The organism is Ruegeria sp. CJ6, from assembly GCF_056536665.1.
Window position 1 is genome coordinate 1 of record NZ_JBQFQB010000001.1, and the last position, 109,763, is coordinate 109,763.

Below are 109,763 nucleotides of genomic sequence, written 5' to 3' on the forward strand. Positions count from 1 at the left end.
CGTCACCAAAGCCGCCATCCCCGAACTGGTCCAGGGCGCAATCATCGACCCCTCATGCGGAGGGAATCCGATCGAATTGACCGAAGAAAACCTGACAACGCTCTTCAACGCAGCACACTAACAGGCTTGCCGAACCCATCCCTCACCTCTCATACTGGTCGGAGGTGAGGGAGATTTTCATGACGAAAGAGATTGTTCTGATCCACGGTGCTTTTGCCGGACCGTGGTGTATGGAGGATTATGCGGGCTTCTTTCGTGCACGTGGCTGGACGGTGCATACGCCCGCGCTACGCTACCATGGTGGCGACCCCAAGGCAGATCCCGATCCCGGCCTCACCGACACGAGCGTCATGGATTATGCCGATGACATCGCAGACTTCGTGCAAGGGTTGGAGAGCAAACCTGTTCTACTGGGCCATGCCATTGCGGGGGTAGTGGCGCAGAAGGTGGCGTCTCGGGGTCTGGCCAGCGCAATTGTCCTGATCAACCCAAACGCGGCCTGGGGCACATTGCCCGAAACCGACGACGAACGTGCCGTGCCGCGCGCGTTGATGGAGGGTGGGGCGTTCTGGAAACAGCCCATGCGCGTTGATTTCGACCTGATGGCCCCTTTTGCGCTCAACAAGATGCCCGAGGCGCAGCAGCATGAGGTGTATGACCAACTCGGCCCCGAAAGCGGGCGGGTGATGTTCGAGATGTTCTTTTGGATGTTCGACGATCACCATGCGATGAAGGTGGAGATCGACAAGGTCGATTGCCCGGTGCTGATTGTTTCAGGCACCGAGGACCGGGCCGTGAACCCCAACACCTGCCGTGCTCTGGCGAAGCTTTACGGAGACCGTGCGACTTTCCTGCCCGTCGACAACCACGCGCATTTTCTGTTCATGGAGCCGGGCTGGGAAGGCCCAGCCGAACAGATTGCCGACTGGTTGGATCGGAATGTTGGGTAAGATGGGGTTTTACCCCATCGTCCCCGCTCCGCTTTGATGGGTTGGAAACCCATCCTACGTCAGTTGTTGGTTTGAAACGTGCTCTGCGGTTTCCAGACCAGAGAGCCATCGTCATTGCGATGACACCGCAGCAAGCGTTCCTCGCGCGTGCTGATGGTTGAGGTTACGGTGTTGTCACCGGTCAGCAGGATGAAGGCGTCTGGCGAATAGGCCATGCCGTCATAGTAGCAAAACCGCGTCTCGGCCCCGTCCGGAATGGGCGATGCAGTGCTGAGCATCTGCTGCGCGGGGGCTGCCGAGGCCAGCAGGGTCAAGGCCAGCCCGAGGGTTAGTGTTTTCATGTCGTCCTCCCGTTCGGAAAATTGTTGGTTGTTTATTTGGGTCTTGGACGCTCGCAACCTCAAATATCGTTCTTGAATGACGGGTTGAGGGTAAGTGTGAACGAGATCAACGGGTTAGGCAAGGGGGTTGCGGTGTGCCGGGCTAAAGCCCGGCTTACGGGGTGGGGAGTTGTCCCGCGCTGCCCGTCCTGTGCTTGATGCTTTGAACCAAGCACGCGCCCAGCCAGCCCGCGATCAAAAGGCACGGTGCTTGTAGGATGGGTGTTTACACCCATCATTGAACGGTAGATTTGCCAAGTGATGGGTGCAAGCACCCATCCTACACTTGCTCAATGAATGCCTGGCTTGAAGTGTAACACTATTCTGCCCAAGTTGTTGAGCTCCCTATTTTCCACGCATCCAAGTGCTCATTGCTGTATTCAGTTTTTGCGTGATGGGGTTTTCATACACCTTTTTAACTTTGATAGTCGCAACTGGCAGCTCTTTCCGAGGAAACCAGAAAGACTGGCGAAGTAGGAATCCATAAAGTGCCATAAAGATAAATGCTTGAAAGTAAGCTAGGACTAGCAACAAATAGTAAGCCCCACATGTGCCGGTTGGTTCATTAAGGGAGCAAACCTTCATAAAAAAGTTCGGTTTTTCAGGCGACGAGATAAAAAGTATGATGGACAGAAGCACAACTATTAGCAGAGGAAGCATCGAGGTCGGTCGGCTCACAATCTGTTCTTTTTTGTTGAGCTTACTTAGAAGATCTTCATTGTTTGTCTCTTCGGCATAGTGTCTTACAGCCTCGGAACTTACGTACATAGCCCGGCGACTAAACTGAATCGCAACACGCAGAAATCGTACCTTACGCAAGGGCCATGATAAAACACGCCACGCTACATTGTTTGCCAACATAGATACCGCAATCAGTAGTAGCATGAACAAAAACGCTGTTAGTGAGAAGATGATCGCAAAGTATCCGATGCTCAAAGACGCTTGGTTGAGAAGATCAGTTACCGTTAAGTACGCTGGTGATTTTCCAATGGAAAAAAGCGAAAAAACCTCAAGTGCAAGTGCTGCGACGGCCACTTGAATAGTTGGAAGAGAAATTCTTTTTGTTAATTCCGTAGGTTCCATAAGTTCAAACGAAGTCCAGTTTCAAACATCCAACTCCTCCACAAACCGCGCGTTCTCCTGAATGTACTGGAACCGCAGTTCGGGTTTCTTGCCCATCAGGCGCTCGACAAGGTCGCCTGTCTCGCCGGGTTCGTCCTCGTCGATAGTGACCCGGATCAATTTCCGGGATTTCGGGTCCATCGTGGTCTCTTTCAGGTCCTTGGCGTCCATTTCGCCGAGACCTTTGAAGCGCGAGACGTCGATTTTGCCTTTGCCGCCCAGACCTTTTTCGAGCCATTCGTCGCGCTCGGCCTCGTCCAAACAATAGACGCGCTTGGCGCCCTGGGTCAGGCGGTAGAGGGGCGGGCAGGCCAGATAGAGGTGGCCCGCGTCGATCATGGGACGCATCTGGGTGAAGAAGAACGTCATTAGTAGCGAGGCGATATGCGCCCCGTCCACATCCGCGTCGGTCATGATGATGATCTTGTCATAGCGCAGGTCGTCGACGTTGAACTTGGTGCCAAGGCCCACACCCAGCGCTTGGGTCAGGTCGTTGATCTCGGCATTGGTGCCCAGTTTGGAACTGGCCGCACCCAGCACGTTCAGGATCTTGCCGCGCAGGGGCAGCAGGGCCTGTGTTTTGCGGTCGCGGCCCATTTTGGCGGACCCGCCCGCCGAGTCGCCCTCGACAATGAATAATTCCGTGCCGTCGCGTGTTGAACTAGAACAGTCCACCAACTTGCCGGGGAGACGAAGTTTCTTAGTGGCGGACTTGCGTTGTGTTTCCTTCTCGGCCCGTCGGCGCAGGCGTTCTTCGGCCCTCAGGATGAGGAAGTCGAGGATCGCCCCGGCGGATTTCGTATCAGCCGCCAACCAGTTATCGAAATGGTCGCGGACCGAGTTTTCGACCAGCCGCTGCGCCTCGACTGTGGCGAGGCGGTCTTTTGTCTGGCCGACGAACTCCGGTTCACTGATGAAGCACGACACCAGCGCACAGCCTCCGGTGATTAGGTCGTCGCGGGTGATCTGACCGGCCTTTTTGTTGTTGATCAGCTCGCCATAGGCCTTGATCCCCTTGAGGACCGCAGCCCAGAAACCGGCGACATGTGTGCCGCCTTCGGGGGTGGGGACAGTGTTACAGTAGGACTGGATGAACCCGTCGCGTGAAGGCGTCCAGTTGATCGCCCATTCGACTTTGCCGGGGGTGCCGAACTTCTCCTGAAAATCCACGGTGCCAGCAAAGGGCTGTTCGGCATAGGTCGACGAGCCGTTCATCGTCTCCTTCAGGTAATCCGACAAGCCGCCGGGAAAGTGGAAACTCGCCTCGGTCGGGGTTTCCCCGTCGTCGATGGCAGATTTCCAGCGGATTTCGACGCCCGAGAACAGATAGGCCTTGGAGCGGATGGATTTGAATAGGCGCGCGGGTTTGAACTTGTGGTGGCCGAAGATGTCCGCGTCGGCGTGGAACGTGACGGTTGTACCGCGCCGGTTGGGCGCTGCGCCTACTTTTTCCACCGGACCTAGAGGGATACCGCGCGAGAAGCGTTGTTCGAATAGCTGTTTGTCGCGTGCCACCTGCACGACCATCGAATCCGACAGGGCATTCACCACCGATGCACCCACACCGTGCAGACCGCCCGAAGTCTGATACGCCTTGCCCGAGAACTTGCCGCCTGCGTGCAGAGTACACAGGATCACCTCCAATGCGGACTTGTCCGGGAATTTCGGGTGGGGGTCGATCGGAATGCCGCGCCCGTTGTCACGAACGGTCAGGGCGTAATCGGCATGCAGTTCCACCTCGATCCGGTTGGCATGGCCCGCGACGGCCTCGTCCATCGAGTTGTCGAGGATTTCGGCCACCATATGATGCAGCGCGCGCTCATCGGTGCCGCCGATATACATGCCGGGGCGTTTGCGCACCGGTTCCAGCCCTTCGAGCACCTCGATGGACGAGGCGTCATAGGTGGAGGTCGCTTCTGGCGTCAACAGATCGTCGGGCATGGGTGCTGCTCTTGTTTTTGAGTTTCTCCCATTATGGCAGGTGATGTGGTCCGGGGGAAGAGGGACGCGAGGTGTTGTGGATGGTTTGGGGCACTGAACTGCCGTTCGCTGCCGTTGCGGCACTTAGCATCGCTGATGGCAGCAGTGCGCAGGAACTGGGCTTTTTCAACTTCTTGGTTTAGCGCTGCGTCATACTAAAATCATGCAATCTAAGTTGTAGATGGTTGTTGTCGTCTCGATGTTTTCGGTCGACCGCTGCCGTTTAAGCCATCTTCATAAATCCAAGCCTGATCCCAATGCTGCAGAATAAGACAATGAATGCGCTCATCCAGAAGGGACTTCACATCCAATGCAGTATTGTGATCTGCATCACGCATTCTTACACTTAGGCGATATGTAATTCTTGGCGGCAGGTTGCCACCTATCCTAAACGCTAAATACCCATCATCATCGATGTTGTAGCTGTCAAATGACGCAGGACTTCTTGAATCAGAATCTATTTTGTCCACATGTGCGCGCACCCTTTGCGCCAACGCACATAAGTCAGAATATTCACTTTCAGACCAAATTCTCGAAGTCTGCTGATTCACTGCCTCAACATATGAATCGCCTTCGGGGATGAAAATGGGGTATCGAGCATCCACAAGTACCATATCCGTAAGTCTTTTAAAGCGCTTCCGGTCGTTTGGTTCACAAGGAAATGCCAGTTCATTTGCGATATCATAAAGTTTGTGGCCAAAGCGGGTTTTCAAATCACGATCAAACATCTGGATAGAGCATCCCCGATACGCCTTTGCGATCCCAGCTTTGAGGAACATCTCGACCGCATAGCCGAGCAGCAGCATTGATGTCCGTGGAAGACCCGTCAGAAGCGACCAATCTTTGCTTGTCGGGCGTTGGTCACTGGTTCTCTGCCTGACAGATTTGGAAAGCGCCCTTCGATGATCTTTCCATACATTTCGTATCTTTTGAGACGATGCCGAGAGGCCGTCGCCTTCGTCCATCCATTTCTTAGCGTCAAATTGACCAGTTCTTTTTTTAGATAGTCGGCTCTGGGCAGATATTTTTCCCTGTTTCGGCCTCTTAGTGGCGCCGATCGATAACTTTACCGATCCACAAAAAGCGCAACACCTTTTAAGTCTAACAAAACCTGTGCGTTCGGCCAATCGTCTGGTTTTTTGGTTTGCATGTTGCCGAACCGTGAGACCCAGCTTCTCAGTGATACAGTCATCACAAATGCATTGTGGTGAAATCAAGGTCACCAGTTCTTTCACATCATCCAAAACAGCCATGATCTCTCCTCGAGCCTCAATAGCGCGCTCTACAAAGGCCGCTCTACGCTACAATCTCACAAATTGCTCTTGCAGCGTTATGTATAAATAGAAATGTCTGGTAAGGGCTCTTAATGAATACTCGTCGGTTTTGTCTCGCCACCTGCTCAAAGCGCTCTTAGTCTGCGGTCATGATGCAATCGAGACAACAGGACCCCAAATGAGCTGGATCAAAACCATCCCCTATGCCGAGGCAACCGGCAAGCTGCGCAAACTCTATGACCGGGTCACCGGACCGGACAACAATGTGGACAATATCATGATGGCGCACAGCCTGCGGCCGCATTCGATGGAAGGCCATATGGCGATGTATAAGGCCGTACTGCATCACTCGGGCAACAAGATACCGAAGTGGTTTCTTGAGGTGCTGGGCGTGTGGGTCAGCTCTCTGAACAAGTGTGGGTATTGCGTAGAACATCACTTTTCCGGATTGCAGCGGTTGCTGCAGGATGAGGTGCGCGGCAATGCGATCCGTGCGGCGATTGAGGCGCGTGATCCGGCCTCGGCCCCGCTGGACGCGGCACAGGTCGAAGCGATGAGATATGCGCGCAAGCTGACCGAGGCACCCGGTGATCTGACCGAGGCGGACGTGATCGCTCTGCGAGAGGCGGGGTGGGAAGATGGCGAGATTCTGGAGATCAATCAGGTGTGTTCGTATTTCTCCTATGCGAACAGAACCGTTTTGGGTTTGGGGTGTTCGACTGACGGAGACGTTTTGGGCTTGTCGCCGAACAACTCGGACAATCCTGATGATTGGGGACATCGGTAAGTGCGGGGCTGGCCGCTTCCCTATGTATTTTGGGGTCATGTAAAGAACGGGCATAGGCCTGTTCTTTGACGCCCCGATAAAACCTATGTCAATTTGACACCAATCAAAGCGCGCCGTGTGACAATCGGCTAAGCATCTCCTCGACAGTGAAACCGAGGAGAACATGTATGGATGCGGCACCCCAGATCAAACAAAAATCATCTCAGATCAAAGCTGTAACTGACCTGAAGGCGGATGCCTCGGCACCAACATCCGAGAAAATCCGGCAAGCTTTTGAGAGCGGCAAGTACCCCTATGGCCGCAAGATGGCACGCAAGGATTACGAGGCGCAAAAGGCCGAGCTGCAGGCAGAGTTGCTGAAGGTTCAACTGTGGGCGCAGGAGACCGGGCAGCGGTTTGTGCTGTTGTTCGAGGGCCGCGACGCCGCCGGCAAGGGTGGGACCATCAAGCGGTTCATGGAGCATCTGAACCCGCGTCAGGCGCGTGTGGTCGCATTGAACAAGCCGACGGATGAGGAGAAGGGGCAGTGGTATTACCAGCGTTATGTGCAGCAGCTGCCCACCGTGGGCGAGATGGTGTTTTATGATCGGTCCTGGTACAACCGTGCGGGCGTCGAGCGGGTGATGGGCTTCTGCTCACCCAATGAGTATCTGGAATTCATGCGGCAGACGCCCGAGTTGGAGCGGATGCTGGTGCGCTCGGGCATTCAGCTTTACAAGTACTGGTTCTCGGTCACGCAGGAAGAACAGCAGCGGCGCTTTGGGAGTCGTGAAACTGATCCGTTGAAGCAATGGAAACTGTCACCGATTGACAAGGCTAGCCTGAGCAAATGGGATGATTATACCGAGGCGAAAGAGGCGATGTTCTTCTACACCGACACCGCTGATGCGCCCTGGACGATTGTCAAATCCAACGACAAGAAACGCGCGCGTCTGAACTGCATGCGGCATTTCCTGTCGACGCTGGACTACCCGGACAAAGACCTCAGGATCGTTGGTGAGCCTGATCCGTTGATAGTTGGGCAGGCGCATCACGTAATTCATAACTCGGACCATATTCTGGGGACAGCGCTGCATCCTGACGCGAAGATCGGCTGAAAATCGATAAACTGTAAAGCCGTTGCACCAAAGGTGATGGATTGCGTCGCTTTGTTCTCGTTAGTCTCATTATGAAATAAGTTTGTTCCGCTCTTGTCTCGGGCAGCGCGCAAGCCTAAGGCTGGCGGAATGAACAAGGTGATGACATATCCCGGCCATTTGCGCGCAATCGCGGTGCTGGGCCTGCCATTGATTGGCGGGCATCTGGCACAGTATGCGATTGGTTTGACCGATACCGTCATGCTAGGCTGGTACGGGGTCGAGGCTTTGGCTGCCGTGACGCTGGCCAACAGCTATTACTTCGTCCTGTTCCTGTTTGGTGCCGGGTTTGGGTGGGCCGTAATGCCAATGGTGGCGACCGCTGCCGCCGAGGAGAATGAGACCAGCATTCGCCGCTCCACTCGTATGGGTCTGTGGCTATCACTGATCTATGCGACGGTGATGATGCCCCTTTTGTGGTGGTCCCATCCGATCCTGATTGCTTTGAAGCAAGAGCCGCAAGTCGCTGAAACTGCGTCAGTATACCTGCGGGTCGCGGGGTGGGGCTTGTTCCCGGCGCTGTTGGTGATGGTCCTGAAGTCCTATTTGGCCGCGCTTGAGCGGACGCAGATTGTGCTGTGGATCACGATTGTTGCAGCTGTGGTCAATGGCGTGACCAACTATGCGCTGATCTTCGGAAACTGGGGCGCGCCCGAACTTGGGGTGATTGGTGCGGCTATCGCGTCAGTGGTGACGCAGATCGTATCATTGGTGGCGGTCGTGATCTATGCGGTGCGTGCGTTGCCGGAACACAGCTTGTTTCAGCGGTTTTGGCGCCCGGATTGGGAGATGTTCATGAGCGTGCTGCGTTTGGGCGTTCCCATCGGTCTGACGACACTGGCGGAGGTGTCGTTGTTCGCGATCTCTGCTGTCATGATGGGCTGGTTGGGTCCAGTGCCGCTGGCAGCTCACGGGATTGCGTTAAACCTCGCCTCGGCGACGTTCATGGTTCATTTGGGCCTGTCTAATGTGGCGACTATTCGGGCGGGCAACGCGTTGGGTCGACGGGATCGGGCGCATCTTGAGAAAGGCGCGATTACGGTGACCGGGATGTCGTTGATCGTGTCGGTCTTGACGATTGTTCTATTCCTGACATGCGCTGAGCCCCTGATCTCGCTGTTTATGGAGGCCGATGATCCGCAGCGGCCACAGATCCTGCTAATCGGCACTGGCCTGCTGGCGATGGCTGCGTTGTTCCAGCTGGTCGATGGGGCGCAGGTCATCGCACTAGGCCTGCTGCGAGGTTTGCAGGATGCAAAAATACCTATGGTGATGGCCGCACTCAGCTATTGGGTGATCGGTATCCCCGCTTCGTACTATTTCGGCTTTGTTCAAGGTATGGAGGGGATCGGAGTCTGGCTTGGCCTCGTGATTGGCCTCGCTTGTGCTGCCGTATTGTTGATGGCGCGCTTCTGGCTAAAGTCGGTGCGCGATGTAGGAGAAGTTCCCGCCTAGGGGATCATTCTTTGCTCATCCGGTCGGATTTCTTTCGAACAAGTACCGACCGCAAGTCGTGCATTGCCATCAGCAATGGGTCGGTCACGTCCTCTAATTGCGCATCCGTTGCTTTAGACTGAGCCCATTGCGTGGTCAGATTCAGGTAGTCAACCGCACGGTGAATATCATCCATATCGCGGCGGGATAGCAGGGCTTTGCGCTCTTCCATCCAGCGCGCGATTTCATCGTTGTCGGCGTCGCTTAGTACACGCTGGCCCTGCGGTTTGACCTCGCCATTGCGGATGTTGATGACCGCGATCTGTTCCATCTCGATCCGGCGATGGCGATTTTCCGTGTCGATCCTGAACACCGCTGCCCCATTTTCGCGCACGCGGAAATAGTATTCAGGCAGGGCTGTTGACATAACAAACTCCGGTATCAGGTGAGCGCGGCGCAAAAACGTTGGATGCGTGTGCAGGCTTCAGTCAGGGCTTCATCAGAGGTCGCATAGCTGACGCGGAAATTGGGGGACAGACCAAAAGCTGCGCCAAACACAACCGCCACGTCGGCCTCTTCCAGCAGGGCGATTGCGAAGGTTTCGTCCGAATCTATCACAGTGCCCGCGGGTGTGGTTTTCCCGATCAAGCCTGCAATTGATGGATAGACGTAGAAAGCGCCTTCGGGTGTCGGGCACGAGATACCGTCGATTTGGCTGAGCATGTCGACGACCAGATCGCGACGGCGTTTGAAGATCTCATTATTCGGCGCAAGGAATGCTTGAGTTCCATTCAGAGCCTCGACTGCTGCCCATTGGCTGACCGAACTGGGATTCGAAGTTGATTGAGATTGCACCTTGCGCATCGCGGCGATCAACTCGACCGGGCCTGCCGCATAGCCAATACGCCAACCGGTCATGGCATAGGCTTTGGAGACGCCATTGCAGGTCAGCGTCCGATCATAAAGTCTCGGTTCCACCTGTGCGGGCGTGCAGAACTCGAACCCGTCATAGGCCAGGTGCTCATACATATCATCGGTCATCACCCAAACATGCGGATGCCGCATCAGGACATCTGTCAGTTCTTTCAGTTCAGCCCGGCTATAGCCCGCTCCGGTGGGATTCGAGGGTGAGTTGAAGATGAACCATTTCGTTTTAGGTGTGATTGCGGCTTCCAGTTGATCCGCTGTCAGTTTGAAATTGGTCTGCAGCGAAGTTTCGACGATCACTGGTGTGCCACCGGCCAGCAACACCATGTCCGGGTAGCTGACCCAATAGGGCGCGGGGATGAGGACCTCATCGCCCTCGTTCAGCGTAGCCATCAGCGCGTTGTAAAGCGTCTGCTTACCCCCGGTCCCGACCGAGACCTGAGCGGGCGTATAGTCCAATCCGTGGTCACGCTTCATCTTGGCGCAAACCGCCTGTTTCAGCTCGGGGATGCCGTCCGGAGCAGTGTATTTGGTCTTGCCCGCAGCGATGGCGGCCACGGCGGCGTCCTTGATGTTCTGCGGCGTGTCGAAATCGGGCTCGCCTGCGCTCAGCCCGATCACATCGCGCCCGGCGGCCTTCAGCTCGGCTGCTTTGGACGTCATCGCGATGGTGGGCGAGGGTTTTACGCGTGACAGTGTCGCAGACAGGAAACTCATGGTCGGCCTCGGTTTGTATGTTCAGCCCGACTGTCATAGGGTGCGCCGAAATAACGATCAAGCCAATTGAGTTTTACCCTTTGGAGACCCCGATGAACGACGAAACAGACTGGTTCGGACCGGACACCGCAACCTTCGGGGATCGCGTTGCTGGCGCACGCGAAGCCGCAGGCATGACGCAGACCCAATTGGCCCGCAGGCTTGGTGTCAAAAAAGCCACGATCACTTCGTGGGAAGATGATTTGTCCGAACCCCGCGCGAACAAGCTGTCGATGATGGCGGGGCTACTGAATGTCTCGATCATGTGGCTTCTGACGGGCGAGGGCGACGGCATGGACGAAACAAGCCTGCATGGCGATACGGACTCGGAATTGCGCGATCTTGTTGCAGAGCTCCGCACGATCCGAGGTGAGATGCGAGCCAACTCCGAGCGTCTGGCTCGCGTCGAAAAAGCGCTGCGTCTGAAATTGGAACGCAATCAATGACCGAGCCGCGCGAGACCCGGATCAAGCGCATGAAAATGCGTTCGATGCGGCGGGGCATCAAAGAGATGGATTTGATCCTGACGGCATATGCCGATCGCAATCTGTCTTCGATGGACGAGGCGGGATTGGACACATACGATGCCTTGCTGCATGAAAATGATCAGGACCTTTATCAATGGGTCACTGGTCAGGCCAGCCCGCCGGAACCGCTGGCCGAATTGATCGCGGATATCGCGCAAACCTTTCAAAAATAAGCAATCATCAGGCTTAACCGATTTTTCGGGAATTCGCGTCATGTTTTCAGAAACAGCGCGATGAATCGGAGGATTGAATGAGTATGGAGTTACAGGTCACCGCGCCCGGGACCAAGGGGTTCATGACGAGCTATCTTGAGGCGTTGGCGCTGGTCGAGCGTCTGCATCGCTTGCTTCTGGACGTCATCAAGGATGAATTCGAGCGTGTCGGCGTACTTGAGATCAACGCGGTGCAGGCTCTGCTGTTGTTCAACATAGGCGACCATGAAGTAACCGCCGGAGAGTTGAAGAGCCGAGGTTACTATCAAGGCAGCAATGTCAGCTACAATCTTAAGAAACTGGTCGAGATGGGCTATATGCACCATCAACGATGCGAGATTGACCGCCGCTCGGTACGGGTACGCCTGACGCCGCGCGGGCGTGAGATTCGCGATATCGTGTCAGACCTGTTCGCCCGCCATGCCGAAGGGCTGCAAAACCGCGGCGTGATCGGGACCGATGGGATTGAAGAGATCACCGGTTCACTGCGTCGGGTCGAACGATATTGGACCGATCAGATTCGGTATATCTACTAATAGCTTTGATGGCTGGGTTTGGGAGAGCGACAGACCCTCAAGCTCACGGATCAGTTTACGTGTCATCGCATCTTCATAGGCTTCGAAGCCAAGGGCGACTTCGACGAAAGCATCGGGGCCTCGGATGACCCACGCGTGGTAATAAGCAGATAGCTCCCCAATCTCTACCTGGCGGGTGTCTCCTGGATTGGGGTCGTCGATACCGATTACAAGGGCATTGATTGTAATATCAGTGTTTTGCAGAGTGGCTTTTATGTCCCGCGGGTGATGTCCGAGATTGTGTTTACCATCACCGGACAGATCCAGTGTTCGCCGCCAGCAATCGCTTTGGCTCTCCAACATCTCAGCACCGTACAACATGGCCGACCCGACCGCCGTTCCCTGCGGCGCTGATGAGCGTGTTGTGCTTTCTAAATGTTGCTGAATTCGACGCAGATCAGCAGTCGAGCGAACATCTGTCCAACCAAGCAAGAGGCGTTGGTGGCCAGGTTCGCTCCATTCGTAGATAGCGATCCGAATAAAGGTAGACGGGTTTGAAAGGATCAGTTGAACCACCTCGGGATGGCGCAACGCCGCCGCAAGGCCACTAAGTTGCAACCTGTACTCACGACTGTCGACCGAACCAGAGACATCCATTCCCAACGCCAAAGCCTGTCGACATTGCGCTGAAAGCGGGTTGGCCAGCAGGCAAAGAAGTGTCGCACACAGGCGGATCATTTCGCATTATCCGGTTGCAACGCACTAAGTTCCAATCCTTTCAATTCCCGTTCCAGTTTGCGACGCATGGCACGCTCAAAATCTTCGAACCCGGCGGCGATCTCAAGAAAAGCACCGGGTCCGTGAAGTACATTTTTCTGAAAGAACGGGATCAAGTCGATTTCTCCTTCGAAATCAGCTGCATTGATCACCAGACCATTCACGGTCGTGTTTTCGAATGGAAAGTGCTTGTAGGCGATCTGTGGCCCGTAGCCATCGTTATTCTTGCCATCGCCCGAGATATCAATGGTTTGGAACAGACAATTCGGGGCGCTCGCCAGCAGGGTTGCCCCATACGCCAGCGCGTGACCCATTGCAGTTGGAAACTCGTCTTCCGATCGCTTCGATGTGCCGATCCGATGCGCGGCGGAGATCAAATTGGCCCGAGTATCGATTATCGTCCAATCCAAAAGCAATGTCTGGTTGAAACTGCCGGACCATTCATAGACGGCTAATGCAACCGGTTGAGGTGAAAGGAAGAAAGCCTCCTGCACCTCGGGCGCAATCAATGCGTTGGCCAGCCCCTGTCGTTGCAGCGCATCCTCAGTCGCGTCCACCGAGGTCGAGATGTCCATGGCCAGCGCCAGCGCCAGGCGGCAGGTCTCGGCCCAAAGGGGGCTGCCCGCGACAGCCAGCCCCAATGCTCCCAGCCAGCGGATCACCAGTGGCCGGTGCTTTCCATGCTAGACCAAGGCTCTGCCGGGGCTAACGCTTCACCATTTTGCAGCAACTCGATCGAGACATTGTCGGGCGAGCGAACGAACGCCATACGCCCGTCGCGTGGCGGGCGGTTGATCACGACGCCATTGTCCTGAAGATGCTGGCAGGTCTCGTAAATGTTGTCGACGCCATAGGCGAGGTGCCCGAAATGGCGGCTGTCGCTTGGCAGTGCGTCGTCGCCATCCCAGTTGTATGTAAGTTCAATGGGCGCGTCCTCTTGTCCCGGTGGGGCGAGGAATACCAGTGTGAACCGCGCAGCCTCGCTTTCATAACGACGCGTTTCCTTCAGGCCCAATAGTTCATAAAACGCTATGGATTTCTCAAGATCCTTCACGCGGACCATGGTGTGGAGATATGTCAGCCCCATCGCGACTTTCCTTGCATTGGTTGTGATGCCAAGCACCTTAGCGCGCCTTCATCCCGTGTCGAGGGGCTGGCCGGACACAATTCCGATTTAGCGCAATGCGCCGCACATATCGCGGTTCCGATGGCAAGCTTGCCGATATATAGTGGTCGGCGACTCATTGCTGGAAAGGATAATTTCATGCCTCTGTCTGCCGACCAACTGGCCGAGATCGAAGCTCAGCGCGCACAGTCGAGCCCGACCCGCCGCGTCGTTGCCGAAGGTATGGAAGATCATCTGTACACGGCGCATCAGGTTCTGGATCACGGATTTGTCCGCGTTATCGACTATATGGGCGACGATGCTGCGATCTGTCAGGCCGCGCGTGTTTCCTACGGCAAAGGCACCAAGTCGGTGCAAAATGATGAAGGTCTGATCCGCTATCTGATGCGCCACTGGCATTCGACCCCGTTTGAAATGTGCGAGATCAAGTTGCACGTCAAACTGCCCGTATTCGTAGCCCGCCAGTGGATCCGCCACCGCACGGCGAATGTGAACGAATATTCGGCGCGGTATTCGATCCTGGATCGAGAGTTCTATATCCCGGCACCCGAACATGTCGCCGCGCAATCCGAGGTTAACAATCAGGGCCGTGGAGACACATTGCAAGGCGAAGAGGCCGCGCGCGTGTTGGAGATACTGAAAGCGGACAGTGCGCGCTGCTATGACAACTACGAGGCGATGATCGGTCAGGACGGCCAGCAAGGGCTTGCGCGTGAACTGGCGCGGATGAACCTTCCAGCCAACATTTATACGCAATGGTATTGGAAGGTGGACTTGCACAACTTGTTCCACTTCTTGCGTCTGCGTGCCGACCCGCACGCGCAGTACGAAATCCGCGTTTACGCAGATACCATGTGCAAGATTGTCGCCGACTGGGTACCGTTTGCCTACCGCGCGTTTGAGGACTACCGCCTTGGCGCAGTCAACCTCTCGGCGCAGATGGTGACCTGCTTGCGTCGGATGCTCAGCGGTGAAGATGTCACTCAGGAAAACTCAGGCATGACCGCACGGGAATGGCGTGAGTTTGAGGCTGTTATCCGAGAAGGTTGATTCAACAGAAAACTGAGCACGTCCCAAGGTGGGCGCGTTCACTAGGGTTTGCGGTTAACGGCCTGAAATTGGCCGTCAACCTTCTTTTATCTTTCCCGCCGGGGCGGGCTGTGCCTTACAGCGGCTTCAAATCAGCAGCCATTTGGCGGCCGTCACGTCCGTCCTGCAACTCGTACGAGACTTTCTGATTGTCAGCGAGTCCGGTCAGACCGGATCGTTCTACGGCCGAGATATGAACAAACACATCTTTGCCCCCTTCGTCGGGCGCAATAAAACCATAGCCTTTGGTTGTATTAAACCATTTCACGGTGCCGGTTGGCATTTCCCGTGTCTCCTTCTACTTACAAGTTGTCCCACAAATTGGTGGGGGCCTTGGCTGGCAAAACCGCCACACGTCACTGTTCGCCCTCACGATACAGCCCGGGTCGCGTGTTTCGCCTTTTTCAACATTACACGGTGAAGTAAAAAATCAAGAATAACTGGGGCAGCCTGATGGGTTTGTCTAAATTTGCAGCGATTACAGGATTAGTTAGATAATGCAGCTATATGGGTTAAAAACTTGCGATACGTGCCGTAAGGCATTGAAACTGCTTCCAGATGCGGTTTTCGTTGATGTCCGCGCACAAGGGGTTCCCGAAAATGTGCTGTCCGAGGCGTACGAGACTTTCGGCAAAGCCTTGCTCAATACGCGATCAACAACCTGGCGGGGATTGGATGATGACACACGCAATCGACCGGTGCTCGCGCTGTTGGCTGATCATCCGACCCTGATGAAACGCCCACTGATAGTATCCAATGGTCAGATGTATCTGGGCTGGACGCCTGAAACCCGTCAGGCCCTTGGTGTTGCCTGAAGAACTGCTTATGTGACACGGGCAACAAGCGGAGACCTGTGAATGCGAAACGCTGCCATGATTTTAGGCGTCATTGCCGGGCTGATCGGGATGATCGTCGGTTTTTTTGGCTACGGCTTTGTGGAACTGATCGACCAGTTTGGTGAGATCGAAGGCATTGCCGAGCAGGTAGAGAACCCCGAGTTGATCCAGACGGCTTCGATCGTGGCGCCTTTGTTGGCAATCGTTGGCGGGGCGATGGCCCATTCGCGGGCTCTGATTGCAGGCATTTTGCTGCTGATTTCTGCCGCTGGGATGTACTACGCCTTTGGCTTCGGTGTTTTCACCATGTTCCCGATTGCCTTTGCAGGCGTAGCAGGGTTGCTCGGGCTCGCCGCAGGAAAACCGGACGAGCCCAAGGCACATTTCTAGGTCACTTCAGGCGGAATAACCGATCCAGAGACAGCGGACCCGCGCCGTTGATCACAATCACCAGCAGCAGGAATGTCCACATCACGCGCTGATCCATCAACGTAATTGCGTTGTCGAATAAGCTACCGAGTTTGACGCCATGTCCGGTGACATCGGTCAGTGTTTGAACCCAGACAAATCCGATCATGCCAAGCGCGGCAAGGCGCGTCAGCAGGCCGACCAGCAAAAGCACAGGCAGGACAAATTCGGCCACTGTGCCAAAGAAGATGACGACCCGCTGGAAAAAGGTCATCTGAGTCACATCATACAGCACCGCCTCTGCAGCTTTGGGAAAGATCTGGCCGAAGGCTCCGGCCGATGGCGAAAAGATCGAGCCGTCGATTTTCAGCGTGGCCGAGTTCCAGTAGTAGACGAACAACACGGCGATAAAGACCACCCGAGCCAGGGTTGGTGTCAGCCAACCGGACGCGTGATCCGCTTTTTCCATCGCATTATTGTAAGTTGAGATCAGGGCAGTCATGTGTCCAGCCTTTCGATAGTCACAGAAGTTATTGCACCGCCCTGCAAAAGCAGTGCCAGAGTGGTTCCAAGATCAAATTCGGGTGTTTCGGCCATGGTGGATTCAAATGCCTCACCGATGGATTTGCCATCTTGAATCAGCGCGATCCATGCCGCACCACCGGGTGGCAATGGGTGTGGGGCAGGGTCGTATTCGGGACGCATGATCAAAGTATCCTGAGCGCCCGCCTCAGGTTTCGGCGCGCCTTCTTCGGTGTTATATAGCCAGATCGCATGTACGGGCCAGCTTGAACGCAACACCTGCACCGACGGCGCGAGGGTCAGTTTGGCTTGCATCAAATCTTCCGGTGGCAAGCTGAGCGCTTCGGCATCTATGGGTTGTCGATCAGCGGCGTGGTAAGCCCTACGCAGCGCCAGTTCCAGACGGGCAACATCCGGCAGGTAGCCCAGATGCGACAACTGCTCCATTCCTTCCAGAAATTTAGGGAATTCCTCGCCATAAAACATCATCAGGGGTGAGGAGGGCGGGTGCTGGCGCAAGAATATTCCAGCCAGCCCGTCCATATTCTGGGGTCCCAGCAGTTTTGTGATCACCGGGAAGGCCTGATGCATCGCCTCGGTCAGCGAGACGGCGACGTTGTTGCGATAGACGCTGAAGCGACGACCGGCGGGCTGCGCCTCGGCGTCCAGCAACCCATCGGGAATGGGCTTGTTGGCATCTAGCAGTGCCATATGGAATGTCGTTTGCGACACGCTCATGCGGGCACGCGATCCAGCGCTTTTTGCGCGCGCTCGGCTTCGGCCCGTAACACCGGCCAGTCCGGTACATCGGTGTCCCATTCAATCAACAGGGGTTTGGGGCCGGATTTGTCTAGTACGTAGTCCAGCAGCGCCCAGACCGGGTCCACCACTTCGCGCCCGTGGCTGTCGATCAGCAAGGGATGCCCATGATCGTCCTCGTCCTCATCATGCCCGCCCAGGTGAATCTCACCGACTTGGTCCAGCGGGTAGGCATCAATATAGCCCTGCGGTGAGAAATCCAGATTGGTGGCTGAAACAAAGACGTTGTTCACGTCCAGCAACAGCCCGCAGCCGGTGCGCCGGGTGATTTCGCGCAAGAAATCAGGTTCGGACCATGTGCTTTCCTCGAAAGCCAGATAGCTTGAGGGGTTCTCTAACAGCATTTGCCGCCCGACAATCTCTTGCACCTCATCAATATGGTCGCAAACACGGTCCAGAGTCGCATCAGTATAGGGCAGAGGAAGTAGATCGTTCAGGAAGTGGCTGTCATGGGTTGACCATGCCAAATGCTCCGAAAAGCTGGCCGGGTTCAACCAGCCGACAAGATGCTTCAGGCGGTCCAGGTGATCTGGGTCAAGTGGCGTTTCGCCGCCGATCGACAGCCCGACACCATGCACTGAAATGGGGAATTGTTCGGACAGGTGACGCAGTTGTGCCAGAGGTCTGCCACCATCGCCCATATAGTTTTCGGCATGAATCTCTAGCCACGCCACAGGCTTGGCCTGTTCAAGAATCTGCGAGAAATGCTGTGGTTTGTAACCAACGCCCGGTGCTGCAGGCAGCCGGTTCGATCTGAGCGCATTGTCCAACATTTGCAAATCCCCTGATCACGTGGAAAGGGCGGGCGATCCTGCCCGCCCTTTCTGGTTCATTCGGAAAAGCCTTATGCAGGCAGGTCACGCTCCAGCGGCTCAAGCGAGCCTTTGCGATCTGCACCGTCTGCTGTTTTAGGCAGCTCGATGTCGGCGCAGGTGCCTGCGTCAACCAGGGTCCATGCGTTGCCCTGATAGTCGACGGTCGAAGTGCCCGCGCAAGTTGTGCCGGGGCCGGCTGCACAGTCGTTCTGACCAGCCAGAGAAACGCCATAGCACTTTTCTTTGGCCTGGGCTGTTGCGGTTGTGGCCGCGCCGGAAACGGCTGCAGCAACTGCGCTTGCGATAACCAGTGTTTTTGCAGTGTTCGACATCTTGGTAATCCTTGTTAATGACTGCGTATGTCTGCTTGTGACAACGACAAGGTAATGGTTCAGGGGCAGCAGTTGAATTCACGAGCCCGTGTCTCACAACCCCGTCAAAGGTCGTCATGCACCCTTGAACGTTAACAAATTGTTTTTGAATTGAAAAATGATATTTGTTTCAATCCGGCCCAAAATACCGGGCCGGATTTCTAGCGGTTTGCTGCCGAATGTTACAGCAGATCGGGGGGCGTTGCAGCCACGCTCAACTCATTTGTTACAGCCTCAAGCGATTGGACCCGCGTCTGTTTTTCGCCAAGGCGACGGACACTGACCGTGCGATCTTCGACTTCACGGTGGCCAACGGCCAGAATGATCGGCACTTTGCCAACCGAATGTTCGCGGACTTTATAGTTGATCTTCTCGTTGCGAATATCCGCCTCGGCGCGGATGCCTGCTGCGCGAAGGGTGCTGACCACTTCGGCCACATACTCATCGGCCTCGGAGGTGATCGAGGCCACAACGACCTGGCGCGGGGCCAGCCAGAACGGCAGCTTGCCCGCGTGTTCTTCGATCAGAATGCCGATGAAACGTTCAAACGAGCCCAAGGTCGCGCGGTGCAACATAACTGGGCGGTGTTTGCCACCATCAGCGCCGATATACGTGGCGTCCAGTCGCTCGGGCAGAACAAAGTCCACCTGATGCGTGCCGCATTGCCAATCCCGCCCGATCGCATCGGTCAGAACAAACTCGAGTTTCGGGCCGTAGAATGCCCCTTCACCCGGATTGAGTTCCGGCTCGATCCCAGCCGCGCGGGTTGCGCTGAGCAGGGCGGCTTCAGCCTTGTCCCAAACTTCGTCCGATCCTGAGCGTTTTTCCGGCCGGTCCGAGAATTTGACCGAGAAGTTCTCAAACCCGAGGTCTTTGTAGATACCGGACAGGAACCGAATGAACTCAGCGGTTTCGGATTCGATCTGGTCTTCGGTGCAGAAGATATGGCCATCATCCTGGGTAAAGCCGCGTACGCGCATGATGCCGTGCAGCGCGCCGGAAGGTTCGTACCGGTTACACGATCCGAACTCGGCCATGCGCAGAGGAAGGTCGCGGTAGGATTTGAGACCCTGATTGAAAATCTGCACGTGGCAGGGGCAGTTCATCGGTTTCAGGGCGTTGACCGCCTTTTCCCGTGCATGTTCCTCGTCCACTTCGACGATGAACATGTTCTCTTGGTATTTGTCCCAATGACCCGAGGCTACCCACAGCTTGCGGTCGACGACTTGAGGGGTGTTGACCTCAACATAGCCACCTTTGCGCTGTTGCCGACGCATGTAATCTTGCAGAAGAGTGTAGATGGTCCAGCCATTAGGGTGCCAGAAAATCTGCCCTGGGGCCTCTTCCTGCATGTGGAACAAATCCATCTCGCGACCCAGCTTGCGGTGGTCGCGCTTGGCGGCTTCTTCCAACATGTGCAGATGAGCCTTAAGCTTTTCCTTGCCGGTGAAGGCCACGCCGTAGATGCGCTGTAGCATTGCGCGGTCGCTGTCGCCGCGCCAATAAGCCCCGGCGATTGACATCAGCTTGAACGCGTCGCCTGGCAGTTGACCGGTGTGCTGCAAGTGCGGGCCACGGCAGAGATCCTGCCAGTGACCGTGCCAATACATGCGCAGCGGTTCGTCACCCGGGATGGATTCGATCAGTTCAACTTTATAGGGCTCATTATTGGCCTTGTAGAACTCGATTGCGCGATCGCGATCCCAGACCTCGGTGGTCACCGGGTCACGCTTGTTGATGATCTCTTTCATTTTTTTCTCGATGAGGCCGAGATCTTCGGGCGTAAACGGTTCCTCACGGTCAAAGTCATAGTACCAGCCGTTTTCGATGACGGGGCCGATGGTGACCTTGGTTGCGGGCCAAATCTCTTGCACGGCGCGGGCCATGACATGCGCCAGATCGTGTCGGATCAGCTCATTGGCTTGCGCCTCGTCCTTCATGGTGTGAATAGCGATTTGCGCGTCGGCTTCGATTGGCCATTGCAGGTCCCAATGCTGTCCGTTCACCGTGGCAGAAATGGCTTTCTTCGCCAGCGAGGTCGAGATGTCGGCGGCGACCTGTGCGGGCGTAACGCCTGCTTCATAGGATCGGGAATTGCCATCGGGAAAGGTAAGGGAGACTGACTGTGAGTCCAGGGCCATATCGGCTCTCCTCGTCGGTTTGGCGCCCACTGAACGCCCGGTTGCGGGTTATGTATGCTCGGCTCATGTGGCAGGTGGGGACACAGGTGTCAAGGGCAGGAGCGAGGGGCCAGCCCCTCGCACTCCCCGAGGTATTTTTAGCCAGATGAAGAAGGATCGGGCAATTGCAGAGAGGTGCGTGACATGCATGATGGGCTGACAAGCAATGAGGGTAGCATGGCAGAGGCAGAATTTCTGGAAACCGCGCAGGGACGACGTCTGGCGTATCACAAGAGTGATGGGCGCGGGCCGACCATCGTTTTTCTAGGTGGCTTGAAATCAGATATGGAGGGCACCAAGGCGGTGCATCTGGAAGCGTGGGCGCGCGCGCGCGGGCAGGGGTTCCTTCGGTTTGACTATTCGGGGCACGGTGAAAGCTCGGGCGCCTTTACTGACGGGTGTATCGGGGACTGGCACGAGGATACGCTGGCTGCAGTTTCTCGGTTAACTGATGGTCCGCTGGTTGTTGTGGGATCGTCGATGGGCGGGTGGCAAGCGCTGTTGCTGGCGCGTGTCATGCCCGAACGGATCGCAGGTATGGTGACAATTGCGGCGGCCCCAGATTTTACCGAGGATGGGTATTGGGCGTCGTTTTCGAACGAGCAGAAATCTGAACTAGAGACGGTTGGACATGTGGAACTACCATCGGACTACATGGAGCCCTACGTCATCACCAAGCGGATGATTGAGGATGGGCGGCAGCGGTTGGTTTTGCGCGCTTCGCTTGATCTGCCTTTCCCTGTGCGTCTCCTGCAGGGGACAGCAGATACGGCCGTCTCGACCGATACGGCAGTGCGCCTGCTGGATCATGCCACTGGTCCGGACATGCAACTGCTGCTGGTCAAAGATGCGGATCACAGGTTCTCGGATGAGCGATGCCTCGGGTTGATTGAGCAGGCTCTGCGAGAAGTCCTGGAAGGCACCTGATGCGTCGCCTGGGCTGGGTTTTGGGGCGGGTGCTGGTGGGTTTGACGCTGGTTGGTGTGTTGATCTACGCCTTTGGCCCGCGCGAGCCAGTGGACCTGCATCCGCGTTTCGATCCGCGCAAATTTGGCGAGGGCGTTCAGGTTTACTTTGAAAGCATCGAATCCGCCTATGATGACATCGTGCCAGGTGTTGAAAAGCGCGTGGTCTGGCAAGATGGTTTTGTCGAACAGCGGACAGCTTATGCGGTGCTCTACATTCATGGGTTTTCCGCCACGTCCGAGGAGATCAGGCCAGTACCTGATCGCGTTGCGGACGCGTTGGGTGCCAACCTTGTCTACACAAGGCTTCAGGGGCATGGCCGCGATGGGGACGCAATGGCCGAAGGTACGGCGTCGGGCTGGATGCAGGATACAGCCGAGGCGTTGGCTGCCGCCAGGGCTGTTGGTGAGCAAGTCATTGTGATCGCAACATCAACGGGGGCGACATTGGCCGCCGCGGCTGCGATGGATACGGAACTGAGCACTGATGTGGCTGCGTTGGTTTTGGTGTCGCCGAACTTTGGCGTAAACTCGGCTGGTTCCTGGGTGCCATCCTTGCCGTGGGCCCGGCATTGGCTGCCGCCTTTGATGGGACAGGACCGGGATGTCTCAAGCACTGATCCCGAGAAGAACACCTTTTGGACAACTGTTTATCCGTGGGAGGCGGTCGTGCCGATGTTTGCCCTTGTAGATGCGGTCAATGCGCTGGACTTCTCGGGCGCGCGGGTTCCGGCGCTGTTCTGGTTTTCTGATGATGATCAGGTGGTGCGTCCGGAAAAAATGCATGAGGTGGCCAAGACCTGGGGTGGTCAGGCGATGGTTTCATTGGTGACAATGGGGCCCGGGGATGATCCGGCCTCACACGTGGTCGCGGGGCGTCTGATGTCACCGGGTCAGACCGACGCGGCGGTCGCGGGCATATTGGAGTGGCTGTCAGAGCAGGGGATTCAGAGGCAAAGCGGGGGCTGAATATGCGTAGACCGGGCAGTATGTGGAGCCTTGAGATGTTGGGTCGCGTGCGACTATCCCGGCATTTTTTCATGCGTGATTTTCTATATTCCGAGATCGGGAACTTTCACGCATTGCAAAATATTCCCGACAACCCTGATCTTGCGATCGAGACCGGGCGCGCGTTTTGCGAGACCCTGCTGGATCCGCTGGAAGAAACCTTTGGTCGTATCGCGGTGCGCTCGGGCTATCGCTCGCGATCTCTGAACCGGTTCGGGAACGAGAACAGGTTGAACTGTGCCCGCAATGACAACCCGTTGGAGTGCCACATTTGGGATTGGGGCGAAGGTGACGCACGTGTAGCAGGGGCGTCGGTGGTAATTCCGTGGTTTGCAGACCGTTATGCGCAGGGGCGCGATTGGCGCGATTTGGCGTGGTGGATGCACGACCATCTGGATTATTCCGAGATTTGGTTCTTTCCCAAATTATGCGCGTTCAATCTGGTTTGGCGGCCCAAGCCTGTACGGCGGATCGACAGCTACATCGCCCCGCGCGGCTGCTTGTTGCGGGCCGGGGCGGAGCCAGATGAACCGCTGGGCCAAAGGCAGGAACGCTATGCGGATTTGCCACCGTTTCGGGCGATCAGCTATCCGTGAAGTTTTGCTTGCCCGCCGTTGGCAAACCTCTCATCCTGTAACAAAACAATAACAACGAGCGGAGGGCACCGAGGTGATCGAGCCGTTGGTTTTGCTACCCGGATTGATGTGCGATGCACGGTTGTTTCAGGCGCAGATCACCGCGCTGTCGCGTGAACGTGCAGTTATGGTCGCACCGATCACCGGCGGTGAACGGTTCGAAGAAATCGCGTCGGGCTTGCTGGATCAACTGCCGCACCGGTTTGCTTTGTGCGGGTTTGGTCTGGGTGGTGGCGTCGCGCTTGAGATCGTGCGGCGCGCACCTGAGAGGGTGACACGACTGGCCTTGCTGGCGACGGATGCGCAGGCCGACACACCTCATATCGCGGCGAGTCGCGAAGACCTGATCGTTGGCGCGCAGGCGGGGAGGTTGGACGAAGTGATGCGCAAGCTGATCGGCTCGGACATGTTGTCTCCCGGTCCGCAACGCATCCCGATTTTGAACGAAGTGTTGCAGATGGCCGAGGAATTGGGCTCGGATGTGTTTGTGCGTCAGATAAGAACCATGCAACGCCGTCCGGACCAACAAGGCACGCTGCGCCGGATCAGGATGCCCACGCTGATCATCTGCGGTGCCCATGATGCGGAGAATCCGGTCCGCAAGAATACCTTCATGGCTGATCTCATTCCGGATGCAGAGTTGCGCGTGATTGATGAGGCCGGGCACTATCCGACACTGGAAGCACCCGAATCCGTGATTGCGATGCTGCAGGATTGGCTCCGGAAACCACTGCGGCTGACCTAGTCGTAGAAAACCGCGCGCTGGTTCTTGGTCAGAACAGTTGGTTGCACCACCGGCCGACCGGTTTCAGAGTCAAAGAATGGCGTTTTCTTCCAGCTCCCGGACAGACGCGATTTTAGTACGCGTTCAAGCAGACCCATAGCGGCATAGCGGATTTTCTCATGAGACTGCTTGCCGTCAGCCCTTGGCACAAATCCACGCGTAGTAATGGGACCCAAACTGCTGGGGTGGGGAATACGTTTGACGATAAAACCCGCGAACGGAAATTTTGGAGTTGTCGGCGTCGTGGCCAGCGGCGCGTTGCAGCATCTGGCATACCATCGCAACATGCCCTTGGGGCTAAGTTGCATAGCTGCCAAGTGCTCGACCCCTGCATCGATCTTGATGTCTTCCGGTGACATCTGAAACACCTCGACTGGGTCGGGCGCAGGGTCGGGCTGTTCAAAATACAGCTGAGCCGCGCGGCAGTCATGGCAAAAACACACGACATGAGTGCCGGATACGACGCCGTGTTCAGTAATGCGCCCCGAAAGGGCGCCGCAATTGCAACGGAAAGGAAGGTCTCCTGCCGCTGCGCGGCTCATGCAACTTTGTTGCTATTGGCGGCTCGTTGACGGGGTTTGCGGCTGTTTTCATTCATGAAATCAATCACTAGCGGACGGATGTTGTCGCGCCAGCTGCGGCCCGCAAAAATGCCATAGTGACCCGCGCCGGGTTCAACATGGCTGGCCTTTTTGCTGTCGGGCAGACCCGTGCATAAATCCAGCGCCGCAATGCATTGCCCGGGGGCTGAGATATCGTCATTCGTGCCTTCGACCGATTTCACAGCCACATCAGTGATCTTGCCGATATCTACCTTGTGGCCGGCTACAACGAACTCGTTGCGCGCGATCTCACGGTTTTTGAAGACACGTTCAACGGTCGAAAGATAGAACTCGGCAGTCATGTCCATCACCGCCAGATATTCGTCATAGAACCGGTTATGGGCATCGTGGTCGGATGCCTCGTCACGAATAACGCGCTGGATCTGATCCGAGAACGCCTTGCTGTGACGTTCGGCATTCATTGACATGAACGAAGCCAGTTGTAGCAAGCCCGGATACACCATCCGGCCTACGCCCTTGTATTTAAAGCCAACCCGCTGGATCATCGTTTCTTCCAACTGACCCATCGTAACACGGCGACCAAAATCCGTAACTTCGGTCGGAGTTGCGTCGGGGTCGACGGGACCGCCGATCAGCGTCAGGGTACTTGGCTGCGCCTTCGGCTCGACCTCGGCCAGATAGGCGGTTGCGGCCAGAGTCAGCGGTGCGGGCTGACAAACCGCAATAACATGCGTATCGGGGCCGAGCTCTTTCATAAAATCGACAAGGTAGAGCGTGTAATCCTCGACATCGAACTTGCCTTCGGACACGGGAATGTCGCGCGCGTTATGCCAATCGGTAATGTAGACCTCACAATTGACAAGCAGGCTTTTGACGGTCGAGCGGAGCAGGGTCGCGTAATGCCCCGACATCGGCGCAACCAGCAGCACCTTGCGTGGCTGTTCTTTGCGTCCATTAACGCGGAAATGGATCAGGTCGCCGAAAGGACGCTCAAGCACGGTTGTGATATCGACCAGATGGTCCTTGCCGTCTTCGCAGGTAAAGGTGCGGATGCCCCAATCAGGCTTGACGATCATACGCTGAAATGTGCGCTCGGTTACTTCGCCCCAAGCGGCCATCCAGTTGAAGGCCGGGTTGGGTGTCATCGAGAACAGGGGGTAGGATGCCATCGCGCTTGCGGTTGCACCAAGCCATTGGTTGGTGTTACGCATGGTTTCCATCAGGTCATAGGTCATCATGTAGCGCATCGAATGTGCCTCCTGAGTATCAGCCTGAGAATTCGGACCATTCGCCGCTTTGCCCCCCGACGCCAACGACGTTATTCTGCACAGCAGCGAGACTAGGGGGGAATTGTTAAAATGACAACTACCGAAGACCAGACGCCAAAACTGACCGAAGAACATATTGAACGACTTAAAGAAAATATGGACAAAGTAGAAGAACTGTCCAAACGCCTGGTCGAGGTCATGGCCGGAAAAACGCCGCACACCCCCGCTCTGGATGGCCCGAATCAAGAGCTTTTTGCAAAAGCAGCAACTGCGTATTGGGCTGAAGCGTTTCAAAACCCCACAAAGCTGTTGGAGCAGCAAATTGAGTATTGGGGAAAATCGGTTCTCAACTTTGCGGAAGCGCAGAAAGCGATGACCCAAAGCGACGGGGATGTACCCCCAGCCGCTACCAAAGATAAACGGTTTGCCAATCCAATGTGGGAAACCAACCCCTACTTTCGCCTCATTCGCCAGCAGTACCAAACCAATGCCGAAGCGATCGCGCAGGCCGTCGCATCGGTTGACGATCTGGAAACCAAGGATAAACAGCGTCTGCAGTACTTCTCGCAACAGATCATAGATATGATGGCGCCAACGAATTTTCTGGCCACCAACCCCGATGCGCTGGAAAAGGCCATCGAGACCGAAGGGCAGTCCCTGATACAGGGGCTGGAGAACCTCGTGTCGGACCTTGAGGCCAATGACGGCGAAATGGTTGTCAGGCTGGCTGACGAAAGTGCCTTTGAGATTGGCGGGAATATCGCAACTACACCCGGCGACGTCGTCTATCGCAACCGAATGATGGAACTGATCCAGTATAAACCGGTGACCGAGACGGTGCACGAAACGCCGATCGTTCTGTTCCCGCCATGGATCAACAAGTTCTATATCTTGGACCTAAAGGCTCAGAACAGCCTGATCAAATGGGTGACCGAGCAGGGCTATACCCTGTTTGTGGTCAGCTGGGTGAATGCCGATAGCTCGCACGCCGATATTGGGATGGAGGACTATATTCAGGAAGGGTTCCTGACCGCCATCGAAGAGGCGAAGAAAATCTGCAAGGTCAAGCAGGTCAACGCAGTGGGTTACTGCATCGCCGGTACGACGCTGAGCCTGACGCTTTCGCTGATGAAGCAGCGCGGCGACAAGTCGATCAAATCTGCCACTTTCTTCACCACCCTGACAGACTTTGGTGAGCAGGGGGAGTTCACGCCGTTCCTGCAAAATGACTTTGTAGATGGCATCGAAGAACAGGTCTCGAAGGATGGTATTCTAAAGGCATGGATCATCGGACGAACGATGTCTTTCCTGCGATCCAGAGATCTAATCTATACGCCGGCGATCCGCAGTTACATGATGGGTGAAACACCGCCAGCGTTTGACCTGTTGTACTGGAACGGCGACGGGGCCAACCTGCCAGGTCGGATGGCGATCCAGTATCTGCGCGGTTTGTGTCAGAGCAACGATTTCGTCAACGACGGGTTCGAATTGCTTGGCCATAAGCTGCATATCAAGGATGTCGATGTGCCTTTGATGGCGATCACCTGCGAGACAGACCATATTGCCGCGTGGAAGGATTGTTATCGTGGGGTGCAGCAGATGGGCTCGAAGTCAAAGACCTTTGTAGTGTCTGAATCCGGCCACATCGCGGGCATCGTGAACCCGCCCAGCAAGAAGAAATACGGCCATTATACCAATCCCGATCTCAAATCGGATGCCGATACATGGCTGAAAGAGGCTGACTTCCACGAAGGTTCGTGGTGGCCGATGTGGGAGGCATGGCTAAAAAAACGGTCGGGCAAGCAGGTTCCGGCTCGGGATACCGGCGATTCGGATCATCCGCGCCTTTACCCGGCTCCGGGGACCTATGTTTTGGTCAAGGCAAACCGCTGATATCATTTTGAAACTCAAAATTTTCTGCATTGCAGCAAGAAAAAACTTGCAATGCTGCGATGCAGCAATCATATTGCCTTCAAGCTGATGAGAACCGGGGTGGGCCCGGAACGGCTAGAAGGATTTAGGACAATGGCAAAGACCCAAGACTTTACCGCGACCCTGAAAGACATGATGGGCGCGTTCCCGGTTGACACAACCGCACTGGAAGACGCATTCAAATCGACCGCTTCTCTGAACGAAAAGCTGTCGGGTGTTGCTCTTGACGCAGCTGAGAAATCGGCTGAGATCTCGAACAAATGGACCAAAGAAACTCTGGCCAAACTGACCGAGATGTCGAAAGCAAAGACCGAGCCTGCGGATTACGCAAAAGCTGCAACCGACTTCGCAAGCGCGTCGGCTGAAGTTGCTGCTGAAAACCTGGCTGCTTTCGCTGAGATCGCGAAAAAAGTTCAGACCGAAACCGTTGAGCTGCTGATGGCGGCTGGCAAAGACGCTGCAGAAGATGCAACCGCAGCCGTCAAAAAAGCCACCAACGAGGTGACCGCTGCAGCAAAGAAAGCAGCAACCGCCAAGTAAGTAAGGCTGCGATATAGCACCCATTCCTCCCAAATGGTGTAATCGCTTCGGGCAGGTCGCTTGACCTGCCCTTTCTTTTTGTTCTGCAGTCGCATAACCTGCGCTGCAACGCATCATCCTTTGGGAGGGTACAGGGTGTCGGAACAAGACAAACCGCTGCTGATCAAGCGCTATGCCAGCCGTCGGCTGTATAACACCGAGACCAGCGATTACGTGACGCTTGAAGATATAGCCGGTTTCATACGCGATGGCCGCGAGGTTCAGATCATCGACCTGAAAACCGGTGATGACCTGACCCGTCAGTATCTGCTTCAAATCATTGCCGAACACGAAAGCCGCGGCGAAAATGTTCTGCCGATTAATGTGCTGAACGATCTGGTGCGCAGCTACATGGTGCCGGGCGGGGGCATGATGCCGCAATTCCTGCAAAGCTCATTCGAGATGCTTCGCGAAAGCCAGTCGAAGATGATGGAGAACATGAGCGCCATGAACCCGATGTCCCAGATGCCGGGATTCGAGGCGATGCAAGCGCAGCAAAAGGCGTTTCTAAAAGCCATGACCGGTGGTCTGTCGGGGAACTGGTCAGGGCCGGATGACGAGCAAGAAGCCTCCCCCGAGCCCAAAGAGGATCTGGACGACATCAAAAAGCAACTTGCAGAGCTGCAGCAAAAATTATCGAAGCTGAGCTAGCCTGACCGATGCGCTGGCTGTCTGTTCTGGGCGCGTTGATCTGGGCCCAGACTGCACAGGCCCAAGGCCAGTTTACATCCGTGTGGGAACCTATCTGCACAATGGGTCGGGATACGGCTGCGGGCTGCGACGAGATTCGCGCGCGCGAAATTCTGGATGCAACGACCCCGCCCTGGCGCGCCATTGGCCGGGTCAATTTTGCCAGCCGCAGTCAGCGGTCCCATTGTACCGGCGTGCTGGTGTCTGAGCGGCTGGTTTTGACCGCGGCACATTGCTTGTACAACAGCGCGCGCAACCGCTGGATTCCTCCGGCCAGTATCCGGTTTGCCGCAGGGTATCAGCGCGGCGAGGCTGCCGCCGTGTCCAATGTATTGGCCTATCGGCTGGATTCGGAACAGGGGCGCGACGGTGTATTCAACAATCGCGCCGATCTGGATTGGGCCGTGTTGGAGTTGGCCGAGCCAATTGGAGAGCAGGTTGGTTTTTTCGATATTTCCCGGACTGTCCCGCAGATGGGCTCGTTCGCGGGCTATCCCGGATTGCGGCCCCACGTGCTCAGTCGCACCGATAGCTGTAATGCCGCACAGGCCGGCCAAGGGCTGATGCGCGCGATCTGCCCCGTCATGATGGGGGATTCCGGTGCGCCGTTTCTGATGCAAACAGAAACCGGGCTTGCCGTTGCCGGGATTTTGTCGCGCGTCGCGCCAACCCCTGACGGGATCGACGCATTGTTACTTTCAGTTCATGACCTTGATCTGCAATAGTACTGACGATCAGGTCCCGTAGACTGGCACCGGGCCAACAACCTCGCCAACAGAAGCCAGCAGGATGTCCGAGATTACGTCCAGTTCATCGCGCGTCAAACGCACGGGCAGACGTACATCGCAGGCCTTCATCAGCATCGCACGCGTCTGTGGCAGGTCGAACTGTTCGGGTAGGAACTGCCAGTTCCAGAAGGCACGAGCGTTATCCTGACTCAGGCCAAAGACCTGCACCTTGACACCGCGTGCCTCGGCTGCGGCGGCAAAGGCGCGGATTTCATCGTCGCTGAGGTCAACCAGATTGAATTGGATCGAATCCGGTGCGCGCTGCTCGGGTGTCAGAGGGGCAGGGACATCGATGTAGGGCGATGTGTTCAGACGATCAGCCACATAGTCATGGTTTGCCAGCCCGTCGCGGACACGGCGTGCCAATTCGGGGATTTGCGGACGAATGACTGCAGCGCTGAGGTTGCTCATACGCAGGTTATACAGTGGCAACTGGTTCTGCCATTTGGCAAAGGCCTGTTCCAGCTCGGGTGAGCCAGAGTGCTTTTTCCAGTTGTGCTCGTATGCGCCCGACATGATGACAGCGCGCGCTACAAGATCCGCATCGTCGCTGACCAGAATGCCACCTTCGCCTGCGTTGATCATTTTATAGGACTGGAACGAGAAGCAGCCGACCTTACCGATGGTGCCAATATTGCGCCCATGCCAGGTTGTGCCCAATGAGTGGGCGGCGTCTTCGATCACCGGGATATCGCGCGCTTCACACAGCTCCATAATCGCGTCCATGTCCGAGGTATGGCCGCGCATATGGCTGATGATCACTGCCTGCACGCTGTCCAGCTTGGCCGTGAAATCGGCCATATCGACGCGATAATTGTCCCCGACCTCGCACAGAACCGGAATGCAATCCGCGTGAACAATCGATGACGGCACGGCGGCAAAGGTAAATCCGGGGATCAGAACCCGCGCATCGCGGGGCAGCCCAAGCGCCTTGAGCGACAAAAACAGCGCGGCAGAACAGGAAGAGACCGCCAGCGCGTAATTTGTGCCGAGCAGTTCGGCAAACTCTGTTTCCAGAAGAGCAACGGGCGCATCCTGAGGTGCGGTATAGCGAAACAGATCGCCTGACTTCATCAGGGCGTCGATTGCGTCTCGGGCGGCTGCGGGGATGGGTTCGGCTTCATGAACGTTGGGTACAAGCGTCATATTTGGATTTCCCGAATTTTATCTTTGGGAAATATAAATTCGATGTGCAGGCAAGCCAAGTCCCAATTCGCATCGTCAGCGAGATTTCACCAAATCGTCGTAAAGAATGTGTTCAGATACCCAGCCTGTCACGCAGCGTATACCAAGTCATGGCCAGTATCAGCAACGGCGTCCGCAAAGCAGGACCACCCGGGAAGGGCACTGCAGGAACGCGGGCCATGGTATCGAACCCCTCAGCCTGCCCCTGGATCGCCAACGCCATGAGTTGCCCCGCATGGGTCGCGGTGCCGACGCCGTGGCCAGAATAACCCGAGGCGGACAGGATATTTGGCGCAACCCGGGTCAAATAGGGCATGCGCCGCATGGTGATGCCGAGCGTTCCGCCCCATGCGTAGTCGATTTTGACGTCACGCAGATGCGGAAAAATCTCGGTCATCGGCTTGCGGACTTTTGCGGCGATGTCCTCGGGGAAACGATAACCATAACTTTCGCCACCCCCAAACAGCAGCCTGCCATCGGCGCTTAGCCGGAAATAGTTTATCACGAACTTGGTGTCAGCAACGGCGATATCTTTGGCCAGAACTTTTTGCACTTCAGCGCCCAAAGGTTCGGTTGCCGCGATGAAATTGTTGATTGGCATCACGCGCGATGCAACTTGCCGGTTCAGATCTCCGAGGTATCCGTTGCAGGCCAGAATTACGTGATCGGCAGTGATCTTGCCCTTTTCAGTGCGTACAGTAACACGAGCGCCCTGATCGATGCCAAGAACTTCGGTGTCTTCATGCAGTCTTAACCCGGCTCTGACAGCGGCACGCGCAAGGCCGAGGGCGTAGTTCAACGGGTGTAGGTGCGCGGCACCATTGTCCAGATACCCACCCGCATAGGCTGGTGAGGGGCAAAGCCCGCGCGCGGCATCGGCATCTAAAGTTTCGATTTGGTCGTATTTGTATTTACCCGACAGATGCGCCGCGTGATCATGTAGCTCTGCGCGCTCCGAGTTGTTAAAGCCCAGAACCGCAATGCCGGGCTTCAGGTCGCAATCGATCTGATGTTTTGAGATCAGAGATTTGACCAGATCCTTGGCTTCTTCGGCCAGATCCCAAAGCTTTAACGCATCTTCATCGCCGACAAGCCGTTCAAGATCCTCTTGATCCAAACGCTGCGCGCTGCCCAGTTGGCCTCCGTTGCGACCCGAAGCCCCAAAGCCCGCGCGATGAGCTTCCAGCAGGACAACATCGAACCCAGCCTCAGCCAGGTGCAATGCTGCCGAAAGGCCCGTGTATCCGCCTCCGACAATGCAGACGTCTGCGGTATGGTCGCCTTCAAGCGCTGGGTGGCGGTCAAATGCGTGCGCCGTCGCGGCATACCAGCTTGGCGGATACTCCGCCTTGCGGTCATTAGAATAGAGCAGGTTCATCGCGTCTTTGCCCTAGACGTTCATCAGCAGATGCTCGCGTTCCCACGGGGAAATGACCTGCAGGAACTCTTCGTACTCAGCACGTTTGACGATGCCGTAGACACGGGCGAACTCGGGACCCAGAACTTCGTGCAGGGCAGTGGCTTCATCAAACAGATCCAGAGCTTCACCCATGATCTGAGGGATGTCGCCGTCGCCTTCATAGGCGTCGCCATAGAATTGGCGGCGTGGGCGCTCTTGCTGAGTCAGGCCCAAATAGCCGCAGGCCAACGACAATGCGATGCCCAGATAGGGGTTGCAGTCCATGCCTGCGATGCGGTTTTCGACCCGGCGCGCCTCGGGGCCGGACAGAGGTACGCGAATGCCAGTTGTGCGATTGTCGCGTGCCCACTCCAGATTAATCGGGGCCGCATGGTCTTTGACATAGCGGCGATAAGAATTCACATACGGCGCCATCACCGCCAGCCCTGCAGGCAGGTGGTTCTGCAAGCCGGCGATGAAGTGATAAAACGCATCCGTCTCGCCACCTTGTGGGCCGGAGAAGATGTTCTGTCCCGTTTCTTTTTCGATGATCGAGTGATGGATGTGCATGGCCGACCCCGGCTCATCTTCGATCGGTTTTGCCATGAACGTAGCAAAGCAGTTGTGACGCAACGCGGCTTCGCGGATCAGACGTTTGAAGTAAAATACCTCGTCCGCCAGCTTCACCGGATCGCCATGACGCAGGTTGATCTCTAGTTGTCCGGCACCGCCTTCTTGCGTGATCCCGTCGATCTCAAACCCCTGAAACTCGGCAAAGTCGTAGATGTCGTCGATCACCGGCCCGAATTCATCGACCGCTGTCATCGAGTAAGCCTGCCGCGCCGCCGCAGGTCGGCCTGAGCGACCCATCATCGGCTTGATCCCTTGCGCGGGATCTACATTCGGCGCGACAAGAAAAAATTCCATCTCGGGGGCGACAACCGGCTTCCAACCTTTGTCGTGATACATCTTCACAACGCGTTTGAGCACATTGCGGGGGCTGAAAGGGATCGGCTCGCCATCTCGGTCGAACGCGTCGTGAATCACCTGCAAGGTCCAGTCGCCCGTCCAAGGAGCGGCCGACGCAGTTGAGAAGTCGGGTTTCAGGATCATGTCCCGCTCAATGAAACCGTCCTCACCTGCAGCTTCGCCCCAATCCCCTGTGATGGTCTGGTAGAAAATGCTGTCGGGTAGGTGAAAATAGGATTGCTTGGCAAACTTTGACGCCGGGACCGCCTTGCCGCGGGCGATGCCGGGCAGGTCAGAGATGATGCATTCAACCTCATCCAGCCGTTTGCCTTCAAAGTAGGTGCGCGCCGCCTCAGGCAGCTGATCTGTCCAGTCGGCCATCAGGCCCTCACTTTCTTTAGGAACTCTGCCATGTGGTGTCCGATTTTGGCATTATCATCCGAGGCATCTTTTCGGTTCGCTGCCGCCTGCATCAACGCATCGGGAACCACGCCTTTGCCTCGGGTCTCCATCAAGCCCTGTATGAAGTCATTTCCATATTCAGGATGGGCCTGCACGGTCCAGATCGTATCGCCGTAGGTGACCATGGCGTTTTGGCAAAAGTCATTCGTACCGGTGACCACCGCACCTGCGGGCAGTTTGGTCACTTGATCCTGATGCCAAGCATTCAAGGTGACGGTCTGATCGCCAAAGCTGTATTCCGTGCGTCCTACAGCCCAGCCACCATCAAACTTTTCCACTTTTCCACCAAGCGCCTGTGCGATGATCTGATGGCCAAAGCAAACACCAATCAAGGGGTTCCCTGTCTTCTGAATATCCCGGATCAGCTGTTCAAGCGGGGGAATCCAAGCGTGATCTTCGTATGCGCCATGACGAGATCCGGTGATGATCCACCCGTCGGCCTGATGCGCGTCTTCCGGAAACTCACCATCGACCACTGCGTATGTTTGGAATTCAAAGCCGTTCCCACCCAGTAATGCGCGAAACATGCCATCATATTCCCCAAATTGTTCATGCAATTCATCGGGTGGGTGGCCGGTTACAAGGATGCCGATTTTCATAGTTCACCAAATTTGATCAAATTTATTCTAACGAAGCGAAGCGAGCTGGGCAAGAGGTTCAGACGCTCTCAAGATAGCTGAGCCAGTGCTCGTCAGGGGGGTGGGACGCGAATCGCGCAATTTCCTGCCGTTTGGTCATTACCAGGTTGCGGATCAGATCGTCCGGGAAAATGCGCGCAACTACCGGGTCAGTTTCGAAAGCAGAGATGGCCGACGGCCAGTCTGCTGCCAGCTGCGGCAGATCCGTCAACTCATAGGCATTGCCCGAAATCGGGCTGGGCGGTCGCAGGCCATCCTCGATCCCAACCATTGCCGCGCCCAGAACTGCGGCCAGCATGAGATAGGGGTTGATGTCACCGCCAGCAACGCGATGTTCGATCCGTCGGGCGGCAGGGGCACCACCCGGAATGCGCAGGGCCGCTGTGCGGTTTTCATAGGCCCAGCTTGCTCCGGTGGGTGCGTGGGCACCAGGCACCAGGCGCGTGTAAGAATTGCCATGAGGAGCGAAGATCAGCGTAGAGCCGGGCATCGCGGTCAGACATCCAGCAACCGCCGAGCGCAGTTCATCGGTTCCCTCGGCCCCTCCGTCATCGAAGACATTGCGTCCATCGACATCGACGATCGAGAAATGCACATGCATTCCGTTGCCCGCATCCTCGGCATAGGGCTTGGACATGAAGGTCGCTGTGAAGCCATGCTTGCGTGCCACGCCACGCGCCAAGGTCTTGAAAAGCCACGTATCATCGGCGCAGCGCATGGCGTCCTGATGGTTCAGATTGATCTCGAACTGGCCGATCCCGCTTTCAGATATTGCAGTCTGAGCGGGAATACCCATAGCGGCGCAACCATCATAGAGATCGGTGAAGAACGCATCAAACGCGTCCATTTCGGCCATCGACAGAACGGCTTCGTCCCGCAGCCTGCGGCGCGTGACCGGGTTGATCGGAGGCTGCGGTTGGTCGCCTGAGGCGTCAAGCAGAGTGAACTCGAGTTCGGTGGCGGCGATGACCGACCAGCCCCGTTCGGAAAATCGATCTAGAACCGCAGAAAGCGCGTGTCTCGGATCGCCCGCAAAAGGCGTGCCGTCATCGTGGTACAGGCACATGGGCACCAGCGCGGTGGGTGTATCAAGCCAGGGCATGGGAACCGGACCACGCCCGGTGGGGCGCAACACACCATCTGCATCACCGCTTTCGAAGACAAGCGGGCTGCCTTCGATATCAGCGCCCCAGAGATCGACATTGAGCGCAGAGAACGGCATGCGTACGGCGCCTTTCTCCAACTTGGCACCGTATGAGGGCGGCACGCGTTTGCCACGCATCTGACCGTTGAGGTCACAGGCGGCGACGCGGAATGTATGCAGGGCGCTCAGGTCCATTGGGGGCTCCGTGGTCTAGTCACGAGAGGTTTAAATCAGGATTAGCGTCTTGTCACGAAATTTGATCAAATTACGAATAGGCGTCGCTTGCGTTGGGGCGCGATGTTGAAAATCAACCGACTTGTACAGTGGTCGAGACCGCTGTCTTCCGAGTTGTACAACATTCAGGTGCCCGATTGTGCCGGGCGTAGCGATGCCTATAGTCTCAGATATGTTCATCTTTCTTACCATAGTGTTACTGATCGCAGGCGGGGTCGGCTATTACGTCTGGTCCAAGAGACAGGCCCGCGCAGCGCTGTTGGCGACGCGTCTGACCTCGGATCAACAGGACATCATTGATCAGCAAGTTCCCATCATCCGGCGGCTGCCCGCCGGGCTGCGCAGCCACTTGGATGGCAAGGTGAACCTGTTTCTGGATCAAGTGAGCTTCTACGGCTGCGACGGGTTGGAAGTGACTGAGGAGATGGAGCTGTCGATTGCGGCGCAGGCCTGTTTGCTCGTGATCAATAGCGACATTTGGTATGACAATCTGACGACCATTCTGATCTATCCCAATGCGTTCAAGTCAAAGCAGCAGCGGCGCTCGGGCTATGTCGTGTCCGAGAAAGAGATCGTGCGGACCGGGGAAAGCTGGGATCGCGGACCGGTCATTTTATCATGGGCACACAGCCAGCAGGGCGCTCTGGATGATCGCGACGGGCAGAACGTAGTGCTGCATGAATTTGCGCATCAGATCGATGATCTGTCCGGGGGTACAAATGGCGTACCGATCCTGAGTGAAGGGCAGACATTCGCGGAATGGGAAAAGGTGTTCCTGACCGCCTATGACGCGCATATCGATGCGGTTGAAAGCGGGCGGCGGACAGTCATCGATCCGTATGGCGCGACCGGGCATGAAGAGTTCTTTGCCGTTTCGGTTGAAGTGTTCTTTGAGCGCCCGAATGCGCTGAAGCACGAGGTGCCCGAGGTCTATGAGCAGCTTTCGAAACTGTTCCGGCTGAACCCGGTGGAGTGGGCTTAGCGCGCCAGATTCAGACGGAACCGCATCTTTGCTTTTCGCTCGGCCGGTAGGTGGCGGTTCAGGCGTTTGTTAACCCTTCCGAAAGCCCAAACGATGACCAACGTTAGCAGGATGAAATAGAACGCTAGAATCGGGTATGGAATGAAGGGGTTAAACGTCTTGTCCGCGAAATAGCTGGCGTAATAGAGCGCGTCGCCCCGTTGTTGCCAGGCCGGGAAGGCCGAGAAGAAGACCAGCGTTGTCGACTGGAAGACAAAGATCGCTTCGTTCGTATAGGCGGGCCACGCCAGCCGCAGCATTGTGGGCCAAACGATACGTCGGAAGCGCGACCAACCGGACATGCCATAGGCGTCGGCGGCTTCGATATCGCCCTTGGGGATTGAACGAAGGGCGCCATAGAAGATCTCGCCCGAATAGGCGGAAGTATTCAGGAACAGCACGATCAGCGCCCCCAGCCAGGCCGAGGTGAAGGCGTCGAACATCGGATAGGGCTTCTTCAGCGAAAGGAAGAAGAAATAGGCGAAGAAGAACTGGATGAACAGCGGCGAGCCGCGGAACAAAAAGATGAACCACTCGGACGGTTTACGCAGCCATTTATTCGACGAGGCTTTGCCGACGGCCAACGCGGTGGCGAGGAAGAACCCCGTGACCATCGCCATGATCCCGAAATAGATATTCCAGATCATGCCCGAGCCGATCAGCGTGAAGTGCTCGCACAGGGTGAAATCGGTTTTGGGCAGCAGGCGCTCGCCAAAGCCCAGCGAACGGAGGCCGTAGTCCTGAATGGTCTGGATGCAGCTCATGCGGTGGTCTCCTTGCGCAGAAGCTCTCCGCCCGATGTGGCCTGACCATGGGACAGGCGGCGCATCAGTTTCTCAAGCCCGATTTCCGAGACGCGGGTCATGCCGAGGTAGAAGATCAGCAGGGCGAGGAAGTACCACATGCGCCAGTCGCCATGAGGGTAATCGGTAAAGCGGGATGTTTTTGTGCCGCCCAACTCGCGCGCCCAATAGACGATATCTTCGATGCCCAGCAGAAACAGCAGTGGCGTGGCCTTGATCAGCACCATCCACAGGTTCGATAGGCCGGGTAGGGCGTAGACCCACATTTGCGGCACCAGGATACGCCAAAAGGTCTGGCGGCGTGTCATGCCGTAGGCTGCGGCCGTCTCAAGCTGGGCGTGTGGTACAGCGCGCATGCCGCCGAACAGGACGTTGGCGGCAAACGCGCCGAACACGATAGAGAATGTGACGACGGCAAGGAAGAAGCCGTAGGTTTCATGCACCCATTCGGGTGCAGTGCCCAGCGGCAGCTTGGCGGCCTGACAGACGATGAAGTCGTTGCCCTGCCGCACCGGATCGGTCCATTCGGGGCAGAGCACTTTATGGCGCAGCCATTCAAAGCCCTGATCCAGAGCGATCACGAAGAACAGAAAGAAAGCGATATCAGGCACGCCACGCACGATGGCGATATAGGCCTTACCCAGCCAGCTAAGCGGCGGGAAATGCGATCGCGCTGCCATAGCGCCGGCAAAACCGAAGCTCAGGGCGACCGGGGCGGTGACGGCCAGCAGACCCAGCACCTTGAAGAACGACAAGTAGAACGACCAGTGGACGCCATTGGTCAGATAGCACGAGAACCAGCGGAACGTGCCCAGCGTGTCAGGATCAGCGCAGTAGGAGAACATAAGGCGTCTTTCGAACGTCTGGCCGGTCTCAGGTCCGGCAGGTCCGGCGCGCGCACGCGCCGGACAATTGGACGGAGGGCTTAGTTGGTTACGACCGAGCCGTCTGTGTTGTATGTAGCGATACCTTCGCCAAACCATTTGACCAGCATCTCGTTGAGCGTGCCGTCCGCCTTCATGGACGAAATAGCGTCATCGAACTTGCCGCGCAGTTCTGCGTCGCTCTCGCGCAGGCCCATGCCGATGCCACCGCCCAGCGGGACAAGATCGCCGACAAAGACCAGCTCGCCACCGGATTCCTCAACAATCGGGACCAAGAAGTCATAGTCCGCCAGCACCGCATCCGCTTCGCCGTTGCGCACGGCGGCGATGGTTTCTTCGGGGGTGGCGAATTCGACCAGAGTCGCGCCGGATTCAGCAACGTGACCGGCCTGAATGGTTGCGGTCTGTGCAGCGACGATGCCACCTTTCGTGTCAGCGCCATCTGAAGCAGCTACGTAAGCTGAGGCGGTCGGCGGGTAGTAGTTCTGGGTAAAGTCGATGACCTCATCGCGTTCGTCAGTGATCGACATGCCGGCGATGATGGTATCGTAGTTGCCCGAGACCAGGTTCGGAATGATCGAATCCCAGTCGTTCTTGACCCATTCGCATTCCAGACCAGCGCGCTTGCACAGCTCGTCACCGACTTCACGCTCGAAGCCGTCGATCTCACCAGCATCATTGATGAAGTTGTACGGAGGGTAGGCGCCCTCGGTGCCCATGCGCACAGTTTCGGCCATTGCGATACCGGCGGTCAACGCCAGTGCTGCGGTGGTCAGAATCAGGTTTTTCATGAGTTACTCCCCTTTATTGGTTCTGTCCGTTGGTTAAGCCGCCTGAGTGGCGGAGAGAAAGCCCTGAAGCCGTTCGGATTCAGGGGCAGTGAAAATGTCTTCGGCTGAACCCTCTTCTTCGATCAGGCCCTGATGCAGGAACACAACGTGGCTGGAGATATCCGCAGCCATCTTCATGTCATGGGTCACGATGATCATGGTGCGGCCTTCTGCGGCCAGATCCTTGATCACTTTGATCACTTCCTGTTCCAGTTCGGGATCGAGCGCTGAGGTCGGTTCGTCAAACAGCAGCGCCTGAGGTTCCATGCACAGCCCACGTGCGATTGCGGCGCGTTGTTGCTGTCCGCCCGATAGTTGCGCCGGATAGACGTCGCATTTGTCGCCGATGCCGACCTTTTCCAGATATTTGCGCGCGCTGTCTTCGACCTCGGCCTTGTCGCGGCCCATGACAGTGACCGGAGCCTCCATCACATTCTGCAGGATGGTCATATGGGCCCACAGATTGAACTGCTGGAACACCATCGACAGATTTGTGCGGATGCGCAACACCTGCTTGGGATCGGCGGGACGGCGATGATTGTGGCTGCCAGTCCAACGGACGGGCTCGCCTTTGAACAGAATCTCGCCCTCTTGGCTGTCTTCCAACAGATTGCAGCAGCGCAGCAGGGTAGACTTCCCCGAGCCGGATGATCCGATCAGCGACACGACGTCGCCGCGATGCGCGGTGATGTCCACGCCCTTGAGCACCTCGAGTTGGCCAAAGCTTTTGTGCAGGTTCTTGATCTCAATGACGGGAGCGGCGTCTGTCACGGGCAGTCCAGATATGATTGGTGTTGGTGCGGTAATAGGGCTGAAAAATCGGGCTAATGCAATGCGCAATTGACAAGTTCACGCAGCGAAATTGCCAAATCGGGCGGTCGCGCTGTCTAATCTGTCAGTTTGTTGGGCGCATTCTGTGACTCGATGCACCATTATCGACAGGTCAGCCAGATCAATCTCTTGATTGCGGCCCAGAGATTCAGGTCACAGGATTCCGGATCAACCGAGGTGATCCTCAGCGAAACCAAATTTATTGAACTGGCTTGATCCAATCACCAAAACTGTTTGAATTTGGGAATAATTCGTTTTGAGTTAAAGATTGAAATATACGAATTCAATTCACGTAAGGGGCTTCTTGTGATCGCGCTATTATTTGCATTGTTCGCCGGCACGATGGTGCTGGCATACTTTAAGCTGGTCAGAATTTCATACGCATTGTTCGTGCTGACGCTTTTGGCGAGTGCCTACTGGCTGAAGTTTCACGCCACGACCCCCTTAACGATTCAACTGTGAGGTCGTCCAATGTCACCTGAATTTGCTCGTAACATGAATGCGATTGGTGCACTGGCGGTTTGCCTGGTTCTGGTGCTTGCCTTCTACTTTCAGCTTGTCCTTTACGAACTGCCCTGTCCGTTATGTTTGCTCCAACGCGTGGGATTCGTGGCCGTTGGGTTCGGGCTTGCTCTGAACCTGTTATGGGGTACGCGCGCCAGAAACTATGGCATCGTGCTGGTGGCAGCGATATTTGGGATCAGCGTTTCGATCCGCCAGATCCTGCTGCATATCGTGCCCGGAACAGGGCACTATGGCTCCCCGGTTCTGGGCCTACACTTCTATACCTGGGCGGGAGTCGCGTTTGGTTTGATAATCCTTGGCACCGCAATCATGCTGGTATTCGAGAAGCAGTATGATCTTGCGTCGGACGTTCGGGCAACCGAACGCTTCGGAGGAAGTACATTGGCCAAAACAGCGTTTTTCCTGATTTTGGCATTGGCCGTCGCGAACGCTGGTTCGGCGCTTTTGGAGTGTGGGCCCGGCATCTGTGACGATCCGCCGACAGACTACAAATTTCTGAATGAGCTTGAAGGCAGCGATTCATAGCGCTGACAACGCCCAAAGGCTTGCCGGTTGATCAGACCTTCGCCGCCTTTTGTCTTGCAAGCGCCGAATCCACATCGCTCACGCCGAGCAGGCTGACGACAAGGCGTAGCAGAGAATCCTCTTCACCGCTGCGGTGCCCATCCGCCAGTGCGACCGACCACATGGCCTGCACAACGGCCAGGCGGTCGTCATAGGCGATGGCCTCTTTGATGGCGCGAGTAAAGCGGACGGTGTCGGGCGCCTCGGCTTCAAGGTCTTCGGCGCGGGCGCGCAGGGCTGCGGCCTCAAATGGCGACAGGCCGTAGCGTTCGGCCGAGATGCGGTCGATTCGGGCCATTTCGGTATCGGCATAGTCGTTGTCGGACCGAGCGATACGCACCAACAGGGCGGTGAGGGCCAGACGGGCATCATCTTCGACAAGCGGGTCGGGCTGCGGCTGAGTGAGCCGGGACAGGAAATCACTGAACATAAGCGTTTATATAGAGACAGCCTAGGTCGCTTCCAAGCGGCTTTGTATCCGCTCGCGTGCCGCTTTGCTGTCGTTGAAGCTGAGGCCCATGGCAATGCGGGCTTCTTCGACGATCTTGACCTCGCCCTCGTCCGAGTTGCCATCGGCCAGCACGACCTCCCACAGGGCGTCAAGCGCGGCCAAGCGTTCCTGAAGATCGGTGGTTTCGCGGATCAGTTTGCCGAATGTATCTGTTTCCGGAGCAGCTGCGTGCAATTTTTCGCAGGTGGCGCGGACCTTGGCGGCCTCGATCGCATTGTGCTGGTAAAGTCGCGCAAGAATGCGGTCGATCAGGCTGATCTCTTCCAGCTTGTAGTCGCGGTCGGCCTGCGCGACACGTACCAGCAATGCCCCCAGGGCCAGTTCGGCATCAGGATCGGGCAGTTTGTCATGTTGCGGCGGCCGAAAGGCCTGGAAGAATTTTTTCAACATATCGGCAGGATATTCCGTAATTCGAGGCGCGCCAAGCGGTGCTAGCCCTCATAGCCCTGAATAATCACAAGATCGCCGGTCGAAACCGGATCGCGCAAGGCCTTGGCGGCTTGATAGGCATCGCTTTCATAGCAGGCCAGCGCCTGTTCATAGCTGGGAAATTCGATGACAACTGTGCGGGCGCGAGCCTTGCCTTCGGGCTCGCTCCTCTCGCCGCCGCGTACAAGAAACTTGGCCCCGTAATCGGCGAATGGGGCCGCATTGGCAGCAATGTAAGATTTGTAGGTTTCAATGTCGTCTACATCGACATGGGCAACCCAGTATCCTTTGGCCACAAGGTGTCCTCCGCTGGTATCGGATGCAAGGTGCGGAGGAACAGGTTGAAATGCAATCCCCTAAAAGTGGATCATCCACCGGATTGCAGCGCGGCGCGTGCTGAATCCTGTAACCAAGCGGTCATTTGCCGATAGGGAACCGGGCCATAGCTGATCCGGGCCACGCCGAGTTTCGCTAGCGTCGGCGTGTCAGGCGTGCCGGGCAGGGCGATGATGTTGACCGGCAAGTCGGTGGCCGCGCAAAGCTGGCCGATCATGGATTCGTCTTTCAGGCCCGGCGCGAAGAACCCGCTGGCTCCGGCATCGGCGTAGGCTGCCGCGCGGGCCATGGCGTCATCCAGCATCGCTTGATCATGCGTGTCCGGAGCGGCTTTGAGGAAGATGTCAGTGCGGGCGTTGATGAAGGCGGGAACACCGGCCACGTCACAGCTTTCGCGCATCGCAGCGACACGCGCTGCCTGTGATTCAATGTCATAAAGATCTTTAGTTCCAACGACCTGATCTTCGAAGTTAAAGCCGATTACTCCGGTTTCCAGCGCGCGTTTGACATTGGCCGATATGCCAAAAGTATCCTCGGCATAAGCGCCTTCGAGGTCCATGGTGACCGGTATATCAACCGCCTCGACAATGCGGCGAGCGTTGTCTAACGCCAACTCAAACGGGATGTTCTGGCCGTCCGAAAACCCCTGCGCCATCGCGACCGGAGCACTGCCAGTCGCCAGCGCTTTGGCCCCTGCATCGCGTACAGCGACGGCGCTGCCGGGGTCCCAAATGTTATAGAGGATGACCGGATCACCCTTCTTGTGCAGGGCGGCAAATGTTTCTGCTTGGGTAATCTGATCGGTCATGGCCGGTCTCCTGTCGCTGCTATGGCGGCAGTTAACCGTGCAAACCGCCGGCGCGTAAAGATATTTCGCGCCGACTGGTACAAATCTGTTATCGGCCCGCGATCAGACCAGACGCGAGGTGTCTTTCGCGGCGCGCACGAATTCGCGGAACAGGGGGTGCGGGTCGAAGGGTTTGGATTTCAGTTCCGGGTGATACTGAACACCAATAAACCATGGGTGATCCGACCATTCGACGATTTCCGGCAGGCGACCATCCGGGGACATGCCCGAGAAATTCAGGCCTGCCTTTTCCAGTTTGTCGCGGTACTTGATGTCGACCTCGTAGCGGTGACGGTGGCGTTCCTCAATCTGGGTGCCGCCATAGACTTCCGCGACCTTCGAGCCTTCGGCCAGAACCGCATCATAGGCGCCCAAACGCATGGTGCCGCCCTTGTCGTCTCCGACTTTGCGTTCGACCTTGTGGTTGCCCTGCACCCATTCTTTCAGGTGGTAAACAACGGGTTCAAAACGCTTTTTGCCAGCCTCGTGGTCGAATTCCTCGGACCCGGCTTCGGTGATTCCCGCCGCGTTGCGTGCGGCTTCGATCACGGCCATCTGCATGCCCAGACAGATGCCCAGATAGGGCACTTTGTGTTCACGCGCATATTGAGCGGCCTTGATCTTGCCTTCTGTCCCACGCTCGCCAAAGCCGCCGGGGACCAGGATGGCGTGGAAGCCTTCCAGATGAGGTGCGGCGTCTTCGTTGTCAAACACCTCGGCATCGACCCACTCGATCTTGACGCGGACGCGGTTGGCCATGCCGCCATGGGTCAGGGCCTCGGCAATTGACTTATAGGCATCTTCAAGCTGGGTGTATTTGCCGACGATGGCTACTTTCACTTCGCCTTCGGCGTTGTGAATGCGGTCGCTGACGTCTTCCCATTTGGCCAGATCGGGCTTGGGGGCCGGGCTGATCTGGAATGCGTCCAGAACCGCCTGATCCAGACCTTCACGGTGATAGGCCAGCGGGGCGTCGTAGATGGTGCTGAGGTCTTGTGCGGCAATCACGCTGTCAGGGCGGACATTGCAGAAAAGGGCCAGCTTTTCGCGTTCTTTGGTTGGAATCGGTCCCTCGGACCGGCAGACCAGAATGTCGGGGGCTAGACCGATCGAGCGCAACTCTTTCACCGAATGCTGGGTTGGCTTGGTTTTCAACTCGCCCGAGGCTTTGATATAGGGCAGCAACGTCAGGTGCATGAAGATACACTGACCGCGCGGCTTGTCCTGACTGAACTGGCGGATCGCTTCAAAGAAGGGCAGGCCCTCAATATCACCTACGGTGCCGCCGATTTCACAGAGCATGAAATCAACTTCATCCTCGCCAATCGCGATGAAATCCTTGATCTCATTCGTGACGTGCGGGATCACCTGAATGGTTTTGCCGAGGTAATCTCCACGGCGTTCTTTCTCCAGCACGTTGGAATAAATCCGCCCCGAGCTGACCGAGTCGGTCTTGCGTGCCGCCACACCGGTGAAGCGTTCGTAATGGCCAAGGTCCAGATCGGTTTCAGCGCCGTCATCGGTAACGAATACTTCGCCATGTTCGAAGGGCGACATGGTGCCCGGATCGACGTTTAGATAGGGGTCCAGCTTGCGCAGACGCACCGAATATCCCCGGGCCTGCAACAGCGATCCCAACGCCGCCGAAGCCAGTCCTTTGCCCAAGGACGAAACCACACCACCAGTGATGAAAATAAAACGCGCCATGTTTTTCGGCTGCTCCCGTGAGACGTCATTATTAGCTGCCCGGCGGTTCGAAAAAACCGCTGCATCACGGGACTTCACGTATAAAGGATTCGCGCACATAGCGCAAGAGAACCGCAAGATGCTGTTGCAGTTCCCTTATGATTTTCTAGGTTTTGTGGCTTAGTCGGCCGCCTGCGGGATCAGCGGAGCATTGTCGCCTTGCGCCGGCGGCAACAATTCATCTGCCGATGGGACTGCCGGAGCGCTTTCCTCAGCCGGGGCCGGGGCAGGCACGCCCAAACGGTCAATCACCGAGCTGCCAGAAGATTTCTGGGCCGCCAGAATCGTCAGCGTGATCGAGGTGACGATAAAGCACGCGGCCAGGATCCATGTCAGCTTGCCCAAAGCAGTCGCTGCCGCACGGCCCGTCATGGCCCCGCCGCCACCGCCACCCATACCAAGGCCGCCGCCTTCGGAACGTTGCATCAGCACAACGACAATCAGGCCCAAGGCCAGAAGAAGGTGGATGATGAGAACGACGTTTTCCATGGTGGTCCTGTACAGCGTGGCGTGTATCGCGTGGTACTTATGCAAGTTTGCCAGCGGGGGCAAGTCACGAGTTGGCATCACGTGCGGTGATGTTTCATATCACACCAAAGAGACTGGACAGAGCGCTGTTCTGTCGCGCAGGCTGCGCCTCATGCCACATGATGATCACGACCACCCGCATGCTCTGTTGCCTCCCGAACCCGCGCTGCGCGTCAAAGCGCTTGAGACGATTCTGACCCGCAAGGGTCTGATTGATCCTGCAGCGCTGGATGAAATCATCGATACCTATCAGAACAAGATAGGGCCACAGAACGGCGCGCATGTTGTTGCAAAGGCTTGGAGTGATCCCGATTTCAAAGCCTCACTGCTGGCAGACGCCACATCAGTCGTGGCGGATCTGGGCTATTACGGTCGTCAGGGTGAGCATATGGTGGTCGTCGAGAACACGCCTGAACAGCACAACATGGTCGTCTGCACCTTGTGCAGCTGTTACCCGTGGCCGCTGCTAGGAATTCCACCCGGCTGGTACAAATCTGACGCTTACCGCGCCCGTGCCGTGCGTGAGCCGCGCAAGGTCCTGTCTGAGTTTGGTGTTACCTTGCCCGAAGGTACATCGGTTCGCGTCTGGGATTCGACGGCCGAAATTCGTTACCTCGTCCTGCCGATGCGCCCAGAGGGCACAGAAGGATTGAACGCGGATGAACTGGCCGCGCTGGTCACCCGCGACAGCATGATCGGCACTGGGCTACCCAAGGTGCCGTCATGACGCGCGTACATGATATGGGAGGGCGCTTTGGTGATGGTCCGGTAATCCCGGAACCCGAAGACGCGCCGGTGTTTGCCGAAGACTGGCACGGTCGGGCGCTGGCGGTAACGCTCGCTGCGGGGTTTCTGGGGCAATGGAATATCGATGTCTCACGCCACGCGCGGGAAAGGTTGTCTCCTACGGACTACGCGCGGTTTTCTTACTATGAGAAATGGATGTCTGGTCTGGCTGATCTTCTGGTCGAAAAGGGTGTCCTGACGCTTGATGATTTGCGCGGTGTTGACGAGGATGGTGTTCACCCTCTGACTGAGCGTACCCTGAAGGCTGACGCCGTCGCAGGCGCTTTGGCCAAAGGTGGACCCGCAGATCGCCCGTCGAACGTCGCAGTTCGGTTTCAAACCGGGCAAGCCGTTCGAACCCTGGGCCACAGCGCCAATCGACTGGTTGATGGCGGCCACACCCGGTTGCCGATCTATGCCGCGGGTGCAACGGGTCGCATCCTCAGGCTGCATGGCACTCATGTCCTGCCGGATTCCAACGCCCATGGGTTGGGTGAAGCCCCCGAGCCGCTATATGCGGTCGTGTTTCCCGCCTCAGAACTTTGGGCAAACCCTGAGCACCCGGCGGATGAGGTCGTGCTGGACCTCTGGCAATCTTATCTGGAGCCCGCATGAGCGATTGTATCACTCACTCGGCCCCCGAGCCGGTTTTTGCTGAGCCCTGGCACGCACAGGTTTTTGCGGTCACAGTGGCCTTGAACGAAGCGGGCCGGTTTGATTGGCCGGACTGGGCGGAACGGTTTTCCAATACTTTGAAACGGAACGGCCTCAAAAAAGATCTGGATGGTGGGGACGATTACTTTCACGCTTGGTTGGAGACCTTGGAGGCGCTGCTGGCTGAGCAGGGGGAAGCGCCCACTGATGATGTCCAGGATCTTCGCAATGCATGGGAAGAGGCTTACCTGACAACACCCCACGGTCATCCCGTACAATTGCGCTAAAAGCAGAGGGGGCGCTGCCCCCGCCGCCCGTCCGGGCGACTCCCCCGAGGTACTTTTGGCCAGATGAAGCAGGGGACCCGCTCTTCATCAGGCCAAAAACACCTCCGCCGGAGGCATCGCGCGCAGCACGATTTGTGTCTGCGGCGAAATATCGGTTTCCCTGCCGTCTGTGCCCGGCTATATGAGCCGGGTTTGAATATTCAGCGCAAAAGGACCGGATATGGCCAACGTGGTTGTTGTCGGCGCCCAGTGGGGCGACGAAGGAAAAGGCAAGATCGTCGACTGGCTCAGTGAGCGAGCGGATGTGATCGCGCGTTTTCAGGGTGGACATAATGCCGGGCACACGCTGGTCATTGAGGGTGAGGTTTACAAACTGCATGCGCTACCTTCGGGCGTCGTACGCGGTGGAAAGCTGAGCGTGATCGGCAATGGGGTCGTATTGGATCCTTGGCACCTGATCAAAGAGATCGGTACGATCCGCGCGCAGGGTGTCGATATCACGCCCGAGACGCTGATGATTGCCGAGAACACCCCGCTGATCCTGCCGTTCCATGGCGAGCTGGATCGTGCGCGCGAAAGCCAGAACTCGGTGGCCAAGATCGGCACGACCGGTCGCGGGATCGGTCCATGCTATGAAGACAAGGTTGGTCGGCGTGTGATCCGGGTGGCTGATCTGGCTGATGATGCGACGCTAGCGCTGCGGGTCGATCGGGCTCTGGTCCATCACAATGCGCTGCGCAATGGTTTGGGGCTTGAGCCGATTGACCGGGATGCGTTGATCGCGCAGCTGAAAGAGATCGCACCACAGATTCTGCCGTTTGCCGCGCCCGTATGGAAGGTGCTGAACGAGAAGCGCAAGGCAGGCAAGCGAATCCTGTTCGAAGGCGCACAGGGTGCGCTGCTGGATATCGATTTCGGGACCTATCCATTTGTGACATCGTCGAATGTGATTGCGGGCCAGGCCTCGACAGGCGTTGGGATTGGGCCGGGTTCGATCGACTTCGTTTTGGGCATCGTCAAGGCGTACACGACCCGCGTGGGTGAGGGGCCTTTCCCAACCGAATTAGACGACGAAGATGGCCAACGCCTGGGCGAACGGGGGCATGAGTTCGGCACCACGACGGGGCGCAAACGCCGTTGTGGTTGGTTCGATGCCTGTCTGGTACGTCAAACCTGCGCGACCAGCGGCGTGAACGGCATCTCCCTGACCAAGCTGGATGTGTTGGACGGGTTCGAGACGCTGAAAATTTGTGTCGGGTATGAGCTGGATGGCGATCGTCTGGACTATCTGCCGACCGCCGCCGACCAGCAAGCACGTTGCACGCCGATTTACGAAGAGATGCCGGGCTGGAGCGAATCCACCGAAGGCGCGCGCAGTTGGGCAGACTTGCCTGCGAACGCGATCAAATACGTGCGCCGCGTCGAGGAATTGATCGAATGTCCGGTCGCCCTTTTGTCCACCAGCCCGGAGCGGGAGGACACCATTCTGGTGACCGACCCGTTTGCAGATTGATGAGCAGCAACGACAAACCCGGCCTCAGCTATAAGGCACGTCGGCGGTGGTCATTGGTGCTGCTGCTGATCGGGCTCCCCATCTATATCGTTGCGGTTGTGACAATCGTGAACTGGTTGGATCGCCCGCCGGTCTGGCTGGAACTTCTGGTATATGTCGCGCTTGGCATTGTCTGGGCGTTGCCGTTCAAATTTGTCTTCCGCGGGGTGGGCAAAGAGGACCCGGATCAAGATCAAAGCTAAGCCGCCCGATTGTCTTGGTGTCTTCTGCGTGGCACGATGTTTGCGACTTTCTTTCGCGGCAACCAGAGGCAGATAGGGCATGAAAAACCGGGTATTAGCGGCGGTTACCACAACATGTATCGCGAGCAGCGCTCAGGCCGATGATTGGCGCTATACCATTGCGCCTTATTTCTGGGGGCCGGAATTCAGAACCTCACTGGACGTGGGACCAAACCCGCCGGTGAACGGGGATACCTCGATCTTCGACATTCTGAAGGGCGCGTTCCTGATCGCTGGCCAGGCCCGAAATGGGCGTTGGACCATTGGTGGTGAGTTCAATTATCTCAATTTGGGTGACGATGTCTCGGTCGGTCGGTTTGACGATGCAGCCAGTTGGGATCTTGAGGGCACGATGGTCTCACTGGCGGCCAGCTATGCGGTCTATCAGGATGATCGGTCACGGTTGGAAGCGTTGGCCGGGCTGCGCCATTGGGACCTGGATGTTTCGACCACCGTGCTGGATCGCACCTTCAGCACAGATCAAAGCTGGACCGACCCGTTGATCGGCGCACGCTATAACTACGCGCTGAATGACCGCTGGAGCCTCACAGCGATGGGCAATATCGGCGGCTTCGGTTATGGCTCGGAATTCCAGTGGGAGGCGCTGGTGCAGGCTAGTTGGAAGTGGCGTGAGAATATCAACGTTGCGGGCGGGTATCGCCATCTGGATGTTGAGTTTGAAGACGGGCGCGATGTGATTGATCTGATCCTGACCGGCCCTTACGTGGCGCTGGCGTTCAACTTCTGAACTTGATTGGCTTTTTGGCTGCCAGCCACGGAACGAAAAAGGGCCAGAGTTTCCTCTGGCCCAATTTTGTCTTGAGGGGGTATTGGGGGATCTTGGTGTCAGCCAGCAGCACGCTCGTCGTCGTTCGGGCGGAACCCGATTTGGGTTGAGGCGGCGAAACGGCCACCTCCGGCCTTTTCGATCTTGCCGTCCCGCAGCAACTGACCGAATGAGCGCAGGCTTTCTTCGCGGTTGAACGAGTCCTGCTTGAGCGAGCGAACTTTGTTCATCAACTGTGGACGCGAGAACTGTTCCTGACCTTCGATGAAGGACAAATAAGCCGCGGCAGCTTCCAGCAGGTCGAGTAGTGATTGGGCACCCTGTTCTTGCGCAAAGGCTGCAAAACCACCTTCTTCATCTGCAGATTCCTCGTCCGCCGAGGTGACACGGCGCGGTGTCACCGGGCCGGTGTCAGCCGTTTCGGTATCCACCCGCTGTTCAGCCACCAGTTTCAATGGTGCGGCAGCATCCGGGGTGGGGCGTTCACTGGTGACCTCGATCTCGGGTCGGCGTGGATTGACGACCGAGGCCAGATCACCGCGATAATCATCCTCGGGGGTCTGAGATTTGTCTGCGCCATCTTCGCGGTCTGCTTCGGTTGCAGCAACGGCAGTGCGCAGGTGAGAATATGTTTCGCGCTGACCGCTAGTGGCAGGATCATCCATATGGGCGCCCGCTTCGTCCATCAGGCGCGATACGTCCTGATCCAAACCCGTCATATCGGGCAGCTCAGCCGTCGTGTTTGCCGCCAGCTCGGATTCTACCAGCGCCATTTCGTCAAGCAGCAGCGCCTCATCCTCGGCCGAGATGACGCCATGGGCGAGGCCGGTAAGATCCGGTGTTGTTTCATCTTCGTCGGTGTTGTCCTGGTCATTCAGGATGTTTGAGGGGCCTTCGTCTTCAGTTTCAGATTCGTCGTCGAGGTCCGAGAACAACACGTCCTTGTCCGTGACATCGGCTGCCGGCTGTTCGGGCGCTTCGTCCTCGTCTTCAAGTTCGGTAGTGATCGCCGGTGAGATGATCGGGGCTGCTTCGACTTCGTCCTGCTCGATCGCGGCAGGCGCGAGTGGTTCTTCGTCCTCAACCGGCAGCTCGGCGATCGTTGCCATTTGCTCGGGTTCGGCACGCTGTTCGACCTGCGGGGTCGTTGCCGGAGCGTCGTCCGTAGCGGTGTCTTCCAGATCGGTCGGGCTCAACGCGCCGGACTCAAAAGCGGCAGAGATTGCATCGACCTTTGGCTTCACGGGCTGCAGATAGCTGACGTCTTCGTCTTCAGAGTATCCGGCAGGGGCAGCATCGGAATGCGAAACAACAGCCCGGATTCGCTGCAGCTTGGCTGCGATACTGTCAGCGGCGGGGGCATCTTCGGATTGCGGAGCAGACGGAGCAGGGGGAACAACATCCGCGACAGGCTGAATAGGTTCAGGTGCTGTGGCTGGCGCAATTGCAGCGGGGGTCGGTGCTGCAACCGGGGCGGTTTCCGTTGCGCGCAACAACAGGCCGGTCTCGTTCTGGCTGGCTTCAACCTTCTGTGCGGCGTCCCGCTGTGCGATCCGGGTCAGCATCTCGGCGTCAGGCTGAGGAGGTTCCGATCCGAAGTATCGGTCATCCGCTGCAAGGTCCCGGAAATACTCGGCGATCGCCTTCATTGTTTCAAATGAATCGTCAAAGCCTTCGAGGGTGCACGAGAAGGTGCCGTATGAAACGGTGAGTACCTTGTTGTTCTGTACCATCAGACGCATGTCCTTTACAAACTACCAGGTCGATTACCAGACACAGCAGGGGCAACCGACTCGAAACTCTAGCCATGAAGCTATCATTTTGTGGTTTCATTATGTCCAAAACTGGAAATTATGGTCAATCTTGTGGAAAATGGGGCAATTGTTCGCTCTGGCGGGCCAATCGGGCTGTTTGGTGGGGGCGAAATCTGTTCAGAGGATGTGAATCTGGTGCTAAATCGCGTCAATTCTGCCGTTGCGGCGGATGGCGGTGCGGCTGCGTTGATTGATTCGGGACGGATGCCGGACGCAGTGATCGGCGATTTGGACTCGATTACGGCAGAATATCTGGCCCGGATTCCTAAGGATCGGTTGTTCCAGATATCCGAGCAGAACAGCACCGATTTTGACAAGGCGCTGCGCAATATGGATGCGCCTGTGGTGCTGGCAGCAGGATTTCTGGGCGCGCGCGTGGATCATCAGTTGGTGGCGTTCAATACTCTGGTTCGGTTGCAGGATCGGCCTTGTGTCCTGTTGGGCGCACGAGAAATTGTCTTTCATGCGCCCCCCAGGATCAGTCTGGAGCTCACAGCAGGAGACACGGTTTCATTGTTTCCGCTGCGGCGGGTGACCGGGCGCAGCGAGGGGCTGGAATGGCCGATTGATGATCTGGTGCTGGAACCGGACGGGCAGGTCGGAACCTCAAACCGAGCGCTAGGCGCGCTAACGCTTGAGGTCGATGGACCCGGGTTGCTGACGATCCTGCCGCGCGCGGCGTTGGATCAGGTCATGCAGGCGTTTCAGTCGGGCCGGACCGAGCGTTGGCCCGCTCGTGCAGGATAACGTAGAGCCCGGCGGCGATGGTGATGCCGATGCCTAGCGCGGCCAGCCCGTTTGGCAGATCGTGGAAGATCAGCCAGCCGATCAGGGTGGCGACCGGAATCTCTAGATATTGCATCGGGGCCAGAGTCGCAGACGGCGCATAGCGCAGAGACCATGTCATAAGTAGATGCGCCACGGTGCCCAGCACACCGATTCCCAGCAGCAGCCAGAGTGTCTCAGCCGTGGGCATTGTCAGGGACATTGCGGGCAGGCCGATCTGGGAACCCAGCAGGACAATCGGAAGCAAAAAGGCGGTCGCCATGGCCCCCGATACCGCCTGCAGTGCAACCGGGTCTGTTTCCTTGGCGATCTGCCGCGTAACCAACATGAACAGGGCGAAGACCACCGCAACGATCAGGGGCAGCAAGGCGGGCGCGCCGACCTCAGCAAAGCTGGGCTGGATCACCAGCAAGGTGCCAATGAATCCCACGACACAGGCGATCAAACGACGGGGGCCGACCTGTTCGCCCAAAACATATTTGCCCAACAGCAGCATGATGAAAGGCATTACAAAGGCGATGGCCACGGTATCGGCCAGCGGCATATATTGCAGCGCTGTGAACATCGCAGCGATCCCAATGATGTGCAGAAGGGTGCGGATCATCGTTAGGCGCAAAACGCGCGGTGTCATCTTCCATGGCTTGCCGGTCATCGCGATCAGTGGGATCAAGATCATCGCCTGAACAGCAAACCGCACCAGTACCAGCAGTCCCAAAGCTGTGGTTTCACCCAACAGCTTTGCCATCCCGTCACCCAGTGGTGCGAGCACGCAAAAACCGAGCATCAATATGATGCCGAGAACGGGGCGATCCTGAGTCATGTGCGCGACGCTAGCGGTTTCGCGGCAGAGGGGGAAGCTCTGATCTCAGGTGTCGGGCAGGGGTTGGACTTTGGTGTAATCCGGGCCGATGCAGGTGGGCAGGCCGTCACCAAGCTGCAGCCAGCTAAGCTTTTCCTCGTGCGCGACATGCAAGGTTGGGCTGAGTGCTTCGGGTTTTTCCAGCGTCGCCACATAGAGGTGCATCACATCCGACATCACCGTGGACCGGAAGGATATCGGCGTGCCGCAATGGGGGCAGAAACTGCGCTCGACTCCGGGTGAGGAATTGAAGCGTTTCGGCTGCTCACCGGTCCAGCGCCAATTGCCGTCGCGGACTCCGAAATAGGTGGTCATCGGGGCGGCGCATTGGCGGCGGCAGCTGTCGCAATGGCAGGTGACACAGGACAGAACCGGAGGGTCAACCTCGTATCCAATCTTGCCGCACAGGCAATGTCCGCGCATGTCACCCCACTTGTTCTTGCTGTCAGATCAGCAGTTCGGCACGTTGACGGCCAACCCGCCCAAAGATGTTTCTTTGTATTTCTCGTGCATATCCTCGCCGGTCTGGCGCATCGTTTCAATGGCCGCGTCCAAAGGCATAAAGTGCTTGCCGTCGCCGCGAAGCGCCAGCGATGCGGCAGAGACGGCCTTGATCGCACCCAGGCCGTTGCGCTCGATACACGGCACCTGCACAAGGCCCGCGACTGGGTCGCAGGTCATGCCAAGGTGATGTTCCAACGCGATCTCGGCGGCGTTTTCAACCTGCTCAGGCGTACCGCCCATCACGGCGCACATGCCTGCCGCAGCCATGGCTGACGCGCTGCCAACCTCGGCCTGACAGCCCGCTTCAGCGCCCGAGATCGAAGCGTTGAACTTGACCAGACCACCGATGGCGGCGGCGGTCAGCAGGAAATCCTCGACATGGCTTTCGGACGCGCCGGGCACGTGATCGAGGTAGTAGCGCAGAACTGATGGCAGCACGCCCGCCGCGCCATTCGTGGGGGCGGTGACAACTTGCCCACCGGCTGCGTTTTCCTCGTTCACGGCCATGGCGTAGACGCTCATCCAGTCGTTGATCGTATGCGGGGCATTCAGGTTCATGCCGCGTTCCGCCAGCAGGGCATCGTGAATGCCTTTGGCGCGGCGGCGCACGCTGAGACCACCGGGCAGGATGCCATCCGTTTTTAGCCCACGCTCGATGCAGTCATTCATGACCTGCCAAAGACGCGCGGTGCCTTTGGCAAAGCTATCCGCGCAACCGCGCGCGATCTCATTTTCGCGCTTCATCTGAGCGATGCTTTTACCGTTGTCTTTGGCCATTTGCAGCATTTCGGCGGCGGATTTGAACGGGAAAGGCACAGGCGCACCTTCGTCAGTTGCCTTGCCTTCGGCCAATTCCTCTTCCGTAAGAACAAATCCTCCACCGATGGAGTAGTAGACCTGACGCAGGATGACATCGCCTTGTGCGTCAGTGGCCATCAGGATCATACCATTGGCATGACCGGGCAGATTGTTGTCGTAGTCGAAGATCAGATCGGCTTTGGGATCAAAGCTCAGCGTCGGCAGGCCTTCGGGTGTCACCGTATGGGATTCTGCGATAGCTGCCAGTGTGGCTTCGGCCTTGTCGTTGTCATAGGTGTCAGGCACAAACCCGGCGAGGCCCAGAATGGTAGCGCGGTCGGTGGCGTGGCCGACACCCGTGAAAGCCAGCGAGCCGTGCAGTGAACCCCGCAAGCCCGCGAATTCGAACGGTGAGGCGCGCATCAGGTCAAGGAACCGTGCGGCGGCCACCATCGGACCCATGGTGTGGGAAGAAGATGGGCCGATGCCCACTTTGAACATATCGAAGACAGAGAGAAACATATCAGGTAGCTGAGCCTTCTGGAGGGTTGGCGTAGGTCGGCGAGGTGAAGGGAGTGACCCCCAGCCCCTCGGCGGCAATAGCTGCGCGGGTCGACGGGTTTGATTCTAGCTGCACCAGGATTTTTTGCAGATAAGGCGTGTCGGCGAGTTGATACCAGCTGCGGTCCGCCTTAGCGGGATAAAGCGCCATCCAGCGCATCATGCAGGAGACATATATCGTCAGGACTGAAGGGTGATCAGCACTGAACCAGTCGGGCGCTTTTTGGGCCTGAGCATCCAGCAGTTTCAGGTGCTGCCGCAGCCGCGGGTGAATGCCGGAGCGTAGTGTATCGGCTTGATCTGCCGCGATGTATTTCTCGGCATAGAACAGGATTCGCAGATCGGCATGCAGGGTATTTGAGGCGAAGAACAGCCACTTCAGGAATGCCGCCCGATCAGGGCTGACCTGTGTCGGGGCCAATTGCCCATGCGTATCAGCCAGCCACAGCAAGATTGCGGCGGTCTCGAAGATTGGACCCTGGGGCGTCTCCAGCACTGGGATCAGCCCGTTCGGATTCAACGCCCGATACGCCGCACTATTCTGTGCATCGCGGGCGCGATCGACCAGCATGGTCTCATAGGGTAGGCCCATCTCTTCCAGCGCCAGTCGGATCACCAGCGAGGCGTTGTCGGGGGCGTAGTGCAGGCGGTATGGCGATTCCATGGCGACTATCTAGGGGGTCTGGCGATCACAATAGAGGCTGATTGCGACGTTTCCTATCGGAAACGCGTATTTCAGCGACATGTTAGCACAGGTGCGGAGTGTTTTGCCTCTCGCAGTTGCGCGGGGCATTCCGTATAAGTCTGGCAGTATTCTTGGGGGAAGCTGCCATGACCAGAGACTTGTCGCCCATCGACAAAGCGAAATACGTTGCTGCCTGTCGTGCCGCCGATCTTGTTCAGGACGGGATGCGTGTGGGATTGGGGACAGGCTCGACCGCCGCATGGTTGGTGCGCCGCCTGGGTGAACGGGTGCGCGACGAGGGGTTGAAAATCAAGGGCGTTCCGACGTCGACCGCGACGGCGCAATTGGCGCGGGAAGAAGGGATCGAGGTCGTCTCGCTGGATCAGGCCGGCTGGTTGGACCTGACAATCGACGGCGCGGATGAGTTTGATGGCGAGTTCAACCTGATCAAGGGCGGTGGTGCTGCGCTGTTGCAGGAAAAGATTGTGGCCACAGCCAGCGATCAGATGGTGGTGATCGCGGATGCAGGCAAAGAGGTCGAGACGCTGGGCGCATTCCCTTTGCCGGTCGAGGTGATCCCGTTCGGCTGGCAGACCACCCGCACCCTGATTGAAGAAGCGCTGGACACAATGGATGTGCTGGGCACCTCGGTCACTTTGCGCATGAACGGTGAGGCACCCAAGGTTACGGATGAGGGCAATCACATTCTGGACCTGCATCTCAAGCGGATCGGCAATGCCCGCCAATTGGCACTGGTAATGAATCAGATCCCGGGTGTGGTCGAAAATGGGCTGTTCATTGATATTTGCGACAAGGTTGTCATTGGTTATGGCGATGGCCGGGTCGAATTGCGTGATATCAATGAGGGTACAGTCCTGACCGATATGCTGGGTGACGGTGGGGACAACCTGTTTTCCGATCTGGCGGACTAAAGATCAGGCAAGTAGCGCGATAAACTGCAGAAGAAAAATCACTATTTCCCGCGCCAGGGGTTGGCAGTTCAGGATTTGCGCCCAGATATCCAGTGAATTTTGGCCACGCGGAATAAAAGGAACTCGTACATGAGCTTTGACTATGATCTGTTCGTCATCGGAGGCGGCTCGGGCGGAGTTCGCGCGGCACGGGTGGCGGCGGGTGAAAACGGCGCCAAGGTGGCTCTGGCGGAAGAGGATCGTTACGGCGGAACCTGCGTGATCCGTGGCTGTGTACCCAAGAAGCTGATGGTTTTCGCCAGCGAGTTCGCGGATACGGTCGGGGACGCGCAGGCTTATGGCTGGGACATGCAGCCGGGTGCGTTCAACTGGAACACTTTCAAAGTTAAGCTGCACGCAGAGCTCGATCGGTTGGAAGGTATCTACCGCAATATCCTGAAGAACAATGGTGTCGAGAGTTTCGACCAGCGCGCCCATGTCGTTGATCCGCATACGGTGGAACTGGCTGATGGTACCCGCAAGACAGCCAAGCATATTCTTGTCGCAACGGGCGGTCGTCCGGTTGTACCCGAGTTCCCCGGATCTGATCTTGCGATCACCTCGAATGAGATTTTCCACCTGGAGGAACTGCCCGAATCCATGCTGATCGTTGGCGGTGGCTATATCGCCTGTGAATTTGCCGGGATCATGAATGGGATGGGGGTCAAAACGACTCAGTTCTATCGCGGGGCGCAGATTCTGCGGGGCTTTGATGATGAGGCGCGCGGGCTGATCAGTGAAGAGATGTGCCAGAACGGCATCGACCTGCATCTGGGCACCAACGTGCTTGAGATGAAAAAGCAGGGCGACAAAATCTGGGTGAAGGCCACAAATGGCTCCGAGCAGCTATTCGACGTTGTGATGTATGCCACGGGTCGCGCGCCGAATGCGGATGATCTGGGGCTTGAGGCCTTGGGCGTCGCGCGCGGTCGCAAGGGTGAGATCATCGTGGATGAGTACAGCCAAACAGGCGTGCCCTCGATATTTGCCATTGGTGATGTAACCGATCGGGTGAACCTGACCCCTGTGGCGATCCGCGAAGGCATGGCTTTTGTCGAGACCGTCTTTAAAGGCAATCCAACGCCCGTTGATCACGAACTGATCCCGACCGCCATCTTTACCCAGCCGGAAATGGGTACTGTGGGCCTCAGCGAGGAAGCGGCTGCGGAACAGGAACCGATTGAGGTTTATGCGACCTCATTCAAGCCCATGCAGAAGGCGTTTGCCGGAGGCACACAGCGCGTGCTGATGAAGCTGATCGTGTCGCAAGAGACGCGGAAAATCCTCGGCTGTCACATCGTTGCGCCAGGCGCGGGTGAGATGATTCAACTTGCCGGAATTGCCGTAAAGATGGGTGCCACCAAAGAAGATTTCGACCGTACGGTTGCAGTTCATCCGGTGATGGCCGAAGAACTGGTGACAATGCGGCAACCTGTGCGCACGGCTTGATTTGCAAGCGCGCGCACACACGTTACAAGGGAACCCGTGATCACACGGTCCAACACAAGGGAAAAGATACATATGGCGGGCAACAGCGGCGGCCCCTGGGGGGGCGGAGGCTCATCCGGAGGCGGAGGAAATCGGGGTAACAACGGGGATGGGCGCAAGCCCCCCGAAGGTGACGGCCCGCAGATCCCCGAGATCGATGAGCTGATGAAAAAGGGCCAGGAACAGCTGCGCGTCCTGATGGGCGGTCGTGGCGGCGGTGGCCGTGGTACAAATGGTTCGGGCGGCGGCGGTGGCCCCGCGTTTACCAAAGGGACGGTTGCGATCGGTCTGTTGGTTGCGGCAGGTCTGTGGGGGCTAGCAAGCTTTTATACAGTCAAACCCGAAGAACAATCTGTCGAACTGTTTCTGGGTGAGTTCTCGGCTGTCGGAAATCCGGGTCTGAACTTTGCGCCTTGGCCTTTTGTGACCGCCGAGGTCATTCCGGTCACCCGCGAACAGAACGAAGACATGGGCGGTGCCCGTGGCAGCGACGATGGTCTGATGCTGACCGGCGACGAGAATGTGGTCGATATCGACTATCAGGTTGTCTGGAACATCAATGACCCGGCGAAATTTCTGTTCAACCTGCGTGATCCGCGCCAGACAATCCGCGCCGTGTCTGAATCGGCGATGCGCGAGATTATTGCGCAGAGCGAACTTGCGCCGATCCTGAACCGGGATCGCGGTATCATTGCTGATCGCCTGCAGGAACTGATCCAAGAGACAATGGATAGCTACGATTCGGGTGTAAACATCGTTCGTGTGAACTTTGACAAGGCTGATCCACCGCAGGACGTGATTGCCGCGTTCCGCGACGTTCAGGCCGCCGCGCAGGAGCGTGACAGGTTGCAGAACGTCGCTGACGCCTATGCCAACCGCGTTCTCGCTGAGGCGCGTGGTGAAGCCGCGCAGGTACTGGAAGAGGCTGAAGCTTATCGTGCCCAGCAGATCAACGGTGCACAGGGTGAAGCCAGCCGCTTTAGCGCGGTTTTGGAGGAATATTCCAAAGCACCTGATGTGACCCGCAAACGTCTGTATCTGGAACGCATGGAGCAAGTGCTGGGTGACGTGGACAAGATCATTCTGGATGAAAACTCGACAGGATCGGGGCAGGGCGTCGTGCCTTATTTGCCGCTCAACGAGTTGCGCCGTAACCCTGCAGGGGAGAGCAACTGATGCGTAAGACAACGTTTATTCTGCCGATCATCTTTCTTGCGATAGTCGGTGTTCTGTCCTCGATCTTCATCGTGGACGAGCGTGAGCGCGCTCTGGTTCTGCAATTTGGTCGCGTTGTTGCGGTTAAGGAAGATCCGGGGCTGGCATTCAAAATCCCGCTGATTCAGGAAGTGGTGCGGTATGACGACCGTATCCTGTCGATTGACGTTCAGCCGCTGGAAGTGACGCCTCTGGACGATCGTCGTCTGGTGGTCGATGCCTTCGCACGCTACCGGATTTCTGATCTGGAACAGTTCCGTCAGGCCGTTGGTGTCGGCGGTATCCCGGTTGCCGAGGATCGTCTGGACCGCATTCTGCGCGCCGAAACCCGCGAGGTACTGGGTTCGGTTTCGTCCCGTGACATCCTGAGTTCGGATCGTGCCGCGCTGATGCTGCGTATCCGCAACAGCGCGATTGCACAGGCACGTGCGCTGGGCGTGAACGTAATCGACGTGCGTCTGAAGGCGACCGATCTGCCGCAGGCCAACCTTGAGGCGACGTTTGACCGGATGAAGGCAGAACGTGAACGTGAAGCGACCGACGAACGCGCCCGCGGTAACGAAGCCGCGCAGCGTGTGCGCGCGCAGGCCGACCGGACCGTGGTTGAACTGGTTTCCGACGCCAACCGTGAGGCCGAGATCATTCGCGGTGAGGCCGATGCCGAACGCAACGCGATCTTCGCCGAAGCCTATGGTGCCGATCCGGAGTTCTTTGAATTCTACCGTTCGCTGACCGCCTATGAGAATGCCCTGCAAGGCAGCAACAGCTCGTTGATCCTGAGCCCGGACTCGGAGTTCTTCAACTACCTTGCTTCTCCGACCGGGCGTCGGGCACCGGCAGCTGCGGCCGCTGAGTGATGGGCATGATCCTTCTGGCCTTCGGGCTGGTACTGATTGTCGAGGGGCTGGCCTATGCGCTGGCCCCTTCGCTTATAGAACGCATGCTTGAGGCGCTGCGCGCGTTGCCGGAACAGGCGCGGCGGCTGGTCGGGCTGCTTTGTGTGGTCAGTGGGCTGGTGCTGCTGTGGGGCGCATATCAGGTCGGTTTTTGATGCGATGGTTTCACGCACCGGTGATTTCCCCGCGATCCCGAGTTGCGGGCCGGGACAAACTGACTACATTGGTTGCAAAGAAGGGCATCCGGGTGATGCCAACAGAGAATTAGTCAACAAGGAGACCCCAAGTGCAGGCTAAGGCGCGCAGTGTGTCCGTCCGACGGGACGATTTTGTTATGAAGATGCGGCTGATGTGGCTGACCTTAGTGGGGGTGCTGCTGGTTTTGGCTCAATCTGTGTCCGCGCAGGCGCGGGGTGACAGCCTGGCACCGCTGGCTGAACAGATTAGCCCTGCGGTGGTCAATATCACCACGTCGACGCTGATCGAAGGCCAGACTGGCCCGCAAGGGATCGTGCCTGAGGGCTCACCATTCGAAGACTTTTTCCGAGAGTTTCAGGATCGCAATGGCGGGGACAATGAAAATCGCCCACGTCGCAGCAATGCGCTGGGCTCGGGCTTCGTGATCTCGGAAGACGGCTATATCGTCACCAACAATCACGTGATTGCCGAAGCCGATGAGATATTGGTCGAGTTTTTTCCCGGTGATGGCCAGCCCGCGAAAGACTTGGTTGCCAAGGTAATCGGCCGGGACGAAAAGACCGACATCGCGCTGCTGAAAGTCGAGGCGGAAGGGCCGCTGAAATACGTGCAGTTCGGTGACAGCGACATTGCCCGCGTGGGCGATTGGGTGATCGCGATGGGCAACCCGCTGGGGCAAGGCTTTTCGGTGTCAGCAGGGATTATCTCGGCCCGGAATCGGGCACTGAGCGGGTCATATGATGACTACATCCAGACCGATGCTGCGATCAACCGGGGCAACTCGGGTGGGCCGCTGTTCAACATGAATGGCGAGGTGATCGGCGTAAATACGGCGATCCTGTCGCCCAATGGCGGCTCGATCGGGATTGGTTTCTCGATGGCTTCGAACGTGGTGATCAAGGTCGTTGATCAACTGCGTGAGTTCGGGGAGACCCGTCGTGGTTGGCTGGGCGTGCGCATTCAGGACGTGACCGAGGATATGGCCGAGGCGATGGGGCTGGACAAACCCGGAGGTGCGTTGATCAGCGATGTACCGGAAGGCCCGGCAAAAGAAGCGGGCCTGCTGGCCGGAGACGTGATCATCAGCTTTGATGGTGTCGAGGTCGAGGATACACGCGGTCTTGTGCGGCAGGTGGGAGAGACCACCGTTGGCAAATCTGTGCGTGTGGTCGTGCACCGTGATGGAGGCACCCAGACCGTGCTGGTGACGCTGGGCCGCCGCGAAGACGCCGAACGTGCCGAGAACGGCGAAGAGCCGGAAGCCGAAACGCCGACTGAGGAAGACAAGGATATTCTTGGCCTGACCATCGCTCCGCTGGGGGATAGCCAGCGCGAGGAATTGGGTCTGGATGCCGATGCCGAAGGATTGTTGGTGACCAATGTTGATGAATCCTCGGAAGCCTTTGAAAAGGGTCTGCGCGCCGGTGATCTTATCACTGAGGCGGGGCAGCAGAAGGTGACTTCGATCACTGATCTGGAGACGCGGATGGATGAGGCGCGTGAAGCAGGACGCAAATCTCTGTTGCTGCTGGTGCGGCGGGGCGGGGAACCCCGGTTCGTAGCGCTGAGCCTAGAATAATAAACTCAGCGAACAGATCCGAAATTAGAAGGTCGGGATATTTTCCCGGCCTTTTTCATACTTCGTTAAGAAAAAAGCCATATGCCGGGGAAGGCATATGGCTCTGTACAGGGAGAGGTCGGTGGACAGATATCGGGGATGATAAAACCGACCTCCTACGGTAACGGGATTAACCTTAGGGCAATCTTAAAGCTGCGTATGTGAAGCGGATCACATCTGTGCCGAAAATTTAGATTAAATCGGATTCGGCCAGTTGCCGCAGCGCGTCAAAGTCGTGGATCTGCAGCCCGCCGCGCGAAGCTTCGACGACATTGTCGCGTTTCCATGTCGAAATGGTCTTTGACACTGCCTCACGCGTCGCACCGACAAATTCGGCCAATTCGCTCTGCGAAAGCGTGATACGTGCCGTTGGGCTGTCCTGTTGTCCTGCCAGGTGCAAAAGCTTGCGCGCCAGTCGGATCGGCATCGGCAGGAATACCTGCTCGTTCAATTGAGCGCCCATATAACGCATGCGAAGACCGGCCAAGCGGATCAGATCCACCGCAAGGTCAGGATGTTCCCGGATCTGCGCCATCATGTCTTTCTGGCGAACGCGCAGGACTTTGGAGGGCTCAGCTGCAGTAACGGTTGCGGTGCGGGGACCGCTGTCGAACAACGCGATCTCCCCGAACACCTCACCTGGGCGCATCATGCTGAGAGAAAGCTTGCGCCCGCTCGACGCAAGAAATGACACTTCGAGCGCACCGGAAAGAATGGCATAGAGCGCATCGCCTTCATCGTCCTGCTCGAACAGGACATCGCCCCGATCCAATGTGACTTCGGTGGCCTGGGCTGCCAGCATGGTGCGCAGCTCTTCAGAGGCTTCGGACAGGAATCCACTGTTGGGAAATGCCATCATTCGGGCGCTGATCTCCGGGGTTGAGTGGTGCGGGTGGTGACCCAACTTTTCACAGCTTCAAGCTTAAGCCAAGAAATTTTGTTAGCTTGTTACGCTTGGGCAAGAACAGTTATTGCTTGTCGGGATCATCCATATAGCTTTGCAGCAGGTTGAACTGCATCATCAGAAACGCCATCAAGGCAATGGGAAAGCCGAAGGTTTCGATCTTGACCCATAGGTCCGTTGACATCGTGCGCCAGACCAATTCATTGGCTGCGGCCAGTACTGCGAAACAGGCACACAGACGCCGGGTGAGGATCATCCAGCCCTCGTGCTGCATGGGTAGCATCTCGTCCAGAACATATGCCAGGTAGGATTTCCCCTGCAAAAGCCCGATCCCGAGGATGGCGGAAAAGAAGCCATAGACCAGCGTTGTTTTCATCTTGAAAAACCGCTCATCATTGAACCACGCGGTGAGGCCGCCGAAGAAAATCACCATGAATGCGGTGAAAATCTGCATACGGCTGAGTTTGCCCGTCAGGTACCAGAGGATGCCCATGGCAGCCAGCATCAGCGGCACGAACAGGATGGTGGCGACGATGAACCCAGAATACTCGGTGCCGCCGATCACGAAATTGTCATCACGCAGGCGCAGGTAGATGAAGAAGAAGGCCAGTGGGGGGCCAAGTTCCAGTACCTGTTTGAGGAATGGGTTGATGTCTTTTTTCTCTGCCATGATTCCAACCTGCTGCTTACCCGCCCATTTCAACTATTACTGCGCCGAGTGCAATCAATGCCATCAACGCAATGCGTCTGGGGCCGACAGTTTCTTTCAGCACCAGCCAGCCGATGAGTGCTGCGAAAACGGTGGAGGTTTCGCGCAGGACCGCCGCCTCTCCGACCTTGTCCAGTCGCGTGGCGAGCATGATGGCACCGAAGGACATCGGCGCAATGATGCCGCCCGCGAACCCGCGAAGCATCAGAGGTCCAAGCGCAGGGCGGTGGATCATTGCGCGGTATCTGAGCGCAGCATAGATAGGCATCGCGGCCCCGTCGATCATGAAGAACCACGCAAGGAAGGTGAACGGGTCAGCCGTAGCGCGGATACCGTAGGCATCATAGGTCGTATAGAGCGCCACGAAGAGGCCCGTGACGACCGCCAGCACCAGCGCGATTTGCAGCGTATCTCGATTAGTCTCAAGGTAGCGCAGGTTATAGGCGGCAAGGCCGAAGATACCCGCAAGAAGCGTCGCGACTCCAAGCCATTGGATGGCCGAGAAGGTTTCACCGAACAAAAGATAGGCTCCGATCACGGTGAAGAGCGGGCCAGTACCGCGCACGACCGGATAGACAACGGTATAGGAGCCTTTGGTGTAGGCCATCGCCTGCAGCACTTTATAGCCGATATGGATCAGCCAGACGACGCCAAAGATCGGCCACATGTAAGGTTCGGGCCATGGCACGATGAAGAAGGCGAATGGCATCGCCATAAGGCAGTAGCAGGCATCGATCGCCCCGCGCGACATCCACGGGTCGTGGCGACCTTTTTGCAGTGCACCGAAAACCGCATGCAGGAAGGCCGCCATCAGCGCGAGCGCGAGGGCGAGTTGGTGGCCTGCTTCGGTGCCTTCGAGGGAGATCAGCCAGTCGCTCAAATCGGGGCTTTCGCTTGGGCGGAGAGAGTGGGGGGCTGTCTGCCCCCCACGCCCCCCGAAGGTATTTTCGGCCAGATGAAGGGGCGGATCAGCTTTGCAACCCGGTGAGGGCGGCGGCGAATTCTTCGGGGTCGAACGGAGCGAGGTCGTCGATTTGTTCGCCGACACCGATGGCGTGGATCGGCAGGCCGAACTTGTCGGCGAGGGCGACCAGTACGCCGCCTTTGGCTGTGCCGTCCAGTTTGGTCATTACGAGGCCCGAGACATCTGCCAGATTGCGGAAGGTTTCCACCTGGCTAAGGGCGTTCTGGCCGGTGGTGGCGTCCAGTACCAGCAGGGTGTTGTGCGGGGCGGTGTCGTCGACCTTGCGGATGACGCGGACGATCTTGGCCAGTTCCTCCATCAGGTCGGCGCGGTTCTGAAGGCGGCCCGCTGTGTCGATCATCAGAAGGTCAGCGCCTTCGTTCTGCGCTTTTGTCAGGGCATCGAAGGCCAGCGAAGCGGGGTCTGAGCCTTCGGGCGCGGTCAGCACCGGGACGCCTGCGCGGTCTCCCCAGACCTGCAACTGCTCGACGGCGGCTGCGCGGAAGGTATCTCCGGCGGCGATGACGACCTTTTTGCCCGCGGCTTTGAACTGGCTGGCGAGCTTGCCGATGGTCGTGGTTTTGCCTGAGCCGTTCACGCCCACGACCAGCACCACTTGTGGGCGCTTGGGGTAGATTGGCATGGGTTTGGCCACGGGGTCCATTACGCGGGCGACTTCCTGCGCCAGAAGCTGCTTGATTTCCTGGGTCGAGAGTTTGCGACCAAAGCGCCCCTCGGCCATGTTGGACGTAACGCGCAGGGCGGTGTCGACGCCCATGTCCGAGGCGATCAGAAGCTCTTCGAGCTGTTCCAGCATGTCGTCGTCCAGCGTGCGGCGGACAACGGTCTTGGATTCATTTCGGCCGAACAGGCGACCCATCAAACCCTTGGATTCTGGAACCTCTGGGGGTGGAGGGGCCGGTGTAGGATCAGTTGGGATCGGAGCAGGGGGCTCGACCGGTTGCGGCGCGGGCGTGGGTTCTGGAACTTCGGGAACCGGTTGCGGTTCGGGTTCTGGTTCGGGGATCACCGGATCAGGATTTGGGGTTTCCTCGCCGCCATCCTCGACAATCGCATCCAGCCCCTCTTCGAGGCGCGATGAGGATTTGAACAGCTTGTCCTTGAGCTTTGAGAAAAACGCCATTTTTGGTCTCCGCAGGTGTTCCCCTCACCTAATGCGGATTGGCGGCAGTTGCAAAGGGTCAGGTAAAGGCGATCAGAAACCCGGCTTGGGCAGCCCAGTAAAGCGGCCAGACCAGATAGGGCGTAAGCTTCAGGGTCGGGTGATTGGCAGGTAGCAGGAACTTTTCAGTCGCAAGCGCCAGGTCCGAGGCGATGAAGGCCATTGCGGCGGGAAGGGCCCAGCGTAAGGCTCCAGTTTCGGGAAGGGCAAGAACGGTGATGCCCATGCCCAGGATGATTGGAATATAAGCGAGGACGGGGATCTTGAGGTCTCCGGCGCGGGGGGTGAGCAGCGTGGCCATAACGATGCCCAGGATGATCAGGAACCAGATGATCGCGGGGTGGTCGAAGATCTGTTCAGGGTTGCTGCTGGGGCTCGTCAAAAATAAGGCGATATAGGCCAAATGCCCCGCAGCAAATGCACCGATGCCTGCCATGAATGTGCTGTCGGTTTCGCGTGACAAAAGGGCATCGCCTATCGCGCAGAAGGTAAGGGCGAGGATCAGGAGCCATGGCGCGCTTGCCAGTATGGCGACGCCTGCCAGCAGCACGACCGATGCTGTTTTCAGCATGCTACGCAGGGTGCCGGCCGGGCGCGCGGTAAGTGGCAGGTAGGTCAGCGCGCAGGCCGCCGCAATCCAGAAAAGAAGTGTCGTCATGGTGCGTCCCCGATGTTTTTGAGTCAATCATCGCCATGATCTCGGCGGTGCATCAAGGCGTGACGTGGAGTTATCTTGCCGATCGCCACGATGTGGAAAGGTTGAATGGCACTTGTGGGTTGCTTCTGACACAGTGTGACCATGATCCGAACTTGCATGATTCTGCTGACCCTTTTCGCTCAGCCCGTTGCGGCACAGTCGCCTCTGACAGGGCCTGAATTCGATGCGTATACGCGTGGGAAGACTTTGTATTACGGGTTCGATGGGCAGGCCTACGGAGTCGAACGGTATCTGCCAGACCGCCGAGTCATCTGGTCATTTCTGGATGGCAATTGCATGAACGGAGTTTGGTACGAGCAGGAAGATCAGATCTGTTTCATCTATGAGGATCAACTGGCGCCGCAATGCTGGGTTTTCTGGCAATCCGGGGGCGGTTTGATCGCACAATTCGAGGGCGATCCGACAGCGACCGAGTTGTACGAGGCCGAGGATATTGGCGAAGAGATGTTGTGCTACGGACCGGATGTCGGGGTCTGAAATGGTCGCAGGTCTTCATAGTCCAGCATGACGTGATGTTGAAACGCGGGCCTTTCGGTTAGCCGTTCATAGTATCGACGCAAATGCGGTAACGGTGCGCGGACGATGTCAATATCGTAGTAGCGGTAAAGGACGTGGCCGAGCTGTATATCCGCCAGTGTAAATTGCTCACCCCCAAGGAACGTGTTTTGGTCCAGCTCCTTGTCTGCGATTGCCAGTTTGATTTCCAAATCGCTGACGGCCCGATGGATCGCTGTTTGGTCCTGCTGTTCAACGGGTGTTCGCACAATTTGCCAGAACACCGGAACGGTAAACGCCATCGCCACGTTGAGTTTCGCCCATTCGGCCCATTTGTCGATCGTGGCGCGCCGGGCAGGATCTGAAGGCCAGAATGCCTGTTCGCCATATTGGGTGGCCAGATATCGCAGGATGGCGCCGGTTTCCCAAAGCGGTGGGTTGTCGCCATCTTGCAGGACGGGGATGGTTTTGTTTGGGTTCAGTGCCCGAAACGCTGCAGTGTCCAGCCCGCCGAAGCGATGGCCAAGATCGTGACGCTGGTATTCTAGGCCAAGCTCACCCACGCACCACATTAGGGCCTGAACGTTCGAGGATGTTTTACGGCCCCAGATCGTCAACATCGGTCAGAACAACGATCCCTGATCAGGAGGTGCCTGTTTGGATTTCTTGGGTGGCGCCTTGCCCGCAGCCCCGGTCCTGAGGCGACCGTCAGCGAATTCGATCTCAAGAACAGCGTGACCGGAGGCTTGAGCTTTGGTTGTGATGACCTCTCCTTCGGCGCGCACGACGGCGTAGCCACGCCCGAGCGTCGCCTTGTAGCTCAGCGTTTCACGTAGGCGGTCGGTGGCGTCCATCTGCTGGCGCAGGCGGTCCAATCGCGTGGATTGCCCGGTGTTCAGGCGTTCGGATAGGCGATTCAGAGCGTCGCGCCGTGTTTCCAGCTCGCGCTGGATCGGGCGCAGTGACAGGCGTGAGGACAGGTTGCGCCAGCGATCGCGGCGGGTTTCGACAAAGCTGCGCAGGGTCGAGGGGCGCAGACGCGCCGCACTGTCCAGCAGTTTGACGCGGCGGTTCTGAACACCCCGGATCAGCGCGTTGGGCAGGCGTTCCGAGATTTGGTCGAGCCTTTGGCGCGGGCTTTCCAGCAGTGTATCGGGGCGGGGCAGGGCTCGGGACAGGACGCGCAGACGCTGGCTGCGGCGTTGCACGGCATCCGTGGAGGCGCGCGACAGGCGGGCCCCTTGTTCGTTGGTCCAAGCCAGCAGTTCCATGCGGACCGGTACGGCAAGTTCGGCAGCGGCGGTTGGCGTAGGCGCGCGGCGGTCCGAGACATAGTCGATCAGGGTGGTGTCCGTCTCGTGCCCGACGGCCGAGATCAGCGGGATTTCTGAGGCTGCAGTCGCGCGCGCGACGCTTTCTTCGTTGAAGCCCCAGAGGTCTTCTATGGACCCACCGCCGCGCGCGACGATAATCAGGTCGGGTCGCGGGAGGGCCCCGCCCGGTGTGAGTTGATTGAAGCCTTCGATGGCGCGGGTCACTTCGGGGGCACAGTTTGCCCCCTGAACCGCGACGGGCCAGATCAGTACTTTGCGCGGGAACCGATCACGCAGCCGATGCAAGATGTCTCGGATCACCGCACCGGAGGGCGAAGTGACAACGCCGATGATCTGCGGCAAGTAGGGCAGGGGTTTCTTGCGTTCAGCCGCAAACAAGCCTTCGGATTCGAGCTGCTTTTTGCGCTTTTCCAGCAATGCCATCAGCGCGCCTTGCCCGGCGACGGCGACTTCATCGACATTCAGGTTGTATTTCGACTGGGCTCCAAAAGCTGTCAGGCGCCCGGTGACGACAACCTCGAGGCCTTCTTCGGGAACAACTGAAAGACCAGAAATCTGCCCTTTCCAAGTTGTGCAGGCCAGCACGTTCCGGTCGTCCTTTATGTCGTAATACAGATGACCCGAACGGGCCTTGAACACGCGGCCCACTTCTCCACGCACACGGATTCGGCCAAAGGTGCCCTCGAGCGTGCGCTTCACCTCGCCTGAGATGTCCGAGACAGTGTATTCGGGGGTGTTCTGACCCGGAATCGGGTCATCTAGCAGGTCGGACATTTCAGCGCCTTGTGTCAAATCTCTGCGCAGCTTAGAACGCCGCGCAGGCAAGGCCAAGCAGATCGGAGCGTTTCATGAATATCCTCATTCTCGGCAGCGGTGGACGCGAGCACAGTCTGGCTTGGGCGGTGATGCAAAACCCCAAATGTGATCGCCTGATTGTGGCGCCGGGGAATGCCGGGATCGCCCAGATCGCAGAGTGCGCGGCGGTGGACATTGAGAATGGCGGTGCTGTGGTCAACTTTGCCGAGGAAAACGCGATTGATTTCGTGATCGTTGGCCCCGAAGCGCCTTTGGCCGCAGGGGTCGCTGACCGGCTGCGCGAAGCGGGTGTGCTGGTTTTCGGGCCCTCGGCAGAAGCGGCGCGCTTGGAGGCCTCAAAAAGTTTCACCAAGGAAATCTGTGACGCATCCGGCGCGCCGACGGCGGCTTATGCCCGGTTCGCCGAGGCTGAGCCCGCCAAGGAATACATCCGTGCGCAGGAGGCCCCGATTGTGGTCAAGGCCGATGGGCTGGCTGCCGGGAAGGGCGTGATCGTTGCGATGGACGAGCAAACCGCCCTGGACGCGATTGACGACATGTTCGGCGGAGCCTTTGGTGGCGCGGGGGCCGAAGTGGTGATCGAGGAGTTCATGGAGGGCGAGGAGGCGTCTCTGTTCGTGCTCTGTGACGGAGAGGATATCCTGTCGATCGGCACAGCGCAGGATCACAAGCGCGTCGGCGAGGGCGATACCGGGCTGAACACAGGGGGTATGGGCGCCTATTCTCCGGCCCCGGTGCTGAGCGCCGAGATCGAGGCCCTTGCGATGGATCAGATCGTGCGCCCGACGGTCGCCGAGATGAAGCGGCGCGGGACACCGTTTCAGGGTGTGCTCTACGCCGGTTTGATGATCAAGGATGGTCAGCCCAGGTTGGTGGAGTACAACGTGCGGTTCGGAGATCCCGAATGTCAGGTACTGATGATGCGCCTTGGCGCTCAGGCCTTGGACCTGATGCACGCGGCGGCCGAGGGTCGCTTGGCTGAGACGCGGGTGAACTGGGCCGACGATCACGCCATCACGGTCGTGATGGCGGCAAAGGGGTATCCTGGTTCTTATGAAAAAGGCACTGTGATCAACGGCCTGGGCGATCTGGCCGAGGATAGTAGCAACATGGTATTCCACGCGGGGACAAAAGCGGCTGAAGGCAAGGTTCAGGCCGCGGGTGGCCGCGTTCTGAATGTGACTGCGCGTGGGGAAACGCTGAAAGACGCACGCGACCGGGCGTATGGCATGGTTGAAGGTGTTGATTGGCCTGAAGGGTTCTTCCGTCGCGACATCGGCTGGCGCGCGCTTTAACTCAGTAGTCGGGCTGCGCCCGGCTTGATGATTTCGGGGCGAGGGGTCAGCCCCTCGCGCTCCCCGAGGTATTTATGGCCAGATGAAGATCGGATCAGCACTTTAGTGCGTTGGCCAGATCTTTGAGACTGTTGAGTGGTCCGAGGTCTTTTTGTCGCCAGCCTTTGCTGTACGAGACGCCTATGATCCGCGACCAGTCGGCGCTGGCGAGGATCAGCTCAGGGTGCGTTTCGCATTGGCGCAGACCGCCTGATATAAAATCTTCTCCGATCCTGTGATTGGTAAGGCCAGGGATTGTCGCGATTTCAATGAGTTCACCGTCTTTGTAACGCCAGATGCGCAGAGTTTTCGCAAGGTGTGGGCGGTCGACATAGGCGATCTCGACATGTCCATCGCCGTCCAGATCGGCGGCACCGATGGGGGCGAGCCAGCGGTTGCGCGTGCCGATATGGGGGGTGGCGGCGATTTTTTGACCATTTATGTCATAGATCGCCAGTTGAGCACCCGTATGCTGCTGGGTCTCTACAACGATGATTTCAGGCAACCCGTCCTGATCGATATCGGCCAGGCGTGGGGCAAGATCTTCGAATACGCGGTCTTCAGGCAGACGTATTGTAACGGTCGAGCGTTTGGAGCTATCGGCTTTTCGCTGTGCCGCCGAGGAAATACTTGTTCCGACGTCGATTTCCAAAGCACCGTATTCGACGGCGTCGCCAAGCACCCCATGGGCGTAGCGTGATGTTGGTTCCGTGAAGCCAGCAGATACTTTGGTTTCGCCGCTGGCTGCGGGCATATTCCCCGTTAGCCAAATGCAAACCATCAGAACAGCGCCGCGCGCCCGACGGAGCCAAAGGCGGTTGGGCTGACGCGGCGCATCAGAGTGCATCAGATCTGCTTTTCGGGCATCTGCACAACCAGACCATCCAGCGCGTCGGTGACCTTGATCTGACAGGTCAGGCGCGAGCGGGTCGGGTCGGGTTCATAGGCGAAGTCCAGCATGTCCTCTTCCATGTCGTCCTTGGCGGGGATTCTCTCGACCCAGTCAGGATGAATATAGACGTGGCAGGTCGAGCAGGCGCAGGCGCCGCCGCAATCGGCCTCGATGCCGGGGATGTTGTTGTCGCGGGCCCCTTCCATGACCGTCAGCCCGTTGGCGACGTCGACTGTATGTTCGGTACCGCTGTGCTCGACATAGGTGATCTTTGCCATTGCTTGCGTCTTCCTTTTGCGATGTTCGAGAGCTTTCTTAGTGAAGGGAATTAGGTGATTCCAGTGGCAATTGCGACTCTGGATGCCGTGTTTGGAGTTTTGCGGCTTTGGTAAGGCTAAGTTTGCGTGCCTGGCGACGCGATTGTAGGGAAACACTGAGAAAACGAATTTGCCTGATGAGTGCTACCAGCGCCCGGACGCGCCCCCGCCACCAGATCGACCGCCGCCGAAACCGCCCCCGCCAGAGCTTTGGGAAACCTGAGGGATATAGTAGTTGGTTTCTTCAGCGTAATCGCATTTTAGGCATTCGATCCGGCGAATACCCGAACCGGCCTTCGTTGTACTTGCGGAGAGCGTGATGCGTCGCCTCTGGCGCAGACTGCGGTTCCCACATTTTGGGCAGGTTCGAAGTCGTACCAGACTATCACTTATGAAATTGCGGCCTTTGAGCATCATAATCATCATGGCAAAGAGGCCAAATATCCAGAGACCTAGATCATCATTTGTTTTCTTGGCGGGCGCGGCCTCGCCAGTGCGAAAAGGCTGTATGATCTGATCTATGATAGCCGTAGTGCCGGCCTTGATCCCGATTGCATAATTGTTTGCTTTGAAGGCCGGGAGGAATTGCGTGTCAACAATGCGTTCCGCGGCGTGATCCCAGTCGCGCCCATAGGCGGCGCCAAGCTCGATTCGCATAGCCCGGTCATCCCGTAAGACCATCACAAGCACACCATCGTTTCGAGAAGCGTCGCCGATCCCCCAGTGGTCAAAAAGCCCGGTGGCAAACTGTTCGAGCGTCAGACCGTCGGCATAGTCGCCTTGAGTGCGCAGTGTCAGGATGGTCATTTCGACCCCTGTCTCGCGTTTGAGCTCATCTAGTTGCTCAGCAAGTGCCTCCTCGTCCAACGGGCTGAGCAAATTGGCAAAGTCGTTGACGGTCGTGCTTTGATAGTCGGGATAAGTTTGCCCAAATGCAGTATTGGCCCAAATCATTAATAAGACGAAAACAATTCTCATGGCTGCCCGCGTGTTTTTCGGAAGCGTATCACCGAGCGACACAATAGCAACCGGGATATGGCCCGACCCTGGAAGGTTGTGTGTCAAATGCCGATGATGGTTTTCGGTAACGATTACCGCCTGAACAATACCCCCTGCGACTGCCGGTCCCGATGATCCCCGCGCAGTTCTGCATGTAAGGCTCGGCCTGCCTGCACGCTGGGTCGGGCGCTCATCATGTCCAGCCAGCGGGTGAAATGCGGTTTGTCCTCAAGCACCTGTTGCTGGCCTTCCCATAGGCTGGCCCAGCCCCAGATCGACATGTCGGCGATGGAGTAGAAATCGCCGGCGACGTATTCGTTTTCGGCCAGCCTGCAGTCGAGTACGCCGTAGAGACGCCCGACCTCACTGCGATAGCGGTCTTTCGGATAGGAATGGTCTTGTGGCGGGTCTAGATGTGGAGCGTATTTAAGGAAGTGATGCGCTTGGCCGGCCATCGGGCCTACGCCGCCCATTTGCCACATCAGCCATTCCTCGACTGCGATCCTGTCACGTTCGGTATTGCCGTAGAATCGCCCGGTCTTGCGGGCGAGGTACATCAGGATCGCGCCGCTTTCGAACACCGAAACAGGCGCGCCGTCAGGGCCATCCGGGTCGACGATGGCGGGCATACGGTTGTTAGGCGAGATCTTTAGAAATTCGGGATCGAACTGGTCGCCCTTGCCGATGTTGATTAAGTGGGTTTTGTAGGGCAGCTCCATCTCTTCCAGAGCGATGGACACTTTCCAGCCGTTGGGCGTGGGCCAGAAATAGAGATCAATCATGGGGCCTCCTTGAGTTTGGGCGATCATGAAGCTTTCTGCACAAACGGCAAGAGCGCGCCCGGCCGTGTTACGAAAGCGTGACCGGTGATCAGTCGGGCTTGACGTGTTCCGGGGCGGGGCGTAAACGCATCTTCATTCATGTGGCGATTTGTTACCGGATTGCGGGCCACGTTAAACAACACCGCTAAAAGGTCAGGATGAAAGACCCCTTTCGCTTGGCCGCGTCTGGGGTTTTTTGTTTGCCTCCAATGCGGGGCTGAAAGGAATGAGATGAGCGAGAGCTGGAACAAACGCACCCAAGCCGTCCATGGCGGCATCCGTCGCAGTCAGTACAATGAGGTTTCTGAGTCGATCTTTCTGACGCAGGGGTTTGTCTACGATACCGCCGAGCAGGCCGAGGCCCGGTTTATCGAAAGCGGCCCGGATGAGTTCATCTATGCCCGCTACGGCAACCCCACCGTGTCGATGTTCGAGCAGCGTATCGCAGCTTTGGAAGGCGGCGAGGATGCGTTTGCCACCGCTTCAGGTATGGCCGCTGTGAACGGTGCGCTGACTTCGATGCTGCAGGCGGGCGACCATGTGGTTTCAGCCAAGGCGCTTTTTGGGTCCTGTTTGTATATCCTCGAAAACATCCTGACGCGTTATGGCGTTGAGGTGACCTTTGTAGACGGCACCGATCTGGACGCGTGGGAGGCCGCGATCCGGCCTGACACCAAGGCAGTGTTTTTTGAATCCATGTCGAACCCGACGCTTGAAGTGATCGACATCACGTCCGTGTCGAGGCTGGCCCATGCGGTGGGTGCGGTTGTAATCGTGGACAACGTGTTCTCGACACCCGTGTTCTCGCGCGCGATCGAACAGGGAGCCGACGTGGTGGTCTATTCGGCGACCAAGCATATCGACGGGCAGGGCCGGGCGCTGGGCGGCGTGATCATCGGCACCAAGGAATTCATCCGTGGCACGGTCGAGCCTTACATGAAGCACACCGGCGGTGCGCTTAGCCCGTTCAGCGCTTGGATCATGGTCAAAGGTCTTGAAACCATGGCCCTGCGCGTAAACGCCCAAGCCGACAGCGCGCAGAAGATTGCAGAAGCTTTAGAAGGGCATTCTGCACTGGAGCGGACACTGTATCCCGGGCTGAGAACCCATGCGCAAAACGCGTTGGTGCAAGAGCAGCTGGGCGGCAAGGGCGGCACGGTTCTATCGCTGGACATCAAGGGCGGCAAAGCGGCGGCGTTTGCTTTCCTGAATGCGCTGACGATCCCTGTGATCTCGAATAATTTAGGCGATGCCAAGTCGATCGCAACGCACCCGGCCACCACAACGCACCAGCGTCTGAGCGACGAACAACGCGATGAGTTGGGTATCACGCCGGGCCTGATCCGACTTTCGGTTGGGCTTGAGGATGCCGGTGATTTGCTTGCGGATATCCAGCGCGCGCTAGACGTATCTCAGGGCTAGTGATGCGCCGGGAATGCATCATCAGGCGGATGTGATCCGCCTGATCCGGCGCATTTGGTTGTAAAATGACGATTTCTTGCCTCGAATTTCGATCCGGACTGCTATTCCGCGCGTATCGTTCAGGACTGGTAATTAAACCTCGGTGGTATATAACCGTCGGCCTAGCAAGGGATCCGTGCCAATGAACATTCATCCGCGCGACATCAACGAGACACCCGATCACGATCAGGCCGCAGCAGCGCTCAAGGTGCTGCGCGAATGGGCGAAATCAGCCTCGGCGGCCGAGATCAGTCAACTTGACCCGGCAATTGCGCAGCTTGTCCCGGGGCTGTTGCCGTCAAACTATCCGGCCCTGTCGCGCGAATATCCCCACGAGTTCGAGGCGGATGCAGCCTATAAGGCCACATTGCCGGATCTGCAAAACGGTCCGTCCAGCCTGATCCGGGGTTCGAAGCAGCAGATCCAGCATGTCGGCATCTCGAATTTCCGCCTGCCGATCCGGTTCCATCGCAAAAGTGGTGCCGAGCTGACACTTGAGACCTCGGTCACCGGGTCTGTCAGCCTTGAGGCCGAGAAGAAGGGCATCAACATGTCTCGGATCATGCGGTCCTTCTACAAGCACGCCGAGCGCACCTTTAGTTTTGAGGTGATGGAGGCAGCGCTGAACGACTATCTGACTGATCTGGATAGTTTGGATGCGCGCATACAGATGCGGTTTTCCTATCCCGATCGGATTGAGAGCCTGCGTTCGGGCTTGTCCGGATACCAGTATTACGACATCGCGCTGGAACTGGTTGATCAAGGCGGAGAACGTCTGAAGATTATGCATCTGGACTATGTCTATTCGTCCACATGCCCCTGTTCATTGGAACTGAGCGAACACGCGCGCGCAACCCGCGGGCAGCTGGCGACGCCGCATTCCCAGCGCTCGGTGGCGCGGATTTCGGTGGTTATCGATTGCAACGCCGATTGTCTGTGGTTCGAAGATCTGATCGCGCTGTGCCGCCGCGCGGTGCCGACCGAAACTCAGGTGATGGTCAAGCGCGAAGATGAACAGGCCTTTGCCGAACTGAACGCGGCCAATCCCATATTCGTGGAAGATGCCGCGCGTCTGTTCTGCGCCGAGCTGCAGGCCGATCATCATGTCGGCGATTTCCGTGTGATCGCCAGCCATCAGGAAAGCCTGCACAGCCATGATGCGGTCTCGATTCTAACCGAAGGTCCAACCTTCGAATCCGCGAGCCTGGACCCGCGTTTGTTCACGACGCTGTTTCATGTGGGCTGATTGACCCCGCGGAAGCTGCTGGAAAAACAGTCAAAAATCCTGCATGGGCGCTTTTTTGCCGCAATGCAGCATGAAATGCTGCATTTGCACCCTGAATTGCGCTAGATTGTCCCCGAGTGCAGCTGCTGCGCATCCGTAAAAACCGGGTCGCGCAGCCCGAAAGGAAACCGGGACGTGCAACGCCTTGGACCGCCAACCTGCAAATCCGCCCGGACGATTGGGGCGGGCGGGGTCCTTTACTCATCTACCCGCTGCCTCGGTTTTATCAGGAGAGACATGCAATGAATCCGATTACTCAACCGCTTGAGTTTCAGGCAGCAGCCATCCGGATGGCCGGTTACGCAATGGCCAGTCAGATTGAGATCATGCAGATCATGACCCGCGCGGCGTTTGATCTGCCGATGACACCTCTGCACGGATTGAAGACAGCCGAGGCACCCGCACCGGTTGCCCGCAAAGCGGCGACCCCAGCAACGCGAAAGCCAGCAAGACCGGCTGCAAAAGCCAAGGTTGCAGCAAAGCCTAAAGCCGCGCCGAAACCCAAAGCAGCACCAAAGCCGAAGGCGGCGGCTAAGCCTGTGGCGGCACTAGCGCCGAAAACGGCGGCTCCTAAGGTTGCGACCGCTGCACCCAAGGCGGCCCCGGCCGCCAAAACGGCTGTGAAAGCAGCACCGGCGAAGGCCAACGTATCTGCGAAACCCACCTCGAAAGCGGCCAAGCCAGTATCAACGGCGGCCAAGCCGGTTGCGGAGTTCAAATCTTCAGCACAAGCCAAGGCGCAACCGGCAGCCGCAGCGCCGAAAGCATCAGCAAACACGGCAAAAGCGGCGCCCAAGGCACCTGCGGTAGCTAAGCCCGCCCCGGCAAAAGCTGCGCCTCAGGCCAAAGCGGCTCCGAAACCTGCCGCTGCAAAACCTGCGACGAAGAAACCCGCAGCTGCGTCGGCTGAGCAGGCCAAACCGGCACCGCGTCGTGCACGCGCCCCGTCGAAGCCACCCGCGATGCCGGGCGTTGAGATAAAATCCGACAGTTAACACGGATCATCTGCTTGACACCGTCGGGCTGGCGCGCCAACGCTGCCCGTCATGATGGATCTTCGCCCGGTCGGATATGTGATTGGCCTGCTGGTCGCCATTCTAGGGGCGACCATGCTGCTGCCCATGCTTGTCGACATGATCGAGGGGCGGGGCGAGTGGCATGTTTTCTTTGAAAGCGCGGTCATAACACTGCTGACCGGCAGTGTTCTTGCGATGAGTTGTTCCAACGGGGTGGGCGAAGGTCTGACCATCCGTCAGACCTTTTTGCTGACCTCGGGTGTCTGGGTGGCGTTGCCGGTTTTTGGCGCAATTCCGTTTCTGTTCGGCGAAACTGAACTGCGTTTCGTCGATGCCTATTTCGAGGCGATGTCGGGGCTGACCACCACAGGTTCAACCGTGATTTCGGGGCTAGACGAACTGCCACAGGGCTTGTTGCTCTGGCGGGGCGTTTTGCAATGGTTGGGGGGCATCGGAATCATTGTCGTGGCGATGGTGTTCCTACCCGAGCTGCGCGTTGGTGGGATGCAGATTTTCCGCTCGGAAGGGTTTGAAACCATGGGGAAAATTCTGCCCCGCGCGCAAGAGATCGCCGGGCAGATTTCCTTGATCTACGTATTTCTGACGGTGGTCTGCGCATTGGTCTATGCCGGTTTCGGCATGAGCTTTTTTGACGCCGTCGTACATGCCATGACCACAATCGCGACGGGCGGGTTTTCAAACTATGACAGTTCTTTCGCCCGGTTTTCGGGACCTCTGGAATATGCCGCTGCCATCTTCATGATCCTCGCGGCGCTGCCATTTGTGCGGTATGTGCAATTGGCCAATGGTCACACAAGCTCGTTGTGGAAAGACAGCCAGATTCGGGCGTTTCTGGCAACCATCGTGGTTCTGGTTGTGATTATGTCGATCTTCCTGACTTCGGTCTTTCCGCACCATTGGGAGCAGGCGTTCCGCGAGTCGCTGTTCAACATCACATCGATCATTTCGGGCACAGGGTACGCGAGTGTCGACTATATGGGCTGGGGCAGTTTTCCGGTCATGTTGTTCTTCCTGATCGGATTGATTGGCGGTTGCGCGGGGTCCACCGCGTGTTCGATCAAGGTGTTCCGCTATCAATTGCTGTTTGCGTCGATTAAAACCCAGCTCAGCCGAATTCGTTCGCCGCATGGTGTGTTCGTGCCGCGCTATGATGGACGACCGATCAGTCGCGACGTGCTGACCTCGGTCATGAGTTTCTTCATGTTCTTTGCACTATCGATGGGGGTTCTGTCGTGGGCGCTGGCCCTGACTGGGTTGGACTTTATCACCTCGGTATCGGGGGCCGCGACGGCACTGGCTAATGTTGGGCCGGGACTGGGGGAACAGATCGGGCCAGCAGGCAACTTTGCGGGGCTGAATGACGGTGCCAAGTGGCTGCTGACGATCGGGATGCTGGTCGGACGCCTTGAACTGCTAGCTGTCTACGCAATCTTTACCGTTCAATTCTGGAGAGGCTAATGAAACGACCCCTTGGGGCGCAGATCTCGCACATGCTTAAGGATCGTGGCGTTGACGTGATCTTTGGCATACCGGGCGTGCATAATCAGGAAATGTATCGCGGTATCGAAGAGGCCGGGATCACGCATGTTCTGGCCCGGCACGAGCAGGGGGCCGGTTTCATGGCCGATGGATATGCCCGCGCGTCTGGCAAGCCGGGGGTGGCCTATGTGATCACCGGACCGGGCCTGTGCAACATCATGACGCCGATGGGGCAGGCTTATTCGGATTCGGTGCCGATGCTGGTGTTGTCTTCTTGCCTCGAAGAGACACAAGCACTGCGTGGCCAATTGCATCAGATGAAGGATCAACGCGCTGCGGCCGAGACAGTTACAGACTGGTCCTGTCAGGCGAACGATGCCAAGGCTGCCTATGGTCTGATCGAGCGCGCCTTCGAAGAGTTTGAGCTGTCGCGCCCGCGACCGAAACACATTCAGGTACCCATCGCGAAATTGGAGGCCGAGGCAGCGCCTGCACCTTTTCCAAACCAAACTGCCTTGCGCAACCAGACTGTTCCACCGGATGTGGCACCGGTTCTGTCGCTGCTGAATATCGCGCAGCGGCCTTTGTTCATATTAGGCGGCGGGTGCCGGTCTAACCTTTGGCGACAGATCCTGACCCAGTTGGGGGCGGCGTGCTTCACGACGTATGCCGGTCGCGGGCTGGCCGGGTCCGATTATCCGCTGGATTTCGGATCGATGCTGCCACGACCGGGCAGCGCCAAAGTAATTGCCTCGGCTGATCTTGTCGTTGTTGTCGGTGCTGAACTGGGCGAGGTTGATCTGTGGCGCCATGATCTGGGCCACAACGCAACTATGGTGCGTGTTGATCTGGACCCGCAAGTGCTGTCAGACCACCATCGTGCAGCTGTCAAACTGCAGGCAGATGGTGAGAGTTTTGCGCATGCGCTCTGGGCAGTGTCCGATCAGGTAAAACCAGCCGCTGGTTGGTCTGCGGACGAGGTGCGCGAGGCGCGCGCGCGCTGGCGGGCCGAGGTAGATGCCGAGCGCCCGGGCATTGTCCCTGTGGTCGATGCACTCAGGGCGGCCATGCCCTTGGATACGATGATTTATTCGGACATGACCCAATTCGCGTATGTCGCGAAAGAAGTCTGGGACATGGGCTTTCCTTATCATTGGCACCACCCGACTGGATTTGGCACGCTGGGTTACGCCCTGCCAGCCGGGATCGGTGGTGCAGTAGCACGGCGGGGCAAACCCACAGCGGTCATCGCGGGTGACTATGGTTTTCACTACACAATGCAAGAGCTTGGGGTTGCTGTCGAACTCGGCCTGCCGCTACCCATCATTCTGTGGGACAATGGTAAACTCAAAGAGATTGAAGAGAGCATGGTGCGCGGACAGATCGCGCCCAATGCGGTGATCGCGCGAAACCCGGATTTCTGCAAACTGGCCGAGGCGTTCGGGGCGCTGTCAGCTGCACCGAAGACGCTGGATGAGATGCAGGCCGCAGTGCGCGCCGCCTTTCAGGCCGAGGTTCCCACATTGATACGGGTCACACCGGATATCCTGTAAACCTATGAAAAAAGGCGTGCACCTTCGTGCAGCGCCTTTTCCCTGAACCTGATTGTTCAGTCCCAGCAGTGCACCAGAACGGTCATTCCGTTGGCTCTGCGGCTCAGTTCGTTGGGTGAAATCTGGGCTGAGCCTTGCGCGGGCTGACCTGAGATGCCCGCCTTGGTTAGAACTTCGGTCAGACGTGCCACATTCGCCGCAAGGCTGACCGAGTCGGGCAGGGTACGCCCATCGGAAGGGGCAGGTAGCAACATGCCAACAACGCTGCCGCTATCGTCAAAAACAGGTCCTCCCGCGTCGCCGGGCTGGGCGGACAGTGCAAGGCGTTTGACGCCATCTTCTCCATTCAGGCCGCGGATATCAGCGATTTCGCCAAAGGTCAGAGTAGGGGCACCCAACGCGCCTTCGTAAGAAAAGCCCGAAACAGCCACCTGAGACTGAATACGCGGAACGCCCGCGCGGAACTCGGCGACACTGATCGGGGCTAGGGTCTTGCTAGGACGCAGCACAGCGACACCAAGGTCGGCATCCTGCCAAGCCAGCTGAACCTCTTGGTCACCGTCCAGCGTGATGCGGGTGCAGCTTTCAGCGGCCTCGGTGACCGTCAGAACCGTACCATCAGTGTCGGCGAAGAAGCCCGATCGCGATAGCCGCGGTTTGCGGATTTGCAGTCCTGACATCAAATCGATGCGCTGGTCAGCATCCGCTCCGGCACCGGCATCCAGTACGGCATCGGTCGTGGCAAAGCTTGCGCGCATCGCGGCCAAAACTCGAGCGCGGCGAGCCTCATCCCCGGCAGGCCAGACCAGCGTGAAACCTTTGATCTTGCCGTCTTTCAGAGCTGCTTGCGTGAACGAGGTCATACCATTTCCGCGCCCTTCAATCGTGAAGCTGTTGCCGCGCAGGCTGCGCTCACCGTCCAGAGGAACGATTTCAAGCGACTGCATCACTTGATAGAGCGCCCGCAGGGTTGCGGCAGAGCCTTCCTGCGAGATCAGCAGCGCCTTGGCGTCAAGATCAGAAGTGGGGTTGAAATGGGCAAAGGGTGCCTCGTAACGGTCAAAGCCCAAGACGCCCATTGGCATATCCAGTTCGATCCCGGCTTGCGGGTCGGAATAGCGTGCCATCCCGATGCTGATCAGTGGAGCGTTGTAGTCATCCATCAGGGTTTTGCGCTGCAGCGTGGTCAGAACGCCAGTCGCGTCGAACCCGTTGGAACGTTGCCAATCGCCCATCGAGCGGCGGGTGCCCTGACCAAAGGCTCCGTCAATTGTTGAATTGTAGAACCCGGCTGCCTGCAACGCGGTTTGCAGGTCTCTGCGCTCTTGCGCGGTCAAAAGGCGTTCGCCCTGCAGAGCCTGCGAACGGGTTTCATCTGCGTCCTGCAGGGTAAGACCGGCCAAGGGCTGCTCTGGTTGCGGCTCGGGCTGGATCGGGGCGGTGACAACGCCGCGGTTCAGGATGTTGGCACCGATGGGCCAGAACTGTTGCCCCAGCGCGCTGGAGTAGGCGATGAAACTGTCCGATGGGATCTGACGCTCGGCCCTGTAAACGCGCAGCACCTGTTCGGCGTCGTCGCGTAAATAGGGCCCGATAACAATGGCATACCAGCCGGAATTCAGCCGAAACCCGTTCACATCGGGCAGCGCGTTCGCATAGACCTGCGCCCGTTCCTGCGCCTCGCGCAGCGACGGCTGCGCCTCGATCTGAACAAAGACGCCCGCATCTTGCTGGGCAAAAGCGGCGCGCAGGCCGAAGAGGATAAAGAATGTAATAACCGTAAATACGCGTGTCATTGTCTGCCCGTGTTCTGCAGTGTTTTCACTTTGGCGCAGATTACGCGGAATCGCGGTCCGATTGCCATGCCCGGAATACGGGGAATTCTGTGTGTGGCCGCTCAGCGACAGAGTGGCCGTTTGGCCCGTTGACGCCCTTGGATGCCTTGCATAGGAAGGGCCGAACCCACCGGAACCGGGCGCTTGGGCGTCCAAGGGAATTGTCATGACCGAACCCAGAAGCGCACCACGTTCATTTCAAGAGATTATCCTAAGGCTTCAGACCTATTGGGCGTCGAAAGGCTGTGCGATCCTGCAACCCTATGACATGGAGGTCGGCGCAGGTACGTTCCATCCAGCAACCACGTTGCGGGCTTTGGGGTCCAAGGCTTGGGCAGCGGCCTACGTTCAGCCCTCGCGTCGCCCGACAGACGGACGTTATGGCGAAAACCCGAACCGGTTGCAGCATTACTATCAATACCAGGTGCTGATCAAACCCAGTCCGCCTGATTTGCAGGAACTGTATCTGGGCAGCCTTGAGGCCATCGGCATCGATATGGACCTGCACGACATCCGTTTTGTCGAGGATGACTGGGAAAGCCCCACTCTGGGTGCGTGGGGTCTGGGATGGGAGGTCTGGTGTGACGGCATGGAAGTCAGCCAGTTCACCTATTTCCAACAGGTCGGCGGCCATGACTGTGCGCCGGTTTCGGGTGAGCTGACCTATGGTTTGGAACGTCTGGCCATGTATGTGCTGGGCATCGACCATGTGATGGACATGCCCTTCAACGATCCTCAGTCGCCCAGCCCGCTGACCTATGGCGACATCTTCAAGCAGACCGAAGAGGAATACGCCCGCTGGAACTTCGATATTGCCAATACCGAGGTCCTGCTGCGTCATTTCGAAGAGGCTGAAACCGAATGCGCGACCATTCTGGCGCAGGAACATGACGACCCGAAGACGGGCAAGCGCATCATCATGGCGCATCCCGCATATGATCAGTGCATCAAGGCCAGCCACATCTTCAACTTGCTGGACGCCCGCGGGGTGATTTCGGTTACCGAAAGACAGGCCTATATCGGCCGCGTTCGCGCATTGGCCAAGCAATGCGCCGATGCGTTCGTGCAGACCGAGGCTGCCGGGTTCGAAGCTTGATGCAGCGCCTATGCCAGTCCGGGCAACAACGCCTTCAGGCCGTCTGCGATCATGCTGATAGCGATAGCCGCAAGGATCATGCCCATGAAGCGGCTCATTATCACGCGAGCATTATCCGACAGCCGCTAAGCCAACGCCGATGCGTTCCAGAACGTGATCAAAAGCAAGGCCACCACGAACAGAAATACACCTGCATAGACAACGGCTTCGACCGGGGTTTTGATGTGGTGCGCATAAAGGATCAGTGTTGTGATTGTTCCGGGGCCGACCAGAATGGGAAAAGCCAAGGGATAGAACGCAACGGTCTCGGGCGCGGGATAGGATTTCTTTTCTCCGTCGGTTCCGTGATGCGAGCTGCTCTCGTTCCCGTTCAGCATGTTCAGGCCGATCATCAGTACAACAAGGCCACCGGCGACGCGCAGGTCATCGACGCTGATGCCAAAGAGCCCAAGCGCTTGACTGCCGATCGCAGCGAAGGCGCCACCGAGGATCGTGCAATAAAGCGCAGTCTTCACAGCCACTTTGCGTTGATCCGAAACGGGCAGGTCTTGCGTAACACTCAGGAACACAGGCAAGTTGGTAATCGGATTCATGATTGCAAAAAGCGCGCCAAAGAATCCGAAGGCAAGAGTGGTTTCCATGCGAGTAGCCTCGTTTCTGACCGTACTGCTTGGGAACCTGTCTTATTTTCTATGAACTTGAAAGAGGTGGCGTAAACGATGACTGGAAAATTGGTTGCGCTAATCCTTCTGATTTCTGGCGTTCTGGCCGGTGCTGGCATGTATTACCTGCAGGTTTATGGGTTCTATTATGAGGTAGAACCGCGCCCGGGCCAGGATGTGGTCCTGCTGGCGCAAGGGGCGGAAGCGCCCGAAGCCATCGCCTATGCTGGGTTTAAGGCCATTGACGCCGACAGCTCTCCGATCCGGTATCGGGCCTGTTTCGAAACCGAGTTGAGGCCGGATCAAATGGTGGATTTTACCCCTGTCGAGAACCCCGAGCCATTGACCGCGCCAGGGTGGTTTGACTGCTACGACGCAGTTGCGCTGGCCAACGTATTGAAATCGGGTCAAGCACAGGCTTTCTTGGGCACCAAGAACATCCATTATGGTGTCGACCGGATCGTTGCCATTACACAGGATGGTAAAGGCTACGTCTGGCATGCGCTGAACAATTGCGGTGAAAAAGCCTATGACGGCACGGTTGTGGGCGAGGAGTGCCCACCCAGGCCCGAGGGCTGATGCAGATGGGGATGGTCGTTGAGATACCGGAGTTCCTGACAGCAACGCTGGGCTTTGCGGTCTATCTGCTGGGGGCAGAGATCAACGCCCGTGTCTCACAATTGCGCAGCTTCAACATCCCCGAGCCGGTAACCGGGGGCCTTATGGCCTCGCTCGTGGTATTGGCGCTGTATCTTGGTTTCGGCATTGAGCTATCCTTTGGCTTGACCGCACGAGACTTTCTATTGGTTCTGTTCTTTGCCGGGATTGGTCTAAATGCCCGTCTGTCCGATTTGATCGCGGGCGGCAAGCCTTTGCTTTTGCTTCTGATTTTGACACTTCTGACCATCGTTGCGCAAAACGTGATCGGCGCAGTGGGGGCCGCGATGTTCGGTTATCCGGCGCAAGCCGGGGTGCTGTTCGGGTCTGCTGCGCTGATCGGGGGGCACGGAACCGCGATCGCCTGGGCCCCCGAAGTTGCGGGCGCCACCGGTTTGAGTGGCGCAACCGAGTTGGGGGTGGCCGTGGCCACATTGGGTCTCGTGCTGGCCGCTTTGGTCGGGGGGCCGATTGCGCGGCTGCTGATCGAAGGGCGCAAGCTCAGCCCCGAACGACCCGGGGAAGAGCATACGGTGGGTTTGCCCAATGAGGTCGACCAGAAATCCGAGATTGATCATCTGACAATCATGCGGGTGCTGCTGTACCTCAACCTCGCGATCATTTCAGGCGCGATCCTGAGCGAAGCAATCAGCGCCGCAGGGCTGAAACTGCCGTTGTTTGTGCCCTGCCTTATCATGGGGATCGTGATTGCCAATCTCCGCGCCATGTTCGCGCCGAATGCCAAGCCGGTCTCACGCACGCCCTCGCTGGCGCTGATCTCGGAATTCGCGCTTGGTGCATTTCTGGCGATGTCGCTGATGAGCCTGCAACTGTGGACCATCGCCGAACTGGGCCTTGCGATTGCGGTGATCATGACCGCTCAGACCCTGTTTGCCGTGGTGTTCGTGATCTGGGTTCTGTTTCCGTTGATGGGATCGAATTACCGCGCCGCCGTTCTGGCCGCCGGGTTCGGGGGGTTCGCTCTGGGTGCTACCCCCACAGCTATCGCAAATATGACCGCCGTAACCAAGCGATATGGCCCGTCGCCTATTGCCTTTATCGTACTGCCCCTTGTATCCGCATTCTTTGTGGACATCGCCAATGCCATCGTCATTCAGACGATTGTCAATTTCTAAGGACCGAAAATGCCCGACCTGCTGATCGAACTGTTTTCCGAGGAAATCCCCGCGCGCATGCAGACCCGCGCCGGTGAAGACCTGAAAAAGCGGATCACCGATGGTCTGGTCGAAGGCGGTCTGACCTATGCCTCTGCCGCTGCACTGACGACGCCGCGTCGCCTGACGCTGGCGGTTGAAAGCCTGCTGGCGGAAAGCCCGACAATCCGCGAAGAACGCAAAGGCCCAAAGGTCGGCGCGCCTGACAAAGCCATCGAAGGCTTTCTACGCGGCGCGGGACTGACCCGAGACCAGTTGCAAGAGCGCGACACGCCCAAAGGCGCAGTGTATTTCGCCACCATTGAAAAGGCGGGTCGTCCAGCAGCTGAAATCATCGCCGAGGTCTTAGAAGCTACCATTCGAAACTTCCCCTGGCCCAAATCCATGCGCTGGGGGGCTGGATCGATGCGGTGGGTACGGCCTTTGCACTCGATCCTGTGCATCCTGACCGATGAAGCAGGTGCGCAGGTCGTGCCGCTTGCGATCGAAGGGATCACGTCCGGTGATACGACTGAGGGCCATCGTTTTATGGCCCCGAACCGGTTTACGGTGACCTCGTTCGAGGATTATGCCGCCAAGCTGAAACGCGCATTCGTGGTGCTGTCGCCCGAAGAGCGCGCCGAACATATCTGGAACGATGCCCAGAACATGGCCTTCGCCGCAGGTCTCGAAGTGGTCGACGACAAGGGTCTGCTGGCAGAAGTTGCCGGTCTGGTCGAATGGCCCGTTGTGCTGATGGGGCAGATCGACGAGGAGTTTCTTGAGCTGCCGCCCGAGGTACTGCAGACCTCGATGAAAGAGCATCAGAAGTTCTTTTCTGTGAAGAACCCCAAGACGGGGCGGATCGAGCGCTTCATTACCGTCGCCAATCGCGAGACCGCCGATAACGGCGCAACCATTCTGGCGGGGAACCAGAAGGTTTTATCGGCCCGTCTGGCCGATGCGAAATTCTTCTGGGAGAACGACCTGCGCGTTGCCAAGTCGGACATCGCCCAATGGACCCGCGCGTTGGAGAATGTGACTTTCCACAACAAGCTGGGCACTCAGGCGGAACGCATCGACCGCATTGCCGCGCTGGCCCGAGAACTGGCCCCGGCGGTCGGGGCGGATGCGGATCAGGCCGAGAAAGCCGCGCGTTTGGCCAAGGCTGATCTGAACTCCGAAATGGTCTATGAATTTCCTGAACTTCAAGGGCTTATGGGGCGGTATTATATCGAAGCGGCTGGCGAAGACGCTGCCGTCGCGGCTGTGGCGCAGGAGCATTACTCGCCGCTGGGACCGTCGGATGACGTGCCGACCGCACCGCTGTCGGTGACCGTAGCGCTGGCCGACAAGCTAGATACGCTGACAGGATTTTGGGCGATTGATGAGAAACCAACCGGGTCGAAGGACCCGTTTGCTCTGCGTCGCGCGGCGTTAGGGGTAATTCGACTAATCGTGAATAATGATCTGCGTCTTCGGTTGGACCGTTTTTTCGATAGTCAACTGGTTCGATCAGAACGCGCTATCAATGAGGCTTTGCCCGAAGCGAATGTCCGCGATCTCCTGGAAGAAATCGCAAAACATGGTGTCTTTGGTGCTTCATTCCAGACTGTCAAAGAAAAGCTTGAAGGATCGCCCGCAGCAGCATTTCTTGAGCTTGAGAAAAAGGTTCCTGACGCGTCTGACGATCTTCTTTCTTTCTTCCACGACCGCCTCAAAGTCTTCCTCCGAGACGAAGGCATCCGCCATGATGTCATCGACGCTTGTATCGCGATGGAGGGGAATGACGACCTCAACCTGCTGGTCAAACGCGCCCGCGCTCTGAATGCGGTGATTGCGACCGAGGATGGAGAGAACCTCGTGCAGGGGTTCAAGCGTGCGAACAACATCCTGTCTCAGGCGGAAGAGAAGGATGGAGTCGAATACTCTTACGGCGCGGATGTGAAGTTTGCTGAAACTGACAGCGAAAAGGCACTGTTTGCAGCGCTTGACGCGGCAGAGGCCAAGATCGATCCCGCGCTGAAGGCCGAGGATTTCCCGACAGCGATGGCGGCAATGGCCGAACTGCGCGGGCCGGTGGATGCGTTCTTTGAGGACGTGCAGGTCAATACCGATAATGACATTCTGCGCCGCAACCGTCTGAACCTGCTGAGCCAGATCCGTAAGGTCTGCTCTAGCGTTGCTGATCTGACGCGTATCGAGGGATAACGCCCTTGCGCCAAGGGCGCAGGGGCTTATGCTGCGGTGAAACCAAAAGGTGCCGCAGTGCAGAATAATCCGCATACCACGCTTATCACTTCAAAAGCGCCCGTTGCCGCCAATACCCATGGTGGCCGGGCGAAATGCCTGCAACGACTGGTCCGGCTGGACATGCCGGTGCCGCGGACCGTGGCCCTTTCTTTTGACGCGGTGCAGCGAATTGCCAAGGGTGACATTCCGGACATCGCGGCCATTCTGGAACAGTTCGACGCCGAGTCATTGCTATGTGTGCGGCCCAGTTCGGAAGACCCTGACTGGGGCGGACCGGGGGCGGTACTGAATATCGGCATGAATGATGCCCGCTATCTGGATCGGTCTGCGGAAATGGGGGCAGATGCAGCGGCGGCGCTTTATCTGCGGTTTGTGCAGAGCTATGCGCTCCATATTGCGCGTCTGGACCCAGATGTATTCGATACCATCGATGCGGATGGGCGCGAAGGGCTGAGCTTGTCCCTGCGGGCGTACGAAGACGAGACGGACGAGGCCTTCCCGCAGGATCGTGGAGAGCAGCTGATCGGTGTTTTGCGCTCGATGGCACGTGCCTGGGACGGCACCTCGGCTCGCCTGCTGAGGCAGGCCAAGGGTGCACCTGCGGATGCCGGTTTGGGTCTGGTGATTCAAGAGATGATCCCGGGCGTCGGGCAGGGCGAATGTGGTTCGGGCGTATTGCAACTGATCGATCCAGCGACGGGTATGCCCCAGATCACGGGTCGCTATCTGAGCCAGAGCCAGGGGCGCGATGCGCTGGGAGAAGGTGTCGCCGCGCTGTATCTGGAAAAGGATGAACGCGGTCAATCGCTGGAAGATGTGGCGCCCGAGGCTTTTGCCGATCTCAAGGCCCACGCAGCGTTAATGCGCGAAAAGCTGCGCGAAGAGATGCAGGTTGAGTTCGTGGTGCAGAACGGCAAGGTGCATATTCTGGACGGCGTGCGGGTTCCGCGTGGTTCACGGGCCGGGATGCGGATCGCGGTGCGCTTGGCCGAAGACGGGATCATTCCGCCGCAAGAGGCTGTGATGCGGATCGACCCGCATTCGCTGAACGAACTTCTGCACCGGCAGGTCCATCCTGAGGCCGAGCGTGATGTGCTGACCACAGCCATCGCGGCCAGCCCCGGTGCAGCGACCGGTCGAATTGTCTTTACGGCTGCCGAAGCGCAGGCCAGCGCCGCGCGGGGGGAGCCCTGTATTCTTGTGCGCCGTGAAACCTCGCCCGAAGATGTGCGCGGAATGCATGCCGCAGTAGCTGTTTTGACCGAAAAGGGCGGGATCACCAGCCATGCGGCGGTGATTGGCCGTGGTCTGGGTTTGCCGTGTATCGTCGGCGCGTCCGAGATGCGATTCCAGACCAAGAAAAAGCTGCTAAGCGCACCAGATGGGCGTGTGTTCAAGACAGGCGATATTCTGACCATCGATGGGACTTCGGGTCAGGTTCTGGCCGGACAACCCGAGATGCTTGAAGCGGCGCTGGATGATTGCTTTCAGACCCTGATGAGCTGGGCCGATGCCGAGAGGGACATCGCTATCCGCGCCAACGCCGATACACCCGCTGACGCGCAAACTGCGCGAAACTTCAAAGCAGAAGGGATCGGGTTGTGCCGAACGGAACACATGTTCTTCGATCCTGGCCGCCTGACCGTTATGCGCGAAATGATCTTTGCGCAGACCCCGTCTGGACGTGCCGCTGTGCTGGAACGGTTGCTGCCGATGCAACGGCAGGATTTTGTGCAGTTGTTCCGGATTATGGAGGGGCAGCCGGTCTGCATCCGCCTGTTCGATCCGCCCTTGCACGAGTTTCTGCCCACTACGCGCACTGGTCAGCGCGAGCTGGCTGAGGCGCTGGATTTGCCGATCTCTGATGTCGAACGTCGGGTCGAGGCGATGAGCGAGTACAATCCGATGCTGGGATTGCGCGGGGTTCGTCTGGGTGTCACCGTTCCGGAAATCTACGACATGCAGGCGCGCGCGATCTTCGAGGCGACGGTTGAGGCCAGCAAAGAAGGTGCCCCTGTCGTGCCCGAGGTCATGATCCCGCTGGTCTCGGCCAAGCGCGAGGTTGAACTGGTCAAAACACGCATCGATACTGTAGCGGCAGAGGTTGCCTCGGAGCAGGGGCAGGAGTTCGACTATCGATTGGGAGTGATGGTGGAAACGCCTCGGGCCTGTCTGCGCGCGAATGAGATTGCGCCGCATTCCGCTTTCCTAAGCTTTGGAACAAACGACCTGACCCAGATGACCTACGGATTGTCGCGCGATGACGCGGGGCGGTTCATGTCGGCATATGTCCGCCAAGGCGTGTTTGGCGAAGATCCATTTCACGTTCTGGATGCAGATGGGGTAGGTGAATTGCTGAAGCTGGGGGCCGAGCGCGGGCGCCAAGCCCAACCAGACGTTACGCTTTCTGTCTGTGGCGAACATGGTGGTAACCCCGAATCAATCGCTATCTGCCGGTCACTTGGATTCGACTATGTGTCCTGTTCTCCTTTCCGGGTTCCTGTCGCTCGGCTGTCTGCCGCTCAACTGGCGATTTCGTCCAAACTTGGGGGTTGACTAACTGTCTCCTACCTAGAAATAGTGGCGTAAGAAACGTTCCGCTGTCGATAATAATTGGCGGCGTGAGCGGTTTTTCTCTTGCATTTTTTTCAGAACTGGACGTCTCGCTTCGTCTGGGGTATTAGCCTCGTCGCGCCCGCCGGGGGAGGGTATGGCGCGTTTGTGCCTGTGCGAGGTTATCTGATGAGACGCTACATAGTGGCTGTTGCCGTGGGGGCCGCAGCCTTGCTACCGAGTTTGTCCTTTGCCGATAGGCAAGGCGATACAAAATCTGTTGAGTTGGTCACACGTAACGAGTTGCCAGCACAAAGCTTCCGCGATTACCTGAAACTGTTTAAGCCGCGTAAGGCGCCGGAAAAAGTCGAAATCTCCTACACCAAAGCCTGGCTGGACCAGCAGCCAAAGGCGACCGGAGATGAAAATTTCCGTTGTCTTGCCGAAGCGCTGTATTTCGAGGCCCGCGGTGAAAGCGTGCGTGGCCAGTTTGCTGTGGCCGAAGTTATCCTGAACCGTGTTGAAAGCGGTCGCTTTCCGGATTCACTGTGCGGTGTGATAAAGCAAGGAACGGGCAAGAAATATCAGTGCCAGTTCACCTACACCTGTGACGGGCAGAAAGAGATTATCAACGAAAAACGCGCTTATGATCGCGTTTCGAAAGTCGCCCGTGCCGCAATCGATGGTGTAGCTGAAGAGATGACCGCAGGTGCCACGCACTACCACACCAAGGCAGTGCGCCCGTCCTGGTCCCGCGTCTATAAAGAAACGGCGCGTATTGGCGTGCATATCTTCTACAAGCACAATTATCGCACGGCCAGCAACTGATTGACGCACCAGCGCTGGAAGGGTGCTGGCAACAGGCGTTTTACCAACTATGTTGCGAGCCAGGAGGCTCGCAATGACCATATCACGCCGACAGTTTCTGCAATCGACCCTGGCCTTGTCGATGATACCACGCGTGGCGATGGCATCTGCCACCGAACTGGTGGCACAGACTTCCCTCCAGCAGATCGCGCCCCAGGGATATCCGGAAACTCCGGTCTGGAGTTATGGCGGCGGTGTTCCGGGCGCGGAAATCCGTGTTCCGCAGGGGGCTCGGGTACGCCGCAAGCTTGTAAACATGCTGCCGCAACCAACGACCGTTCACTGGCATGGCATCCGGATCGACAATGCGATGGATGGAGTGCCCGGCCTGACGCAGGAAGTTGTGCAGCCAGATTCCAACTTTGAATATGATTTCGTGGTGCCGGATGCGGGAACTTATTGGTATCATGCGCACAACCAATCGATGGAGCAGGTCGCGCGTGGGCTTTATGGCCCTTTGATCGTCGAAGAAGCCAGCGGACCCGATGTTGATCAGGACCTGACCTTAATGCTGGACGATTGGCGCCTTGACACCGAGAGCGCAAAGATATCCAGCGATTTCGATAATGCTCATGATCTGAGCCATGCGGGTCGGCTGGGCAACATTGTAACGGTGAACGGAGAGTTTGACCCTACTTATCCAGTGCAGGCGTCTGAACGATTGCGATTGCGGGTGATCAATGCCGCGAATGCCCGGGTATTCGACGTAGCGCTCGACGGGCTTGCTGGCTGGATTGTTGCGCTTGACGGTATGCCGCTTGAGGTTCCATTGCGAATTGAGAGCAGTTTTCCTTTGGCGCCTGCGCAGCGGGTTGACTTGATCGTTGATGTTTCAGCGGAATCCGGCCAGACGGCAAGTATTGTGAGTGTAGAACGGGATGGCGCTTACGGACTCGTCAAATTTGATGTGTTCGGAGTAGCATCGCGTATTGCTGATGCAAAAGTTAGACCGTTGCCAGCAAACCGAATGCCCGAAATTGAACTGCAGAATACACCTCTGCATCGTATGACGATGCAGGGGGGTGCAATGCGCTGGCTGGAGAGCGCCAAATTGGGCGATTCCGAGCTGTCGGGGCGCGAGTTGGCTCAGCTTGGACGATTCTGGGCTTTGAACGGATATGCAGAGCGGCCAGATGATCCGTTTCTGGATGCGCGATTGGGATCAGTTCATCGGATTGAATTCGCAAATGAAACGGCGTTTCCACATGCGATGCATCTGCATGGACACCATTTTCGCATTATCCTGCAGGACGGTACACTGGGGCCGTGGCGCGACACTGTTCTAGTCGAACGAGGGCAGGTGCGGCAAGTAGCGTTGCTAGCTGACAATCCGGGCAACTGGCTGTTACATTGTCACATGCTAGGCCATGCGGCATCGGGTATGATGAGCTGGTTCCGGGTCACGTAACGCCGCATTCCGTAGCTGGAAAGGCGTTTGCTGCGATGCTATACGCCCGCGAAACGCCTAAAGTGGGCTGATCATCAGTCCACCGAGCCCGAAAAGGTCCGCCGCATGAGCTCTGAAATCCGTCTTGCCTTTGCGCACCCGTCCGAACGGTCCGAGGCTACCGCCGCGCGCGGTGCGCTGGACCGCATTTCGCTGCGCGATCACATCGTTGAGGTCGAGATCGGGGCGTTTCAGGCCGAACGCGGTACCACGCAACGGATCTGCTTTAACATCGTGGTCGAGGTGCGCCCGCTGACAGACCCCATCGATGATGACGTGGATCGTATTCTGTCTTACGACCGTGTAACCGAAGCGATTGCGTTCGAGTTGGCTGCTGAACGGCTAAATTTGCTCGAGACACTGGCAGATCGCGTGGCGGAGCGCATTCTGCTTGAACCTCAGGCTGTAAGAGCTTTTGTCCGCATTGAAAAACTGGATCGTGGACCCGGCGCGCTTGGTGTCGAGATCGTGCGCGGCAAGGATGCGGTACATCATGATGTGGCCGAAGAAGAGCGGCCACATCCACGGTTGGTCTTTCTGTCGAATGCAGCGATTTCATCAGGTAATCTAACCGGCTGGATCGACCAGCTTGAGAATCGCCAGCGCCCGCTGATCCTGTGTGTTGGGGCGTCTGATCTGGATGTGCCGCAGACGGGTCACGCAATGACCCAGCGCCGGATAGATCTGTTGGCAATTGAACAGAACGCCTGGGTTCTGGCTGCGCGCGATCACCGTTGCGTGGTCGTTTCAACCCGGACCGAGCTGGATTGGGCGATGAAAAACGGCCAGATCTGTGTTTGGGCACCCTCCAAAATTGTTCTGGATGCGGTCGATGGCCCCTCAGCCGCGCCGTCTGACGCGGTGGCGCTGGCTGCTTGGTTCGCTGCAACCTTTGAAGCCAGCGAGATGCTGGTTATTGGCGGAGACCTGCCCGAAGCCCCCAAAACGCCATTGCGCGCAGTTCCGGTGGAGCAGGCGCAACTGTGACCGTCTATTACCGCCCATTGGTCCAGCATGGGAGCACGCGCGTCGACGGGGCGGTGCCACTGGCAGGGCAGGTGCTGCGGTTCTCACTGGCCGAGCGGATTGAGCGCGGGCAAAGCACCCAGATCGTCGATGCCGTTGAAATCCCAAAGGAACAGCTGGATCGTCTGACCTGCGTGCGTCCAGCGATTGCCGGACTTGATATGGCACGAACGCAGATCATGGGCATTCTGAATGCCACGCCGGATAGCTTCTCGGATGGGGGGCTGCATAACTCGGTCGAGGCCGCTCGGACCGCTGCCGCCGACATGGTAGCGCATGGTGCAAGTATTCTGGACATTGGCGGCGAATCCACGCGCCCGGGCGCTGATTTTGTGCCTGAAGACGAAGAGATTGCCCGCACACGCCCTTTGATTGAGGCAATTCGGGGCGAGACGGATGTGTTGATCTCGATCGATACTCGCAAGGCCGGTGTTGCCAAGGCAGCGCATCAGGCGGGTGCGGGACTGATCAACGATGTGTCAGGATTTACCTTCGATCCTAAACTTGCACCATTTTGCGCGCAGATTGAGGCTCCGGTTTGTGTGATGCATATGCAGGGTGATCCGACCACGATGCAGGATGACCCGCACTATGACAATGTTCTGCTGGATGTTTACGATTTCCTTGAGGGGCAAATCGCGCATCTTGAAGGACTGGGGCTCAGCCGCGATTTGATTGTCATCGATCCGGGCATCGGGTTTGGCAAGAATCTGGACCACAACCTGACCCTTCTACGCAATCTCAGCCTGTTTCACGGGCTGGGCTGTCCAATCCTTTTGGGCGTTTCGCGCAAGGGATTTATTGGTCAGATCGGCAAAGAGCCGCGCAAGGATGCCCGCGCGCCGGGGTCAATCGCGGTTGCTCTGGCGGGAATATCACAGGGCGTGCAGATTGTACGGGTACATGACGTGGCCGAGACGGCTCAGGCCTTGCGTCTATGGGCCGCCGTCCGGTAATCCGGGCAAAAGGAATTTTCAGGAGACCGACTTATGCGCAAGCTGTTTGGAACCGACGGGGTGCGGGGCACCGCCAACACGCACCCTATGACGGCGGAAATGGCTTTGCGGATTGGCGCGGCTGTGGGGCGGTATTTCCGCCGCGATGCCTCAGGCGTACATCGCGTTGTCATTGGCAAGGATACGCGGCTGTCGGGCTATATGCTGGAAAATGCGCTGACGGCAGGTTTGACCTCGACCGGTATGAACGTGCTTCTGCTGGGGCCGGTGCCGACTCCTGCGGTAGGGTTGATGACGCGCTCGATGCGCGCGGATCTGGGCGTGATGATCTCGGCCAGTCACAATCCGGCGATCGACAATGGAATTAAATTCTTTGGGCCGGACGGGTTCAAGCTGTCCGATCAGGCCGAGATTGAGATCGAGCGGTTGATCGAAGAAGGTGTAAGCCCCGCACAGGCGCAGAATATTGGTCGTGCGCGTCGGGTTGACGATGCACGGTTCCGTTATGGCGAGCGTGTGAAATCATCGCTGCCGCGCAATCTGCGCTTGGATGGGCTGAAGGTCGTGATCGACTGCGCCAACGGTGCCGCGCACCGTACTGCGCCGGAAGTTCTTTGGGAGTTGGGAGCAGATGTGATCCCGGTCGGCATCGCGCCGAACGGCAAGAACATCAACCTCGGATGTGGCTCAACCCAGCCTCGTGTTGCGGCCGAAACCGTGGTTTCACATGGCGCCGATGTAGGTATCTGTCTGGATGGGGATGCCGACCGCGTCGTTGTGATCGACGAAACCGGCGCTGTTGCTGATGGGGATCAGTTGATGGCCCTGTTGGCGACCGCCTGGTCCCGCGCGGATCAGCTGAAAGGCGGCGCCTTGGTCGCCACTGTGATGTCGAACCTCGGGTTGGAGCGGCACCTGGCCGGGCAGGGGCTGCGTCTGGAGCGGACCGCCGTTGGCGACCGCTATGTGGTTGAACGGATGCGCGAGGGTGGTTTCAATCTTGGTGGCGAACAGTCAGGTCACATCGTGATGAGCGATTATGCCACAACCGGCGACGGTCTGATGGCGGGGCTGCATTTTCTGGCAGAGATGGTGCAATCCGGCAAGAAAGCCTCGGACCTATCGCGCCAGTTTGAGACGGTGCCGCAATTGCTGAAGAATGTGCGCTTTAGCGCGGGGCAGGCCCCGCTGGAAGCGGCCAGCGTCAAAAGCGCGATTTCCGAGGCCGAGGCGCGTCTGAATGGGCAGGGGCGTTTGCTGATCCGCAAATCGGGCACGGAACCTCTGATCCGGGTGATGGCGGAATGCGAGGATGCCGCACTGCTGACCCAAGTGGTCGATGGGATCGTATCCGAGGTTGAGGCGGCGACAGGTTAACGCCCCAGCAGCATTTTCTGCAGAGTGAACCACTGGCTGATTGCCAGCCCGGTTAGGATCATGGCAAGCGCGATATAGAACCGCAGCGGCAGGGCTTCGGATAGAATCCAGGCCCCGAACACCATCGACCAAACGGGCACCTGATAGTTCACCAGCGTCAGAAAGACCGACCCGGCGCTGCGGGTGATGGATACTCGCAGCAGGGTGGCGAAGGCCGTGGGGACAAGGCCCAGAACGATCAGGGCCAGACTGGGGTGCGTTCCCTGCCACGAGGGCAGCCCCTCGGTTAGCAGCATGATAGGTATCAATAGTACTGCGCCAACCAGCAGCGTCAGGGCTGCCAGAGCCATCGGTTCAATCGGCGGGCAGCGGCGGGTCAGGATCGACGAGCTGGCGTAGCACAAGGCTGCCGTGACGCAGGCCATTTGCGCCAGTGGCTGCGTACCCTTACCCAATTGCGCCAGACCGGGCCCGATCAACACAAGCGCGCCAGAGAAGCCAAGGCAAACGCCGACCAGACGCCGTAGGTTCATAGGCTCATCCGAAAAGAAATGTGCCAGCGGCAGAACCATCAGCGGAATCGCCGCCATGGACAGACCCGCAAAGGCCGAAGGGACAAATTGTTGCCCCCAGCTTAACAGCATGAAGGGAACCGCCGTCGACAGAATGCCGATGAAGAAAATCGAACTCAAAAGGGCTGGTGTCAAACTCGGAATACGCCGTCCGGTGAGGCGCATCAGCACCAGCAGCATAACGGCACCCAATGTGGTGCGCGACGTCGCCACGGTGACCGGTCCATAGCCTTCCAGCGCCATGGCAACCACCATGAACGTCCCGCCCCAGATGAGGCCCAGCGTGAAAACACCGCTCCAATCCTGTTTTGTCGGTTGTTGAACCATTCCATCCACTTATCCCGCGAATCTGACGGTGTCACGCGCTGATATTGACATTAGGTAAGTCATTACTTACCGTAAGCTATGGCTTACAAAGAAGTGCTTTCGGCTTTAGGGGATTCGACCCGTCGTCAGGTTTTTGAGGCGGTGGCCAAGCGCCCCAGGGCGGTTGGTGATCTGGCTGCGGATTTGCCCGTAAGCCGCCCGGCGGTCTCGCAACATTTGAAGGTCTTGTCCGAAGCCGGGCTTGTCGTTTGCCGGGCCGAGGGAACGCGCCGCATCTATGCCGCCCGACCCGAGGGGCTGGCAGACCTGCGCGCCTGGCTCGAGCAATACTGGTCGGAAGTGTTGGAGAGTTTCGCCGCCGAGGTAAACGAAGGACGAGATGCATGATCGAACCAATCATCAAGACCATTGTTGTGAACGCAACGCCCGAGCACGCCTTTGATGTTTTTGTAAATCGCATTGCCAAATGGTGGCCATTGGATGGGCACGCTGTCTCAGCGGCGCAAGGCAAGCCTGCGCTGGCAGTTGTGATCGAACCTCATGTCGGCGGTGCGGTTTATGAGACCATGTTCGATGACACCCGCGCTGATTGGGGCAAGGTGTTGATCTTCGAGCAGGGGGCTCGCTTGGCCTTCAGCTGGCACCCTGGCACCAACACCGACCGCCCCACGCGGGTTGAGGTCCGGTTCGCAGCCCACGGAGCCGGGCATACCACGGTCACTCTGACCCATTCGGGCTGGGAAGTCTGGGCATCTGAGGCGTCGGACAAACGCACCGGTTACGACAGTGGCTGGGATTATGTTCTGGGCGAATGCTACGCAAATGCTGTCACCAAATGAAAAGGGCGGCCACCGGGGCCGCCCTTTCGCTGACAATTGTCAGACTTAGTTCTTTTCTTTGTCGACCATTTTGCCAGCCGAGATCCAGGGCATCATGGCGCGCAGTTTTGCACCGGTTTCCTCGATCATGTGCTCATCGTTCGCACGGCGCGACGCTTTGATGGTCGGTTGGCCTACAGCGTTCTCCAGCATGAAGTCACGGACGAATTTACCCTGCTGGATGTCGTTCAGAACCTCTTTCATACGCGCTTTGGTCTCGTCGTATTTCAAAATACGCGGGCCGGTGACGTACTGGCCATATTCAGCCGTGTTCGAGATCGAGTAATCCATGTTGGCGATGCCACCTTCATAGATCAGGTCGACGATCAGCTTCACTTCGTGCAGACACTCGAAATATGCCATCTCGGGCGCGTAGCCGGCCTCAACCAGCGTTTCAAAGCCGCAGCGGATCAGTTCAACCAGACCGCCGCACAGTACGGCCTGCTCACCGAACAGGTCGGTTTCGCATTCCTCGCGGAAGTTGGTTTCGATGATGCCCGAACGGCCGCCACCGATGGCCGAGCAGTATGACAGGCCGATTTCCAGCGCTTTGCCGGTCGCGTCGTTGTCGACCGCGACGAGGCAAGGAACGCCGCCGCCTTTGGTGTATTCGCCGCGCACGGTGTGACCGGGGCCTTTGGGGGCCATCATGATCACGTCGACGCCTTCTTTCGGCTCGATCAGGCCAAAATGGACGTTCAGGCCGTGGGCGAACGCGATGGCCGCACCTGGCTTGATGTTGTCGTGCACGTATTTCTTGTACGTCTCAGCTTGCAGTTCGTCAGGCATGGTGAACATAATAACGTCGCACCAGGCTGCGGCTTCGGCGATGCCCATCACCTGCAGGCCTTCCGCTTCGGCTTTCTTGGCCGAGGGGGAGCCTTCGCGCAGGGCGATGACCAGGTTCTTGGCGCCCGAGTCGCGCAGGTTCAGCGCGTGGGCGTGGCCTTGCGAGCCGTAGCCCAGAATCGCCACTTTTTTGTCTTTGATCAGGTTGATGTCGCAATCGCGATCGTAATAGACGCGCATTTCGCCGGTCCTTTCAGTTTCGATTGATGTGCTTCTATCTTGCGTGATTGCTATTGGCGATAGGGTTTGGATTGAGTATTTGACAAATAGATGAAGAATAATTCTTCTATTGAACAAAATGTGAAAAAATCATGCTTGATGATGTTGATCGACGTATACTGCGCCACTTCCAGGCCGAGCCAAGCCTGACAACGGCAGAATTGGCTGAACGATGCCGCATCACTTCGGGCGTCTGCTGGCGCCGGATCGAAAAAATGCAGGCGGCAGGAGTGATCGAGGGGCAGGAAGCCGTTATCGACTGGGCCGCCTTGGGCTATGCGGTCGAGGTCTCTTTGCGGATAACGCTGGACAAGACGCAGGCACGGGCGTTCGACGAATTCACGGCGGCGGCGCGGAACGTGGCCGAGGTGATCGAGATCCAGACCTTCCTTGGCCGGGTGGATGTGCGCCTATCGGTGTTGGCGCGAGATATGGCGCATTATCAACAGGTCTATCGCGATCGCATTCTGACCCTACCGCATATCGCCGATATCGAGGCCCTTATGCATATCGCACGGGTCAAGCGGGACGAGGTGCTGCCGGTATGATCGAACTGGATGAGATCGACCGCAGAATTCTGCGCGCGCTGGTGCAGGACGCGACCCAAAGCGCGGGGGCTCTGGGGCGCCGCTTTGGCTTATCGCAGCCTGCGACCTGGCGGCGTATTCGTCGACTGGAAGAAGCAGGCGTGATCAAGGGGCGGCGGCTGCGTCTGAATGCCGAGGCCTTGGGTTTTGGAGTGACCGTCTTTCTCGGCGTGAAACTTGCGCGAAAAGGGCAGGTCAGCCTTGAAGATTTTGAACGTGCCGTCAGCGCCATTCCCGAGGTGCAGACGGTTGAGCATGTGCTGGGTCTTTATGATTATCGCTTGCGCGTCGTGGCGCGGGATCTGGCAGATTTCGAACGGGTTCTGCGCCGAAGGGTGATGACCTTACCAGGGGCCGGAGAGGTCGAAGCCAATGTACTGCTGAGCGAGGAACGCCTGCCCGGGCCGATCGGTTAGTATTTAGTGCGGATGCGGAACCCCGGATGATGGGTCATGCGGGCGAAAGTCATCGGTTGCCCGTCCTTCCACGTGGTCCGTTCCAGCTGAATCATCGAAGTGCCAGTGGTTGTGCCCATGAAATCAGCTAGACGATTGTCCGCCGAGATCGCGCAAAAGGCGATTTCAGCTTTGGTGAACGGGGCAGCATTCAACAACCATTCGTGTGGGCCACTTTTGTTGAGGTCGGCTTGCTCGACCTCGGGCACGGCTTCGATATTGATCCAGCGTTCTTCAAGCTGGAAGGGGCGGTTGTCTGCATAGTGCATGCAGATCACGTGCAGAACGCGCGCGTCCGGTTCGACATTCAGTTGCGAGGTCAACCAGCCGGGGCTGTAGACCACGTTCCGTTCCACCAGAGCATAGCGATAGGCTGAGTTTTGGTTCTCAACCGCTTGTCTCGCAAGTGAAATTTCAAGCTTGGCTTGTTTGCGTGGTTCTTTCTTGACCCGCGTTCCGCTTTTGCGCTTGCGCTCGACAAAGCCCTGTTCAGCGAGCTCCCTCAGCGCCCGGTTCACCGTGGCGCGGGCACAATTGAACTCTTCCGCTAATTGGGTTTCGGTGGGTAAAAGCGAGCCCTGAGGCCATATGCGAGATTCAATCCGCCGCTTTACCTCGTCTCGAACGACTTGAAAACTAATCCGCTTTTGCGCAGTCACGAGTAAAATTATCCGTTCTTGTTCAAAGTGTGTGTATCTGTTCAGAAACACGCTAGGGTGTAAAGGGGACCTGACTCTGGTTGGCGTCATTTCTGCTAATTGTGGCATGTAAAAACTCAAAATGAAATTTTTGGCTGTGGGTTACTTTGGGTCAACTTCAGGCCGCGTTTGACGCTTTACCGAGCGCGCAAGACAAGGCAGAACAAAAAGGACCCAATAGAAAGGATGCGTCATGCCGGCACTACTGAATACTGTTGACCCGGGCGGGCTGGAGGAGTTCTCGGTGGTTTTTACCGACCGTTCTCTGAACCATATGTCTGCAAGTTTTCAGCGAGTCATGCGCGATATTTCGGCAATGCTGCGTGAAGTTTACAATGCTGAAGGCGTTGCGGTCATTCCCGGCGGAGGCACCTATGGGATGGAAGCCGTCGCGCGACAGTTTGCGCGGGATGCTGATGTGCTTGTCGTACGCAATGGGTGGTTTTCATATCGGTGGAGCCAGATCATCGAGTCAGGTGATCTGACATCGTCGACCACCGTTCTCAAAGCGCGCGAAACCGGCAATTCCAGCCCGTCACCTTTTGCTCCGGCCCCGATTGATGAAGTTGTGGCGACAATCCATGAGAAACGACCGGGTATTGTCTTCGCGCCGCATGTTGAGACCTCGGCCGGAGTGATTCTGCCTGATGATTATGTGACAGCGATGGCCGCTGCTGCGCATGAGGTGGGGGCATTGATGGTGCTGGACTGCATCGCCTCGGGCTGTGCCTGGGTCGATATGAAGGCCACCGGAGTGGATGTGCTGATCTCGGCTCCGCAGAAGGGGTGGAGCGCAACGCCATGCGCCGGTCTTGTCATGCTATCCGAACGCGCCGAGGCACGACTGGCCGAGACCTCATCCGATAGCTTCGCGATAGATTTGAAGAAGTGGCGCCAGATCATGCAGGCCTACGAGAATGGCGGGCATGCCTATCACGCCACCATGCCCACGGATTCTCTGCTTTCCTTCCGCGACACAATGGCCGAGACGCGCGCGTACGGCTTCGAAAAGCTGCGCGCGGCGCAATGGGCGCTGGGTGATGGCGTCCGGGCCTATCTTAGGGACAAGGGCGTCATGTCGGTTGCTGCCGAAGGGTTCGGCGCGCCCGGTGTGGTGGTCAGCTATACAGCAGACCCCGAAGTGCAGAACGGCAAGAAGTTCGCGGCCCTGGGCATGCAGATCGCAGCGGGCGTGCCGCTGCAATGTGACGAACCCGAAGGGTTCAGCACCTTCCGTCTCGGCCTGTTTGGCTTGGACAAGCTGTATGATGTTGACGACACGATTGCGCGCCTGAAACGGGTTCTGGATCAGGTGCTGTAATAGCGTGGCGGGCAGAAGCCCGCCCTACGGTTCAGCGGACGCCGAGGCCCATTTGCATTAGCGTCTTGCGCACGGGTGGTAGGGAATAGAGCGCATTCAGCCCCATCGCTCGTGCGTCGCGCAGCGGACGCGCTTCGATCATCGAGGCGCGGTTCAGCAGGTCGATGCCCTTGACGCGCAGTTCGATCTCGGTATGGCGGGCCTTGTGATAGGAATCCAGCATCTGCGCATCGCCTAAGCCCTCGGGCCGGGCTTGCGTCAATTCCAGCAAGCAGCGCAGATCGCCCAACGACATGTTCAGCCCCTGCGCACCAATAGGTGGCACCACATGCGCGGCCTCGGCCATCAGCGCGATGCGTTCGCCCGACAACCGTTCCGCCGACTGGCTGATGATCGGCCAGATCGTCCGGCGTGAGGCCAATTTCAGCGGTCCGAACAGCCCGCAAGAGCGTTCGGTCATGGCGGCTTCGAACGCGTCGGATTCAAGGTTTAACAGTTCAACGGCACGTGGCCCACGTTCCATCCAGACAATGGCCGAGGACGGCTGGCCTTGCCAGTTGGGCAGGGGGACCAATGTGAACGGCCCGCCCGAGCGGTGAATCTCGGTCGAGACATTGTCGTGCGGGATGGGATGGGTGACGGCGAAGGCGAGGGCCTTTTGGCCGTAGCGCGTGGTATGAACATTGATCCCGGCAGCTTCGCGCATTGGTGAACTGCGCCCGTCGGCGGCGATTACCAGTTTGCAGCGGATGCGGGTGCCGTCGCTCAGGCCGACCCGTGCCTCATTGGTGCGGGTGAACAGGCTGACCGTACCGGTGCCGGGGCGGAAATCGACATTCGGCAGTTCGGCTAGTCGCGCCACCATCTCGCGGCGCAGCAGCCAGTTGGGCAGGTTCCATCCGAATGGCTGATCCGAGATATCGGCGGCGTTGAAATCACGCACGACGCGCGGTTCGGGCACATCGCCACCCGCATCCACGATGCGCATGATCTGCAGGGGCGCGGCGTGGGCATCCAGCTTGGCCCAAAGCCCGCATTGTTCCAACAGACCGTGGGCAGGCTGCAAAAAAGCGGTGGTACGCAGATCCGATCCGTCCACGTCCCGCTCGGTGATCGGAGGGGTGGGATCGACGCAGACTACGTCGAACCCGGCAGCGCCAAAGGCGGCGGCGGCGGTCAATCCGGCGATTCCGCCGCCGGAAATCAGGATGTCACAGCTGTCAGTCATGAGTATGTCTCCGTTGCCGCAGACACTAGTGCTGTTGCGCGGTGGGCGCCAAGTGACATCCTGTCTCGTGCTTTATCCCCGAGAGATCAAAATCAGGACAAGGAACATCGTCGGCACCAGCATCAGGGCGGGAATGTAAAGACCCGGCAGGCCGAACAGAAGGATGGAACAGCCCCACATGCTGACCAGCGCCGCGGCTGTATAATAAAGGTCTTCAGCTTCGGCATTGGCCGCGTCCCGGGCCATCCAGCCAAACACGGGAATTGCAAACAAAAAGCGCTGCCAAAGAGGCAGGCGCTGAGGCATCTCAAGCGCGGTCATTGGGGTCTCCGATTCTGTTCGTCGCTGAGCTGCATATGGGGTCAATTCTGCAACTGCGAAACGAACAGATCGTCGCAGTGTGACAGCCTATCGCAGGCGACCCAGAAACCCGGTCAGATCATCGGTGTGATGGTGAATATGGTCAGCCTCGTGCGGGTCAGGCGCGACGTGCACGGTACGCATTCCCATCTCGTGCGGGGCGGCCAGATTGCGTGGATCATCTTCGAACATGGCGGCTTTCGCTGTATCGATTCCATCCTGCGCAAAGATCGCCTCGAACGCGGCTTTTTGCGGCTTGGGGCGATAGCCTGCGTGTTCTACGCCATAGATCGCGTCGAACAGCCCATTCAGACCGCGTGCCGCCAGAACGCGCTCGGCATAAGGTGCAGATCCATTGGTATAGACAATGCGTCGCCCGGGCAAAGCGCGGATATGTTCCGCCAGCGCAACATCGGGTTCCATATGGCTCATGTCCACCTGATGCACGGCGTGCAGATAGGGATCGGGGTCCAGATCGTGCTCTGCCATCAGGCCCGCGAGTGTCGTGCCGTATTCGCGCCAGTAATGCGAACGCAGCCGGTCGGCCTCGGGGCGGTCGACGCCGATAGCTTGCACGACGTAATCCGTCATCAGCACTTCGATCTGATCGAACAGGCGCATATGCGGCGGGTAAAGCGTGTTGTCTAGATCGAACACCCATTGGGTGACATGGGAAAAGGCGGGTTTGACCATGCTTTGGGTTTAGGGCGATGGGCTGCGGTTTTCAATGCCGCACTTGATCGGGGGGGCGTGTGGCGGCTAGACAGGTCCGAACGAGGAGACAATTCAGCCGATGCCCCAATCCAAACAGTCCAATACGGACGCCTATAGCCTTATTCTCGAAGCGATAGACGTCGGTGTCTACAAGCCTGGTGATCGGCTGGTGGAAAGCGAACTGGCCGAGCGGTTTGGCGTTTCTCGCACTCCGATCCGCGAGGCGCTGCAGCGGCTGGAAACGCAGTCGTTGCTGGAACGGGACGGGCGGTCGTTGATCGTGGCCTCATTGGATCACAACCAGATGGCCGAGCTTTATGTTGTCCGGCGTGAATTGGAAGGGCTGGCCGCACGTCTGGCCGCAAAACACGCAACCGAAGAGGAAATTCGGGTCCTTCGGGACATGGTGGTGGCCGATAATGAGTTGATCGGAGATCCTGTTGCGCTGTCGCGGGCCAACCGGAGATTTCACGAACAGATTCACCTGGCTTCGCATAACCGCTATCTGGTGCAGCAGCTTGATCTGGTGCATCGGACCATGGCCTTGATGGCGACCACATCGCTGGCCGCAGAAGGGCGTGGCGAGATTGCGCAGAGCGAGCACAAAGGCATCGTGGACGCGATTGCGGCGCGAGACGAGGACGCGGCGGCCAAGGCGTTGCAGGATCACATTTCGGTCGCTTTCATGACGCGGCTGAAACAGGATGCGATCCGGCGCGAGAAATAGCGGCCTCACGTTCCTCGACCGCATGGCCGTGCTGGGTCTTGTCCCAGAAGAACGGATTGACCGCCAGTTCCCACAGGCCTTTGTAGGCCGCCAACACGCCCAGCGGATAATAAAGCACCATGGTCGGCACCCAGGGTAGCAGGAACCTGCGTTTGCCTGCGATGACACCGCAGATACCCACCAATAGGTTGGCGGCTTCGGCGACGAGAAACAGAACCACGCAGGCAGTCAATAAACCGGGTGTTAGGATTGGTTGATACAGGTGGGGCAGCCCGAAAAATATGGGCCAGAACGCCCACAAAAGCGGGGCCAGAAGGAATTGGCCCAGTGTTCCCAGAAAAAAGGCCTGTAAGCCCAAAAAGCGCAGCAACCCCAGATCGCGCAGCAATTGGCGTGGTGCGCGCATATGCACCAGATAGGTTACCATGAACCCCTTCAGCCAACGCGAACGCTGCTTGACCCATGGCCAGGCGCGAAAGTTCGCCTCTTCATAGGTCGTGGTGCTGACGATCTCGGTCCGATATCCGGCACGGCTTAGGCGGACACCCAGATCGGCGTCTTCGGTGACATTGTGGGCATCCCAACCGCCCAGTTCGACCAGCTTGTCGCGGCGAAAAAAGAAGGTTGTGCCGCCCAGCGGAACGACCAGACCAATTCGCGCGATGCCTTTCAGGACGACGCGAAACCAGCCGCTGTATTCGATGCTAAAACAGCGCGACCGCCAATTGGTGCGCGGATTGTAGTAGTCTAGAATACCTTGCAGGCACACCACCTCTTTTGGGGCGTTCGCGAAATGGCGGACAACGGTTTCAATCTGATCGGGTTGCGGGGCGTCTTCGGCATCCCAAACGCCCAAAATCTCTCCACGGCAGAAATCCAGGGCATAGTTCATCGCACGGGGCTTGGTAGTCAGGTCACCCCGATCCGGCACAACAATGGCGCGCATCCAGGTTGGCAGTTCTATTTGCCTGAGCGCCTCATTGGTTACGTCATCCCGCTCTTCCAGCACCAAAATGACATCCAGCAACGCTTTGGGATAGGTCAGGCGGCGCAGCCGGGCGATCAGGTCATCGGCAATCTCGCGTTCCTTATATAGCGGCACAAGGATCGAGACGCGGGGTAGGCGAAGTGACTCAGAGGTCTTTGTTGTTGGCTCAGATTTTTCTCGCCATAGATAAGCAATGAGCCCCGAGAGCCTGAGAGACAAGAACAGCCCCAGAGTCAGCAGTGCAAAGCCCAAAAGAAGGCCGAGGCCAACTATTGGGAAACAAACACAGAGTGCCGCGAACAGGATAAATCCAATGATCGGCCCACGGCGCGTCTGGGTCGACCAATTCCTGCAGCTTTGCCGCGCCTCAACGCGAGTTTCTGCAGCTTGTGCCAGCGGTTGAGCATATTGACAGGCGATGGCGGCATCGATCTGCTCGGGTCCTGCCAGAACCGGGATGATCGTGTAACCGTGGCCTTTCAATGCGTCTGCCACTGCGTCAAATGTATCTGGCCTGGCTGTAGCGATCAGCAGGATTGGCCCCACACGCATCCAGGGCAGTACATTGTGCTTCAACCAAAACTCGACCGGTTCGAGCAAGCAGAGGTCTGCGGCAGGTGGTACCTGCGCAAGATCAGCGATCTGAAGGCCGGTTTGGTCAGACAGCGCCGAGAGGACCTGCGCACGGCTGGCCCATCCTTCACTGACCAGTATTTCCCCCAATGGCGCGTTCTGGAATACTTGCATCCGCAGGGCGCGCGCCAACTGGTCGGATGTGATGATGCCTTGTTCGACGAGACATGTGCCGAGCGGTTTGCGCGAATGCGGCCCGGGCACAGGCTGCGCCAGTGTCTGACGCTGGAGATTCAATTCGACCATAACGAAACCCTGCCGCATGTAACATCCGGCAGGGTTGCTTAGTCAGGGTTAACACACGGTTAACGCTGTTGAATTCGCCTTTAAGCTTGTGTTTTTTGATCCGCCATCGCGGCGGCAAAGCGTTCGAACAGGTAGAAACTGTCCTGCGGGCCGGGTGACGCTTCTGGATGATGCTGCACCGAATAAACCGGGCGACCCGTCATGCGGATACCGCAGTTCGAGCCGTCAAACAGAGAGCGATGCGTTTCGACTACGCCATCGGGCAGTGTTTCCGCGTCCACGGCGAAGCCGTGGTTCATCGAGGTGATCTCGACCTTACCGGTTTCCATATCCTTGACCGGATGATTGGCACCATGGTGGCCGTGGTTCATCTTGATCGTCTGCCCGCCAAGCGCCAGTGCCAGCATCTGATGGCCTAGGCAGATGCCAAAGACAGGCAGATCTGTTGTATCCAGCACTTCCTTGATCATGGGAACTGCATATTCGCCGGTAGCCGCCGGATCGCCGGGTCCGTTTGACAGGAACACTCCGTCCGGCTTGTGTGCCAGCACCTCCGCAGCCGTTGCGGTGGCGGGCAATACGGTTACGTCGCAACCCGCCGAGGCGAGGCAGCGCAAGATGTTGCGCTTGGCACCATAGTCGATCGCGACCACCTTGTGCATCGGAGCTTCCTGACGCTGGTAGCCATCGGGCCAAGCCCAACGCATCTCATCCCAGCGATAGCTTTGGGCGCAGGTGACTTCTTTGGCCAGATCCATCCCTTCGAGACCCGCAAAACTACGCGCTGCAGCAATCAGGGCTTCGATATCGAAGTTTCCCTCGGGATCATGAGCCAGCGCCACGTGCGGTGCGCCTTGCTGACGGATCGCCCGGGTCAGGCGGCGGGTATCGACGCCGCCGATTGCGATGCGACCACGGCGGGCCAGCCAGCTTTTTAGCTCTTCTACAGCGCGCCAATTCGACGGCTCGGTCGGGTCCCATTTGACGACCATCCCGGCTGCCACCGGGTCGCCGGTTTCGTCATCTTCGGGATTCACTCCGACATTGCCGATATGCGGGAAAGTGAAGGTCACGATCTGGCCCGCATAAGAAGGATCGGTCATGATCTCTTGATAGCCCGTCATGGCGGTGTTGAAACACAACTCGGCCTCGGTTTGACCGGTTGCGCCGAAGCCCACACCGTAAAACAGGGTTCCATCGGCCAACGCCAGACATGCGGTGGGCTTGGACGGGGCGTTCTGGGCCATGGCGCGACTCTCCTGCAAGGTAAACGGGCGCATAACTAAGTGGGTTATACGCTAGGGTCAAGTCTGTTCAAATTTTGGGCTATTGTTAAAAATCAATGAGTTACAATTAATGTCCACTGTTGTACCAACCTTTTTGTTTCGATATGGTCAGGGTTCCTTTGCCATGGGGATGGACAGACCATATGGATATGCGATCACGGGTGAACTCTGCCCTGAAGCAAGCTATGAAAGACAAAGCCGCCGAGCGTCTTTCGACACTGCGCCTGATCAATGCGGCGATCAAGGATCGTGATATTGCTTCGCGCGCCTCTGACAATGAAGAGACCAAAGGCTGCGGCGATGCCGAAGTGCTTGAAATTCTGGGTAAAATGACCAAGCAGCGCAAGGAAAGCGCACGCGCCTACGAAGAGGGTGGACGCCTTGATTTGGCCGAGCGGGAACTGCGCGAGGTCGAGGTGATTGAGGAATTCCTGCCCAAACAGCTGGACGACGACGAGGTTAGCAAAGCCATTCAGACCGCCATCACGTCTACTGGGGCGGGCTCAATCCGCGATATGGGCAAGGTGATGGGCGAGTTGAAGTCGCGCTATACCGGTCAGATGGATTTCGGCAAAGTAGGACCGATGGTCAAAGATCATCTTTGCGCTAACTCGAACGGCGCTTAATCACGTCGATTTGCGCAGTTTCTGACTCAGATCATCAAACAGCGCGATCCGCTCGTCCTCGGACAGGAACGCGCCGATCTCAACTTCGCGCCCATCGCCGATCAGCGTTACGTAGTGGGGTAC

117 protein-coding genes and 1 riboswitch (1 of these 118 running past the window's edge) are annotated in these 109,763 nt (G+C 57.7%); of the genes, 58 read left to right on the forward strand and 59 right to left on the reverse strand.

Annotation, left to right across the window (positions count from 1 at the left end):
• Positions 1–179: 179 nt before the first annotated feature.
• Complete coding sequence (locus tag ACR0BT_RS00005) at positions 180–950, forward strand: alpha/beta hydrolase (RefSeq protein WP_480762240.1); 771 nt, start codon at positions 180–182, stop codon at positions 948–950.
• Between the two features lie 59 nt (positions 951–1,009).
• Here the strand turns inward: ACR0BT_RS00005 and ACR0BT_RS00010 are convergent, their stop codons facing one another.
• The 4 genes from ACR0BT_RS00010 to ACR0BT_RS00025 form a co-directional block, all read right to left on the reverse strand.
• The gene (locus tag ACR0BT_RS00010; protein WP_170420982.1) at positions 1,010–1,291 is read right to left on the reverse strand and encodes a hypothetical protein; all 282 of its coding nucleotides are present in this window, start codon (positions 1,289–1,291) and stop codon (positions 1,010–1,012) included.
• A gap of 384 nt (positions 1,292–1,675) precedes the next feature.
• The gene (locus ACR0BT_RS00015; RefSeq protein ID WP_480762241.1) at positions 1,676–2,413 is read right to left on the reverse strand and encodes a hypothetical protein; all 738 of its coding nucleotides are present in this window, start codon (positions 2,411–2,413) and stop codon (positions 1,676–1,678) included.
• A 21-nt stretch (positions 2,414–2,434) separates the two neighbouring features.
• Positions 2,435–4,393: a DNA topoisomerase IV subunit B gene (gene parE, locus ACR0BT_RS00020; protein WP_480762243.1), complete on the reverse strand. Its 1,959-nt coding sequence runs from the start codon at positions 4,391–4,393 to the stop codon at positions 2,435–2,437.
• Between the two features lie 209 nt (positions 4,394–4,602).
• A complete protein-coding gene (locus ACR0BT_RS00025; RefSeq protein ID WP_480762245.1) occupies positions 4,603–5,685 on the reverse strand; it encodes a hypothetical protein in 1,083 nt (360 codons plus the stop codon).
• A gap of 199 nt (positions 5,686–5,884) precedes the next feature.
• On the opposite strand from ACR0BT_RS00025, the gene ACR0BT_RS00030 reads away from it, so the two are divergent.
• The 3 genes from ACR0BT_RS00030 to ACR0BT_RS00040 all read left to right on the forward strand — a co-directional run bounded on the left by ACR0BT_RS00030 (position 5,885) and on the right by ACR0BT_RS00040 (position 9,084).
• A complete protein-coding gene (locus tag ACR0BT_RS00030) occupies positions 5,885–6,493 on the forward strand; it encodes a carboxymuconolactone decarboxylase family protein (RefSeq protein WP_480762247.1) in 609 nt (202 codons plus the stop codon).
• A gap of 167 nt (positions 6,494–6,660) precedes the next feature.
• Positions 6,661–7,590, forward strand: coding sequence for a polyphosphate kinase 2 (gene ppk2 / locus ACR0BT_RS00035; RefSeq protein ID WP_170404818.1), 930 nt, complete (start codon positions 6,661–6,663; stop codon positions 7,588–7,590).
• 129 nt (positions 7,591–7,719) lie between these two features.
• Positions 7,720–9,084, forward strand: a complete 1,365-nt coding sequence (locus tag ACR0BT_RS00040; protein WP_480762248.1) for an MATE family efflux transporter — start codon at positions 7,720–7,722, stop codon at positions 9,082–9,084.
• Between the two features lie 4 nt (positions 9,085–9,088).
• Here ACR0BT_RS00040 and ACR0BT_RS00045 read toward each other — a convergent pair whose 3' ends face one another.
• A complete protein-coding gene (locus tag ACR0BT_RS00045; protein WP_170404825.1) occupies positions 9,089–9,490 on the reverse strand; it encodes a hypothetical protein in 402 nt (133 codons plus the stop codon).
• Positions 9,491–9,504: 14 nt separating this feature from the next.
• Positions 9,505–10,707: a pyridoxal phosphate-dependent aminotransferase gene (locus ACR0BT_RS00050; protein WP_170420989.1), complete on the reverse strand. Its 1,203-nt coding sequence runs from the start codon at positions 10,705–10,707 to the stop codon at positions 9,505–9,507.
• A gap of 92 nt (positions 10,708–10,799) precedes the next feature.
• On the opposite strand from ACR0BT_RS00050, the gene ACR0BT_RS00055 reads away from it, so the two are divergent.
• From ACR0BT_RS00055 to ACR0BT_RS00065, 3 genes are all read left to right on the forward strand, one after another.
• Positions 10,800–11,192, forward strand: coding sequence for a helix-turn-helix domain-containing protein (locus ACR0BT_RS00055; RefSeq protein WP_170393655.1), 393 nt, complete (start codon positions 10,800–10,802; stop codon positions 11,190–11,192).
• Positions 11,189–11,446 carry a succinate dehydrogenase assembly factor 2 gene (locus ACR0BT_RS00060; protein ID WP_170393653.1) on the forward strand — a complete coding sequence of 86 codons (258 nt, stop codon included), beginning with the start codon at positions 11,189–11,191 and terminating at the stop codon, positions 11,444–11,446. Before ACR0BT_RS00055 ends, ACR0BT_RS00060 begins: the two co-directional genes overlap by 4 nt.
• Positions 11,447–11,523: 77 nt before the next feature.
• Positions 11,524–12,021, forward strand: a complete 498-nt coding sequence (locus tag ACR0BT_RS00065) for a MarR family winged helix-turn-helix transcriptional regulator (protein WP_170393651.1) — start codon at positions 11,524–11,526, stop codon at positions 12,019–12,021.
• Here the strand turns inward: ACR0BT_RS00065 and ACR0BT_RS00070 are convergent.
• The 3 genes from ACR0BT_RS00070 to ACR0BT_RS00080 are packed head-to-tail and all read right to left on the reverse strand — an operon-like array spanning position 11,968 to position 13,864.
• Positions 11,968–12,738: a DUF1194 domain-containing protein gene (locus tag ACR0BT_RS00070; RefSeq protein WP_170731829.1), complete on the reverse strand. Its 771-nt coding sequence runs from the start codon at positions 12,736–12,738 to the stop codon at positions 11,968–11,970. The genes ACR0BT_RS00065 and ACR0BT_RS00070 overlap by 54 nt on opposite strands.
• On the reverse strand, positions 12,735–13,439 hold the full coding sequence (locus ACR0BT_RS00075) for a DUF1194 domain-containing protein (RefSeq protein ID WP_170596072.1): 705 nt from the start codon (positions 13,437–13,439) through the stop codon (positions 12,735–12,737). The genes ACR0BT_RS00070 and ACR0BT_RS00075 overlap by 4 nt, the downstream gene beginning before the upstream one ends.
• On the reverse strand, positions 13,436–13,864 hold the full coding sequence (locus tag ACR0BT_RS00080; RefSeq protein WP_170393645.1) for a VOC family protein: 429 nt from the start codon (positions 13,862–13,864) through the stop codon (positions 13,436–13,438). The genes ACR0BT_RS00075 and ACR0BT_RS00080 overlap by 4 nt, the downstream gene beginning before the upstream one ends.
• Positions 13,865–14,041: 177 nt before the next feature.
• On the opposite strand from ACR0BT_RS00080, the gene thyX reads away from it, so the two are divergent.
• Entirely contained in the window at positions 14,042–14,953 is a 912-nt protein-coding gene (gene thyX, locus ACR0BT_RS00085) for an FAD-dependent thymidylate synthase (RefSeq protein WP_170393643.1), read from the forward strand.
• Positions 14,954–15,068: 115 nt separating this feature from the next.
• On the opposite strand, the gene ACR0BT_RS00090 is transcribed toward thyX, so the two are convergent.
• Positions 15,069–15,275, reverse strand: coding sequence for a cold-shock protein (locus ACR0BT_RS00090; protein WP_008758035.1), 207 nt, complete (start codon positions 15,273–15,275; stop codon positions 15,069–15,071).
• A gap of 214 nt (positions 15,276–15,489) precedes the next feature.
• On the opposite strand from ACR0BT_RS00090, the gene ACR0BT_RS00095 reads away from it, so the two are divergent.
• Together ACR0BT_RS00095 and ACR0BT_RS00100 are read left to right on the forward strand one after the other, a co-directional pair.
• Entirely contained in the window at positions 15,490–15,807 is a 318-nt protein-coding gene (locus tag ACR0BT_RS00095; protein ID WP_170422413.1) for an arsenate reductase family protein, read from the forward strand.
• Between the two features lie 42 nt (positions 15,808–15,849).
• On the forward strand, positions 15,850–16,218 hold the full coding sequence (locus tag ACR0BT_RS00100) for a hypothetical protein (protein WP_170393641.1): 369 nt from the start codon (positions 15,850–15,852) through the stop codon (positions 16,216–16,218).
• Position 16,219: 1 nt separating this feature from the next.
• Here the strand turns inward: ACR0BT_RS00100 and ACR0BT_RS00105 are convergent, their stop codons facing one another.
• The 5 genes from ACR0BT_RS00105 to thrS all read right to left on the reverse strand — a co-directional run bounded on the left by ACR0BT_RS00105 (position 16,220) and on the right by thrS (position 20,904).
• Positions 16,220–16,738, reverse strand: a complete 519-nt coding sequence (locus ACR0BT_RS00105; protein ID WP_170662133.1) for a DoxX family membrane protein — start codon at positions 16,736–16,738, stop codon at positions 16,220–16,222.
• On the reverse strand, positions 16,735–17,496 hold the full coding sequence (locus ACR0BT_RS00110) for an HvfC/BufC family peptide modification chaperone (RefSeq protein ID WP_170511135.1): 762 nt from the start codon (positions 17,494–17,496) through the stop codon (positions 16,735–16,737). Before ACR0BT_RS00110 ends, ACR0BT_RS00105 begins: the two co-directional genes overlap by 4 nt.
• The gene (bufB, locus tag ACR0BT_RS00115) at positions 17,493–18,350 is read right to left on the reverse strand and encodes an MNIO family bufferin maturase (protein ID WP_480762250.1); all 858 of its coding nucleotides are present in this window, start codon (positions 18,348–18,350) and stop codon (positions 17,493–17,495) included. The genes ACR0BT_RS00110 and bufB overlap by 4 nt, the downstream gene beginning before the upstream one ends.
• Positions 18,351–18,421: 71 nt before the next feature.
• On the reverse strand, positions 18,422–18,724 hold the full coding sequence (locus ACR0BT_RS00120; RefSeq protein WP_010439128.1) for a BufA1 family periplasmic bufferin-type metallophore: 303 nt from the start codon (positions 18,722–18,724) through the stop codon (positions 18,422–18,424).
• Between the two features lie 221 nt (positions 18,725–18,945).
• The gene (gene thrS, locus ACR0BT_RS00125; protein ID WP_170393633.1) at positions 18,946–20,904 is read right to left on the reverse strand and encodes a threonine--tRNA ligase; all 1,959 of its coding nucleotides are present in this window, start codon (positions 20,902–20,904) and stop codon (positions 18,946–18,948) included.
• Positions 20,905–21,120: 216 nt separating this feature from the next.
• Here thrS and ACR0BT_RS00130 point away from each other — a divergent pair, with 216 nt between their 5' ends.
• From ACR0BT_RS00130 to ACR0BT_RS00145, 4 genes are all read left to right on the forward strand, one after another.
• Positions 21,121–21,870: an alpha/beta fold hydrolase gene (locus ACR0BT_RS00130; RefSeq protein ID WP_170510723.1), complete on the forward strand. Its 750-nt coding sequence runs from the start codon at positions 21,121–21,123 to the stop codon at positions 21,868–21,870.
• Positions 21,870–22,877 (forward strand): alpha/beta hydrolase, encoded by a 1,008-nt coding sequence (locus ACR0BT_RS00135; protein WP_480762251.1) that lies wholly within the window; start codon positions 21,870–21,872, stop codon positions 22,875–22,877. The genes ACR0BT_RS00130 and ACR0BT_RS00135 overlap by 1 nt, the downstream gene beginning before the upstream one ends.
• A 20-nt stretch (positions 22,878–22,897) precedes the next feature.
• Positions 22,898–23,512 carry a hypothetical protein gene (locus ACR0BT_RS00140; RefSeq protein WP_480762679.1) on the forward strand — a complete coding sequence of 205 codons (615 nt, stop codon included), beginning with the start codon at positions 22,898–22,900 and terminating at the stop codon, positions 23,510–23,512.
• Between the two features lie 73 nt (positions 23,513–23,585).
• Positions 23,586–24,296: an alpha/beta fold hydrolase gene (locus ACR0BT_RS00145; protein ID WP_170510715.1), complete on the forward strand. Its 711-nt coding sequence runs from the start codon at positions 23,586–23,588 to the stop codon at positions 24,294–24,296.
• Here the strand turns inward: ACR0BT_RS00145 and ACR0BT_RS00150 are convergent.
• The gene (locus ACR0BT_RS00150; protein WP_480762253.1) at positions 24,293–24,877 is read right to left on the reverse strand and encodes a DUF6151 family protein; all 585 of its coding nucleotides are present in this window, start codon (positions 24,875–24,877) and stop codon (positions 24,293–24,295) included. The genes ACR0BT_RS00145 and ACR0BT_RS00150 overlap by 4 nt on opposite strands.
• Positions 24,874–26,145 (reverse strand): polyhydroxyalkanoate depolymerase, encoded by a 1,272-nt coding sequence (gene phaZ / locus ACR0BT_RS00155; RefSeq protein ID WP_480762254.1) that lies wholly within the window; start codon positions 26,143–26,145, stop codon positions 24,874–24,876. The genes ACR0BT_RS00150 and phaZ overlap by 4 nt, the downstream gene beginning before the upstream one ends.
• 111 nt (positions 26,146–26,256) lie before the next feature.
• Here phaZ and ACR0BT_RS00160 point away from each other — a divergent pair, with 111 nt between their 5' ends.
• The 4 genes from ACR0BT_RS00160 to ACR0BT_RS00175 all read left to right on the forward strand — a co-directional run bounded on the left by ACR0BT_RS00160 (position 26,257) and on the right by ACR0BT_RS00175 (position 30,092).
• On the forward strand, positions 26,257–28,059 hold the full coding sequence (locus tag ACR0BT_RS00160; protein WP_480762256.1) for a PHA/PHB synthase family protein: 1,803 nt from the start codon (positions 26,257–26,259) through the stop codon (positions 28,057–28,059).
• 132 nt (positions 28,060–28,191) lie between these two features.
• Complete coding sequence (locus tag ACR0BT_RS00165; RefSeq protein WP_029621740.1) at positions 28,192–28,638, forward strand: phasin family protein; 447 nt, start codon at positions 28,192–28,194, stop codon at positions 28,636–28,638.
• 135 nt (positions 28,639–28,773) lie between these two features.
• A complete protein-coding gene (gene phaR / locus ACR0BT_RS00170; RefSeq protein WP_480762257.1) occupies positions 28,774–29,328 on the forward strand; it encodes a polyhydroxyalkanoate synthesis repressor PhaR in 555 nt (184 codons plus the stop codon).
• An 8-nt stretch (positions 29,329–29,336) separates the two neighbouring features.
• Positions 29,337–30,092 carry a trypsin-like serine protease gene (locus ACR0BT_RS00175; protein WP_170393616.1) on the forward strand — a complete coding sequence of 252 codons (756 nt, stop codon included), beginning with the start codon at positions 29,337–29,339 and terminating at the stop codon, positions 30,090–30,092.
• A gap of 9 nt (positions 30,093–30,101) precedes the next feature.
• On the opposite strand, the gene ACR0BT_RS00180 is transcribed toward ACR0BT_RS00175, so the two are convergent.
• The 5 genes from ACR0BT_RS00180 to ACR0BT_RS00200 form a co-directional block, all read right to left on the reverse strand.
• On the reverse strand, positions 30,102–31,301 hold the full coding sequence (locus ACR0BT_RS00180; protein ID WP_480762258.1) for a DegT/DnrJ/EryC1/StrS family aminotransferase: 1,200 nt from the start codon (positions 31,299–31,301) through the stop codon (positions 30,102–30,104).
• Positions 31,302–31,413: 112 nt separating this feature from the next.
• Complete coding sequence (locus ACR0BT_RS00185) at positions 31,414–32,718, reverse strand: NAD(P)/FAD-dependent oxidoreductase (protein ID WP_480762260.1); 1,305 nt, start codon at positions 32,716–32,718, stop codon at positions 31,414–31,416.
• A 12-nt stretch (positions 32,719–32,730) separates the two neighbouring features.
• Entirely contained in the window at positions 32,731–34,089 is a 1,359-nt protein-coding gene (locus tag ACR0BT_RS00190; RefSeq protein ID WP_170393610.1) for a glutamine synthetase family protein, read from the reverse strand.
• Positions 34,089–34,769, reverse strand: coding sequence for a type 1 glutamine amidotransferase (locus ACR0BT_RS00195; protein WP_480762261.1), 681 nt, complete (start codon positions 34,767–34,769; stop codon positions 34,089–34,091). The genes ACR0BT_RS00190 and ACR0BT_RS00195 overlap by 1 nt, the downstream gene beginning before the upstream one ends.
• A gap of 58 nt (positions 34,770–34,827) precedes the next feature.
• Entirely contained in the window at positions 34,828–36,147 is a 1,320-nt protein-coding gene (locus ACR0BT_RS00200; protein ID WP_480762262.1) for a glutamine synthetase family protein, read from the reverse strand.
• 211 nt (positions 36,148–36,358) lie between these two features.
• On the opposite strand from ACR0BT_RS00200, the gene ACR0BT_RS00205 reads away from it, so the two are divergent.
• On the forward strand, positions 36,359–37,168 hold the full coding sequence (locus ACR0BT_RS00205; protein WP_480762263.1) for a M90 family metallopeptidase: 810 nt from the start codon (positions 36,359–36,361) through the stop codon (positions 37,166–37,168).
• Here the strand turns inward: ACR0BT_RS00205 and ACR0BT_RS00210 are convergent.
• The 4 genes from ACR0BT_RS00210 to ACR0BT_RS00225 form a co-directional block, all read right to left on the reverse strand.
• Positions 37,165–37,971 (reverse strand): ABC transporter permease subunit, encoded by an 807-nt coding sequence (locus ACR0BT_RS00210; protein ID WP_170465505.1) that lies wholly within the window; start codon positions 37,969–37,971, stop codon positions 37,165–37,167. The two genes, ACR0BT_RS00205 and ACR0BT_RS00210, sit on opposite strands and share 4 nt — an antisense overlap.
• The gene (locus ACR0BT_RS00215) at positions 37,968–38,855 is read right to left on the reverse strand and encodes an ABC transporter permease (protein ID WP_170393600.1); all 888 of its coding nucleotides are present in this window, start codon (positions 38,853–38,855) and stop codon (positions 37,968–37,970) included. The genes ACR0BT_RS00210 and ACR0BT_RS00215 overlap by 4 nt, the downstream gene beginning before the upstream one ends.
• Before the next feature lie 80 nt (positions 38,856–38,935).
• Positions 38,936–39,685, reverse strand: a complete 750-nt coding sequence (locus ACR0BT_RS00220; RefSeq protein ID WP_170393598.1) for a transporter substrate-binding domain-containing protein — start codon at positions 39,683–39,685, stop codon at positions 38,936–38,938.
• Between the two features lie 33 nt (positions 39,686–39,718).
• Positions 39,719–40,495, reverse strand: coding sequence for an ABC transporter ATP-binding protein (locus tag ACR0BT_RS00225; RefSeq protein WP_170393596.1), 777 nt, complete (start codon positions 40,493–40,495; stop codon positions 39,719–39,721).
• Between the two features lie 366 nt (positions 40,496–40,861).
• Between ACR0BT_RS00225 and ACR0BT_RS00230 the strand changes: the two genes are divergently transcribed.
• Positions 40,862–41,017 (forward strand): DUF5993 family protein, encoded by a 156-nt coding sequence (locus ACR0BT_RS00230; RefSeq protein ID WP_223118239.1) that lies wholly within the window; start codon positions 40,862–40,864, stop codon positions 41,015–41,017.
• A gap of 9 nt (positions 41,018–41,026) precedes the next feature.
• A complete protein-coding gene (locus ACR0BT_RS00235) occupies positions 41,027–41,605 on the forward strand; it encodes a disulfide bond formation protein B (RefSeq protein WP_170393594.1) in 579 nt (192 codons plus the stop codon).
• A gap of 31 nt (positions 41,606–41,636) precedes the next feature.
• Here the strand turns inward: ACR0BT_RS00235 and ACR0BT_RS00240 are convergent, their stop codons facing one another.
• The 6 genes from ACR0BT_RS00240 to secG all read right to left on the reverse strand — a co-directional run bounded on the left by ACR0BT_RS00240 (position 41,637) and on the right by secG (position 46,002).
• Positions 41,637–42,074: a tellurite resistance TerB family protein gene (locus ACR0BT_RS00240; protein ID WP_170393592.1), complete on the reverse strand. Its 438-nt coding sequence runs from the start codon at positions 42,072–42,074 to the stop codon at positions 41,637–41,639.
• 21 nt (positions 42,075–42,095) lie between these two features.
• The gene (locus ACR0BT_RS00245) at positions 42,096–42,545 is read right to left on the reverse strand and encodes a tellurite resistance TerB family protein (protein ID WP_170393590.1); all 450 of its coding nucleotides are present in this window, start codon (positions 42,543–42,545) and stop codon (positions 42,096–42,098) included.
• A 41-nt stretch (positions 42,546–42,586) separates the two neighbouring features.
• Complete coding sequence (locus tag ACR0BT_RS00250) at positions 42,587–42,880, reverse strand: DUF1330 domain-containing protein (protein ID WP_170393588.1); 294 nt, start codon at positions 42,878–42,880, stop codon at positions 42,587–42,589.
• Positions 42,881–42,951: 71 nt separating this feature from the next.
• Complete coding sequence (locus tag ACR0BT_RS00255; protein WP_480762264.1) at positions 42,952–43,728, reverse strand: isocitrate lyase/PEP mutase family protein; 777 nt, start codon at positions 43,726–43,728, stop codon at positions 42,952–42,954.
• 102 nt (positions 43,729–43,830) lie between these two features.
• On the reverse strand, positions 43,831–45,474 hold the full coding sequence (locus tag ACR0BT_RS00260) for a CTP synthase (RefSeq protein ID WP_170393584.1): 1,644 nt from the start codon (positions 45,472–45,474) through the stop codon (positions 43,831–43,833).
• Between the two features lie 159 nt (positions 45,475–45,633).
• On the reverse strand, positions 45,634–46,002 hold the full coding sequence (gene secG, locus ACR0BT_RS00265; RefSeq protein WP_010439184.1) for a preprotein translocase subunit SecG: 369 nt from the start codon (positions 46,000–46,002) through the stop codon (positions 45,634–45,636).
• Positions 46,003–46,153: 151 nt separating this feature from the next.
• Between secG and nthA the strand changes: the two genes are divergently transcribed.
• The 6 genes from nthA (at position 46,154) to ACR0BT_RS00295 (ending at position 50,310) form a co-directional block, all read left to right on the forward strand.
• On the forward strand, positions 46,154–46,768 hold the full coding sequence (gene nthA / locus ACR0BT_RS00270; protein WP_170511094.1) for a nitrile hydratase subunit alpha: 615 nt from the start codon (positions 46,154–46,156) through the stop codon (positions 46,766–46,768).
• Positions 46,765–47,442: a nitrile hydratase subunit beta gene (nthB, locus tag ACR0BT_RS00275; protein ID WP_170626080.1), complete on the forward strand. Its 678-nt coding sequence runs from the start codon at positions 46,765–46,767 to the stop codon at positions 47,440–47,442. The genes nthA and nthB overlap by 4 nt, the downstream gene beginning before the upstream one ends.
• Complete coding sequence (locus tag ACR0BT_RS00280; RefSeq protein ID WP_170404914.1) at positions 47,439–47,768, forward strand: nitrile hydratase accessory protein; 330 nt, start codon at positions 47,439–47,441, stop codon at positions 47,766–47,768. The genes nthB and ACR0BT_RS00280 overlap by 4 nt, the downstream gene beginning before the upstream one ends.
• Before the next feature lie 220 nt (positions 47,769–47,988).
• Positions 47,989–49,281, forward strand: coding sequence for an adenylosuccinate synthase (locus ACR0BT_RS00285; protein ID WP_170393577.1), 1,293 nt, complete (start codon positions 47,989–47,991; stop codon positions 49,279–49,281).
• Positions 49,281–49,523 carry a DUF2842 domain-containing protein gene (locus ACR0BT_RS00290; RefSeq protein WP_170511086.1) on the forward strand — a complete coding sequence of 81 codons (243 nt, stop codon included), beginning with the start codon at positions 49,281–49,283 and terminating at the stop codon, positions 49,521–49,523. The genes ACR0BT_RS00285 and ACR0BT_RS00290 overlap by 1 nt, the downstream gene beginning before the upstream one ends.
• Positions 49,524–49,602: 79 nt before the next feature.
• Positions 49,603–50,310 carry a YfaZ family protein gene (locus ACR0BT_RS00295; protein ID WP_170404917.1) on the forward strand — a complete coding sequence of 236 codons (708 nt, stop codon included), beginning with the start codon at positions 49,603–49,605 and terminating at the stop codon, positions 50,308–50,310.
• A gap of 98 nt (positions 50,311–50,408) precedes the next feature.
• Here the strand turns inward: ACR0BT_RS00295 and ACR0BT_RS00300 are convergent, their stop codons facing one another.
• A complete protein-coding gene (locus ACR0BT_RS00300) occupies positions 50,409–52,082 on the reverse strand; it encodes a hypothetical protein (RefSeq protein ID WP_480762680.1) in 1,674 nt (557 codons plus the stop codon).
• Positions 52,083–52,202: 120 nt separating this feature from the next.
• Between ACR0BT_RS00300 and ACR0BT_RS00305 the strand changes: the two genes are divergently transcribed.
• Positions 52,203–52,910: a thiamine diphosphokinase gene (locus ACR0BT_RS00305; RefSeq protein ID WP_480762268.1), complete on the forward strand. Its 708-nt coding sequence runs from the start codon at positions 52,203–52,205 to the stop codon at positions 52,908–52,910.
• Here the strand turns inward: ACR0BT_RS00305 and ACR0BT_RS00310 are convergent.
• From ACR0BT_RS00310 to ACR0BT_RS00325, 4 genes are read right to left on the reverse strand one after another with little or no spacing between them, the layout of a single operon-like run.
• A complete protein-coding gene (locus ACR0BT_RS00310) occupies positions 52,855–53,769 on the reverse strand; it encodes a DMT family transporter (protein ID WP_480590781.1) in 915 nt (304 codons plus the stop codon). The genes ACR0BT_RS00305 and ACR0BT_RS00310 overlap by 56 nt on opposite strands.
• Positions 53,770–53,814: 45 nt before the next feature.
• The gene (locus ACR0BT_RS00315; protein WP_170404929.1) at positions 53,815–54,231 is read right to left on the reverse strand and encodes a GFA family protein; all 417 of its coding nucleotides are present in this window, start codon (positions 54,229–54,231) and stop codon (positions 53,815–53,817) included.
• A gap of 27 nt (positions 54,232–54,258) precedes the next feature.
• Entirely contained in the window at positions 54,259–55,632 is a 1,374-nt protein-coding gene (locus tag ACR0BT_RS00320; protein WP_480590777.1) for an L-serine ammonia-lyase, read from the reverse strand.
• A gap of 1 nt (position 55,633) precedes the next feature.
• Positions 55,634–56,335 (reverse strand): glutathione S-transferase family protein, encoded by a 702-nt coding sequence (locus tag ACR0BT_RS00325; RefSeq protein WP_480762270.1) that lies wholly within the window; start codon positions 56,333–56,335, stop codon positions 55,634–55,636.
• 167 nt (positions 56,336–56,502) lie between these two features.
• Between ACR0BT_RS00325 and rpiA the strand changes: the two genes are divergently transcribed.
• The 6 genes from rpiA to ACR0BT_RS00355 all read left to right on the forward strand — a co-directional run bounded on the left by rpiA (position 56,503) and on the right by ACR0BT_RS00355 (position 62,703).
• Positions 56,503–57,288, forward strand: coding sequence for a ribose-5-phosphate isomerase RpiA (gene rpiA / locus ACR0BT_RS00330; protein WP_170645840.1), 786 nt, complete (start codon positions 56,503–56,505; stop codon positions 57,286–57,288).
• A gap of 129 nt (positions 57,289–57,417) precedes the next feature.
• A complete protein-coding gene (gene gor / locus ACR0BT_RS00335) occupies positions 57,418–58,776 on the forward strand; it encodes a glutathione-disulfide reductase (RefSeq protein ID WP_170393558.1) in 1,359 nt (452 codons plus the stop codon).
• Between the two features lie 72 nt (positions 58,777–58,848).
• The gene (gene hflK / locus ACR0BT_RS00340) at positions 58,849–59,991 is read left to right on the forward strand and encodes an FtsH protease activity modulator HflK (protein ID WP_170393723.1); all 1,143 of its coding nucleotides are present in this window, start codon (positions 58,849–58,851) and stop codon (positions 59,989–59,991) included.
• The gene (hflC, locus tag ACR0BT_RS00345; protein ID WP_170393556.1) at positions 59,991–60,887 is read left to right on the forward strand and encodes a protease modulator HflC; all 897 of its coding nucleotides are present in this window, start codon (positions 59,991–59,993) and stop codon (positions 60,885–60,887) included. Before hflK ends, hflC begins: the two co-directional genes overlap by 1 nt.
• Positions 60,887–61,081 (forward strand): DUF2065 domain-containing protein, encoded by a 195-nt coding sequence (locus ACR0BT_RS00350; RefSeq protein WP_170393554.1) that lies wholly within the window; start codon positions 60,887–60,889, stop codon positions 61,079–61,081. Before hflC ends, ACR0BT_RS00350 begins: the two co-directional genes overlap by 1 nt.
• Positions 61,082–61,260: 179 nt before the next feature.
• On the forward strand, positions 61,261–62,703 hold the full coding sequence (locus ACR0BT_RS00355; protein WP_480762681.1) for a Do family serine endopeptidase: 1,443 nt from the start codon (positions 61,261–61,263) through the stop codon (positions 62,701–62,703).
• A 229-nt stretch (positions 62,704–62,932) separates the two neighbouring features.
• Here ACR0BT_RS00355 and ACR0BT_RS00360 read toward each other — a convergent pair whose 3' ends face one another.
• From ACR0BT_RS00360 to ACR0BT_RS00380, 5 genes are all read right to left on the reverse strand, one after another.
• A complete protein-coding gene (locus ACR0BT_RS00360; RefSeq protein WP_170393550.1) occupies positions 62,933–63,601 on the reverse strand; it encodes a Crp/Fnr family transcriptional regulator in 669 nt (222 codons plus the stop codon).
• A 109-nt stretch (positions 63,602–63,710) separates the two neighbouring features.
• Positions 63,711–64,316 carry an inner membrane-spanning protein YciB gene (locus tag ACR0BT_RS00365; RefSeq protein WP_170393548.1) on the reverse strand — a complete coding sequence of 202 codons (606 nt, stop codon included), beginning with the start codon at positions 64,314–64,316 and terminating at the stop codon, positions 63,711–63,713.
• 16 nt (positions 64,317–64,332) lie between these two features.
• A complete protein-coding gene (locus ACR0BT_RS00370; RefSeq protein WP_170393546.1) occupies positions 64,333–65,235 on the reverse strand; it encodes a DMT family transporter in 903 nt (300 codons plus the stop codon).
• Positions 65,236–65,323: 88 nt separating this feature from the next.
• A complete protein-coding gene (gene ftsY / locus ACR0BT_RS00375; protein ID WP_170645841.1) occupies positions 65,324–66,463 on the reverse strand; it encodes a signal recognition particle-docking protein FtsY in 1,140 nt (379 codons plus the stop codon).
• Positions 66,464–66,521: 58 nt separating this feature from the next.
• Positions 66,522–67,160: a lysoplasmalogenase gene (locus tag ACR0BT_RS00380; protein ID WP_170645842.1), complete on the reverse strand. Its 639-nt coding sequence runs from the start codon at positions 67,158–67,160 to the stop codon at positions 66,522–66,524.
• Between the two features lie 141 nt (positions 67,161–67,301).
• Between ACR0BT_RS00380 and ACR0BT_RS00385 the strand changes: the two genes are divergently transcribed.
• Positions 67,302–67,697 (forward strand): hypothetical protein, encoded by a 396-nt coding sequence (locus tag ACR0BT_RS00385; RefSeq protein ID WP_170404949.1) that lies wholly within the window; start codon positions 67,302–67,304, stop codon positions 67,695–67,697.
• On the opposite strand, the gene ACR0BT_RS00390 is transcribed toward ACR0BT_RS00385, so the two are convergent.
• Positions 67,673–68,335: a glutathione S-transferase family protein gene (locus tag ACR0BT_RS00390; RefSeq protein WP_480762274.1), complete on the reverse strand. Its 663-nt coding sequence runs from the start codon at positions 68,333–68,335 to the stop codon at positions 67,673–67,675. The genes ACR0BT_RS00385 and ACR0BT_RS00390 overlap by 25 nt on opposite strands.
• Positions 68,336–68,338: 3 nt before the next feature.
• Positions 68,339–69,823, reverse strand: a complete 1,485-nt coding sequence (xseA, locus tag ACR0BT_RS00395; RefSeq protein ID WP_480762276.1) for an exodeoxyribonuclease VII large subunit — start codon at positions 69,821–69,823, stop codon at positions 68,339–68,341.
• 74 nt (positions 69,824–69,897) lie between these two features.
• On the opposite strand from xseA, the gene purD reads away from it, so the two are divergent.
• Positions 69,898–71,160 (forward strand): phosphoribosylamine--glycine ligase, encoded by a 1,263-nt coding sequence (gene purD / locus ACR0BT_RS00400; RefSeq protein WP_480762277.1) that lies wholly within the window; start codon positions 69,898–69,900, stop codon positions 71,158–71,160.
• 94 nt (positions 71,161–71,254) lie between these two features.
• On the opposite strand, the gene ACR0BT_RS00405 is transcribed toward purD, so the two are convergent.
• From ACR0BT_RS00405 to ACR0BT_RS00420, 4 genes are all read right to left on the reverse strand, one after another.
• On the reverse strand, positions 71,255–71,953 hold the full coding sequence (locus ACR0BT_RS00405) for an FG-GAP repeat domain-containing protein (protein ID WP_480762278.1): 699 nt from the start codon (positions 71,951–71,953) through the stop codon (positions 71,255–71,257).
• A 92-nt stretch (positions 71,954–72,045) separates the two neighbouring features.
• Positions 72,046–72,369 (reverse strand): 2Fe-2S iron-sulfur cluster-binding protein, encoded by a 324-nt coding sequence (locus ACR0BT_RS00410; protein ID WP_170404961.1) that lies wholly within the window; start codon positions 72,367–72,369, stop codon positions 72,046–72,048.
• Between the two features lie 183 nt (positions 72,370–72,552).
• Positions 72,553–73,386 (reverse strand): TPM domain-containing protein, encoded by an 834-nt coding sequence (locus ACR0BT_RS00415; protein ID WP_480762280.1) that lies wholly within the window; start codon positions 73,384–73,386, stop codon positions 72,553–72,555.
• Between the two features lie 113 nt (positions 73,387–73,499).
• Entirely contained in the window at positions 73,500–74,189 is a 690-nt protein-coding gene (locus tag ACR0BT_RS00420; protein ID WP_480762281.1) for a glutathione S-transferase N-terminal domain-containing protein, read from the reverse strand.
• Between the two features lie 130 nt (positions 74,190–74,319).
• Positions 74,320–74,397: riboswitch (SAM riboswitch) on the forward strand.
• A gap of 62 nt (positions 74,398–74,459) precedes the next feature.
• On the opposite strand from ACR0BT_RS00420, the gene metZ reads away from it, so the two are divergent.
• The 5 genes from metZ to ACR0BT_RS00445 all read left to right on the forward strand — a co-directional run bounded on the left by metZ (position 74,460) and on the right by ACR0BT_RS00445 (position 81,043).
• Entirely contained in the window at positions 74,460–75,650 is a 1,191-nt protein-coding gene (metZ, locus tag ACR0BT_RS00425; RefSeq protein WP_170596012.1) for an O-succinylhomoserine sulfhydrylase, read from the forward strand.
• A 181-nt stretch (positions 75,651–75,831) separates the two neighbouring features.
• Positions 75,832–76,935, forward strand: coding sequence for a GTP cyclohydrolase FolE2 (folE2, locus tag ACR0BT_RS00430; RefSeq protein ID WP_170563343.1), 1,104 nt, complete (start codon positions 75,832–75,834; stop codon positions 76,933–76,935).
• Between the two features lie 281 nt (positions 76,936–77,216).
• Entirely contained in the window at positions 77,217–77,969 is a 753-nt protein-coding gene (locus ACR0BT_RS00435; RefSeq protein WP_480762282.1) for a hypothetical protein, read from the forward strand.
• 51 nt (positions 77,970–78,020) lie between these two features.
• Complete coding sequence (locus tag ACR0BT_RS00440; RefSeq protein WP_170393516.1) at positions 78,021–79,469, forward strand: TrkH family potassium uptake protein; 1,449 nt, start codon at positions 78,021–78,023, stop codon at positions 79,467–79,469.
• Positions 79,469–81,043 (forward strand): thiamine pyrophosphate-binding protein, encoded by a 1,575-nt coding sequence (locus ACR0BT_RS00445; protein ID WP_480762283.1) that lies wholly within the window; start codon positions 79,469–79,471, stop codon positions 81,041–81,043. The genes ACR0BT_RS00440 and ACR0BT_RS00445 overlap by 1 nt, the downstream gene beginning before the upstream one ends.
• Before the next feature lie 56 nt (positions 81,044–81,099).
• Here ACR0BT_RS00445 and ACR0BT_RS00450 read toward each other — a convergent pair whose 3' ends face one another.
• Entirely contained in the window at positions 81,100–82,839 is a 1,740-nt protein-coding gene (locus tag ACR0BT_RS00450; RefSeq protein ID WP_480762284.1) for a serine protease, read from the reverse strand.
• 205 nt (positions 82,840–83,044) lie between these two features.
• Here ACR0BT_RS00450 and ACR0BT_RS00455 point away from each other — a divergent pair, with 205 nt between their 5' ends.
• Positions 83,045–83,974, forward strand: coding sequence for a glycine--tRNA ligase subunit alpha (locus ACR0BT_RS00455; RefSeq protein ID WP_170689645.1), 930 nt, complete (start codon positions 83,045–83,047; stop codon positions 83,972–83,974).
• Between the two features lie 125 nt (positions 83,975–84,099).
• Here the strand turns inward: ACR0BT_RS00455 and ACR0BT_RS00460 are convergent, their stop codons facing one another.
• Positions 84,100–84,615 carry a MarC family protein gene (locus ACR0BT_RS00460; protein ID WP_480762286.1) on the reverse strand — a complete coding sequence of 172 codons (516 nt, stop codon included), beginning with the start codon at positions 84,613–84,615 and terminating at the stop codon, positions 84,100–84,102.
• A 78-nt stretch (positions 84,616–84,693) separates the two neighbouring features.
• On the opposite strand from ACR0BT_RS00460, the gene ACR0BT_RS00465 reads away from it, so the two are divergent.
• The 9 genes from ACR0BT_RS00465 (at position 84,694) to glmM (ending at position 96,926) form a co-directional block, all read left to right on the forward strand.
• Positions 84,694–85,215 (forward strand): DUF6446 family protein, encoded by a 522-nt coding sequence (locus ACR0BT_RS00465; protein WP_170421080.1) that lies wholly within the window; start codon positions 84,694–84,696, stop codon positions 85,213–85,215.
• 5 nt (positions 85,216–85,220) lie between these two features.
• The gene (gltS, locus tag ACR0BT_RS00470) at positions 85,221–86,429 is read left to right on the forward strand and encodes a sodium/glutamate symporter (protein WP_480762682.1); all 1,209 of its coding nucleotides are present in this window, start codon (positions 85,221–85,223) and stop codon (positions 86,427–86,429) included.
• Between the two features lie 9 nt (positions 86,430–86,438).
• On the forward strand, positions 86,439–88,658 hold the full coding sequence (glyS, locus tag ACR0BT_RS00475) for a glycine--tRNA ligase subunit beta (protein WP_480762287.1): 2,220 nt from the start codon (positions 86,439–86,441) through the stop codon (positions 88,656–88,658).
• Positions 88,659–88,694: 36 nt separating this feature from the next.
• Positions 88,695–91,256, forward strand: coding sequence for a putative PEP-binding protein (locus ACR0BT_RS00480; RefSeq protein WP_480704496.1), 2,562 nt, complete (start codon positions 88,695–88,697; stop codon positions 91,254–91,256).
• Positions 91,257–91,442: 186 nt separating this feature from the next.
• Positions 91,443–92,081 carry a cell wall hydrolase gene (locus ACR0BT_RS00485; RefSeq protein ID WP_170393504.1) on the forward strand — a complete coding sequence of 213 codons (639 nt, stop codon included), beginning with the start codon at positions 91,443–91,445 and terminating at the stop codon, positions 92,079–92,081.
• Positions 92,082–92,154: 73 nt separating this feature from the next.
• Positions 92,155–93,528, forward strand: coding sequence for a multicopper oxidase family protein (locus ACR0BT_RS00490; RefSeq protein ID WP_480762289.1), 1,374 nt, complete (start codon positions 92,155–92,157; stop codon positions 93,526–93,528).
• Positions 93,529–93,633: 105 nt separating this feature from the next.
• Positions 93,634–94,554 carry a dihydroneopterin aldolase gene (locus ACR0BT_RS00495; RefSeq protein ID WP_170801230.1) on the forward strand — a complete coding sequence of 307 codons (921 nt, stop codon included), beginning with the start codon at positions 93,634–93,636 and terminating at the stop codon, positions 94,552–94,554.
• Complete coding sequence (gene folP, locus ACR0BT_RS00500) at positions 94,551–95,549, forward strand: dihydropteroate synthase (protein WP_480762291.1); 999 nt, start codon at positions 94,551–94,553, stop codon at positions 95,547–95,549. Before ACR0BT_RS00495 ends, folP begins: the two co-directional genes overlap by 4 nt.
• 33 nt (positions 95,550–95,582) lie before the next feature.
• Positions 95,583–96,926 (forward strand): phosphoglucosamine mutase, encoded by a 1,344-nt coding sequence (gene glmM / locus ACR0BT_RS00505; RefSeq protein ID WP_170393497.1) that lies wholly within the window; start codon positions 95,583–95,585, stop codon positions 96,924–96,926.
• Here the strand turns inward: glmM and ACR0BT_RS00510 are convergent.
• A complete protein-coding gene (locus ACR0BT_RS00510; RefSeq protein ID WP_480762292.1) occupies positions 96,923–97,825 on the reverse strand; it encodes a DMT family transporter in 903 nt (300 codons plus the stop codon). The genes glmM and ACR0BT_RS00510 overlap by 4 nt on opposite strands.
• Before the next feature lie 78 nt (positions 97,826–97,903).
• Between ACR0BT_RS00510 and ACR0BT_RS00515 the strand changes: the two genes are divergently transcribed.
• Together ACR0BT_RS00515 and ACR0BT_RS00520 are read left to right on the forward strand one after the other, a co-directional pair.
• The gene (locus tag ACR0BT_RS00515; RefSeq protein ID WP_480762294.1) at positions 97,904–98,212 is read left to right on the forward strand and encodes an ArsR/SmtB family transcription factor; all 309 of its coding nucleotides are present in this window, start codon (positions 97,904–97,906) and stop codon (positions 98,210–98,212) included.
• Positions 98,209–98,664, forward strand: coding sequence for an SRPBCC domain-containing protein (locus tag ACR0BT_RS00520; RefSeq protein WP_480762295.1), 456 nt, complete (start codon positions 98,209–98,211; stop codon positions 98,662–98,664). The genes ACR0BT_RS00515 and ACR0BT_RS00520 overlap by 4 nt, the downstream gene beginning before the upstream one ends.
• 45 nt (positions 98,665–98,709) lie before the next feature.
• On the opposite strand, the gene ilvC is transcribed toward ACR0BT_RS00520, so the two are convergent.
• A complete protein-coding gene (gene ilvC, locus ACR0BT_RS00525) occupies positions 98,710–99,732 on the reverse strand; it encodes a ketol-acid reductoisomerase (protein ID WP_170393489.1) in 1,023 nt (340 codons plus the stop codon).
• Between the two features lie 131 nt (positions 99,733–99,863).
• On the opposite strand from ilvC, the gene ACR0BT_RS00530 reads away from it, so the two are divergent.
• Complete coding sequence (locus tag ACR0BT_RS00530; protein ID WP_170393487.1) at positions 99,864–100,319, forward strand: Lrp/AsnC family transcriptional regulator; 456 nt, start codon at positions 99,864–99,866, stop codon at positions 100,317–100,319.
• Positions 100,316–100,774 (forward strand): Lrp/AsnC family transcriptional regulator, encoded by a 459-nt coding sequence (locus tag ACR0BT_RS00535; protein WP_170393485.1) that lies wholly within the window; start codon positions 100,316–100,318, stop codon positions 100,772–100,774. The genes ACR0BT_RS00530 and ACR0BT_RS00535 overlap by 4 nt, the downstream gene beginning before the upstream one ends.
• Here the strand turns inward: ACR0BT_RS00535 and ACR0BT_RS00540 are convergent.
• A complete protein-coding gene (locus ACR0BT_RS00540; protein ID WP_480762296.1) occupies positions 100,771–101,472 on the reverse strand; it encodes a GntR family transcriptional regulator in 702 nt (233 codons plus the stop codon). The genes ACR0BT_RS00535 and ACR0BT_RS00540 overlap by 4 nt on opposite strands.
• Before the next feature lie 232 nt (positions 101,473–101,704).
• Here ACR0BT_RS00540 and ACR0BT_RS00545 point away from each other — a divergent pair, with 232 nt between their 5' ends.
• Positions 101,705–102,832: an aminotransferase class V-fold PLP-dependent enzyme gene (locus ACR0BT_RS00545; RefSeq protein WP_480569194.1), complete on the forward strand. Its 1,128-nt coding sequence runs from the start codon at positions 101,705–101,707 to the stop codon at positions 102,830–102,832.
• Positions 102,833–102,863: 31 nt separating this feature from the next.
• Here ACR0BT_RS00545 and ACR0BT_RS00550 read toward each other — a convergent pair whose 3' ends face one another.
• The 3 genes from ACR0BT_RS00550 to ACR0BT_RS00560 all read right to left on the reverse strand — a co-directional run bounded on the left by ACR0BT_RS00550 (position 102,864) and on the right by ACR0BT_RS00560 (position 105,113).
• The gene (locus tag ACR0BT_RS00550; protein WP_170421095.1) at positions 102,864–104,060 is read right to left on the reverse strand and encodes a UbiH/UbiF family hydroxylase; all 1,197 of its coding nucleotides are present in this window, start codon (positions 104,058–104,060) and stop codon (positions 102,864–102,866) included.
• A 72-nt stretch (positions 104,061–104,132) separates the two neighbouring features.
• Entirely contained in the window at positions 104,133–104,381 is a 249-nt protein-coding gene (locus tag ACR0BT_RS00555; RefSeq protein ID WP_170393477.1) for a hypothetical protein, read from the reverse strand.
• A gap of 87 nt (positions 104,382–104,468) precedes the next feature.
• Positions 104,469–105,113: a pyrimidine 5'-nucleotidase gene (locus tag ACR0BT_RS00560; protein WP_170393475.1), complete on the reverse strand. Its 645-nt coding sequence runs from the start codon at positions 105,111–105,113 to the stop codon at positions 104,469–104,471.
• A 100-nt stretch (positions 105,114–105,213) separates the two neighbouring features.
• Here ACR0BT_RS00560 and ACR0BT_RS00565 point away from each other — a divergent pair, with 100 nt between their 5' ends.
• A complete protein-coding gene (locus ACR0BT_RS00565) occupies positions 105,214–105,861 on the forward strand; it encodes a GntR family transcriptional regulator (protein ID WP_170393473.1) in 648 nt (215 codons plus the stop codon).
• Here ACR0BT_RS00565 and ACR0BT_RS00570 read toward each other — a convergent pair.
• A complete protein-coding gene (locus ACR0BT_RS00570) occupies positions 105,818–107,746 on the reverse strand; it encodes a glycosyltransferase family 2 protein (RefSeq protein ID WP_480569203.1) in 1,929 nt (642 codons plus the stop codon). The two genes, ACR0BT_RS00565 and ACR0BT_RS00570, sit on opposite strands and share 44 nt — an antisense overlap.
• 62 nt (positions 107,747–107,808) lie before the next feature.
• Entirely contained in the window at positions 107,809–108,975 is a 1,167-nt protein-coding gene (gene carA / locus ACR0BT_RS00575; RefSeq protein ID WP_480569206.1) for a glutamine-hydrolyzing carbamoyl-phosphate synthase small subunit, read from the reverse strand.
• A 182-nt stretch (positions 108,976–109,157) separates the two neighbouring features.
• Here carA and ACR0BT_RS00580 point away from each other — a divergent pair, with 182 nt between their 5' ends.
• Complete coding sequence (locus ACR0BT_RS00580) at positions 109,158–109,640, forward strand: GatB/YqeY domain-containing protein (protein WP_170393469.1); 483 nt, start codon at positions 109,158–109,160, stop codon at positions 109,638–109,640.
• Here ACR0BT_RS00580 and ACR0BT_RS00585 read toward each other — a convergent pair whose 3' ends face one another.
• A protein-coding gene (locus ACR0BT_RS00585; RefSeq protein WP_170465483.1) for a DUF2244 domain-containing protein crosses the window boundary here: on the reverse strand, positions 109,641–109,763 show its 3' end. The gene runs 363 nt beyond the window's last position; the window shows 123 of its 486 coding nt (coding positions 364–486); the start codon falls outside the window, past its right edge — the gene reads right to left on this strand; its stop codon occupies positions 109,641–109,643.

Excerpts from the sequence above, each read along its gene's own strand:
- ACR0BT_RS00495 (WP_170801230.1), top strand. The coding sequence starts at position 93,634 with ATGAGCTCTGAAATCCGTCTTGCCTTTGCGCACCCGTCCGAACGGTCC.
- ACR0BT_RS00065 (WP_170393651.1), top strand. The coding sequence starts at position 11,524 with ATGAGTATGGAGTTACAGGTCACCGCGCCCGGGACCAAGGGGTTCATG.
- ACR0BT_RS00215 (WP_170393600.1), bottom strand. The coding sequence starts at position 38,855 with ATGTTCTCCTACTGCGCTGATCCTGACACGCTGGGCACGTTCCGCTGG.
- ACR0BT_RS00515 (WP_480762294.1), top strand. The coding sequence starts at position 97,904 with ATGGCTTACAAAGAAGTGCTTTCGGCTTTAGGGGATTCGACCCGTCGT.
- ACR0BT_RS00070 (WP_170731829.1), bottom strand. The coding sequence starts at position 12,738 with ATGATCCGCCTGTGTGCGACACTTCTTTGCCTGCTGGCCAACCCGCTT.
- ACR0BT_RS00545 (WP_480569194.1), top strand. The coding sequence starts at position 101,705 with ATGCCGGCACTACTGAATACTGTTGACCCGGGCGGGCTGGAGGAGTTC.
- ACR0BT_RS00095 (WP_170422413.1), top strand. The coding sequence starts at position 15,490 with ATGCAGCTATATGGGTTAAAAACTTGCGATACGTGCCGTAAGGCATTG.
- gltS (WP_480762682.1), top strand. The coding sequence starts at position 85,221 with ATGGGGATGGTCGTTGAGATACCGGAGTTCCTGACAGCAACGCTGGGC.
- ACR0BT_RS00320 (WP_480590777.1), bottom strand. The coding sequence starts at position 55,632 with ATGTTTCTCTCTGTCTTCGATATGTTCAAAGTGGGCATCGGCCCATCT.
- ilvC (WP_170393489.1), bottom strand. The coding sequence starts at position 99,732 with ATGCGCGTCTATTACGATCGCGATTGCGACATCAACCTGATCAAAGAC.
- ACR0BT_RS00185 (WP_480762260.1), bottom strand. The coding sequence starts at position 32,718 with ATGAACCTGCTCTATTCTAATGACCGCAAGGCGGAGTATCCGCCAAGC.
- ACR0BT_RS00010 (WP_170420982.1), bottom strand. The coding sequence starts at position 1,291 with ATGAAAACACTAACCCTCGGGCTGGCCTTGACCCTGCTGGCCTCGGCA.
- ACR0BT_RS00355 (WP_480762681.1), top strand. The coding sequence starts at position 61,261 with ATGAAGATGCGGCTGATGTGGCTGACCTTAGTGGGGGTGCTGCTGGTT.
- ACR0BT_RS00465 (WP_170421080.1), top strand. The coding sequence starts at position 84,694 with ATGACTGGAAAATTGGTTGCGCTAATCCTTCTGATTTCTGGCGTTCTG.
- ACR0BT_RS00025 (WP_480762245.1), bottom strand. The coding sequence starts at position 5,685 with ATGGCTGTTTTGGATGATGTGAAAGAACTGGTGACCTTGATTTCACCA.
- ACR0BT_RS00150 (WP_480762253.1), bottom strand. The coding sequence starts at position 24,877 with ATGAGCCGCGCAGCGGCAGGAGACCTTCCTTTCCGTTGCAATTGCGGC.
- ACR0BT_RS00445 (WP_480762283.1), top strand. The coding sequence starts at position 79,469 with ATGAAACGACCCCTTGGGGCGCAGATCTCGCACATGCTTAAGGATCGT.
- ACR0BT_RS00300 (WP_480762680.1), bottom strand. The coding sequence starts at position 52,082 with ATGGTACAGAACAACAAGGTACTCACCGTTTCATACGGCACCTTCTCG.
- ACR0BT_RS00030 (WP_480762247.1), top strand. The coding sequence starts at position 5,885 with ATGAGCTGGATCAAAACCATCCCCTATGCCGAGGCAACCGGCAAGCTG.
- ACR0BT_RS00130 (WP_170510723.1), top strand. The coding sequence starts at position 21,121 with ATGGCAGAGGCAGAATTTCTGGAAACCGCGCAGGGACGACGTCTGGCG.
- ACR0BT_RS00105 (WP_170662133.1), bottom strand. The coding sequence starts at position 16,738 with ATGACTGCCCTGATCTCAACTTACAATAATGCGATGGAAAAAGCGGAT.
- purD (WP_480762277.1), top strand. The coding sequence starts at position 69,898 with ATGAATATCCTCATTCTCGGCAGCGGTGGACGCGAGCACAGTCTGGCT.
- ACR0BT_RS00045 (WP_170404825.1), bottom strand. The coding sequence starts at position 9,490 with ATGTCAACAGCCCTGCCTGAATACTATTTCCGCGTGCGCGAAAATGGG.
- ACR0BT_RS00240 (WP_170393592.1), bottom strand. The coding sequence starts at position 42,074 with ATGTTCAGTGATTTCCTGTCCCGGCTCACTCAGCCGCAGCCCGACCCG.
- rpiA (WP_170645840.1), top strand. The coding sequence starts at position 56,503 with ATGACCAGAGACTTGTCGCCCATCGACAAAGCGAAATACGTTGCTGCC.
- ACR0BT_RS00440 (WP_170393516.1), top strand. The coding sequence starts at position 78,021 with ATGATGGATCTTCGCCCGGTCGGATATGTGATTGGCCTGCTGGTCGCC.
- ACR0BT_RS00280 (WP_170404914.1), top strand. The coding sequence starts at position 47,439 with ATGAGCGATTGTATCACTCACTCGGCCCCCGAGCCGGTTTTTGCTGAG.
- nthA (WP_170511094.1), top strand. The coding sequence starts at position 46,154 with ATGCCACATGATGATCACGACCACCCGCATGCTCTGTTGCCTCCCGAA.
- ACR0BT_RS00005 (WP_480762240.1), top strand. The coding sequence starts at position 180 with ATGACGAAAGAGATTGTTCTGATCCACGGTGCTTTTGCCGGACCGTGG.
- ACR0BT_RS00055 (WP_170393655.1), top strand. The coding sequence starts at position 10,800 with ATGAACGACGAAACAGACTGGTTCGGACCGGACACCGCAACCTTCGGG.
- ACR0BT_RS00120 (WP_010439128.1), bottom strand. The coding sequence starts at position 18,724 with ATGTCGAACACTGCAAAAACACTGGTTATCGCAAGCGCAGTTGCTGCA.
- ACR0BT_RS00160 (WP_480762256.1), top strand. The coding sequence starts at position 26,257 with ATGACAACTACCGAAGACCAGACGCCAAAACTGACCGAAGAACATATT.
- ACR0BT_RS00210 (WP_170465505.1), bottom strand. The coding sequence starts at position 37,971 with ATGAGCTGCATCCAGACCATTCAGGACTACGGCCTCCGTTCGCTGGGC.
- ftsY (WP_170645841.1), bottom strand. The coding sequence starts at position 66,463 with ATGGCGTTTTTCTCAAAGCTCAAGGACAAGCTGTTCAAATCCTCATCG.
- ACR0BT_RS00570 (WP_480569203.1), bottom strand. The coding sequence starts at position 107,746 with ATGCGGCAGGGTTTCGTTATGGTCGAATTGAATCTCCAGCGTCAGACA.
- hflK (WP_170393723.1), top strand. The coding sequence starts at position 58,849 with ATGGCGGGCAACAGCGGCGGCCCCTGGGGGGGCGGAGGCTCATCCGGA.
- ACR0BT_RS00365 (WP_170393548.1), bottom strand. The coding sequence starts at position 64,316 with ATGGCAGAGAAAAAAGACATCAACCCATTCCTCAAACAGGTACTGGAA.
- ACR0BT_RS00220 (WP_170393598.1), bottom strand. The coding sequence starts at position 39,685 with ATGAAAAACCTGATTCTGACCACCGCAGCACTGGCGTTGACCGCCGGT.
- ACR0BT_RS00040 (WP_480762248.1), top strand. The coding sequence starts at position 7,720 with ATGAACAAGGTGATGACATATCCCGGCCATTTGCGCGCAATCGCGGTG.
- thyX (WP_170393643.1), top strand. The coding sequence starts at position 14,042 with ATGCCTCTGTCTGCCGACCAACTGGCCGAGATCGAAGCTCAGCGCGCA.
- ppk2 (WP_170404818.1), top strand. The coding sequence starts at position 6,661 with ATGGATGCGGCACCCCAGATCAAACAAAAATCATCTCAGATCAAAGCT.
- ACR0BT_RS00410 (WP_170404961.1), bottom strand. The coding sequence starts at position 72,369 with ATGGCAAAGATCACCTATGTCGAGCACAGCGGTACCGAACATACAGTC.
- ACR0BT_RS00135 (WP_480762251.1), top strand. The coding sequence starts at position 21,870 with ATGCGTCGCCTGGGCTGGGTTTTGGGGCGGGTGCTGGTGGGTTTGACG.
- ACR0BT_RS00390 (WP_480762274.1), bottom strand. The coding sequence starts at position 68,335 with ATGTTGACGATCTGGGGCCGTAAAACATCCTCGAACGTTCAGGCCCTA.
- ACR0BT_RS00200 (WP_480762262.1), bottom strand. The coding sequence starts at position 36,147 with ATGGACCTGAGCGCCCTGCATACATTCCGCGTCGCCGCCTGTGACCTC.
- ACR0BT_RS00245 (WP_170393590.1), bottom strand. The coding sequence starts at position 42,545 with ATGTTGAAAAAATTCTTCCAGGCCTTTCGGCCGCCGCAACATGACAAA.
- ACR0BT_RS00235 (WP_170393594.1), top strand. The coding sequence starts at position 41,027 with ATGTCACCTGAATTTGCTCGTAACATGAATGCGATTGGTGCACTGGCG.
- ACR0BT_RS00090 (WP_008758035.1), bottom strand. The coding sequence starts at position 15,275 with ATGCCAACCGGCACCGTGAAATGGTTTAATACAACCAAAGGCTATGGT.
- ACR0BT_RS00140 (WP_480762679.1), top strand. The coding sequence starts at position 22,898 with ATGTGGAGCCTTGAGATGTTGGGTCGCGTGCGACTATCCCGGCATTTT.
- ACR0BT_RS00165 (WP_029621740.1), top strand. The coding sequence starts at position 28,192 with ATGGCAAAGACCCAAGACTTTACCGCGACCCTGAAAGACATGATGGGC.
- ACR0BT_RS00460 (WP_480762286.1), bottom strand. The coding sequence starts at position 84,615 with ATGGAAACCACTCTTGCCTTCGGATTCTTTGGCGCGCTTTTTGCAATC.
- ACR0BT_RS00180 (WP_480762258.1), bottom strand. The coding sequence starts at position 31,301 with ATGACGCTTGTACCCAACGTTCATGAAGCCGAACCCATCCCCGCAGCC.
- ACR0BT_RS00060 (WP_170393653.1), top strand. The coding sequence starts at position 11,189 with ATGACCGAGCCGCGCGAGACCCGGATCAAGCGCATGAAAATGCGTTCG.
- ACR0BT_RS00110 (WP_170511135.1), bottom strand. The coding sequence starts at position 17,496 with ATGAGCGTGTCGCAAACGACATTCCATATGGCACTGCTAGATGCCAAC.
- ACR0BT_RS00015 (WP_480762241.1), bottom strand. The coding sequence starts at position 2,413 with ATGGAACCTACGGAATTAACAAAAAGAATTTCTCTTCCAACTATTCAA.
- ACR0BT_RS00490 (WP_480762289.1), top strand. The coding sequence starts at position 92,155 with ATGACCATATCACGCCGACAGTTTCTGCAATCGACCCTGGCCTTGTCG.
- ACR0BT_RS00205 (WP_480762263.1), top strand. The coding sequence starts at position 36,359 with ATGTTCATCTTTCTTACCATAGTGTTACTGATCGCAGGCGGGGTCGGC.
- ACR0BT_RS00050 (WP_170420989.1), bottom strand. The coding sequence starts at position 10,707 with ATGAGTTTCCTGTCTGCGACACTGTCACGCGTAAAACCCTCGCCCACC.
- ACR0BT_RS00530 (WP_170393487.1), top strand. The coding sequence starts at position 99,864 with ATGCTTGATGATGTTGATCGACGTATACTGCGCCACTTCCAGGCCGAG.
- thrS (WP_170393633.1), bottom strand. The coding sequence starts at position 20,904 with ATGGCCCTGGACTCACAGTCAGTCTCCCTTACCTTTCCCGATGGCAAT.
- ACR0BT_RS00550 (WP_170421095.1), bottom strand. The coding sequence starts at position 104,060 with ATGACTGACAGCTGTGACATCCTGATTTCCGGCGGCGGAATCGCCGGA.
- ACR0BT_RS00455 (WP_170689645.1), top strand. The coding sequence starts at position 83,045 with ATGACCGAACCCAGAAGCGCACCACGTTCATTTCAAGAGATTATCCTA.
- ACR0BT_RS00295 (WP_170404917.1), top strand. The coding sequence starts at position 49,603 with ATGAAAAACCGGGTATTAGCGGCGGTTACCACAACATGTATCGCGAGC.
- ACR0BT_RS00555 (WP_170393477.1), bottom strand. The coding sequence starts at position 104,381 with ATGACCGCGCTTGAGATGCCTCAGCGCCTGCCTCTTTGGCAGCGCTTT.
- ACR0BT_RS00080 (WP_170393645.1), bottom strand. The coding sequence starts at position 13,864 with ATGGGGCTGACATATCTCCACACCATGGTCCGCGTGAAGGATCTTGAG.
- ACR0BT_RS00405 (WP_480762278.1), bottom strand. The coding sequence starts at position 71,953 with ATGCCCGCAGCCAGCGGCGAAACCAAAGTATCTGCTGGCTTCACGGAA.
- ACR0BT_RS00350 (WP_170393554.1), top strand. The coding sequence starts at position 60,887 with ATGGGCATGATCCTTCTGGCCTTCGGGCTGGTACTGATTGTCGAGGGG.
- ACR0BT_RS00285 (WP_170393577.1), top strand. The coding sequence starts at position 47,989 with ATGGCCAACGTGGTTGTTGTCGGCGCCCAGTGGGGCGACGAAGGAAAA.
- ACR0BT_RS00325 (WP_480762270.1), bottom strand. The coding sequence starts at position 56,335 with ATGGAATCGCCATACCGCCTGCACTACGCCCCCGACAACGCCTCGCTG.
- ACR0BT_RS00450 (WP_480762284.1), bottom strand. The coding sequence starts at position 82,839 with ATGACACGCGTATTTACGGTTATTACATTCTTTATCCTCTTCGGCCTG.
- ACR0BT_RS00485 (WP_170393504.1), top strand. The coding sequence starts at position 91,443 with ATGAGACGCTACATAGTGGCTGTTGCCGTGGGGGCCGCAGCCTTGCTA.
- ACR0BT_RS00100 (WP_170393641.1), top strand. The coding sequence starts at position 15,850 with ATGCGAAACGCTGCCATGATTTTAGGCGTCATTGCCGGGCTGATCGGG.
- secG (WP_010439184.1), bottom strand. The coding sequence starts at position 46,002 with ATGGAAAACGTCGTTCTCATCATCCACCTTCTTCTGGCCTTGGGCCTG.
- ACR0BT_RS00175 (WP_170393616.1), top strand. The coding sequence starts at position 29,337 with ATGCGCTGGCTGTCTGTTCTGGGCGCGTTGATCTGGGCCCAGACTGCA.
- ACR0BT_RS00415 (WP_480762280.1), bottom strand. The coding sequence starts at position 73,386 with ATGAGAATTGTTTTCGTCTTATTAATGATTTGGGCCAATACTGCATTT.
- ACR0BT_RS00260 (WP_170393584.1), bottom strand. The coding sequence starts at position 45,474 with ATGGCGCGTTTTATTTTCATCACTGGTGGTGTGGTTTCGTCCTTGGGC.
- ACR0BT_RS00310 (WP_480590781.1), bottom strand. The coding sequence starts at position 53,769 with ATGACTCAGGATCGCCCCGTTCTCGGCATCATATTGATGCTCGGTTTT.
- ACR0BT_RS00565 (WP_170393473.1), top strand. The coding sequence starts at position 105,214 with ATGCCCCAATCCAAACAGTCCAATACGGACGCCTATAGCCTTATTCTC.
- folE2 (WP_170563343.1), top strand. The coding sequence starts at position 75,832 with ATGAACATTCATCCGCGCGACATCAACGAGACACCCGATCACGATCAG.
- ACR0BT_RS00560 (WP_170393475.1), bottom strand. The coding sequence starts at position 105,113 with ATGGTCAAACCCGCCTTTTCCCATGTCACCCAATGGGTGTTCGATCTA.
- ACR0BT_RS00195 (WP_480762261.1), bottom strand. The coding sequence starts at position 34,769 with ATGAAAATCGGCATCCTTGTAACCGGCCACCCACCCGATGAATTGCAT.
- metZ (WP_170596012.1), top strand. The coding sequence starts at position 74,460 with ATGAGCGAGAGCTGGAACAAACGCACCCAAGCCGTCCATGGCGGCATC.
- ACR0BT_RS00255 (WP_480762264.1), bottom strand. The coding sequence starts at position 43,728 with ATGACCGATCAGATTACCCAAGCAGAAACATTTGCCGCCCTGCACAAG.
- ACR0BT_RS00360 (WP_170393550.1), bottom strand. The coding sequence starts at position 63,601 with ATGATGGCATTTCCCAACAGTGGATTCCTGTCCGAAGCCTCTGAAGAG.
- phaZ (WP_480762254.1), bottom strand. The coding sequence starts at position 26,145 with ATGCGCTACATGATGACCTATGACCTGATGGAAACCATGCGTAACACC.
- xseA (WP_480762276.1), bottom strand. The coding sequence starts at position 69,823 with ATGTCCGACCTGCTAGATGACCCGATTCCGGGTCAGAACACCCCCGAA.
- ACR0BT_RS00290 (WP_170511086.1), top strand. The coding sequence starts at position 49,281 with ATGAGCAGCAACGACAAACCCGGCCTCAGCTATAAGGCACGTCGGCGG.
- nthB (WP_170626080.1), top strand. The coding sequence starts at position 46,765 with ATGACGCGCGTACATGATATGGGAGGGCGCTTTGGTGATGGTCCGGTA.
- ACR0BT_RS00535 (WP_170393485.1), top strand. The coding sequence starts at position 100,316 with ATGATCGAACTGGATGAGATCGACCGCAGAATTCTGCGCGCGCTGGTG.
- parE (WP_480762243.1), bottom strand. The coding sequence starts at position 4,393 with ATGCCCGACGATCTGTTGACGCCAGAAGCGACCTCCACCTATGACGCC.
- bufB (WP_480762250.1), bottom strand. The coding sequence starts at position 18,350 with ATGTTGGACAATGCGCTCAGATCGAACCGGCTGCCTGCAGCACCGGGC.
- ACR0BT_RS00520 (WP_480762295.1), top strand. The coding sequence starts at position 98,209 with ATGATCGAACCAATCATCAAGACCATTGTTGTGAACGCAACGCCCGAG.
- ACR0BT_RS00315 (WP_170404929.1), bottom strand. The coding sequence starts at position 54,231 with ATGCGCGGACATTGCCTGTGCGGCAAGATTGGATACGAGGTTGACCCT.
- ACR0BT_RS00510 (WP_480762292.1), bottom strand. The coding sequence starts at position 97,825 with ATGGTTCAACAACCGACAAAACAGGATTGGAGCGGTGTTTTCACGCTG.
- ACR0BT_RS00305 (WP_480762268.1), top strand. The coding sequence starts at position 52,203 with ATGGTCAATCTTGTGGAAAATGGGGCAATTGTTCGCTCTGGCGGGCCA.
- ACR0BT_RS00420 (WP_480762281.1), bottom strand. The coding sequence starts at position 74,189 with ATGATTGATCTCTATTTCTGGCCCACGCCCAACGGCTGGAAAGTGTCC.
- gor (WP_170393558.1), top strand. The coding sequence starts at position 57,418 with ATGAGCTTTGACTATGATCTGTTCGTCATCGGAGGCGGCTCGGGCGGA.
- carA (WP_480569206.1), bottom strand. The coding sequence starts at position 108,975 with ATGGCCCAGAACGCCCCGTCCAAGCCCACCGCATGTCTGGCGTTGGCC.
- ACR0BT_RS00380 (WP_170645842.1), bottom strand. The coding sequence starts at position 67,160 with ATGACGACACTTCTTTTCTGGATTGCGGCGGCCTGCGCGCTGACCTAC.
- glmM (WP_170393497.1), top strand. The coding sequence starts at position 95,583 with ATGCGCAAGCTGTTTGGAACCGACGGGGTGCGGGGCACCGCCAACACG.
- ACR0BT_RS00385 (WP_170404949.1), top strand. The coding sequence starts at position 67,302 with ATGATCCGAACTTGCATGATTCTGCTGACCCTTTTCGCTCAGCCCGTT.
- glyS (WP_480762287.1), top strand. The coding sequence starts at position 86,439 with ATGCCCGACCTGCTGATCGAACTGTTTTCCGAGGAAATCCCCGCGCGC.
- ACR0BT_RS00190 (WP_170393610.1), bottom strand. The coding sequence starts at position 34,089 with ATGGCCGACTGGACAGATCAGCTGCCTGAGGCGGCGCGCACCTACTTT.
- hflC (WP_170393556.1), top strand. The coding sequence starts at position 59,991 with ATGCGTAAGACAACGTTTATTCTGCCGATCATCTTTCTTGCGATAGTC.
- ACR0BT_RS00580 (WP_170393469.1), top strand. The coding sequence starts at position 109,158 with ATGGATATGCGATCACGGGTGAACTCTGCCCTGAAGCAAGCTATGAAA.
- ACR0BT_RS00435 (WP_480762282.1), top strand. The coding sequence starts at position 77,217 with ATGAATCCGATTACTCAACCGCTTGAGTTTCAGGCAGCAGCCATCCGG.